Raw genomic sequence first — 115,343 nt, forward strand, 5'->3', positions numbered from 1 at the left:
GCGGCCAAATCGTACAGACACCATCTGCTGCCTGCAGAGTGATTGTTCTGCTACTGTCCTGTCTGTAGCACAGGCTCAGCTCCCCTGGACTGATCAGGGCAGGGCCACGACGGCCTCTTCAGCCCGTTCTGGGCACACTTGTCCTCCCCTCTTTACAAAACTCCTCCTCGCTGCTGCTATCTACATGGGGGTCGCTCTGCTCTTGATACCCTCAGCATTTGCCGCTGGCTGTCTTTAAATCCACTTGGTTTGACTAGCGTAGTCATTACTCAGATAGCTTCACCCCTAATCTGATTGGCACCAGCTTATACGCCCGCAATCCTTCGCTTAAATTCCTACTCAGTTCTCCCTTTGCACCGTAGAATACGGATAAATACTTTAGAACTAAAGGAGTTGCCCGTGAGTGCAGAGACAGTAGTAGACGCGATTGTGGTTGGGGCAGGGCACAATGGCTTGGCAGCAGCAGTTGAATTGGCCAGCCGCGGCTGGAAGGTTCAGGTTGTGGAGGCCAAAAGTTCGGCGGGTGGTGCAGTTAGCACTCAAGAGTTGACCTTGCCTGGTTTCAAGCATGATGTCTGCGCCATGAACCTGTCCTCCTTTGCGGGCTCTGCGTTTTTCCAGCGTCATAAAGATGCGCTCAGCCGTCATGGCCTGGCTTTCGTTCCTGCAGAACATTGCTTTGCCAGCGTGTTCCGGGATCAAAGCTATTTGGGCGTCAGCACAGATCTGGAAACGACCTTGAATCGTATCCGGGCGGTCTCTGAAAAAGACGCTCAGGCTTGGCAAGCCATGCTGGGCGACTTCCAACGTAAAGCTCCTCATCTGTTTGCTGTGCTTGGCAGCCCTATGCCTTCCTGGGGCCTGATGAAAAGCGCCTGGAAGAGCTGGCGCGAGCTGGGCAAGGATGGCGTCGCAGAGTTGATGCAATTGCTGCTGGCGACGCCTCGTGATTTTCTGGACCGTCATTTTGAGAGCGATTCCTTGAAAGCCATGATGGCAGCCTGGGGGCTGCATGTGGATTTCACACCAGATACGGCAGGCGGTGCTCTGTTTCCTTATCTGGAGTCCATGGCCAACCAAGCCTTTGGTATGGTGATCGGCCAGGGCGGGGCAGATACGATTATCCGCGCCATGACGAGCTTGTTGCAGGAACTGGGTGGGGAGTTGTTGTTGAATGCCCCTGTGCAAACGATAGAGCAAGAGAATGGTCGTGCCAGTGGTGTTGTTCTGGCCGATGGTCGCCGTCTGAAAGCACGCAAAGCGGTGATCGCGAATCTGAATCCTCAGCTAGTTTTTGGTCGTCTGGTGCAGTCCGCTGCCGTTCCCAAGGATTATCAGAAGAAGGTAGATGCCTTCCGCCCCGGTTTGGGCACCATGATGATTCACTTGGCGCTGGATGGTCTGCCTGACTGGAAAGCGGGTGCCGAGCTACAGCGTTTTTCCTATGTACATCTGGCACCCGACATGGCAATGATGAGCCGAGTCTATGCCGAAGCGGCTGCTGGCTTATTGCCTGCAGAGCCTGTTCTGGTCGTTGGGCAAGGTACGGCGCTGGATCCTTCCCGGGCACCAGAGGGCAAACATACTTTGTGGATTCAGGTGCGTGTTCTGCCTGCACAGGTTAAGGGCGATGCCTCAGGCCAGATAGCAGCAGGAGATTGGTCGCAGCTTAAAGACGTCTATGCGGAACGTGTCTTGGACTTGCTGGAAAGCTATGCTCCCGGCCTGCGCAGCAAGATTCTGGCCCGCCACGTGATGTCGCCTCAGGATCTGGAGCAATTCAATGCGAATCTGATTGGTGGTGATAACCTGTCGGGCAGTCACCATCTGGATCAGAACTTTTTCTTCCGTCCTGTGGCTGGTTATTCCAAATACAAGACGCCGATCAAGGATCTGTATTTGTGTGGCGCCTCGACCTGGCCCGGTGCAGGGACAGGGGCGGGATCAGGTTATATGTTGGCCAATCTTCTGGCGAAATAAGCTCGCCTACAAGCCATTCAGGCGCTGGCGGGCATGTTCTAGCCGTAATTGCTTGGCCTCCAGTTCCTGAAGCTGCCTGCGTATTCCATCAATATGTTCTTTCGCGGCCCGCCGTGCCAGGTCCGCTTGCCCTTGAGTGACGGCATTACACAAACGAGCATGTTGCCTGTCCAGCTTGCGTTTGGAGTCATGATCGGGATACAGGTGCTGCACGGACAGGCGCACCGTGGACAGCATCAAGTCGTTGAACAGGCTGATCATGTGCACCAGAACGGGATTGTGCGAGGCCTCACAGATTGCCAAGTGAAAAGCATGGTCAGCTCGTGCAATTTGCTCGGGGGCCGCGTTTTGCGTTTGTAGATCCTCCAGCTCCTGAAAGCGCCGTCGAATCATGATGTGATCGGCTTCAGTGCCTCGGGAGGCGGCTAGTTGGGCTGCTTCACGTTCCAGTAGCTCACGGACTTCCAGCAAATCATAGAGAGTGCGCCCCTGCGCTTGCAGCAAATGCTCCAGCGGTTTGCTGACGGCTGAATCAATCAGGTTGGTCACGAATGAGCCTTTACCGTGCTGGGTTTCAATCAAACCACGGACACGGAGTATCTGCAGGCCCTCTCGCAGAGCAGATCGCGACACGGTCAGTCTTTGTGTTAATTGCCGCTCGGATGGCAGTGATTGTCCTGGTTTCAGAACACCATCCATAATCAAGGATTCAAGGCGTTGGGCGACCATTTCCGCGGTGGCTTCCAAACGCTTGGGATGCTGGGTCTTCATGTGTGGCTTGTCTCCAAACACCGGGACTTCTGTATTTCCATGCCTGACTGATTCCAATGTGCTTTAAAACCCATTTTCGTGTCTGGTCAGACTAGTTCCATGTTTATGGAAATAATAGCAGGCTGATTATCTATCTGGCTGATTTATAAGTATAAAGATAAACCCTGATAGGCACTTAGGGTAAAAACTGGTCAGACCAGCATCTCCGTGGCTGGACAAGCCCGCCCTCATCAAAGACCATCCGCTGTAGGAGACTTTAAAAGACAGGAGGCGTGATGAGCTTGCGCTATGACGAAAAACTGGATGGCGTGCTGCCCCGCGTGGACAAGATGCAGCTACTGAGCCGTCTGCGTGATGATATTCCCGGCCTGGATGTGCTGCACACCGATGAGCAACTGCATCCCTATGAATGCGACGGACTAAGCGTCTACCGCAGCAAACCTTTGCTGGTCGTGCTGCCACGCAATGTGGAGCAGGTGCAGGCAGTGATGCGCTTGGCCCATGAAACAGGCGTGCCCGTTGTCGCCCGTGGTGCGGGCACAGGCTTGTCGGGCGGGGCCATGCCCTTGGAGCAGGGTATTTTGTTGGTGATGGCGCGCTTGAATCAGATCCTGGATCTGGATCCGGTCGCTGGCGTTGCCCGGGTACAACCCGGCGTGCGTAATATTGCGATTTCCCAGGCGGCTCAGCCGTTCGGGCTGTATTACGCACCGGATCCTTCTTCGCAAATTGCCTGTTCGATTGGCGGTAATGTGGCCGAGAACGCTGGCGGCGTGCACTGCTTGAAGTATGGTCTGACGGTCCACAATATCTTGCGTCTGGAAGTGATCACTGTCACTGGAGAGCGTTTGACGCTGGGCTCAGAGGCCCTGGATTCTCCCGGCTTTGATTTGATGGCTTTGTTTACCGGCTCCGAAGGGATGCTGGGCATTGTCACGGAAATTACCGTCAAGTTGTTGGCGCGCCCTCCCTGTACCGTGGTGCTGCTGGCCAGTTTTGATGAGGTAGAAAAAGCCGCTGATGCTGTCGCGCAGATTATTGCTCAAGGCATTGTGCCCGCAGGCTTGGAGATGATGGATCAAATGTCCATCCGTGCGGCCGAGGACTTTATTCACGCAGGCTATCCCGTCGATGCCCAGGCGATCTTGCTTTGCGAGATTGATGGTGCTCTGGAAGATGTACAGGACGATGTGGCTCGTGTGGAGCAGGTGCTGTTCAAGGCCGGGGCTCAAGAGGTACGAGTCGCCCGCGATGAGCAGGAGCGGCAACGCTTCTGGGCCGGACGTAAAAATGCCTTCCCGGCTGTGGGGCGTATTTCCCCTGATTATTACTGCATGGACGGCACGATTCCGCGCCGTCAGTTGGCCTATGTACTCAAGAAAACCGCCGAACTTTCTGAGGAGTATGGCTTGCGTGTCGCCAATGTTTTTCATGCGGGCGATGGCAATATGCACCCCTTGATCCTGTTCGATGCGAATGAGCCGGGTGAGCTGGAGCGCGCCGAAGCCTTGGGCGGCAAGATTTTGGAGCTATGCGTGGAAGTAGGCGGCACGATTACCGGCGAGCATGGCGTGGGACGAGAAAAAATTAATCAGATGTGCGTGCAGTTCAATGAAGACGAGCTGCAGTTTTTCCACGCGATCAAAGCGGCTTTTGATCCTAAAACCATGCTGAATCCCGGGAAAAATATTCCTACGCTGCATCGCTGTGCCGAAATGGGCGGTATGCATATCCATCACGGGCAACTGCCTTTCCCTGAGTTGGAGCGCTTCTGATGAGTACCGTAGAACATAAGAGTCAGGATCGCAGCGCTGAATTGCTGGAGCAGGTTCAAGACGCTTTGGCAACTAAAACGCCCCTGCGTCTTGTAGGCGGCAATACCAAAGCCTTTCTGGGCCAAGCCGTTCAAGGGCAAGACTTGAGCTTGGCGGGCCATGAAGGTGTCGTCGACTATGACCCGGCAGAGCTGGTGGTGACGGTGCGTGCAGGCACATCCTTGCAAGCACTGGAGGCGGTCTTGAACGAGCAGGGTCAATGTTTGCCTTTCGAGCCACCCGTGTTTGAGGGGCGGGCCACTGTGGGCGGTGCGACAGCCTGTGGCTTGTCGGGACCGCGCCGCCCCTGGGTGGGTGCCTTGCGTGACTATGTCTTGGGCTGCCGTCTGATTAGTGGCATGGGCACGCATATGCGCTTTGGCGGTCAGGTCATGAAGAACGTCGCTGGTTATGACGTATCGCGCTTGATGGTCGGTGCCCAAGGTTCTCTGGGCGTGATTACCGAAGTGTCCTTCAAGGTACTGCCGCGTCCACGTAGTCGAGCGGGTCTGGTTCTGGATGTGGCTCAGCACGAGATGGCGGGACTACTGCGTACCTGGCGTGATCAAAGCCGCCCCATTACCGGTGCTGCTTGGCAGGATGGTCGTTTGCATTTGCGCCTGGAAGGTGGCGACAGTTCTGTGCAACTGGCTCAGGAGCAGATCGGTGGGGAAGCTTTGGACCTGTCGTATTGGAATGATTTGTGCGAACAGCGCCTGGATTTTTTCAAGCAACCCGGCACCTTATGGCGAATTGCCTTGCCGGTTGATGCGCCGGTACAGACATGGCCGGGTGCCATGCTGGTCGATTGGGGTGGGACACAGCTTTGGCTGAAGTCCGATGCCTCTGCCGAGCAGATCCATGCACAGGCGCAAGCGTTGAAGGGCCATGCCCGTTGCTGGTCGGGCGAGGGCGCCGGGCAAGATGAATTGCCCGAGTCTTTGCTGATGTGGCATCAACGCTTGAAGCAACAGCTAGACCCTGCTGCCATTTTCAACCCTGGCCGTTTATTTCCCTCGGTGGAGTCCACATGCAAACACAATTGACACAATGGGCTCAAGAACTGCCGCAGGCCGAGCAAGCTCAGGCCATTTTGCGTTCCTGCGTGCACTGCGGATTTTGCAACGCCACCTGTCCGACCTATCTGGACCAAGGTAACGAACTGGATGGTCCCCGTGGCCGTATCTACCTGATCAAGATGTTCCTGGAAGGGAAGGCAACCTCGGAGCTGACCCAGCATCACCTGGACCGCTGCCTGAGTTGCCGTAACTGTGAAACCACCTGTCCGTCGGGGGTGAAATATCACAACCTGCTGGATATAGGCCGGGCTGCTTTGGAACCCAAAGTAAAGCGGCCTTTGAAGGACCGCGCCATGCGAGTGGCATTGACGCAGATTCTTCCTGAACCTGGCCGAGTCGGCGCTTTGCTGGGGGTAGCGCGAACCATGCGCCCCTTGCTGCCGTCCTCCCTGCAGGAAAAAATTCCGCCCAAGCAAAATGCAGATTTGACGCGGCCTGCGCAGCGGCATGACAAGCGCGTCCTGATGCTGGAAGGCTGTGTGCAGCCAGCAATGGCACCGTCCATTAATGCCGCTACCGCCCGTGTGCTGGACCGCTTGGGAATTAGCGTCACCCCCATTGCCCAGGCCGGTTGTTGTGGCGCTTCGTCCTTTCACTTGGGCGCCCAAGAACAGGGACTGGAGCAGGCACGTCGCAATATCGACGCCTGGTGGCCGCAGATCGAACAAGGAGCGCTGGCGATTGTGCAGACTTCCAGCGGTTGTGGGGCCTTCGTCAAAGAGTATGTAGACCTGTTCAGGACTGATCCTGCCTATGCAGAACGCGCTCGTCGTGTCAGTGAACTAGCCAAGGATCTGGTTGAAGTGCTGGAGGAGCAGCCTTTAGAGGAGTGCCTGAGCACGCAAACTCGCCCACGCTTGGCTTTCCATTGCCCGTGTACTTTGCAGCATGCGCAGAAGCTGGGTGGGCGAGTTGAGGCTGTGTTGACTCGTCTGGGTTTTGATCTGGGGGCGGTGCCTGATAGCCATTTATGCTGCGGCTCGGCTGGTACGTATTCACTGACCCAACCTGAAATTGCTGGACGCCTGCGGGACCGCAAGATGGACGCGCTGGAAAGCAGCAAGCCTGATCTGATTGTCACGGCCAATATGGCCTGCGGGAATCATTTGAATGGGGCAGGCCGGACTTCGGTCAAGCATTGGATTGAGTTGGTGGATGAGTTCTTGAACTAGGAAAGAGCCGTAGCCAGATAATCTGTATAGAGGGGGCAAGTTGCCCCCTCTAATTGTTTGAGTGTCAGAGGGCGTTTTATGTTTCCGGTGCAATCCAAGGCTGCGGCACGTTGTTTTGAATGATGAGCCGCTGTCAGGGTAGTGTGCGGCAGGGGAGTAGCGAGTCTGTCTGGGGCTCTGGCATTACCCTGCCGGTTTCGGCCAATGTGCACACCGAGTTTCATTTTGGCGAGGGCTTTTATTAGTTGTCCCTTCGGCTTGCCGTGCAGGCCTCATTGAGTGAATTCCTGCATGACATGCTGCTTAATGGCCATCTTCCCAATTTCAGCGAAGCTTTGCGCTGTCCGAGTATCTATCGCAGTTCCCGTACTTTGCAACGAGTTTTCCCCAGTTCGTCTTCTTTGCAAGAAGTGGCAGCGGGGCCGTTGGAATCAAAATAAATCCCCATATTGTCTTTCTTGTTGTCGGGCGGGCCGAAGCGATTGGACGCTTTATTGTTCTGGTCAAACTGAGGGCGGTGGTTACGCTCTAGCTGTTGTTCGCGGGCGGCTTGGCGTGCCTTCTCCTCATTGTTCAAAGCCTTTTGGAAGTTTCGGCTGAACTCTGAATCAAGGGCAGGGTCTTTCGACTTGGTCGATGCCGGGTTTGCTCCGTGAGGTGCAGTTGAAGCTGAGCGTAGATTTCTAAGATCCTCAGCCGTGACGGACAGATTGGGAGAAGCCGCATGGCTGGCCACAGCCAGGAGACTGAGCAAGCCAATTGCAATGGGATTCAGGTATTTGCGCATCAGAATTTACTCGATGTGGATGTGGCTTGATTATTTGTCTGGCCCGTAGGGGCTTGTATTGCGTACTGATACCCTGTGCTTGGCTTTACATGACGACATACCGGGCGATGGCAAGAAAATGCGCTGCGCTGCCAGCCAGGACAAATAAATGCCAAATACCGTGCCAGTGCCGAAAGCGCTCGTCAAACACAAAGAAAACAATCCCGGCAGTATAAATCGCCCCACCTGCCGCCAGCCAGGAGAATCCCTGCGAACCCAGACCGGATGCCAATGGCCCCAGTGCGATCAACACAATCCATCCCATAAGGGCATAGATCACTAGCGACAATATGCGAGCAGGCGAACGAGGGCGGATATCCTGAAGAATGCCAATCAGCGCCAAGCCCCAGACCACGCCGAACAGAGTCCAGCCCCAAGGGCCACGCAGCGTGACCAGGCAGAACGGCGTATAGCTGCCAGCAATCAGCAAATAGATGGAAAAGTGATCCATCTTGCGAAATACGTTCTTGGCCCGTCCCTTGAAGCAGTGATACAGGGTCGAGATCAGGTAAAGCAGAATCAGCGTGGCGCCATAGATTGCCGTACTGGTGATGCGCCAGGGGTCTCCGGTAAAACTGGCCATGACCAGCAGCCAGGATACGCCGCCAACAGCCAGAACCGCGCCGACCAGATGTGACCAGGCATTGAAACGCTCACCGTAATACATGATTCTCTCTTCTCTCCGAACAGGCGGCATCCAGATTGCAAGACTGCTGCCGTAACCGGGAAAGCTTAGCGCATAAATCAAGATTTCGTACGGGTAGCTGGTTTGTCATTGACCTACATTAATGCGCTGCTTTGGAATGACGAATAGCTGGTCTCTGTGCTCAACAAACAAGCCCCGGAAGGGGCTTTTTTATTTGAGGTGCCCAATAGCATACAGTCGAGTAAATTATGCGTAACAAAACAATAGGGAGTAGAGGAAATGAGTAGGCAGAAACAAGCTCGCAGTGCATTTTGCTCGGCACAAACGGCAACCCTGTTGCTGGCACTATGTATGGGAAGTGCAGCAGCTCATGCTGCGGCAGTCACGTTTTCTCATAAAGATTGGGACCTGAGCTGCGATAACACCTTAACGTGCCGTGCGGCCGGTTATGCGGCTGATGGCGAAGAGCAGGGTTCAACGGTGTTGTTGACTCGCAAGGCTGGCAGTGGGGAGCCGGTGGCAAACAAAGTCATGCTTGCTCACTATAGTGATGCCCAGTGGCAGGAAGGCTCACCTCCAGAATTGATCATTGCTGGTCGTAAAGCAGGCTCATTGAGTTTTTCGGGTGATGAGTCATGGCAAATGGATGGGGCACAGTTAAGCCGGTTTCTGACAGCGTTGAAAAAAGACGAAGCCATTTCTTTTCGTCAGAGTGGCAGTACTTATCTATTCTCAGGCGCAGGCTCAAGTGCCGTCTTGTTGAAAATGGACGACGTCCAAGGGCGTGTAAATACGCCAGGGGCCATTTTGCGTAAAGGAAAGGGGAGTGAGTCTTTGGTAAAGGCACCTATTGCTGCGCCAGTTATCACCCGCGCCCCGGTCATGGATAAAAGCCTGCGCCCCATGACAGCGCGAGAGGACGCCTTGATAAGGCCTGTGCTTTTGAAGGTACTGGCCGCTGATGAAGAACAATCCTGCAGTGATGACATCTTGTCTGAGCCATGGGGAATCGCACGGCTGAATCAGCAGTACTCCCTGGTTGGCGCGCCATGCTGGCTAGCTGCTTACAACGGCGGGTCGGCCTATTTTGTTATCAAGAACAATGTGCAGTCTGATCCGGTGCTAGTGAGTACGGGCGCTACTGATTACGATAGTGGAACCATTTCGTCCAGCATGAAGGGCCGTGGGCTGGGTGATTGCTGGAGCTATGAAGCATCGGTCTGGGATGGAACCCGTTTTGTTGAAAGCGAACGTGGTGACACCGGGCGCTGCGCTCTGATTCGAGCGGGAGGTGCTTGGAATATTCCGGAGCATGTCAGCCAAATTGTTGAGCCGTGAGGTTTCACAAAAACAGGCTATCAAATGTGTCTGGTATGAAGAATCTAAACCATTGATTTGATTAATATTGATTATTTTATTTCAATGGTTTTAGATTAGCTGGTGCCGATGAAAGGAATCGAACCCTCGACCTTCTCATTACGAATGAGCTGCTCTACCGACTGAGCTACATCGGCTAACCTAAGACGATAAGTATATCCTGTTTTTTTCGGGTTTGTAAATTCTGCGCGCGCATTTAGGGTACGGCGTGCTATGTTGAATGTTTTCAGCCTGTGAAGGGGACGATGATGCTGGGGATCAAGATCAGTTTGGTGGTAGCGGCTTTCTTGCCTTGGTTGGCGGCGATTTGTGCCAAAGCGGGGGCGGCGGGATTTACGAATCATGACCCTCGTCCGTGGCTGGCCAGTTTGACGGGCTGGCGTGCTCGGGCCAATGCAGCGCAGGCGAATGCGTTTGAGGCTTTGCCCTTCTTTTATGCAGCAGTCTTGCTGGCGTTGTGGTCGGGGGCGGATGCGCTGCGGGTCCAAAGCCTGATGATTTCCTGGATTGTGCTGCGCGTGTTGTACGTGCTGATGTACATATTGAACAAGGCTACCTTGCGCTCGCTGGTCTGGTTCCTGGCGCTGGCCGTCAATATCTGGATTGTGTTCCTGCCTGTGTTGCGGACCTAAGAAAAAGAATAAGGGCTTGTTCTGTGCTTTTGAAAAGCAAGGAACAAGCCCTTGGGGTTTGACGCGATCGGTGTCAGTGATTCGCAGGCCAGCATGATGCTGGCCTGTTTTTATTTGGCGGTGTTTTCTTGTTCTTCAGCTTCCACACGGGCGCTGACCGCCGAGGGGAACAAGTCCCAGCAAGCGATGAACATGGCAGCAATCAGCGGGCCAATCACAAAGCCGTTCAGGCCGAAAATCGACAAGCCGCCCAGGGTGGAGATCAGGATGACGTAGTCCGGGATCTTGGTGTCTTTGCCTACCAGCAGGGGGCGCAGGAGGTTGTCTACCAAGCCAATCACCAGGATGCCGAAGGTGGTCAGAATGATGCCGGGGACATAGTGGCCCGAGACGAAGAAGTAGATGGCTACTGGGGCCCAGATCAGGGAGGCACCTACCGCAGGCAGCAGGGACAGAACCGCCATCAGCACGCCCCAGAACAAGGCTCCCTGAATGTCCAGGAACCAGAACATGATCCCGCCCAGCGCACCTTGTGTGGCTGCTACCGCGATATTGCCTTTGACGGTGGCACGCACCACGGTCGTGAACTTGCGGAACAGGTGGGTCTTCTGGTTCTCGCTCAAGGGGATCAGTTGGCGATAGTGGCGGCCTAGTTCCACGCCGTCGCGCAGCAGGAAGAACAGCATGTACAGCATGATGCCCAGGCTGACCAGGAACTGGAAGGTGTTCTGGCCTACGTTCAGCGCTTGCTTGGTCAGGAATTGACCGCCCTGGACGGCAAATTGCGAGAACTTCTCTTGCAGGGAGGCAGAGTCATGCAGGCCAAAACGGCCAGCAAATTCATGCACGCTAGGGGGCAGGGCATTCAGAATCTTTTGCAGATAGGCACCGGGATTCAATTGCCCGCTATTCATCAAATCGTACAGAGAGGCGATTTGTTGAACCAGGGAAATGGAAACCAGAATGACCGGAATAATCACGATCAAAATAATGATCAGCAAACTGATCAGGGCTGACAAGGATCGTCGGCCTTTGGTTTTAGCCAGCAGCTTGCGCTGCAAGGGGGTGAACAAAATAGCCAGAACGGCACCCCAGAATACGGCGCCATAAAAGGGAAGAAGTATCCAGACAAAGGCAGCGGATACGGCGGCCAGCAACAGCAAAAAAGTATGGAATTGTAGATTTGGCCGGGTGGACATGGAGTTTTTCCATTAGCGTGAACTTGAGCCGATTGTAAGGGGGAATCCTTACTATGGGCGTGAATCTTGGTATCTGTTTATTGAGTTTCTAGCAGCTTTAAAACACGTCTGTTTTATATATTCTTTTCATATGAGTTTTATGCTGCAAGTGGGGCGTACGCCCCATCGTGTCACGGTTTGGGTCCGCGAGCCAGTTGTAAATAATGACTGCTGCGCCAGACGTGTTGGCTGCTGCGCTCGAACCAGCGGTGCGTGTCTGTGATGCGCAAGGTGCGCGAGACATCATCATGGCCTTGTGGCGCGGCCAGAAGCTGGCTGCGAACAGTGTTTAATCGTTCAGCCAGGGCTAGGGTTCTGGCTTGTATTTGTTCCAGCCAATCAGCGGGGGCTTGGCCGTGCAGGCCTTGTTGTGCCAAGGTGTTCAGCTCTGTGGCCAGGGTTTGAGCTTGCTGGTAGCGGCTGTCGTGCAGATCTGTGCCAGGTTGGTGTTGCAGACGGCCGCGCAGACGCTGCATGTGGTCAATGGTGTGCAAAAGTGCACTGATACGGGCGGCAACGGCGGGATCATCTGCAGCGCTGGGGATACGCAGTACAAATTCGTAGGCTTGATCCAGTACGGTCTCGATTTGCTGCAGGTCGGCGGCAGCAGTGCTGGGGCGGCTCATGTTCAGGCTGTGCTGATACAGGTTCAGCAGGCGTTGGGCCAGCTCTTCCAGTGTGCGTTGCGTAGTTTCCAGGGCCAGGGCCGGCACTTGCAACAAGCTGTCGTCCAGGTGGTGCTGGGGGCGGGCAGAGCGATCCGGCACCAGGTGCTGCACCCAGCGGGCAAACTGCTGAGTAAAGGGCAGGCACAGGGCCGCGCCCAGGCCGATGAACAGGCTGTGGAAGGCCGCCAGCCCCAAGGCGCCGGGCGGGACGTTGATATACGAGCCTGTGGCGTACATGGCCTTCAGGAACAAGGGAAGGATCAGTAGCCCTAATAAACCCGCAATGACGTTGAACAGGATGTAGGCAATGGCCGTGCGTTTGGCATAAATAGTGCCGCCTATGGCAACCAGCACGCCGGTCAAGGTGGTGCCTATGGATGCGCCCACAACAATGGCGGCGGCCTGATCAAAACTGACGGCACCGGCATCCAGAGCAGTCAAGGTCATGGCGATAGCGGCGGTAGAGGATTGCAGTACAGCGGTCAGGGCCAGGCCGGTCAGCATGATCAGCAGGTGGGAGCCGTAACCGCCCGCAGGCAGGTGGGCCAGGCTGAAATTGGCCGCCAGCCCCTGCATGCCTTCTTGCAGCATGCCCAGCCCCAGGAATAGCGTGCCAAAACCGGCCAGAGCGCGGCCCAGTTCTTTGTATCGACCCGGGGCCAGCAGCTTGAGCAGGGCACCAAGACCAATCAGGGGCAGGGTGTAAAAGCCCAGATTTACTTTCAGCCCCAGGCCGGAGATGATCCAGCCGGTAGCGGTATTGCCCAAACTGGCGCCGATGACTACGCCTATTGCTTGTGTAAAGGAGATCAGGCCCGCGCTGACAAAACCAATCAAGGTGACGGTGGTGGCCGTAGAGGATTGGGCCAGGGCGGTAATCAGTGCTCCGGAGGCAAAGGCCTTGACGGGCCTGCCGGTAAAGGCGAGCAGAATTCGCTGTAGGGAGCCGCCCGCAAAAGCCACCAGGCCTTCGGACAACAACATCATGCCAATCAGAAAAAGGCCAAGTCCCCCCAGGAAGGGGAAAAGAGTATCAAGCATAAAAAAGGGCGAATTACGAAGGGGTTGGTGTGCCCGTAATAAACAGGCATTCGTGCCGGGGGCATTGGATGGTGCATTATCGCCAGTTACCGGGGGTATGGGATGAATTTATTGAGTCCCCGATCGGGAGTGTGGGGAAGCTCGTTTTTTAGAGTACCGACGTGCAATTTTTTTGTGTATAAGAGCGCTTGGGTTTATATCGCAAAAGGGAGAGGGACGTGGTTTTTCGTAAAAGCGTAACGCTGGCAGGTGCCGCCTTGTTAATGGGGAGCTTGATGTCGGGGCAGGCTCAGGCAATTCAGATGTGGCATTCCGACACGGTGTGGGCGAATCAGGGCATGTGTGCGGCGAACTTTACTTTTGACAGCGGTCTGGACCGTGTGCAGCAGTTGAAGGTCTATATTCAGGTACTGGATAAAAAGAGCAATAAGGTGGTGGCCCAGGATGTGATTGAGGTCGATGAGTTCGGCGGCTCTAACGCGGATCGTTATGCCACCGGCTATTGGCACAGCGAAATCGCCTGCGATGATGATTTGCGTTTGGTGGTGACGCAGGCCAATGCCGTGGTTGATGACGAACGTATGGACTTGCTGGCCAGGCAAGCTCTGGATATTCGCCCGTTTGTGCCGTATGAAATCACCATTCAGGCGCCAGCAAGGGCGCAGGCTGCTCGTCCTGATGCCTGCTCGGCTGCCAAGTTCAATGTTCAGGCGGTGATTCAGGATAAGGACGGCTATAGCAATGTGCGCGCTCAGCCTAATGGCAAGAGCGATGTTATTGAAAAGCTGTTTGATAATGAGCCGTTCTATACCTTTGAACAGAAAGGTAATTGGTGGCAGGTGTGCACACCGAGCGGGCAGGTCGGGTATCTGTATCACGACCGTATCCGACAGCAGCGATAAGATGCATCAGACGTAGAAAAGCCCAGCTACTTGCGTAGCTGGGCTTTTGTATTTTTGGCTCCCCGACCAGGGCTCGAACCTGGGACCTGCGGATTAACAGTCCGTCGCTCTACCGACTGAGCTATCGGGGACCAGCAAAGAAAATGATTATAGGGTGAAGCTATCGAGATTGTAAAGCAGTATTTTTCGAGAAACCTATTTTCATATACGCAAAACGGCTTGTGACCTTGGCAATAGGCGTAAATCCTGATTTTTTTGTTGGGAACATACCGTCTGGTCAATAAGGTCTATGGGCCTGGTTTGTAGCAAATGGTTGCAAGCCTTTTGTTTATTGGCTTTGCGCATGATTAGCCTGTTTTTTGCTGAATTCTCTGTGGGTGAAAAACTAGGGAAAATGCGTAGGAGACCCAATAAACACGCTGGATTTGCTTTATTGACATCAATATTGTTTATGTCTGAAATATAAATGCTTGCAGTATATGTCCTTCAACTATCAAGCCCCTTTCAATCCCTGTTTCAGGGCGGATCGGTTAAGGAGTTTTGCTTCAAGAAATAGGAGGGAGTGCCGTGGCCTGGCATCGGGGAGTCATCCCTGAGGACAGCATGGCCCAGCACTTGAATATGAGTCGGACAACGATAAGAAATCCGGCATTCAGACGTTTACAGAGAACAGAGAACATGAAAAAAACTATCTTGGCAGCCTTGTTGATGCCTGTATTGGCGGTCCCCGCTTACGCGGCATCGAATGTGACCTTGTACGGCGTGCTTGATACCGGCTTGGGTTACGAACAATGGAAGGGTAGCGACCTGAAAGGCGGCGCAGAAAAACAAAGCCGTTTTGGTTTGTATGACCAGGGTTGGATGGGTAATCGCTGGGGCCTGATGGGCAGCGAAGATCTGGGTGACGGTCTGAAAGCCAACTTCATGCTGGAAAGCGGCTTTGATCTGAGCGATGGCAATACGCGTCAGAACCGCTTGTTTGGTCGCCAAGCCACCTTGGGTTTGAGCGGTGATTCCTGGGGCCGTGTGGATCTGGGTCGTCAAACCACCATCACGTCCTTGTACGTAGCCGGTGTGGCCAGCCCCTTTGGCGGTAACGGCTACCAGTACGGTGTGGGTGCGGCATTTGATTCGGCCAACACGGTTCGTTATGACAATATGCTGGCCTACCAAAGCCCCGAGTTCTCGGGCTTCCAGTTCGGTGCTGGCTACTCCTTCAATACCAACGGCACACAAAAGTGGAATCGTAGCGGTTTGACGGGTAATGCCATCAATAGCGACGAAGCGAACGTCAAAGCCTTCACCGTCGCCATGCGCTACACCAATGGCCCACTGAAAGCGGCCTTGAGCTTTGACCAGGCACGTTATGGTTCTGCTCGTGAGCAGGGCGGTAACCTGGTTGCGGCTGATAACGGCAACGTCAGCGCCTGGAACCTGGCTGCCAGCTACAAATTCAGCTTTGCCACCGTACACGCTGCGTTTGGCCAAAGCCGTAATGGTTACATCGGCGGCTCCCTGCAAACCGAACAGTTCGGTCCTGGCCTGCATAAAGACCTGAAGGTCAATACATACGCCCTGGGCGTGACGGTTCCTACGGGCAAGGCCGGTTCCGTTCTGGCTTCCTGGACGATGGCTGATCCACGCTCCACCCCACGTAGCACCGATGATGCCAAGACTCAGCACGTCTTTAGCGCTGGCTACCTGCACAACCTGTCCAAGCGCACCAATCTGTACGCGATTGGTTCCTACGCTCGCAACATCGGCTACTACAGCGATCTGAAGAGCACGGTTGCCACGGTCGGTATCACGCACCGTTTCTGATCTTTCTGACTGATTCTGCCAGTCCCGGGTCGACGTAGTGCGTTAGCAGCGGCGGCATCGTCCCGGGCAGGGGCTAGGTCAGGGGAAAAGAGCCACAGCGGGGCTGCATCAACATGCAGTCCCGCTGTCTTTTTTGGGTGTTTTTTGTCCAAATGTTAGCGGCACCGTTTTTCGTGATGGGAAGGGTGCGTTTTTCGAGGACAAAAAAAATCAGCCCAAAGCAAATGCTATGGGCTGATTTCGATGGTTTTCTTGGCTCCCCGACCAGGGCTCGAACCTGGGACCTGCGGATTAACAGTCCGTCGCTCTACCGACTGAGCTATCGGGGACCAGAGAAAAAGAATATAGCACGTATTTTACGAAATGTGCAAGTTTTCATAGAGGGAAAGCACAAAAGTTTGTACTGATTCGGTCTGTCTTGCGGGTATTTTCGAGCTAAGTCATTGTCTTTATTGAGCTAGTCCTGCTAAAGCCGCTTTGGCTGTGCTTGCAACGCTTGTTTGCTTTTTTGTCTGCTTGGTGACTGAGTGTGACGCAGCTCATTGGCATTCCTCAGTTGGCAGAACCTGAGGCCGCTGATGATCCGTAGCAGGGCGGGTGTGCCCACTCCTTTGCGTGCAACATGGCCGCCGTCCGGGGCAAAGAGTAGAATCAAAAACTTATTGCCTTTATCGACTCTTTTTTTCCGTCAGGGCCAGCGGCTTTTTTGCTGACCATCTTGCCCTGCAAAGTGATGAATCCCCATGCAAGCTAGTCAAGGCCCCAGTGCGCAGCGCAGTTCGTTTTTAATTGGACTGGCGTTATCGGGGGGCGGCTCTATTCTTTTCTCCGCCAAAGCGGTGGTTGCCAAACTGACGTACCAATACGATGTCACTGCGCTGACCGTGATTGGGTTCCGAATGCTCTTGTCGCTGCCGTTTTTTCTGGCCATTGCCTTATGGCAGATCAGAAAGGTACGCCAAGGCAAGTTGGCCGCGCTGACGGGGCGCCAAAAGCTGGAGCTGGTGGTGCTGGGTTTCCTGGGGTATTACCTGGCCAGTTTGCTGGACTTCATTGGCCTGGAATATATTTCGGCGGGGCTGGAGCGGCTGATCCTGTTTTTGTCGCCCACTTTTGTGCTGATGTTCTCCGCCATCTTCCTGAAACGACGGATTCTGCCCAAGCAGTGGTTAGCGCTGGCGTTGGCGTATCTGGGGGTGGGGCTGGTCTTTGTGCAGGACTTGAGCCTGACCGGGGATGATGTGCTGCTTGGAGCGCTCTGCGTGCTGGGCTCGGCTATTTCTTACGCTATTTATCTGATCGGCTCGGGTGAGCTGCTCAAGGCGATTGGCTCCACACGGCTGGTGGCCTATGCCATGTCTTTTTCAGCGGTTTATACCCTGATTCACTTCTTTGCGGTCTTTGGCTGGCAGGGGCTGGTGCAACCTGCTCCTGTATATGGCTTGTCCATGATTCACGCGGTCTGCAATACGGTCTTGCCGACCTTCATGACCATGTGGGCAGTGGAGCGTGTAGGCGCACCGATGAGCGCTCAAATGGGCCTGATTGGCCCGGTCTCGGTCTTGTTCCTGGCGAACTGGTTTCTGGGAGAACCCATTACGGCCATGCAGTTGCTGGGCACGGCCTTTGTGCTTAGTGGCGCGATGGTTCTCAGCCGCCGCTAAGTCCAGATACAGGCTGGCCTACTTGCCGTTGCTCGCCAGCCTTTTTTCGATCTCTTCGCGGTGTACGTCGTAGGTGGTAAAGCCTGCCAGGTTTTCCGGCATATTCAGCTTGTCACGGTGAATCAATGTTTGGCGGATATCATCCAGGCCACTGCGCCAGTGTTCGCGCATGGTGATGCGGCCAAACTGATAGTCCTTGTAATGCTGTTCGTAAGGCTGATTACGGTAGATCAGGTGCACGACGTTGTAGCGCTTGCTGCTGGCCAGTTCTTCAGCCAGGCGGCAAGGGAGCAGATCTTTGCGTTGATCTTCCGGGATCAGGGCAAGCAGCTCTGACAGGATATGGCGCATGTACTGCGAATGGCGCATGTCTTCCGTCACCATACGGGTACGGCTGGAGTAACGGATCTCGTTCAAGCGGTCGCTGACTTCGCCCATATTGTTGGGCACCGGGCCACGCGCACTCCACAAGTCCACTTGAAAAACCAGGGTGTCCCGACGAGGCGACTGGTCCAGCACATAGGACAGGGGCGTGTTGGAGACCAGGCCGCCATCCCAATAATATTGACCATCAATTTCTACGGGTGCAAAAGCCGGGGGCAGGGCGCCGGAGGCCATGAAGTGCTCGGCCCGCAAGGTGGTGCGATGGTTATCAAAGTAAACAAAGTTACCGGTGCCCACATTGACGGCGCCGACCGAGATGCGCTGGCGCTTGTCGTTGATGCGATCAAAGTCACACAAGCGTTCCAGTGTGTCTTTCAGGGCACTGGTGTCGTAGTAACTGGCGCCTTCGGGCACGCCTGGTGTGGCTTGCATCGGTGGGGGAAAACGGGGGCGGAAAAAGCCACGCTGCCCCAATACCAGCGCATTGCTGGCATTGAAGGCGCTGATGGCCTCGCGCATGACATCGTTGATGCCAAACAAGGCATGTTCCAGGCAGGCGGGTGCCGACCAGCCAAAGTAGGGTTCGCAGATGGTGTTCCAGAACTCCCGCAGGCGCTCTACCTGACGCTCGGGCGGGTTGCCCGCAATAATCGCTGTATTCAAGGCACCAATTGAAATGCCGGACAAGCAGTCTGGTTCAATGCCCGCTTCCAGCAGACCCTCGTACACACCGGCTTGGTAAGCACCCAGGGCACCGCCACCTTGCAAGACCAGGGCTACGGTTTCGTAGGGGGGCAGATAGGCAGGGCGGGCAAAGTCTGTGGTGTCTTGCGCTTGTGGCGTAGGAACAGATGAAGTGTTCATGGCATCGCTCGGTTCAAGAGGTGGGCAGGAGATCGGGACTTATGATCCCTTCTGTTTGTGCTGCACTGCAGCAAGAATAGCATTGCTGCGGGTGTCAACCATCTTCAGAATGCAAACTTGCGTCAAGTTTTGAGCGATGAAGCGCAGGCGGGAGGGCTTTGCAAGTGGTCGGCGAAGGCGCTTAATACCTGGCTGCGATAGCGTTCTTTATGCAACACCAGGGACAGGCGGCGCTTTAAATCCAGAAATGGGGTGTCCAGAATACATAGTCGCTGATTGGCAACAGCGTCCAGGGTGGCAGCTTGGGGCAGGCAGGCCAGACCCAGCCCGGCGATGACGGCTTGCTTGATCGCTTCCACCTGGCCCAATTCCATCAGCACATGGCCACCGGGCAGCACGTTCAGGGCCTGCTCTGTCAGGGCGCGTGAGGCCGAGCCGCGCTCACGCATAATCCAGCTCATCCCGGCAAAGTCTGCCTTCTCCAGCGTGGTTTTGGTCGCCAGTGGGTGATCGGGGGCGGCGCAGACCACCAGCGCATCTTCGCGCCAGATCCAGGTTTCCAATTGCGGATGGTTCACCGGGCCTTCCACGCAAGCAATGTCACAGCCATGCTCCAGCAATTGATTGATGATGTTTGCCGTGTTGTCCACCGACACATGCAAGGAGACACGAGGGTGTTGGCGCACAAACTGGCCCACCAGATCTCCAATTAAATAATTGCCGACGGTATTGCTGGCCCCGATGCGGATCTCGCCGCGCAGTTCACTTTCTTCCTGCTGGCTTTGCATTTCCCGCAGGCGCTCCAGAATCTCGCGTGCGTGCGGCAACAATTGTTTGCCGCGGCTGGTGAGCTGCATGCGCCCTGGTGTGCGTTCAAACAAGGGGCAGTCAAGCTGCTTTTCCAGCTCGGCCAAGGCCATGCTGGCGGCGGGTTGGGACAAGTGAATCTCGGCTGCGCAGGCGCGCACGGTGCCTAGGGTGGCAATACCGACAAACACTTCCAGTTGTCTGATGCTGATCGCATTCATGATAAATAAAATTGATACTTACGATAAGTAATAATGAATTTTTTAATACTCGGGGTCAACCTAAAATTACTTTTAATTATTACCAATCTGGAATGACGAGATGAGCAGTGTGACTGATTTATCAGCAGGAGGCACCGCCCTGAAGGCGCAGGGGAAACCGGGTTTTTCTCTGAAGCCGTCGCGTTGGTGGGGCTTTTTGTTGTCGGTGGCCGTGGGCGTGGCGGCGATGGGCCTGGGCAAACTGTGGCCTTTGATTGGTGGCCCGGTGTTTGCGATTGTGTTGGGGATGGTGGTCCGTAACAGCATGGGTGTGGCCACGGTGTTTCAGCCGGGTCTGCGCTTTTCGTCCAAAGTGCTGTTGCAGTGGTCGATTATTGGTCTGGGTTTTGGCCTTAGCTTGCCGCAAGTGATGCGTACCGGGATGGACTCTCTGGCGGTCACGCTGGTGACGCTGACTGTAGCTTTTGTCACGGCGATTGTGCTGGGTCGTGCCTTGGGGATTCCTTCCAAGCTGCGCACCTTGATCGGGGTCGGGACGGCGATTTGTGGTGGCTCGGCCATTGCTGCGGTCACACCGATTCTGAAGCCTGAAGAACATGAAACTGCCCTGGCGATTTCCACCATCTTTATCTTCAATATTGTGGCGGTGCTGATTTTCCCACTGGCCGGTCACATGATGAATATGTCGGACGCAGGTTTTGGCGTGTGGGCTGGAACGGCGATTAACGATACGTCTTCGGTCGTGGCTGCGGGCTATAGCTATAGTCGTCAGGCCGGTGACCACGCCACCATTGTCAAACTGACGCGTGCCACCCTGATCATTCCTATTTGCCTGATTCTGGCGGGTCTGGAAATGTGGCGCTCGCGTCAGGCTGGCCGGGACTTTGACCTGATGCGCGTGTTCCCCTGGTTCATCGTCTGGTTCATGGTGGCTTCCGGGTTGCGCTCGTTGGGTTGGGTGCCGATGGAATGGCTGGAGCCACTGCGTTTCATGGCCGAGTTTTTGATGGTGCTGGCATTGGCGGCTATCGGTCTGTGTTCGGATTTGCGGGTGATGGCCCGAGCCGGAGCGCGGCCTGCCTTGTTGGGCCTGGGGGTCTGGATAGCGGTGGCCGTCAGCAGCTTGCTGGTGCAGCGCTGGATAGGCGTCTGGTAAAGCGGGGAATAGTAAAAAGCCCCCTGACAATGGAAGATCTCTTCCATTGTCAGGGGGCTTTTTTATATCCGGCTTGCTTAGACGAACCAGGAAGCCGGGCTGCGATTCAGGGCCACGCCCACGATATACGCAAAGATGGCAATCGCGATTACCGCGGCCACGCCACGGCTGAACGGGGTTTTACCGCGTTTGATCGCAAAGCTGCCCACTACGATATAGACCACCAGCAGCACGATTTTGGTCAGCAACCAGGGCTGGTTGGCTGCTGCCCCCAACATGCCGGCCAGGGCCAGACCACAGACCAGCAAAACGGTGTCGATCAGATGCGGAGCAATACGCACGAAACGACTCTGCAAACAGGCAGACCCAGTGACTGACCAGAAGGCCCGAATAATAAAAAACAAGATGCTCAGCCCGGCGGCTGTCATGTGCAGATGTTTGAGGGCCATGTAAGTCATGCCTGGTATCTCCTTCTGAGGTTCAGGGTGCAGAAAAAGGCAGTATACGCAGGCTAAGCATTAAAGAGTTTGTTCTGCGTCTGATTCGGTGCAGCATCAGACGCAAAAAAACAGCCGGGTTTAAAGCAGGTTAAGCGGTAGTTTCAAATAGACCTGCCCATTGCTTTCAGGAGCAGGGAAGTGGCCTGCCCGGATGTTGATCTGGATAGAGGGCAAGATCAGGCGCGGCATGCCCAGCGTTTTGTCCCGCTCCGTGCGGCGCTGACAAAACTGCTCCTGGCTGATGCCGTCCCGCACATGGATATTGCCGTCTTTTTGATCCTGAACCGTGCAGTGGTAGTCAGGCTCGCGCCCTTCAGGTGGATAGTCGTGGCACATGAACAAGACGGTGTCTGCGGGTAAGGCCAGCAGGCGCTGGATGGATTCATAAAGCTGGCTGGCACTGCCGCCTGGAAAGTCGCAGCGTGCGGTGCCTACATCGGGCAAAAACAAAGTATCGCCCACGAAGACCCCCAGCCCTTGCACGTGATAGGCCATATCAGCCGGGGTATGGCCGGGTACATGCAGGGCTTGGACCGGAATGGCACCGATCTGAAAAGATTCCTGATCCTTGAACAGCGTATCGAAGGGCGTGCCATTGGCCTGAATTTCCGCCTCTATATTAAAGATGCGGCTGAAGGTGGATTGCACTTGCTGGATATGCTCGCCAATGGCTATTTTTCCGCCCACCTGCTCTTGTAGCCAGACTGCGGCAGACAGGTGGTCGGCATGGGCATGGGTTTCCAATATCCATTGCACGTCTAGCTGATGCTGGCGCACAAAATCCACGACCTTCTGGGCCGACACGGTACTGCTGCGACCGGAGGCGGCGTCATAGTCCAGCACCGAGTCGATGATGGCGCATTCACGCTGACCTTCGGCATAAACCACGTAGGTGAAGGTGGCAGTATCCGTATGAAAGAAGCTGGCGACCTGGGCTTGGAGCATGTCAGACCTCTTGTTGCTTATAAAATATGAAAAGATATTATATAATAATATATATTGTATTTTTGTAGAACGATATGGATCAAACCGAACTGGAAGCTCTGCGGCAGGTAGCAGGCCGAGCCAGCAGCTTGCTGGGCAGCCTGGCCAACCCCGACCGCCTGATGATTCTCTGCACCTTGGTGCAGGGGGAATGCAATGTGGGGGAATTGGCGCAGCGCAGCGGTATTGCACAGCCTACTTTATCCCAGCAATTAACCGTCTTGCGGCGCGAAGAGCTGATTGCCAGCCGCAAAGAGGGCAAATACGTCTATTACCGTCTGGAAAACCCGGCGGTGCTGGCTGTGATGCAGACTTTATATGGAATCTTTTGCGCCCCAGGAGGGACCGATGATCGCAATTGACTGGAGTTCCTTTACCCCGTGGAGCGCTTTGCTGGGTGGCGCTTTGATTGGTTTGGCGGCCGCCGTGCTGGTACTTTTTAATGGCCGGGTGTTTGGTATATCTGGATTGCTGTCGGGCACCTGGAGCGGGGCTGTAGGGGACAGAGGCTGGCGCTGGATGGCCTTGCTGGGCCTGGCGGCGGCGCCCTGGTTGTACCGTTTGGCCGGGGAAGCCGTGCCCGTCGTGCAAGCGCAGCCCTGGATGTGGGTGGTAGTGGCCGGTTTGCTGGTGGGCTTTGGTACTCGCTTGGGTTCAGGCTGCACCAGTGGGCATGGCGTATGTGGCTTGTCGCGTCTGTCGCCCCGTTCTTTGGTGGCGACGCTGACTTTCATGGCCAGCGGTTTTCTGACCGTGTTTGTTCTGCGTCACCTCTTCTAAGGAGCCCGCCATGCAATATTTCATCGCTTTAGTGTCTGGCCTGATTTTTGGCTTGGGCTTGTTGATTTCCGGCTTGGCCAACCCCAGCAAGGTGCTGGCGTTTCTGGATCTGGCGGGCGCCTGGGACCCGTCTTTGGCCCTGGTGATGGCCGCGGCGATTGCGGTGGCGATTGTGCCATTCAGTATCGCGCGTCGCCGCCCTTGTGCTTTTGTGACCGGCCAGCCCATGAATCTGCCCAAACAGCGTCAAATCGACCGTCCTTTGGTATTGGGGGCCTTGATTTTTGGTGCTGGTTGGGGGGTGGCAGGTTTTTGCCCCGGACCGGCCATTGTGCTGGCAGCGTCGGGCGCGCCTTTGGCTATTTTGTTTCTGGTCGCGATGCTGATCGGAATGTGGGCGGCAGGGCGGGTGCGTGGCTAAGTGCTGCGCCACACAGCCTTAGCCCAAATGAGTGCTGGGAGTCGGGACTTGATCCGGCTCCATATTCACCAAACCCTGCAAAATACCGCAGTGCTCCAGGCCACCGGCCTGCCCGCAGCGGTGACGCAGTTCAATCAGTTGTTTTTGCAGATGTTCCAGTTCGGCAATTCGCACGGCAACGTGCTCGATGTGCTCATCCAGCAAATCATTCACCGGAGCGCAGTCTTGCGCCGGGCCGTCCATAAATGCCAACAGGCCGCGAATTTCTTCGTGGGTCATATCCAGGCTGCGGCAGTTGCGGATAAAACGTAGCCGTTCCAGGTGGATATTGCGGTACAGACGGTAATTGCCTTCGCTGCGTTCCGGCTCGGGCAGCAGCCCGACCTTCTCGTAATAACGGATGGTTTCCGTGTTGCAGTGGCTTTTTTCCGCCAATTCACCGATTTTCATTGTTGTGCCTCCATAAGGCTTGACCTTGTAGTTACTTTAGGCTTTCTACTGGTCTCATGCAAGAAGCGAGGAACCGCTATGACATCAGCTAAGAATACTTCAACGCTCGGCGTGGGGCAGTGCGCTACATCCGCCAGCCAGACCGAGCATGCGCATGACCACAGTCATGATCACGATCATGCTGCGGGCGATCACAGCCACGATCACCAGCATGATCATAGTCACGATCATGCCAAGCCAGCGTCCCACGCCCATGAAGGCGCGTGCTGCTCGGCACCGGCCTTTGGTCCTTCGGTCGCACTGGCCGCCAGCACCTCTACGCGTTTGGTGGTACAGATTGCCGATATGGACTGCCCGGCGGAAGAGAACATGATTCGCTCCGGCCTGAAAAAGCTGGATCAAGTGCAAAACCTGGGCTTTGACCTGATGCAGCGAGTCTTGACGGTGGACCACACTGACGGCGCACGCGACAAGGTGTTGAGCGCTTTGCGTGGTCTGGGTTTTGAGCCCCGCATGGCCGATGAAGAGCCAGTGAAACAGGTCTCGCCCAAGCAAGGTTTGATTCGCATCGCCGGGGCGGTGGTCCTGGCCTTGGCGGCTGAAATCAGCCATTGGCTGGCGGCCCCGGAATGGCTGGTCATTATTCTGGCCGTGGCTGCGATCTTGTCCGGTGGTGTGCAGGTCTACAAAAAGGGCTGGATTGCGCTGCGTAATGGTCAGCTCAATATCAATGCCTTGATGAGTATCGCCGTCACGGGTGCCGTGTTGCTGGCCCAATGGCCGGAAGCTGCCATGGTGATGTCCTTGTTCAGTCTGGCCGAATGGATCGAAGCCCGTTCTTTGGACCGTGCCCGCAATGCGGTGGACAGTCTGCTCAAGCTGGTGCCTGATGAGGTCCTAGTCAGTGCGGATGGCAAGGACTGGCAGCGCGTACCCGCCAATCAGGTACAGGCCGGTTGGCAAGTGCGTGTCGCACCGGGTGAGCGCTTTGGTCTGGACGGCAAGATTTTGCAAGGTCAAAGCACCGTTAATCAGGCACCGATTACGGGGGAAAGTGCCCCCGTGGACAAAGCCCCGGGTGACGAGGTCTTTGCAGGCACCATTAACGGCATGGGCGAGCTGGTGTATCAGGTGCAGGCTGCTCATGATGAAACCTTGCTGGCCCGGATTACCCGTTCGGTTCAGGAAGCTCAGGCCAATAAAGCCCCGATTCAGCGTTTTGTAGACCAGTTCTCCCGCGTTTACACCCCGTTGGTGGTGATTGCGGCTGCCTTGATGGCGGTGGCCTTGCCCTTGATCTGGGGCTTGAGCTGGTCGGAGTCCGTATACCGTGCTCTGGTTCTGCTGGTCATTGCTTGCCCTTGCGCTTTGGTGATCTCCACGCCAGTGGCTGTCGTCAGTGCCCTGGCCAGTGCTGCCCGAGCCGGTATCTTGATCAAAGGTGGCGTGTATCTGGAGCGGGCTCGTCAACTGCGTTACTTGGCCGTGGACAAGACTGGCACCCTGACTTTGGGCGAGCCATCCTTGAACGAGTACGGCAGCCTGCGCAAGAGCCTGTCGGATAGTGAAGTGCTGGACATGGCGGTGGCCTTGGCCGAGCGCTCTGATCACCCCGCTTCGCAAGCGATTGCTCGTGGTCGTGTCAGCTCGGGTTTGTTGAGTCTGGACCAGTTTGAAGCCTTGGCCGGAAATGGCGTGCAGGCTCAGGGTTCGATCGGCCAATTGCGCCTGGGTAAACGTAGCTGGGTGTTGGGCCAGAACAAGGCCGAGTCCAGCCAGGCCGAGCAGCAAGCGGTAGAGAGCGGTGCCACCATGGTGTATCTGGGTGACGAGAACGGTCTGCTGGCCTGGTTCGGCATGATGGACACCTTGCGTCCTACGACCACTCAGGCGATTCGCGATCTGCAAGCGCAAGGTGTGCAAGTGGAAGTGTTGTCGGGTGACCATGAGCAAGCCGTGCGCCATGTGGCTCAGCAAGCCGGGATCAAGGATTTTCGAGGTGGTTTGCTGCCTCAGGACAAGCTGGACCGTATCGAGGAAAAACTGGGGAATGGTCTGGTGGCGATGGTGGGTGATGGCATTAATGATGCGCCCGCTCTGGCCCGTGCGGATGTGGGTATCGCAATGGGGGCACTGGGCTCGGACATTGCGATCGAAACGGCCGACGTCGCTTTGATGGACGATGATCTGGGCAAGATTGCCTTGCTGATGCGTCAATCACGAGCCTTGCACGCGGTGCTGTGGCAGAACATCAGCCTGGCCCTGGGCATCAAGGCCGTGTTCCTGGTGATGGCCCTGACCGGACAAGCCACTATGTGGATGGCCGTGTTTGCCGACGTGGGTGCCAGCTTGCTGGTGGTGCTGAACAGCTTGCGTCTGCTGCGCGCCCGAAACCCTTAAATTCCGTGTTCGTTGCAATCAAACTCCACCTTTTCGAGGTGGAGTTTTTTTACTGGCGGCCGCGAGGTGGAGCGCAAGCCGCAGGCGCAGCGTGGGGGCTTTTTTTATGCTTCATCAAATAAGGCCATCACTAACGTGAAGTTTTTTTGGCACGCAGTAGTATCATTAAGGCTTCATTTGAGTGTAGGCCTTGCTTGTTTCTCATCTGTGCCGAGCAAGCTGGGCATGACAAGGACGCGCGATGATTGCACTGCTGGAAGCGGGTCGAGCCGGACTCCTGGGGCGAAAACATTGGCTAAATAACCTGCTGGCCGGTTTGGTGGTGGGGGTGGTGGCCTTGCCTCTGGCGATGGCCTTTGCCATTGCATCCGGGGTCAAGCCCGAGCAGGGCTTGTATACCGCCATTATTGCCGGGCTGGCGGTTTCCTTATTTGGCGGCAGCCGGGTCCAGATTGCCGGGCCGACGGGCGCTTTCATTGTCATCTTGTCCGGGGTCGTGGCACAGCATGGTGTCGCTGGCCTGCAAATTGCCACCCTGATGGCCGGGGTGATTTTGTTGCTGCTGGGCCTGTTGCGCCTGGGGGCGGTGATTCGCTTTATTCCCGACCCGGTGATCGTGGGTTTTACTGCCGGGATTGGCGTGATTATCTGGGTGGGGCAGTGGCGGGACTTTTTTGGGCTGCCCGTCGTTGAAGGCCAGCACTTTCATGAAAAGCTCTGGTTTTTGCTGCATAACCTGCCGTCGCTGGACTGGGCCACCACGGTACTGGGCGCCTTGTCGCTGGCCATTCTGATTCTGGTTCCCAAAGTTCCTGCCTTGGCACGCTTGCCGGGACCTTTGGTGGCCTTGGTCGTCATCACGCTTATTCAGGCTATTTTCCGCTTTGAGTCGGTGGCTACCATCGGCTCCAGTTTTGGCGCCTTGCCTAGCGGTTTGCCCTCGTTTCAATGGCCTGAAATTACCGTGACCCGTGTGGTGGAGTTGATCGGGCCTGCCTTTGCCATTGCCATGCTGGGGGCGATTGAGTCCTTGTTGTCCGCGGTAGTAGCCGATTCCATGACGGGCACCCGTCACGACTCCAATCAGGAACTGGTGGGGCAGGGGATTGCCAACGTGCTGTCCCCTTTGTTTGGTGGTATCGCGGCCACGGGGGCTATTGCCCGTACGGCAACCAATATCCGTAATGGTGGAACCAGCCCCATTGCGGGTGTGGTGCACGTGATCTTTCTGGTGCTGGTTTTGCTGTTCCTGGCCCCGCTGGCAGCGTATATCCCGCTGACTGTTTTGGCGGCGATCCTGTTCATGGTGGCCTGGAATATGAGCCAGGCTCGACTCGTTGTGCGTTTGCAGCGTCGCATGCCCCCGGCAGATCTCTTGATTCTGTGGGTCACCTTTGCCTTGACCGTATTTGCCGACCTGGTGGTGGCCGTCAATATCGGTGTGATTCTGGCGATGTTGTATGTGCTCAAACGGACTTCGGACGGGGTGCAGGTGCGAGCCCTGGAAGGGCGTCGCCTGCAACGTGCCCTGGACCTGTCCTTTAGCCAGGAGCTGCGTCAGGATATTTCGGTACTGACTTTGGAAGGGCCTTATTTCTTCGCCAGCGTGGAAGCGGTTAACCGCTCTTTGCTGACGGTGTCGGAGCCGGTCAAGGCGATTGTCCTGCGCTTGAACTACGTGCCTTTTGTGGATGCAACGGCCATGCAGGCGCTGGAAACGGCCTTGATGGAACTGGAGCAGCGCAATGTGATGGTGGCCTTGTGCGAAGCCAATGAGAAAGTCAGCCGCAAGCTGGTTCGTATGGGTTTGTTCAAGCAAATACATGCGCAACGTGTCTTTGATAGTTTGCAGAACGCTTGGGAAAGTGTCAGCGAGACGCTGGATTATCGGGCTGCTGAGGAAGCGGCAAAGGAAGTGGCTTTGTCGCCTGATAATAGTGTGGCTGCGCGAACCGATTAAGGCATGGTCAGATGATACGAAGAGAGCCTTACAGGCATTTTCTATTGTGCTGCTAGATAAACGACACCCCAATTATTGGGGTGTCGTTCATTACAGAAGCGGCAGAGAGTCTGATTGTGTAGCCATACCTTTTCGGAGCCCCACGCCTTGGTAAAGACGACAAGGTCAGGGCGTGGCAAAGGGGCTTCCAGCCTTACTTTGCAGGCGTATTCAGCACAGTACGAAACCCCACGTGCTGGGTAGACATCGTGGTTTCCTGTGGTTGGCGTGATGCGGGTCGATAACGTACGCAGAAGTTGGCAGCACACAGGAAAGAGCCACCCTTGATAACGCCTGTGGCCGGATTCCCCTTGGCATCTGTTGCTGCCGTGATAAGGGGTTTGGGAGTCTGTGGCCTATGCTGTGGCTGCCACACACTGCGCGTCCATTCCCAGACATTGCCAACCGAATCCCACAAACCATAGTTGTTGGCTGGAAAGCAGCCTACGGGGGCAGTGCCTTCGTAGCCATCACGAACCAGATTCTTGGCGGGGAAATTGCCTTGCCAGGTATTGGCCATCAAGCGGCCTCGCAACTCGGGGGTATTGCCCCAGGGATAGGTCGCGCCCTCCAAACCGCCACGCGCAGCAAACTCCCATTGTTCTTCGGTGGGCAGGTCGCGACCCAGCCAATGGGCATAGGCCAGGGCATCTTCATACGCGATATGGACGACAGGGTGGTTGTCCCGGCCATCCACGTTGGTATTGGGGCCGCCTGGGTGACGCCAGCTTGCTCCGGGCACCCACACCCACCAGTTGTAGCTGCTGGGCGATGCCGCCTGGTGTTGATCATGTCCCTCGTGATGGTCGTGATCTTGTGTCGCTGCCGGTGGTGTAAAGACGGCGGATCCAGGCTGACGATACTGTTCGGGAACCTGCACATTCGGCGGGAAATCCGGCACCCGCTCTGCCTGGGTCACATAGCCGGTTGCCGCTACAAAACGGGCAAACTGGGCATTGGTGACTTCGTGCTGATCAATCTGAAAAGCGCGGACCTCTACAGGGTGGACAGGTTTTTCCTCTGGATAGCCTTCGTCGGAACCCATCAGAAAGCGTCCGCCGGGAATCGCGACCAAACCCGACTGATTGGATATGCCCTTGGTGGCTGGGCCGAAGCCTGTGGGCAAGCCGCTATAGGCCTGGCAATCGTGAGCGGGAACCGGGGGCGGGAGTTTGTCGGAGCCTTCAGCCGCTGCGGGCAGCGGGGCTGCTGCCAGCAGCCCGCATACCGTCAGTAGTGCCTTGGCTCGGGGGAGCTTAAAGGACTTCATCCAGATCCTTGTAGTAGTTCAGGCTGTTGCTGTAGCCAGGGCGCGAGGCCAGACCTTCAAAGTCCTCGACGCCATTGCGCTTGGCATATTGCTCGTACTCGGCAATCAGCTCTTTGAGCTTTTCAGGATGTTTTTCGGACAGATCGTTCTGCTCGGAGCGGTCTTCGACCACATTGAACAATTCCCAGCGGTCTTTGCCCCACGGTGCATTGGCGTAGACGATTTTCCAGTCACCCAAGCGCATGGCGCGGCGGCCGTTCAGCTCCCAGCCCTGGCGGAAGGTTTCATGTACCTGATCGCTGCGACCAGTCAGCAGGTCCACCATGGAGTTGCCCTGCATGGGGATGACTTCGCGACCACGGTATTCGCCTTTGGGTTGCTCGATCTGAGCCAAGGCCAGAATGGTGGGGGCGATATCGGTGACATGGGCCGGAGCGCGCACAAACTCGCCCTGACGCTTGCCACCGGGTACGCGCATGATGCTGGGTACCGAGATACCGCCTTCATACATAAAGGCTTTGTACAGGTTGAAGGGCGTGGAGCCGACTTGCGCCCAGCCTGGGCCGTATTCGACAAAGGAACCGGGGCGGCCGGTGTTCTCGTAGCTGTTGTCGCGATGATTATGTGCCCAGGCGCGGGTTTCGCCTTCGTCCAGCACAGTATTGCCGTCGGCACCGTTGTCAGACATGAAGATCACTACGGTGTTGTCGTATTGACCCGTTTGTTTCAGGTGCTCAATAACGCGGCCAATTTGCGCATCCATCGCTTCCACCATCGCGGCGTAGACGGCCATGCGTTTGCTTTCGACCCGTTGTTGCTCCGGGCTCAGCTCTTTCCAGCGCGGCCAGGCGGGATTGCCGACGTAGCCTTGCATATCCTGTGGCACCAGGCCCAGTTTCTTCATGCGGGCCAGGCGCTCTTCACGCAATACGTCGTAGCCTACGTCGTAGCGGCCTTCATATTTGCGGATGTACTCGTCGGGGGCGTGCAAGGGCCAATGCGGAGCGGTAAAGGCCAGATAGGCGAAGAAAGGCTGATCCTTGCGCTTGTCGGCGTCGATATAGGACATCAGGCGCGATGCAAAGAATTCACTGGAGTAGAAGTCTTTGGGTAGTTGTACTTGCTTGCCGTTTTCACGGTACAGGGCAACTGGCGCTTTATTGGCATCAAACGTGATGATGCCGCTTTGATCGAAGTGGCTGGCACCACCATGCATCAAGGCATAGGACTGGTCAAAACCACGATTGGGTGGGGCGACTTCTTCTTTCACACCCAAATGCCACTTGCCCGCCATATAGGTGCGGTAGCCGTTGTCTTGCAGGACCAGCGGAAAGGGCAGGGCGCGGTCGCTTAGAAAACCTTCATAACCGGGCAAACTGCGCTGCTGGGGTGTCATCAGCTCGGCCATGCCACCAAAGCCGACTTGGTGGTTATCGGCACCAGACATCAGCATGGCGCGGGTGGGGGAACAGAAGGGAGAAGCGTAAAAATCGGTCAGTGCCACCCCGTCTTTGACCAGGGCGTCCAGATTAGGCGTGGAAATTTCCCCACCAAAAGCACCAATATCCGAGTAACCCAAATCATCGGCCACAATCAGCAAAATATTGGGGCGTGTTGTCTCTGTGGCTGCGTGACTGCTTAGTGTGCAGGCGGCCAAAGCCAGGCCCAGCATGCTGCGCAGCAAATAGGTGTTTTTCATTTTCTTGTGTCTCAATCTAGTTATGTTTGTAGTGACACTTGCCGTCGGTTCGGCCTCTGATGCAAGTCAGCGATGTGCAGGCACATCAGGCCGTGGACGCAAGTGCCCTAGGGCAGGTCTATTGTTTTTGTGTCGGGAACTACCGGGTAAACGGATGTGTAGACAGAGCCAGCAACAAAGGCTTCACACTTTTGATCTGAGCCGCCGCTGCCAGTCTTCGAGAGGCTGGCGTGTCTCCCCCAATTCGATTGAACACGAAGCCGCCCGGGGATTTCCAAGACTAAAAAGGTTTACTTGCATACCTGGAAGGTATGGTGGCTAATATAAGTATTGGAAATCAAGGGACTAGGCTTGTAAGCGGCGTGGGCTGTGGTTTTCCCTGATGAGACCACAAAATGGCCCGCATGGAGCCTGGTTATTGGTGTTCGCGCGCCTTGAGCTGCGTGCCAATGAAGCAGCCATAAAAAAAGCCCCAGCAAGTGGGGCTTTTGTGAACGGTATGGAAATTAACGGGCCAGTTTGAATTCATCGTCACCCATAAAGGCGTAACGCAAGGCGTCGATCAGAGCCAGGAAGTAGGCCAGGGGCGACCAGATGGCAAACAACACCAGGAACAACAAGCCCATGCCGATCTGGCCCAGATAAAAGCGATGTACGCCCAACCACCCCAGGAAAATCGCCAGCACAATCGCGATTTTGCGATGGCTGTTGGGCTTGCTCATCTCATCTTTCTTGTTCTTGGAGATCCAGATCACCAGCGGGACGGTAATGATCAAGGCGATCAATGCCTTGCCCCAGTGGATCATCAGGTATTGCTGAACTTCCCGCATCAAAGCGATGAAGTCCTCAAACAGAAATCCCAGGTACGAGGAGATATAGCGGAAGATGGCCTCGCCAAAGGTCAGGCCCAACATCACGATCAGAAAGATGGCAATGCCTAGAATTATTTTTTGCAGCATGGTGTTTCCGTTAAAAAAACAGCAAGTTCAATAAGTTCGTGCCTGACGCACGGCCTGTTCCCAACTGAGCATCAGGCTGTGTGCCTCATCGCGCGACATGGCGGGTTCAAAAGTGCGATCGCACTGCCACAGCGCTGCAATTTCCGGCAGGCCCGAATACAGGCCGCTGCCCAGGCCCGCCAGATAGGCGGCGCCCAAGGCCGTCGTCTCAATAGTAACGGGACGCACGACGGGCAGGCCCAGCAAATCCGCCTGAAATTGCATCAGAAGATTATTGGCGCAAGCGCCGCCATCAACACGTAGCTCGTGCAGGGCGGGCCCGCCGTTGGCTTGCACGTCTCGATTCATGGCTTGCAGTACAGCCGCACTTTGATACGCAATGCTGTCCAGGGCCGCGCGGGCAATATGGGCCATGGTGGAGGCACGTGTCAGGCCCGTAATGGTGCCGCGTGCCTGGGCGTCCCAGTAAGGCGCTCCCAGGCCGGTGAAGGCGGGCACCAGTCGTACGCCCTGGGCGTCGGGTACGCTGCGTGCCAGGGCTTCTACCTGGGCGCTGTGCTCCAAAGCCCCCAGGCCATCGCGTAGCCATTGAACGACGGCGCCGCCAATAAAGACGCTGCCTTCCAGCGCATAGGCGGGTGTGCCGTCATGTTGGGCAGCGCTGGTGGCGATCAGGCCATTATGGGATTGGGGTACTTGCGAGCCGCAATGCATCAACAGAAAACAGCCTGTGCCGTAGGTGTTCTTGGCCATGCCCGGTGTGGTGCAAGCCTGGCCGAACAGGGCGCTTTGCTGGTCACCGGCGACACCGCAAATAGGAATGGGGCTGCCCAGAATGTCGGGGCTGCAACGGCCAAACTCAGAGGCGGAGCCTTGCACCTGGGGCAGCACGCTGGCCGGGATGGTGAATAAAGCCAGCAAGTCCTCGTCCCATTGTTGGGTATGAATGTTGTAGAGCAGGGTACGGGAGGCGTTGCTGACATCTGTGGCGTGAACTTTGCCGCCGCTCAAATGCCAGATCAGCCAGCTATCAATGGTGCCAAAGGCCAATTCACCCCGCTCGGCCCGTTCACGGGCGTCGGGAATGGTATTTAGCAGCCAGCGCAGCTTGGACGCTGAGAAATAGGCATCAATAGGCAGGCCGGTTTTGGCGGTGATGGCGGCCTCGTGGCCTTGTTCGCGCAACTGGGCGCAGAAGTCCTCGGCGCGTCGGTCTTGCCAGACGATGGCCTTGTGCAGGGCTTGTCCTGTGCGCCTGTCCCACAGCACCGTGGTTTCGCGCTGATTGGTAATGCCAATCGCATGAATGTCCTGGGGACGCAGGCCCGCCTGTTCGATGGCTTGTCGAGCCGTCTGGAACTGGGTATCCAGAATTTCCTGGGGATCGTGTTCCACCCAGTCTGTACGCGGATAGTATTGCTGGGTCTCTTGCTGCGCCTGGGCCAGAATGCGGCCGTCTGCCGCCACAATAAGGCTGCGCGAGCTGGAGGTTCCCTGATCAAGAGCAAGTAGGAATGTCATGCGAAGGGGCAGTAAAAGCAGAGCAGCACACAGTGTACCGGCTCTATGTGGCCTGTGTCTGGCCCGGAGGGGGCGCTGATACGTGAGCAAACAAGTTTCACTGGACGGTAAAAGTTCAGGGGCTAAAATCAGGGTAAATCCCGAGCCAGCCAGTGTTTTTGGGTGTCTGCTAATTTCAGGTCCGACTTCATCTTATGACTACATTAAGTTCCCCCTTATTGACTGATAGAGCCCAGATGTTGGGCGCCTTGGCGCGCACCACAGAGGTAGATATGGTCGTGGTGGGTGGCGGTGCTACTGGCCTGGGCGTTGCGGTGGATGCCGCCTTGCGTGGCCTGAGCGTGGTCGTTCTGGAAGCCTGGGACTTTGCCAAAGGCACGTCCTCGCGGGCGACCAAGCTGGTGCATGGAGGAGTGCGTTACCTGGCGCAGGGCAATGTCAGCCTGGTGCGCGAGGCCTTGCGTGAACGCATGCATTTGCTGAGCAATGCGCCGCACCTGGCGCAACGTCTGCCTTTTGTGATGCCCAGCTACAAATGCTGGGAGACCCCGTTTTATGGGGTGGGCCTGATGGCGTACGACGGCTTGGCGGGGCGCGAGGGGCTGGGTCATACCCAATTTTTAAGCGCATCCAAGATTCGTCAGCTTCTGCCCGGTGCGCGGCAAAGCGGCTTGAAGGGGGGCGTCAAATATTGGGATGGCCAGTTTGATGATGCCCGTCTGGCGCTTGCTCTGGCCCGTACCGCGGCCTTGAATGGCGCTTTGCTCATTAATTACTGCCCGCTTACCGACGTCCTGCATAGCGAGGGCAAGGTGTCCGGCGTGCGCTGCCAGGACAAGGAAAGTGGCCAGACTTACGAGATCCGTAGCAAGTGTGTAGTTAATGCCACGGGCGTGTGGGTGGATCAGGTTCGACAACTGGATGCCCAGGAAGCCGGACGCGAACTGCGCCCTATGGTCTCGCCCAGTCAGGGCGTGCATTTGGTCGTCGATCAGGAGTTCTTGCCGGGCGAGCACGCTTTGTTGGTGCCACGCACCAAGGATGGCCGAGTGCTCTTTGCGGTGCCGTGGCTGGGCAAGCTGATTCTGGGTACGACCGATACCCCCCGTGTCGATATTCCTCTGGAGCCGCGTCCCTTGGCGCAGGAAGTGGATTTCATTTTGAAAGAGTCCGCGAATTATCTGCAAAAAGCCCCCACCGTGCAGGATGTACGCAGTATCTGGGTAGGTTTGCGGCCTTTGGTGCGTCCGGCTGCCGAGTCGGCGGCAGGGCAGACGCAATCCATCAGCCGGGAACATAGCATTACCGTCAGTGCCAACGGCTTGCTGACGGTCACTGGCGGTAAATGGACCACTTACCGTGCCATGGCCGAGGATGTGCTGGAACGCTGTCAGCAGTCCGGTTTGCTGGGCTCCTTGCCAGCCTGTCGTACGCAAGAGCAGCGCCTGGTTGGCGCGTCTTATGTGGGTGATCGTCGCTCTCTGGGGCGCACAGCGGGCCTGGATGCCTACGGTAGCGAGGCGGATTGGGTGCAGACCTTGCCAGGCGCTGATCAGGAATTGGCCCCCGGTTTAAGCGTGGCGATGGTGCGTTTTGCCTGCCGGTTTGAATATGCGCGTACGGTGGAAGATATGCTGGCTCGCCGTTCACGATTGCTGTTTCTGGATGCCCGCCTGGCTCAATCGGTGGCTCCTGCTGTGGCTGCCATTATGGAAGAGGAAACGGGCCGTTCTCCTGAGCTGGACGCCTTTCTGGACTTGGCTGAGCAATACGCGACTGTGCCCACGCGATAAACGCATTCAAACTATAAAGGGCCCGCTTATCACGGGCCCTTTTGCTATTGATGCTCAATGAAATCGGGCCTTGAAAGACAAGGCCCAGTTTCATTCAATCCCTGCGCTGGCTTGCCGATGAATCAATCAAAGAAAGTGCGAGCCGTTTCAAAGCGTTTGGCGAAATAGGGATTATCCAGCGAATCAATCCGTACCCGTCCACCACTGGAGGGCGCATTGATGAATTGTTGCTTACCTATATAGATACCGACATGCGAGTTTGGCGCGCCCAGCGTATTGAAAAACACCAGATCGCCGGGGCGTAGCTGCGCGCGGCTGACGCGACGGGCCGCACTGGCCTGATCGCTGGTGCGACGCGGGATAGGGGAGCTGGATTCCTGACTGAAGACATAGTGCACCAGGCCGCTGCAATCAAAGCCGGTAGACGGTTCGCGCCCGCCATAGCGGTAGGGCGTATCCAGCAGGGTCAGGGCGGACAGGACGACGGCTGAGCGGCGCTGATCATCCACCCCAATGGGTTTGCCGGCTGGCAGGCGGGAGGAAGGAGTGTGTGCACACGCTGCCAGGAGCAGTGTCAGGCAGAGGGCGAACAGACGTTGCGTAAAAGCAGCAGGAAGCATGGGCTGTTACAAAACGGAGAGGGTGGGGACGAGGAAAGCTGTCACCAGAAGAATATCCGATATTTCGCCCGTTTTTAGGCAGAGCCTGAGTGTGATGGTCGAGATATGGATTAATTAATGGCTAATGTATGCAACAAAACATATTTTTGGCACAAGCGTTTTGATCTTTGTCATGTTACATCTAGTTTATATCTACAACATTAAGTGAGCATCTGATAATATTCTGCTGTGTCTTGATACGTTTATTGCATAAATCCGACGTTTTCCATGTTTTTCGGGCATTCATAGACAGTATGTGTCGGAAGCGTCGATAATGTAAAAAATATATTCATGCAATAGATTGCAAGGCATGATACATATTTATGTAACTTTGACTATTTTAAATGTGTTTTGTTACAAGAAAATCGCTGATTAACAGTTTTACAAGGATGGCTGACATGCCCGTATCGGAAAATTCGCTGCTGAATGATATTCAGGAAGTCAATTTGTCGTACTTGTTACTCGCGCAGCGCCTGCTGCGGGAGAATTTTTCGGCAGGTATGTTCCGTTTGGGCTTCGATACCGATGTGGCAGAGACCTTGTTGCGTCTGTCACCGGCCCAATTGGTCAAGCTGGCCAGCTCCAGCTCGTTGATCTGCGGCTTTCGCTTCAACGACTACGACCTGCTCACCACCTTGACGCAGAATGTGCTGGGAGGGGTATTGCAGCAGGCTCACTCCACCATTCTTCTGTCACAGCGCGCGACGGCAGAACAAGCGGGTTAAACCGGCTTGGAACCTATTAAATCAAGAACTATGGCTATAAAAAGCGTCGCCAAAGAAGCCCAGGAAATTGGGCTTGCTTCCGACATGATTGAGCTGGGGGCGCGCTTGCAGGTTCTGCAAGCAGAAACATCACTAAGCTACGACCGGCTGGCCCGTTTGTACCGCGAAGTCAAAGGTTGCTCGCCGCCCAAGGGGATGCTGCCTTTTTCGGTCGACTGGTTCATGACCTGGCTGCCCAACATTCACTCCAGTCTTTTCTACAGCATTTACCAGTTCATGGCCGCGCATACGCCTTGCGATAAAAGCCGTGCCCTGGTGGAGGCGTATCGCCTGTACCTGGAGCAGTCTTCGGCAGGCCGTCTGGAAGTGGGGCCGGACGAGGAACCTGTCCTGAGCTTTACCCGTGCCTGGATGCTGTTGCGCTTTTTTGATAGTGGCCTGTTGCAGTTGTCCCAGTGCGAGCGCTGCAAGGGCGGCTTCGTCGCTCATGCACACGATCCCGAAGCGGGCTTTATTTGTGCGATTTGCCGTCCGCCACCCCGGGCGGGCAAAACACGCGCCAGCAAGGCACGCAGCACACCTAAGTCTCCTGCCAGCAAAAGTCGAAAATCAGAGCCGGTCAAGGAGGCGCAAGCCAGGGCAGATGGGCACGTCATCACCAATGCGGACGTGCCCGTTTAAGTAGAGCTTTTACCGTCAGTGTGCAGCAAAGCCGGATGGATGCTGGTTTTTGATGTCGATCTGATAAGAATCTGAACGTGTCAAGGCAACTGGAAGCGTCGATCTAGGCTAGAAAAAGGCCTTTAACGCGTCGTTTTAGCCCGGTTGCTTGCCGCCATCATTAGCAGCGTGTATTTGAAGAAGGCGTATCCGTGCTTATCATCCTTGGATATATCATTGTTTTCGTCTCCGTTTTCGGGAGCTTTGTGGGGCTGGGTGGGCATTTAGGTGCGCTCTACCAGCCTTTTGAATTACTGCTGATTGGTGGCGCGGCCCTGGGGGCCTATTTTGCGTCCAACAGTGGCAAGTCCATCAAGCTGCTCGCGAAAGCCTTGCCGATTGCGTTCCGCAGCAGCCCCTATAACAAGCAGTTGTACATGCAACTGATGGGGATGTTGTCCGTGCTGCTGAACAAGGCACGCCGCGATGGCATGATGTCCATCGAAGCCGATATCGAGAATCCTGAACAAAGTCCCATCTTTGCCGACTACCCCAACGTGGTGAAAGATCCGGCCTTGATGAACTTTGTGTCTGACTACCTGCGTTTGATGATCAGCGGCAATATGAGCTCGTTTGAAATCGAAACGCTGATGGATCAGGACATCGAAACTCACCAGCACGAGCGCAACGTGCCTGCACGCGCCTTGCGTGAAGTGTCTGACGCCTTGCCCGCTTTCGGGATTGTGGCGGCGGTGCTGGGTGTGGTGAAAGCCCTGGCGTCTGTGGACCAGCCGCCTGCGGTGCTGGCCGATCTGATCTCCAAAGCCATGGTCGGGACCTTTCTGGGTATTTTGCTGGCCTATGGTTTCGTGGCTCCCTTGGCTGCAACCATCGAGCGTCGTACCTCGGACTCGGTCAAGGTGCTGGAGTGCATCAAGGTGACCTTGCTGGCCAACCTGAACGGCTACCCGCCCCAGTTGGCGGTGGAGTTTGGCCGTAAAGTGCTGTTCTCCTCGGATCGCCCTTCGTTCCAGGAACTGGAAGAGCATGTACGTCAGGCCCGTTCGGGTGCTGGTCGCAAAGCCTAAGCGGATGCGTTCATGAGCAACCATAAGGACCGAGTCATTATCCGTCGCAAGAAGACGGCGCATGCAGAGCACCACGGTGGTAGTTGGAAAATTGCCTACGCCGACTTCATGACGGCGATGATGGCTTTTTTCCTGGTGATGTGGATTCTTTCCCTGGTTCCCAAGCAGGACTTGAAGGAAATTGCCGATTACTTTCGCATGCCCTTGATGGACGCTGTTTCCGGCGGCTATCAGGCGGACTACTCGCGCAGTGTGATTCCTGGCGGCCAGCCTAGCCTGGTGCCTAATCCTCACCCCGGAGCCAATCCCGGTCAGGCGGCCGATGACCGTCTGGATGTGGAGCGTCTGGAAGATTTGAAATCGGCTCTGGAAGAGCTGATTCGCATTGACCCCGTCCTGAAAGAGTTCCGTCCGCAATTGCTGCTGGACATGACTCAGGACGGTTTGCGCATTCAGATTATTGACCGTCAAAGCCGTCCCATGTTCTCCACGGGCAGTGCGCAGGTGCAGATTTACATGCGAGCCATTTTGCGCTCGCTCAGCGCTCCTTTGAACGAGATGCCCAATCGCATCCTGATTTCCGGCCACACCGACTCGCTGCAATACGCCAGTGGCGAGCGTTTGTACAGTAACTGGGAGCTGTCCGCCGACCGTGCCAACGCCGCTCGACAGGAACTGGTGGCTGGTGGTCTGGCCGAGGCCAAAGTCAAGCAGGTCGTGGGTTTGGCCGATAGTGTGAGCCTGGTTAAAGATAACCCTGCGGCAGCCGTAAATCGACGTATCAGCCTGCTCGTGCTCAATAGCCGGGCGGAACGACGCATGGACGAGCAAGCCGCAAGCGGTTCGGAAGAGTTCGATTTGCGCGAAGCCATGCAGGAGACCGAAGGACCTATCAGTATTCATATTCCCGGTCTGCCTGAGATGCCTTCTGCCTTGCCTGTGGTGCCTTAGGGCCTGACAAGCGGCCCTGAAGGCCCGGGTGTTTGGGCTGTGCTTTTTGTTTTGTTGTTCTAAGCCATAACCAAGAAGGAAGTGTTCATGAGCTCCGGCGTAGATCTGAGTCAGTTTTACGAAACCTTTTTCGATGAAGCCGATGAGTTGCTGGCGGACATGGAGCGCTTGCTGCTGGAGTTGGATCTGGATGAGCCTGATCGCGATCAGCTCAACGCCATCTTCCGGGCCGCGCACTCGATCAAGGGCGGTGCAGGCACTTTTGGTTGTTTCGGCCAGCTGGCTGAAACCACCCACTTACTCGAAAATCTGCTCGATCTGGTCCGTAATGGCGAGATGCAATTGCGCAAGGACATGATTGACCTCTTTCTGGAAACCAAGGACGTGCTAACCGGACAAGTCAATGCCTACCGCGAGGAACAGGAGCCTGACGAGGAAGCCTACACCCGCATCTGCGCGCAATTAAGGCAGTTGGCCCTGGAGCAAAAGGGCATTTTGGCAACCGACACGAAAGGAACCGAAGCGATCCTGCAAGCGGAACCCGAGCCAGCGCCGGAACCGGCTGCGGATGCCGACGGTTTGCCGCTATGGGTATCCATGGGGCCCGTGTCGGATAAAGATGCCGAGGCACTGCAACAAGAAATGGAGTTGATGGGCAATATCGTCCATCAAACCCGCGAAGGCGATCGCCTGGATATCTGGCTGGAAACCACGGGCTCGGCGGACGATATTCTGGCCGTGTGCTGCTTTATCCTGAATGCCGATCAGGTGGCGGTGAAACCGGCGGCGGCTCCTGGGCAAGCGGCTTCTGCTACAAACGCTGCTCCTGCTGTTGCGGTAGCCTCCGAGCCTGCCGCTCCTGTTGTCGCACCAGCCGCTGCCGCTCCTGCGGCGACTCCTGCTGCGGCTGCTGAGCCTGCAAAAACTGAAGTGGCTGCGCCTGCTGCCGCTCCCAAAGCCGCCGACAAACCGGCCAAAGCGGCCGCGCCCAAAGAGTCCGGCACGATCCGTGTGGGCGTGGAAAAAGTCGACCAGATCATCAACCTGGTGGGCGAGCTGGTGATTACCCAGGCCATGCTGGTGCAAACCGCCTCAACCCTGGACCCGGTTGTTCACGACCGTCTGTTGAACGGCATCGAGCAGTTGGAGCGCAATGCGCGCGATCTGCAAGAGTCCGTGATGTCCATCCGCATGATGCCGATGGACTACGTGTTCAGCCGCTTCCCGCGTGTGGTGCGTGAAAGCGCGGCCCGCATGGACAAGAAGATTCGTCTGGTCACCAAAGGGCAGGCCACCGAACTGGACAAGAGCCTGATCGAACGCATTATTGACCCGTTGACCCACCTGGTGCGCAACAGTATCGACCACGGTATTGAAATGCCCGAGGATCGTCTGGCCGCTGGTAAGGAAGAAGAGGGCGTGTTGACGCTGTCGGCCCAGCATCAGGGCGGCCACATCATCATTGAAGTGGTGGACGATGGCGCTGGTCTGAACCGCGAACGTATTCTGAAGAAAGCCATGTCCTCGGGCTTGCCGGTGACCGAGACCATGCCGGACGATGAAGTCTGGCAACTGATTTTTGCTCCCGGCTTTTCCACTGCCGACAAAGTCACGGAAATTTCCGGGCGTGGCGTGGGTATGGACGTGGTGCGACGCAATATTCAAAGCATGGGCGGTCACGTGCAGTTGTACTCCCGTGCGGGCAAGGGAACGACCACCCGGATTGTGCTGCCGCTGACGCTGGCCATTTTGGACGGCATGTCGGTGCAGGTGGGCAACGAGGTCTTTATTCTGCCTTTGGCCCACGTTACGGAATCCATGCAGCCTACTGAAGAGCAGTTGCGCCGCGTGTCCGATACTGATCACGTGATGTTTGTGCGTGGCGAGTATCTGCCCCTGATTTCCCTGCGGGACATCTTCTCGGTCGATGGGGCCGAGACCGATGTGACCCGTGCTATTGCCGTTATCTTGCAGGCCGAAGACATGCGCTTTGCCTTGCTGGTCGATCACCTGATTGGTCAGCATCAAGTCGTGGTCAAGAACCTGGAAGCCAACTATCGAAAAATTCCGGGTATTTCCGCTGCCACCATTTTGGGTGATGGCAGCGTAGCCCTGATTGTTGATGTTTTTGCCTTGCAACGTCTGGCGCGTGACCCCGCCTCGACGTGGGCCTGATTATTCGGAGATCTTTATGTCCAACGACTTTACTTCCCACTCCGAAGCTGCCGAGGCTGGCGGCAAGGAGTATCTGGTATTTACTCTGGGTGACCAGGAATACGGTATCGATATTCTGAAAGTTCAGGAGATCCGGGGCTACGACTCCCAGACCGTAACCCGTATTGCCAACGTACCCCAGTTCATCAAGGGCGTTACCAATCTGCGCGGCGTGATTGTGCCTATCGCGGACTTGCGTGTGCGCTTCAACATGGAACGCGTGGAGTACGACCACCAAACCGTGGTGGTGATTCTGAATCTGCACGATCGCGTGGTCGGCGTTGTTGTCGATGGCGTATCGGACGTGCTTGTCTTGCAGTCGTCACAGATCAGCGCTGCCCCCAGCTTTGGCACCGCCTTTTCAACCGAATACCTGACCGGTATCGGCACGCTGGGCGAACGCATGCTGATTTTGGTGGATATTGAAAAACTGATGACCAGCGAAGAGATGGCTCTGGTCGACAGCGCAGTGGCCTGATCGCCCGAGTCTGTAAAGACGAGCGTAGCGGGGACTTGTTCTAACGGGTCCTTCAAGGATTGTTCGGGTCGGGGGAGGCGTCACAAGCGCCTCTGATGTTCGGATCTACTCTAGACAAGGTGCTTGCAATGCTGGATGGATTACGTTTGACCAATCTGAAGGTGCGGACCAGTCTGATTCTGGTACTGGTGTTTTTTTTAGCTATGTTGGTGGCAGGTGCGGCCCTGGGGATTTTGTCCCTGCGCGCCAATAACGGTGCGCTGCAAAGCATCGTGGTCAACCAGCGCGTAGGCTCGGCCATGTATCAGGCCATCGAGCGCTACAAAGAGACCCAAACCCTGATTGGACGAGCGGCCATCAGCTACGTGGTCACCAATGATCTGCAAAATCAGGATCTGATGGCCGAGTGGAGCGATGGCGCGCCCAAGGCCTCGGCGATCAGCACGGCGACCCGTGATGCGCTGGATGCCACGCGCAAGCAGTTTGAGCAGGCCCAGGAAGCTTTCTTTGAATATCAGGGTGTGGCCACCCAACTGGAAGGTACTAACGACTATTACCAGCGTGTGGATGCGGCCTTCATGTCCCTGATGCAAGGCGGTGTTCTGCCCTTGATTGCCTATCTGGAGCAGGGTGATATTGCCGGTTTCCGCAGCTACGTGGCCACTACCACCAAGTTCCTGGAAGAGGACTTGTACAGTGCCTTGAATACCTTGCAGGAAGCCCAGCAGCGCTCTATTGATACGCAGTACCAGAAAGAAAATGATCAGTACAACATGGTGATCCGCCTGGTGGGTCTGGCCATGGTGCTCTGTCTGTTTATTTCGCTGGCCGTGTATGTGTTCCTGAATCGCATGGTGCTGCGCCCCTTGCGTCTGGCCGGTGCGCACTTTGATCGTATCGCCAGTGGAGATTTGACCCAGCGCGTGGAAGTGAAGTCCACCAATGAAATCGGGGTACTGTACGACGCGGTACGTCGTATGCAGAGCAGCCTGCAAGCCATGGTGATGACGGTGCGCCAGGGCGTGGAAGAAATTACCTTTGGTTCGCATGAAATCTATGTAGGCAATACGGATTTGAGCAGCCGCACTGAAGAGCAGGCCGCGTCCTTGCAGCAAACCGCTGCCAGTATGGAGCAGTTGGCCAGCACGGTACGTCAGAACTCGGATAATGCGCAACAAGCGGATCAGGTCGCCAAGAATGCGTCAGAAGTAGCGATGCGCGGTGGTCAGGCTGTCTCTACCGTGGTGCAAACCATGGAAGATCTGTCGGCCAGTTCCGGGCAAATCGCCCAGATTGTGAACGTGATCGACGGCATTGCGTTCCAGACCAATATTCTGGCCCTGAATGCAGCGGTAGAAGCCGCTCGTGCCGGTGAGCAAGGCAAGGGCTTTGCGGTAGTGGCCGGTGAAGTGCGCAGTCTGGCCCAGCGCAGTGCGCAGGCCGCGCGTGAGATTAAAGGCTTGATCGAGCAGTCTTTGGCCAAAGTCAAAGAAGGCACCCGTCAGGTGGATGAAGCGGGCAAGGTGGTCATGGAAGTGGTCAGCTCAGTTCAGAGCGTGACCACCATCATGGCGGAAATTTCTTCGGCCTCGAATGAGCAGTCCGAAGGGATTGATCAGGTTAATCGGGCTGTTGCACAAATGGATGTGGTTGTGCAGCAAAACGCGGCCCTGGTCGAGCAGGCAAGCGCAGCAGCGGGGTCTTTACAGGATCAGGCGACTCGTTTGTCTGATGCGGTATCCGCTTTCAAAGTGGGCGCGCAAGACATTATTGATGATCCGTTTGATGCGTCCGAACCGGAGCGTTTGCGTTCCAGCGAGCGCTTGTCGACGGGGCCTTTTAGCGGGACCTTGGCCAGCCTGTAGTCATATGAGCACATCTGTGGAACCTTTTGTTTATACATTGCCCTCGATCCCGCAAGCCTCGAGGGCCGACTGTGAGCGAGCCGCGCGCTTGCTCAAGTCGTATGCGGGCATCATCTTAGGTACCCACAAAGAAGATATGGTGGCGCGCACCTTGGGAATGCGCAGTCAGAACGCGGGCATGCGGGAGGTACGTCAGTACCTGGATATTCTGGAGCAGGATACCCACAGCCAGGAATGGCAAGACTTCGTCAACGCGTTCACCATCAATCACACCGCGTTTTTTCGCGAGCAGCACCACTTCGATATCCTGGGCAAGTTTGTCAGCACTCGCGGCAAACCCCTGGATATCTGGTGCAGTGCCGCCTCGACCGGCGAGGAAGCCTATTCCATCGCCATGACCGTGCGTGAGCACTGTCCTTCGCCGGACGTGAATGTGTCCATCCTGGCCAGTGATATTGATTCGGCGGCCTTGGACAAGGCCCGTCAGGGCATGTACACCCTGGAGCGCATTCAGCCCGTTCCCGATCTGTGGCTGCCGCGTTATTTTCAGCGTGGTGTGGGCGCTCGCAAGGGCTTGGCGCGTGTCAAACCCGTGTTGCGCAATATGGTGGAGTTCGAGGAGTTCAACCTGGTGGGTCCGGCCTGGCCGTCTTCCAGCCGTTTTGATGTGATCTTCTGTAGAAACACCATGATTTATTTTGACCGGGAAGATCAGACGCGCATCCTGGAACGATTCGCCGCGGTGACCAAACCGGGCGGCCTGTTGTTTGTGGGGCACTCCGAGAACTTCTCCTATCTGACCAAGGCGTTTCGTTTGCTGGGTCAGACGGTGTATGTCCGGAACTAGGATCTGAAGAGTCTTACCAAGCCCTGAGCTCTGTTGGCGCTTGATATCGGGATTATGAGTAGCATGAAGAAAATTCGAGTTTTGTGTGTAGACGATTCCGCCCTGGTGCGCAGCCTGATGGTGGAAATTATCAATAGTCATGCGGACATGGAAGTGGTGGCAGTAGCCCCCGATCCGCTGGTGGCGCGCGAGCTGATCAAGGAACACAATCCGGATGTGCTGACGCTGGACGTCGAGATGCCGCGCATGGACGGGCTGGACTTTCTGGAGCGCCTGATGCGCTTGCGTCCCATGCCCGTGGTGATGGTGTCCTCGCTGACGGAGCGCAATTCGGATGTGACCTTGCGTGCCCTGGAACTGGGCGCGGTGGACTTTGTGACCAAGCCCAAGCTGGGCCTGCGCGATGGTTTGCTGGATTACTCGGATCTGATTGCCGACAAAATCCGTGCCGCTTCCATTGCGCGCCCACGTCGTGCGGCTCCGGCTACGGCTGGTTCGGCCCCGGTGCGCCGCCTGACGCATAACTTTTCGACTACTGAAAAACTGATCATGATCGGTGCGTCCACGGGCGGCACTGAAGCTATCCGTCAGGTGCTGGAGCCTTTGCCCGCCAACTGCCCAGCCATCATGATTACCCAACATATGCCAGCCGGTTTCACGCGCTCGTTTGTGAACCGTCTGGATGGTCTGTGCTCCATGCAGGTGCACGAGGCTGAAGATGGTCAGCGCGTCTTGCCTGGCCACGTGTATTTGGCTCCCGGCGGCGTGGCCCATATGAAGCTGGCCCGTTCGGGTGCCAACTATGTGGTCAAGCTGGTGGACAGCGAACCCGTCAATCGCCACCGGCCCTCAGTCGATGTGCTGTTTCACTCTGCTGCCGAACTGGCTGGCCGCAATGCCGTGGGTGTGATCCTGACCGGCATGGGCAAGGACGGTGCGCAAGGTTTGCTGGCCATGAAGCAGGCCGGTGCCATGACCTTTGCCCAGGACGAGGCCACCAGCGTGGTGTTTGGTATGCCGCGCGAAGCCTTGCAAATTGGCGCCGCGGATATAGCCTTGCCTTTGGGGCAGATTAGCGAACGAATTCTAGCCAGTGTGGGGGCCTTTGGGCACCGTGTATAAACGGGCCTGAACGCACTGGCATGCTACTCATTTGGAGAATGTAAATGGTACAAAAAAATATAAAGATTCTCGTCGTCGATGACTTTCCCACCATGCGCCGGATCATCAAGAACCTGCTCAAGGATCTGGGCTACGAGAACGTGGACGAAGCAGAGGATGGTCAGATGGGCCTGGAGAAATTGCGTAATGGCAATTTCGAGTTTGTGGTCTCTGACTGGAACATGCCGAATCTGGACGGGCTGGAAATGCTCAAGCAGATTCGTGCCGATGCCAGCCTGGCTTCCTTGCCGGTGCTGATGGTCACTGCCGAAGCCAAGAAAGAAAACATTATTGCCGCCGCCCAGGCGGGCGCCAATGGCTACGTCGTCAAACCTTTTACCGCCGCAACCCTGGAAGAGAAGCTGAACAAGATCTTCGAGAAAATGGGCGGTTAATACGGAGTACGTCATGGATCCACAGCAAACACCGAATCATCCCGACCCCCAGAGCGTACCGGTTGATCTGGTCTACCGCATTGCCAACCTGACCCGCCTGCTGCGGGAAAGCATGCGCGAACTGGGGCTGGATCAGGCCATTAAAGATGCCGCGCACGCGATTCCGGATGCCCGTGATCGTCTGCACTATGTGGCTCGCATGACCGAGCAAGCCGCTAACCGCGTTCTGAACGCGGCCGAGCAGGTGCGTCCTTTGCAGGAGTCCTTGCAAGAGGATGCCCAGGCACTGGATGCCGAATGGGAACAGTGGTTTGAACAGCCCCTGGACCAGGATCAGGCCCGCGAGCTGGTCAAGCGCACCCGAGGTTTCTTGCGTGATGTGCCTGTCAAGGCCCAGCAGACGCAGGACAACCTGCTGGAAATCATCATGGCCCAGGATTTTCAGGATCTGACCGGGCAGGTGATCACGCGCATGTTGGGCGTGGTCGGCACCATCGAGACCGAGCTGGTCCAGGTGCTGGTCGATAACGTGCCCACCGAAAAACGCGAAGAAACTCAAAGCCTTATCAATGGGCCAGTGGTCTCGCCAGTGGCCTCGGAAGTGGTCACCAGCCAGGATCAGGTGGACGATTTGCTCGCCAATCTGGGCTTTTAATCCGCGTCCCCACCCGCATCCTGAGTTCGCTTGATAAAGGCGCTGCACCTTGCAGCGCCTTTTTGCTTGTGGGGAACAGCCTGCTTTTATCGGGCTTTCTCCGCGCTATCAGAGCCGCTGCGCTCTTTTAGAATGACCCCGCGGCCTGCAGTGCGAACGCGATATTCGTGCTGGGCGCGTGATTCATCCTTTCAATTCCTGCGTCTTGGCAGTCCATGGCAGAAGACAGCGATCTCGAAAAAACAGAACCGGCCTCACCCCGGCGCCTGGAAAAGGCGCGGGAAGAAGGGCAGGTGGCGCGTTCCAGAGAGCTGACGACCTTCCTGATGCTGCTGGCTGGAATTGGCGGAATCTGGGTCGGGGCCAGCTATTTGTACGAAACCTTTGGCGGCATTGTGCGCCGTAGCGTCTGGTTTGATCCGCGTGTTGCGCATGATCCCAGCGCGATGGTGGTGCAAGCGGCCGGTCTGGCCGGGGAGGCTTTGAAAGGCCTGGCGCCTTTATTCCTGTTGCTGGTGGTCGTAGCGATTTTTGCGTCTATTGCCTTGGGTGGGATGAGCTTTAGCGGCAAGGCCTTGCAGCCCAAGTTCGAGCGCATGAATCCGGCCAAGGGCATCAAGCGCATGTTTTCGATGCAGACCGTGGTGGAGCTGATCAAGACCTTGGCCAAAGCCGGTCTGGTGGGTTCCGTTGCCGTCTATGTGATCTGGACCGAGCGCGAGCAGATGACGGCCTTGATGTATGTGCATCCTACGGCGGCCATTGCCACGGGGATGACGCTGATCATCAAGTGCTGTGCCTTGATTGCCGCCAGCCTGCTGGTGATTGTGCTGATTGATGCGCCCTGGCAGTTGTGGAGTTTTTACAAGAAGCTGCGCATGTCACGCCAGGATGTAAAGGAAGAGCACAAGGAAAGTGAGGGCGATCCGCATGTGAAAGGGCGCATCCGGCAGCAGCAACGGTCCATGGCCCGTTCGCGCATGATGTCCCAGGTGCCCGGTGCTGATGTGGTGGTGACCAACCCGACGCATTATGCGGTGGCCTTGAAGTATCAGGATGGCAAGAGCGCCGCGCCGCGTGTGGTTGCCAAGGGAACAGGTTTGATTGCCGCCAAGATTCGTGGGCTGGCAGCAGAAAATAAGGTGGCGACACTGGAGGCTCCCGCGCTGGCGCGGGCTTTGTACTTCAACGTCGAACTGGAGCGCGAGATTCCGGTGGATTTGTACTCGGCCGTGGCCGAAGTGCTGGCCTGGGTTTATCAGCTTCGTAACTGGAACAAAGGGCAGGGCGAGCGCCCGATTGTGCCTACCCGATTGAAGGTGCCGACTGGCATGGATGAAGGTCCACTGCGTTCGCGCAAACACTAAAAGCAATGAACAATTTTTTTGCCTCACTGAAACAAAACGGTGGTCAACACGCCCGGCTTCTAGCGGGCCCGATACTGATCCTCATGGTCATGGCCATGATGATTCTGCCCTTGCCTCCGTTTCTGCTGGACCTGCTGTTTACCTTTAACATCGCCCTGGCCGTCATGATCTTGCTGGTGGCCATGTTCACCAAAAAGCCACTGGATTTTGCGGCTTTCCCGGCGGTGCTGCTGTTTGCCACCTTGTTGCGTCTGGCCCTGAACGTGGCCTCCACGCGGGTGGTGCTGATGAACGGCCACAAAGGCCCGGATGCCGCCGGTCAGGTGATTGAGGCCTTTGGTCACTTTCTGGTGGGTGGGAACTTTGCTGTTGGCCTGATCGTGTTTGTGATTCTGGTCATCATCAACTTTGTGGTGATTACTAAGGGTGCGGGCCGTATTGCAGAAGTGGGTGCGCGCTTTACGCTGGACGCCTTGCCGGGCAAGCAGATGGCCATTGATGCCGATCTGAACGCTGGCTTGATTGGCGAGGACGATGCGCGTCGTCGCCGGACTGAAGTCTCGCAAGAGGCCGAGTTCTACGGCTCCATGGACGGTGCCAGTAAGTTTGTGCGTGGGGATGCGGTCGCCGGTCTGCTGATCATGGTGATCAACGTGATTGGTGGCTTGGTTATCGGCGTCTTGCAGCACGGCTTGTCCTTCTCGGAAGCAGGTCGCGTCTATACCTTGCTGACCATTGGTGATGGCCTGGTCGCACAGATTCCAGCCCTGATTATTTCTACCGCAGCCGGTGTGGTGGTCTCGCGTGTGGCCACCGATCAGGACGTGGGCCAGCAAATGGTCAGCCAGCTCTTTAGCAATCCCATGGTGCTGTACATCACGGCCGGGATTCTGGGGCTGATGGGTTTGATTCCCGGCATGCCCAATCTGGTCTTCTTGCTCTTGGCCGCCATTTTGGGCACGGGTGCCTGGATGATGAAAAAACATCAGGCCGAACAGGTGCAACAGGCCAACGAGCCTAATGATGAGGTCCAGGCTGCGGCAGATTCAGCGGCTAGCGAAGCAAGCTGGAATGACGTTTCCATGGTGGACCCTCTGGGTCTGGAAGTGGGCTACCGGCTTATCTCTTTGGTGGATCATGCGCAAAATGGCGAGCTACTGCATCGTATCCGCAGCTTGCGTAAAAAGTTTGCGCAGGAAGTCGGCTTTTTGCCGCCCGTGGTTCATATTCGGGACAATCTGGAACTCAAGCCCAACGATTACCGCATCCTGCTTGCCGGGGTGGAAATTGGTCGTGGCACCGCCACGCCGGGGCAGTGGCTGGCGATTGATCCCGGTGGCGTCACCATGAAGTTGCCCGGAACGCCCACGACGGATCCTGCTTTCGGTCTGCCTGCTGTGTGGGTGGATGTAAGCATGCGTGAACAGGCTCAGATAGCGGGCTACACCGTGGTGGATGCCAGCACGGTGATTGCCACGCATATCAATCACTTGCTGCATCGTCACGGTGCCGATTTGCTGGGGCGTCAGGAAGTGCAGCAGTTGCTGGATCACGTGGGTCGCGAAGCGCCCAAGCTGGTCGAAGACTTTGTGCCGCAAACGCTGTCTCTTAGTCTCTTGCTTAAAGTCTTGCGCGGTCTGTTGGCCGAAGATGTGCCAATCCGCGATATGCGCAGCATTGTGGAAACCCTGGCTGAACATGCGCCCCGTATTCTGGCCCCCGGTGCGGTTGCGCCCGGCCATGAAGCGGGCGAGCTGCTATCGGTTCTGCGGGTTGCCTTGGGCCGCGCCATTGTGCAGCAGTGGTTCCCCGGCGAGGGCGAGTTGCGCGTGATCGGTCTGGATGCCCGTCTGGAGCGGGTGATGACGCAGGCGCTGACCAGCAGCGGTGCCCTGGAGCCTGGTCTGGCCGAGTCGGTGCTGACTGATGCCATGCGCGCCGCCCAGTTCCAGGAAGAGCATGGGGATCCGCCTGTGCTGGTCGTTCCGCCGATTCTGCGCGCCACCTTGTCCCGTTTCTTGCGTCATCACATTCCACAACTGGGTGTCTTGTCCAACGCTGAAATCCCTGAAGAACGCATCCTTCGGGTCACCACCATTATTGGTCAGTCTGAATGAATATAAGTCGCTTTTTTGGTAGTACCAGCCGTGAAGCCATGCGTCAGGTGCGCCTGGCGCTGGGGCCTGAGGCCTTGATTGTCTCCAACCGTCGAGTCAATGGCGGGGTCGAGATTCTGGCGACCGATTCCAGCTCTGTGCCCGGTGGTGCCACCGAGCGCGCTCCCATGCCGGGCAATGTGCCACATCAAGCGGCAGGTATTCGTCAGCAGGAAATGGCTGCGCCGCCTGCGGCTGATAATGTCATGGGCGCGATCGGGGCATTGCGCGGTGCTCTGGAAGGACGCATGGACGATCTGGTCTGGAGCCATCAGATGCGCCGCTCGCCTGTGGCCGTCAATCTGTTCCAGAGCCTGTTGTCGCAGGGTTTCAGTACCGCCTTGCTGCGTGCCATGCTCAAGCGCTTGCCTGAAGAACTGGGTGCGCGTGCCGCTTTGCAGTGGGTGCGGACTGAACTGGAAACCCATTTGCCGGTTTTGCGTTCGGAAGATACCTTGTGGCAGCCGGGTCTGGCTCTGGCCCTGGTGGGGCCGACAGGCGTGGGTAAAACCACCACTCTGGCCAAGTTGGCAGCCCGTGCAGTGCGTCGTTTTGGTCCCGATAAAGTCGTGTTGCTGACAACCGATACCTATCGAATTGGTGCGCACGAACAATTGAAGATTTATGGCGACCTGATGCGGGTAGCCGTTCATATCGTGCAAGACGTCGCTCAACTTCGTAGTGTGATGCTGGGTGTGCGGCCTGATCAGGTCATCCTGATCGACAATATGGGCATCAGCCAGCGCGACCGTTATGTGCGCGAGCAAGCGGCTTTGCTGGCCGGTGCCGGACGCCGGGTACAACGACTGCTGGTGCTCAATGCCGCCAGCCAGGGCGATACGCTGGACGAAGTTGCCCGCAGCTACACCCAGGATGGCGGCACACCGCTAAGCGGCTGCATCATCTCCAAAGTGGATGAAGCGATCAAGTTGGGCGGTCCTTTGGATACCGCTATCCGCTTCAAACTGCCTATTCATTACGTCTCTAACGGTCAAAAAGTCCCGGAAGATTTGCGCTTCATGAGCGCGGCTGAACTGGTCGACTCTGCTTTGCAAGTGCGCGAGAGCCAACGGCCCTTGTACGCGCCCAGCTCTGGTGATCTGGCGGCTTTGCTGGAAAGCGGTGGCCAATCGGCTCAAGAGCAACAAGCCGAGGAAGACCGTCGCGCCCGCGTTTTGCCGCGTCTTTTGTCGGCGGCCTCGGCTGGTGGGCCTATCGCTCTGGAACAGGCCCGTCGCGCAGCGGCGGATCTGGATGAGCGTCTGGCCTGCGCCGAAGCCTATGATTTCTGGCGCGACCTGCATGCTCCCAATGCCCCCGTTCAGGACGGGGCAGCGGCGCAGCGGGCTGAAGGCTTGATGCGTGCTGCGTGCCAGGAAGTCAGTGAAGGCAATGTTTCCCGTCTGCTGGTGATCCATGCTGATCATCAAGCGGCGGGCGGCCAGGAGCAGTGCTCGTTCAGCTTCTTGTTCAGCCCCAAAGGCCAGGCCTTGAGCGTTCCGTACTACCAACGTCAAACACCGTCGCAATGGTCGGATGTGCGTGGCGTGCGCAGCATGGAAAAGCCTAGCCCCACGCAGGCGCTGAACCAGGCCATGCAGATTTTGAATACCCAGGCCCAGCCTGTAAATTTGCTGCATATTTTCGAGGGCGGATCGCCCACCATGTGGCGTCAATGGGCCGATATGGAAGCCGATTGGCTGGCCCTGATTCCAGGTGCGACATCGCTGTGGCATAAAGATGGCAAGACCACACCCAATGCCTTGGGTAAACAGTTGTCTTTTCACGCTATTCCTGATCTGGCAGCCCGCCTGCATCTGGAAACCTTGGGCCGCGCCAAGCTGGGTGAAATTGCTTTGTGGTACGCCGTGGAGCCGGTGCAACTGCGACAACGCAACGCCGAGCCCGTGCATCTGGATCTGATCATTCTGCGCACGGTGCGTCGCCATGATGGCAAAGTGCTGAAAACCCGCTTTGCCCTGATGCACCAACGTGCAGGCTCCGAGGCCATCGCCCCGGCCAGCCTGGCCTGCTACATGATGCTGCGCAGCGAAGTACAGGAAATGGCGCGACTGCTGGGCACCGTACGTGGCATTTTGCCTGTCAGCAATTCCGAGTTTGAAGAAGAATTGAATCTGCTGGCGGCCGCACAATTAACCCTGGCTTCGTGGGACTTGTTACAAGCGCCCGATAATTTGGGTGTACGCCAACTCAGCGCGCGTTTGCTGGGCAAACCGGGCCTGAAGTCCGGGCAGTCGGTGGATGCACTGGTGAAGATGCTGGTGCTGAAAGAGGCGATGAGCTAAGGAGTGATCTGCTTCCTGGGGCGTCTTGGTGGGGACTATTCCCACTGAGGCTCCATGGCGTCTTTACCGGGAAGTGTCATTAGTGCATCACTGATCACACGAGCCAATTGTTCTACGCAAAATACACCGCCGTGTGTCCAGGTGGATGGCACGGCAGCGAAGCGCTGTGCGCGAACGAAAGGCATCTGTTTCCATAGCTCAGTTTTAAATAAGCGATCCCGCCCCGGAAAGGGTTCCAGGTAGAGAACGGCCCCCTCCTTGATTTGCGCTAGGCTTGTTATCGGCGTTTGGATATTGCCCCAACGCGTCACGGGGACGGACAGGCCGGGACGTAAACCGAGTAGTTGCATAGCGTGTTCGGGCATGGAGTTGGGCCCACTAATCAACACGCTGGTTGGGGATGTGAAACGGATGATTGTGACGGCGGGTACTTGTTTGTCAAAGTGGGTCTGGACACGCTGACGCAGGGTGACAATACGTTGATCCATGGCGGCCAGTTCCTGTTGGGCCAGTTTGGCCCGTCCAAGACGTGCGCCCAGATCCAGAAAATTGTTCCGCTGCATTTCAAAATTATTGCGCTCCTGGGTGAAGTCTCCGTACATCACGACAGGTGCAATTCGTTCCAGCTTGGGCTGAATGTCCTCCAGCAAGGGGGTAATCAGGATCAGGTCTAGGTCTAGCCTGGCCAATAGCTCCAGATTGGGCTCGCTGCGAGTACCGGCATTGGACACTGTTTCGGGAAGAAGCGGGTGTACGACCCAACTGCGGTAGTCATCGGCGTCGGCTACGGTAGTGGGCGTTATTCCCAGGTACAGCACATGCTCGGTGACTTCCCAACTGAGGGTGGCAATGCGAGGAGCCGCCAGCCAGGCTGTCCCGGTCTGAGCCTGAACACGGCTCGTGGATACAAGTGAGGCCATGCTGGCGTAAAGGCATTGGCACATGAAGTGACGACGGTTCATTTTTGTCGATGGTAGAGCAGCATCAAGATGAAGTAAGTACCGCAAAGCACCGAGGCAACGATGCCGACTGGCAGTTGCAATGGAAAGATCAGCGTTCGGCCCAGCCAGTCCGCCAGCAGCATGGACAGACTTCCTAGCATGGCCGACAGGCCAAGTTGTGGTAGTACCCTCCGAGCACCTAAAAGAGCAGCCATATGGGGTGCAAACAAACCAAGAAAACCGATGGGGCCGAGCAGACTCGTTACCAGTGCACAGAGTAGAGCGACCAGTGTTAATAAGATCAGGCGTGTGTGCGGTACGTTCAAACCACGACTGGCGGCAACTTCATCACTGATGGTGATGAGAGTCAGGGAGCGGTGAAACAAGACACAAAGTCCGCTCATCAGGGCAATGCCCAGGCTTATGAAGAGAGCGATCTGTGGCGAGACCCGATAGGTGGAACCTGCTAGCCAGCCCAGCAAGGTCAATGCGTCGGGAGAGCTCCGCGCAAGAACAAATTGCATCAAGGTGTTAAAGAGCGCGGAAAGAGCAATCCCGATCAAAATCATGATCGCGGGTGAATAGTGATGGCGTCGACCCAGGGCAAAAAGCAGGCCCAAGACCGTCAAGGTGCCAGCGAATGAGGCTATCGGGGCCTTGATCCAAAAGGCGTTGCCCCCGAAGATCATCAGGCTTATCAACGCTGCCAAGGTAGCGCCCGCCGTGAGTCCAAGAATGTCCGGGCTAGCCAGCGGATTGCGCAGAACTCGCTGCAAGAGCGTACCGGCAACGGCGAGCCCGCAGCCCGCGCTGAGGGCGGTTAGCAGTCTGGGCCAGCGCAAGGACCATTCCAGCGGTGTGGGCAAGGACCAGAACCAGCCGTCCAGACCACGATTCAGGTTGATGCTGATAAGCCCGATGGCCAGAGCGGCGAGGGTGAGCAAGCAGATATGGCGCGCTTTCAGGCTCTGGGCTCCCTGAGGCAAGGACAGGCCATGGCTATTCTCCACACTAAGATGACGGCGCGAGAGCCAGAGCAAGGCGGGGGCTCCGATCAGGGCTGCCGTGGCACCGCTGGGTACCAGTTCGCCCAAGTACTGAGTGCTGATTAATGCCAGGCTGTCGGCGCCCACTAGCAAGGCCATGCCTAATAGCGTGCTGTAGAGCAGTTCGTCCTGAGCCTGTCGTGCACCACATAGGCGGGCTAAGTTGGGTACGACAAGGCCAATAAAACCGATCAGCCCTACTGCCGTCACCGATACTGCTGTCAGCCAGATCGCCGCCAGGAACAGGGTCAACACCACAGGCCAGAGATTCAAGCCGCGTGCCTGGGCACCTTGATGACCCAAACGCAGTAGTGTCAATGGACGAGCGGTCAGGGCTAGAAGGGCCAGAGCAGGGAGCAGTCGGGGCCAAAGCCAAGAAGCCCATTGCCAGTCAATCTGTGTCAAATCACCTGCACCCCATACAAACAGCCCACGGGTGGATTGAGTTTGTAGTACGACGAGAGCGGCGGCTATGGCACCGAGCAGCAGGTTCAGTGCCATACCCGCCAGCACCAAAGGTAGTCCGGTGACGCCGTGGCGACCGGCAATCAGGAGCGCAATCAAGACGGTCAACAGAGCTCCGCCCAAAGCGGCCCATTCGCCATGAGAGGCTGCAAAGATCGGCCAGGCCAGGGTGCTCACCAGCAAGCCCAGCCAGGCGCCTGCTGCGGCACCGATGGTCATCGGTGAGACTAGCCGGTTCAGTGTTAACTGTTGCAGTATGCTGCCCGCCAGCCCCATGCCACCGCCGACCAGCAGGCTGACGGCCAGACGTGGCAAAGCCGTTTGCTGGAAGATCAGGGGCTCGGCGTTTGTCACTGAATCTTGTAGCAGGGCGGGCCAGTACCAGCGGGTTGCGCTTAACGAAAGATGGATAGAACAGAGTCCCAGCAGGACGAGCAGGGTTAGTGCATAGCGCGGTAATACCCCCTTGGGGACAGGTGAGCTAGACATGACTTAGGCAACTACTGCAATTTTGTGGGGATAACTTGGCTGTGCAATGAGTTCAATTTTGATGCCATACAGTGTGCTGAGCAGGGTGCTGTCCAGTAAGCGCTCAGGTGGTCCATCGAAAAAAAGCTCACCATGCCGCATCGCAATAATACGATCTGCAAAACGGCAGCTCAGGTTGACGTCATGCAAGATGACGACAATCCCACGGCCGGTCTGCTGGTTCAGCTTGCGCAGCAAGGTAATGACATCATATTGATGGGCCAGGTCCAGCGCTGATGTCGGTTCGTCCAGAAGAATCAGTGGCGAGGCTTGGGCCAGCAGCATGGCAATCCAGGCACGTTGGCGCTCCCCACCAGATAAGGTGTCAACGAGATGGTCGGCATACTGCGTCAGGTGGGTTTGTTTCAGTGCGGTGGTGATGATGGCCTGGTCCTCGTCGCGCCAGCGTCCGAGTAGTCCGCGCCAAGGGAAACGCCCCAGACGGATAAGCTCGTACACAGTCAGACCAGCCACTTCCAGCAGGCGCTGTGGCAAGTAAGCGACCCGTTGTGCAAAAGATTGAGATGACCACGCCGTCAAAGGCTGATTGTCCAGTGTGATGGTTCCGGAGTCAGGGGGGAACTGGCGGGCCATCAGATTCATCAGGGTTGATTTGCCCGAACCGTTATGTCCCAAAATCACGGTAAACTGGTCCGAAGCAATCTTCAGTTCATTCAGTTTCAAGATAGTGCGCCCATCTCGATGAACTGCTATGTTTTGCAGACTCAGCATGTCTCCACCCTTTCTTTGCACATGCGCTTGAGCCGCTCGCTTTGCTCCAGTTTGGGGCAACTGTTGCAGGGTTCACCATCCGAGCGATGAAAGTGCAAACAGCAAGCCCTACGGTCCAGCCCCAGGCACTCACGCCCGTCGTCCAGTTGCAGCGTTAGCAAGGCGCTGACCGGAGGCTGTGCCAGACTTTTCAGCCAATGCTGCTCCAGGAGACGCAAGCTCTCGTTGTCCAGGGCTTGTTCCTGCTGAACCAGTAATAGGGCGGCGCAAACACAATCGACTGCGAGCAGGCGGGCGAGCTTGGGGGCAATGAACCGCTCTCCAGCGCTATTCAGTTCTGCGATTTGCGCCTCAATCACCGTCCTTATTTCTTTACCCGCTAGCTGAATCAGCGTGCTTTCATCGCCTTGGTGGGGAGGGTGCTCGGGCAAGCTATATCCTCCCACAAAAGCGTTTTCGACTGATTGCCCCAGATGCGTCAGAATCGGGGCCAGGCCTGCGACATGCACGGCTAACAGGCTCAGGTAGATCGGTTGCCAGATCAGTAGAGTCCAAGTGCGAACCGCCCAGTAGTGCTTGCCCGCTTCCGGGTGGTGTTGGCGCAATTCCTCATGAAGTGCGGCCAGGCGCCTGGCGTTTCCAGGTGTTCCACATACCAGTTGATCCGGCCCTGGTACGCCTATGCGTCCGTCCAGGCCGGGGAGCGCGGTAGACGTCAGGCGGATGAGATAAGCCAGGGAGGACTCATCCCGTGTGTCGGTGCGCATGTGATGTGTCCTTGCCTGCTGCCTTAATACTTCCATGTCAGAGCCAGCGTGGCGTTGCGTCCGGGTGCGTAGTAGGACTGCGCCCAGTAGAGGCTGGTCAGGTACTTGCGATCAAAAACGTTATTGATGTTGAGCGAGGCGGTGAGCTGTGGATCGATTTGGTAGCTGGCCATGGCATTGACAACGGCATAAGCGTTTTGTCGGCTGACGATAGTACTGCCGTTGCTTGCCAGTCCTTGCGTGCGATCAATATCACTTTGCCATTGGATGCTGGTGCCAACCTTCAGTTTGCTCAACTGTGGAGGGCGATAGCTGCTAGCGATAAAGAAGGTGGTTTTGGGAATGAAGCTGCGTGTCTGCTGACCATCGCCGTCACGTAGCGAGAATAAATGTGTTAGACCGGCACTCAGCTCCCAGCCCGGGCTCAGCCGACCGGCCAAGGTTAAATCGTAGCCTTCAATGATGGTGTCGACCGGGCGGTAATAGCTAAAGCCGCCTGCCGTATCAAAGCCTGCATATTCGGCTGTGTTTTTTTGTCGGGTGCGAAAGAGGGCCGCACTGGCATTCAGAAGGCCATCCAGCCATTCGCCTTTAATACCCGCTTCAATGTTATTGCCTTCAATAGGGGCGAGTAGGGCCCCAGCCTGGTTGATCCGGTATTGCGGGTTGAATATGCCGGTGTAGCTGGCGTACAGGGAGTACGTTTCGTTCAAGTCGTAGGTGGCACCCAGATAGGGGGTTGTTTTGGTTTTGTTATATGAGTGCGGATCGCCGACGCGATTGCCTGTGCCGCGCAGGTTACTGATATTGACGCCAGTGATCAGTTTGAGTTTGTCGTTCAGGGAGAAATGGCCAGCCGCATAAATGCCACTACGGTAAATACTGTAATTTGCCCAACTGGTGACTTTGGCAAAGGCAGGGCGTGGGAAGTTGCCGTCAAACTCGCCGACGGGGGGCGTGGGTAAGCCGATTGCGTCATCGGCGGATGTCCACTTGGCGCGAGTACGGGCCCAATTGGTGCCAAGCACGACTTCATGTTGTCGACCAAAGAGCGTAAGCGGCCCTTTGATGAACGCATCCCCCAATAGTTGACGCTCGGAACGGTCAAACTTGGATGCATAGCTGCTCAGCCCCAAACCGGTAAGCTTGTCTGGAGCTTGTCCACGTAATCCGATCATCATCATTTCTGCATCAGAACTGGTTTCGCGGTAATTTGCTGTCAGTTGTGAAATCCAGCCCTTACCCCAATTGGTTTTGAGCTCTGCAAAACTTTGTTTGTCATCGGTATTCCAGTAGGACCAATCGGGGGCGGTGTTGTAGGAGCGGCTATAGGGAATTCGGGAGCCATCCTTGTAGTTCAGGGTCAGGCCGCTCCACATGATGCCAGTGGGACGGTTGCGTTGCTGGGAGTGGCCAAAGGAAAGGGTGCTCTTGTCGGTCAGATCCGCCTCGATCAAGGCTGAAAAAATGGTTTTCTCCTGGGAGTAGCGATCCAGGCTGCCATTGCCTTTTTGTCCTACCGCCAATAAACGCCCGCGCACACTGCCGTTTTTATTCAGCGCTCCGGAAACATCAGCTTCGGCCCGTCGGGTCGCGTAGGAACCGTAGCTTAAGCTTCCTTCGGCCCGGAAGTCGCGGGTGGGGCGTTTGCGTACAAAGTTGATCGTGGCCGACGGGTTGCCAGGATTGGAAGTCAGTCCGTTGGCTCCCTTAAGAACTTCGATGTGGTCATACAGGAAGGTATCGATGTCGCCCATTTGCTCTTCGGAGGAGAAGGGCATGCCGATCCCGTCCAACTGGAAGTTGGTGATATCCAGACCGCGAGAAGTGAAATAGGTACGGTCCGTTTCAACCCGTTGTACCCCCACACCCGCCGCGCTCAGGGCATCGTTGGCATTGTTGAGGCGGAAGTCTTTAAGCTGCTCGTGGGTCAGGACCGTCATGGTCTGTGGTGTCTCGCGGGGCGACAGGTCTAGTTTTGTCGCGGTACGACTCTGCCCAACGGTATAGGAGGTGGCTTGCTCGGTGGCTGTGGGCAGGACGCGGCTCAAGCCTTTAACGGTGATGGACTCTAGCTGCGAGACCGCATTGCCGCTCCCATTAGTCAGCGTAGTTTGTGATTGCGCAAGCGGCGTCATGAAGGCCAGCGTCAGGCTGCCAAAGCTGCATGCTAAGTAGAAGGGAGTGCAGCGGGAGCTTCGTACCAGATGGCTAGCGTCCTGCCGAGTGACGAAAGGCCCCGAAATTTCTTGATTGGTAAGTTTTATGAGATTCATTTTCATTATTGCCATTAGAAAGAAGGCGGTTTGGGGTGCTGCTGATCAATCGCTTGATTCAGTATCTGAGAGAGGATAGGTTCAGCGCAGGCCCCATCAAGCGTCGATACCAGTGGTGGAAGTGCTGCATCCCTTCTTCCAGAGGTATTTGGTAGGGGCCTCGGTCATCTATTCCACGCTGGAACAGAGCGCGCCGTCCTGCATCGGTGCGCTCGGCAATTTCGTCATCTTCAAGGGCGGTTTCCATATAGGCGGAACGATGCGCCTCTACAAGTTCGCGCTTGTTCTCGACGAGTTCGCGAGGATAGTAAAACTCGACCACATTCAGCGTTTCATGGATGCCTTTGGGATAGACCGTGGACAGCACCAAGGCTTGCGGGAAGACTTCGATCATGTGGCTAGGGTAGTAAGCGGCCCAGATCGCGCCGAAGTCCAAGTCCGTATCCTTGTTGTATTCAAGTAGCTCTTGATGCCAGGTCTGGTAGATGTCAGTGCCAGCACGTTCAAGATTTTTAGCAATACCGATTTGTTGAAGGCTGTACCAGTCGCCATATTCCCAGCTCAAACCGTTGCTGTTGACGTAGCGGCGCAGGCCCGGATGAAAGGAGGCGATGTGGTAATCATCGGCATAAATTTCAATGAATGTTTTCCAGTTGCAGTGGCAGTGGTGCGGCTCGACGTGATCCAGAACGTAATCGCTGAAATCCATCTCGGGGCGCTGGAAAAGGACGCCAATGTCCTGCTGCGGATCGCGAACACCTTCAAAGAGCAAACCTGCGACATTGCGCAATGGAAATCGCTGTAGATGGCGGCACGGCTTGTCAGGGAATTTTGGTGCGGCGACAAACTGCCCGTGCAGGTCGTAGGTCCATGCATGGAGCGGGCACATGATTTTGTTGCCTGTGGACCGCAGATTGCCGCGCTGAATAAGCGGTTTGTCTGGACTGGAGCTGAAATCGCCCAGCATCAAGGCCTGGCGATGTCGGCAGACATTTGAAATGAGTTCAACGCCATTTTCGCTGCGAATCAGCACACGAGCATGGTCATCGTGAGGCAGGGCATACCAGTCCCCCAGATTGGGTACCATTTGTTCATGGCCGATGTAGCAACTGCTGTGCCGAAAAATGAGCTCTTGTTCCTTCGCATAAATGTCCGGGTCGTTATAGACATGAATGGGTAGTTGCGGAGTGTCTATTTCTATGGCGCGGGTGAATTGTCTGAGAGCCGTGAATTGAGACATGAGCATGCTCCTGGGCTTAGCGTGGTATGTCGCTTGTTGCGAGGGAGGGCGGCGATTGGCTCAATGGCGCATACGGAGCGACCGGATTGTCCAGAGGCTCTGCCATGATCAGACTGCTGGCCGGATTGGCCAGATCTACCATCTGCAGGTTGTTTTTCAGTTGCAGGCGGTTCAGGCATGAGTGCAGAAAGGTAGGCGCAAAAAAGTTATATCGTTGGAAGCGCTCGTTGAGCTCGGGGTGGGCCTCCTGGTACTGGCTTATGGAAGCGGCGACGGTTCTCCAGAAGTCGTTTTCGGTGAGTTTGCCGCTTTCTTCCAGGATGTGGCTCATGTGCCGGAATACGCCATCAAAAACATCAATGAAGATGCCCAGAATCTTGTAGTCCTCGGGTACATCTACAGCCAGTCGCTCCAGCCCTGCAGGCATGGTGGCGTTCTTGTCCAGAATGGCCGACTCTTCGGCGATGTCCTTCATGAAGACCCGGGTGGGTACGTAGTCTTCCAGGACCAGGATGAGGTTTTCTCCATGTGGCATGAAAACCAGCAGATGGGCGTAGAAGCAATGCACCAGGGGGTGCAGGAAGGCTGCAAGATAGCGCTCCAGCCAGACGATGGGTTCCAGGCCGGAACGGCGTATCAGTTCGGGCAGCAAGGCCTGTCCTTCGGGGTCTATATGTAAAAGTGCGGCCATGGTCATCAAGCGCTCGCTCTCTGTATTGATATGGGGTGTGGGGCTTTCTCGCCACAGCACAGACAGCATTTTTTTATACGGGCTATCTGCCTCTAGCGCTGCTTCGTAATAGCGGTTGCGATAGCCTATCGATGCCACTTCACGCAGAATGCTGAAACCATAGTCGCGCAGCACGGGATCTTGCTGAATGAGGGTGTGCAAATAGGCATTGATACCGGGCGTTCCCGCCATGTAGTAGGGGGAAAGGCCACGCATGAATCCCATATTCAGCACGGAGAGCGATGTTTTCACATAGCACTTGTGAGGTGCCGACGCATTGAAGTAGGTGCGCACGGATTGTTGTGCAACGTACTGATCGCGACTTTCACCCAAGGGTACGATTTTGCGATTGGCAATATCTGCCGCGAACATGATGCTGAGCTTGCTATACCACTGCCAGGGGTGTGTCGGCATGAACAGGTAGTCCGAAGGTGAGAGGCCTTGCTGGCGCAGATCTGCCTGCCACGCGGAGACCTGCGCTTGTCCGACTTCCTCTTGCAGCAAAAGGTCATGGTCAAGGCCTGGAATGGCGGCGAAATGGGCGTTGTCAGTGTGTACCGCCAGCCAGACCAAGGCAAAACGGGAACCCGTTTCAGGTGCGTAGGCGTGGTAGTCGTAGGCGTCAAAGCCGAGACGGCCATTATTCGCGACAAAACCGGGGTGACCTTCGGTCATGCTCGACTCGAAGTCCTGGTAATCCGTATCTACAAGTTCGGCACTGCGCAGATAGTGGCGTGTGTGTTTGTAGGCGGCACCAAATAAAGTGCTGCTGATTTCGTCCAGATAGATAGGTAGCTTGTCGGCCGGAATACCCAGGGTCTGTTTGAAGTCGGTGATAAAGACTAGGGCGTCCAGCCGTTCCTCTGCCTGGCCATTCAGAAAGCGCTGAATGCTGTCAGGGTCAATGCGCCAATGACGCAGGGCCATGCGCCGGGCCCGGAAGCGATAGTGGCAGTTGGGGTGATCAGCGCTTAATTCGTAATAATGCCAGCCGGAGTCCTGCCCCTCTTGCAGGCGTAGGGGTTCAAACACTTGCTCGTGGGCGTACTCGGCAATGGCCTTTCGTACCAGGAGACGGTTTACTTTGCTCCAGACCTCAGGCGAAAGGTGGGTGGTGATAGCAGCGGGGGCATTGGGGGATGCAGCGGTCATAGTGAGAACCTTCCTTTCGCGTTGAGAGCGTTCAGATGATGCCTCGCCCCGCCGCAAGGGTCAGGGCTACGGGCAGGAGTGTGTCGCTGGTGTTGAGTGTGTCGGCAAAATTTTCGGGTGAGCAGAAGGCCAGGCGGGCGGTTTTGGTGGGCAGCAGAATGGTGCCCGCATCGACAAAGCCGACCAGGCTGTTGAGCCGGTGTACTTTGGCATTACGAATATCGGGTTCGACGACAACGCGCTGGGCGCCGAGTTCATCGAATAGAAAAGCCATGACACTACGCAGAATGTCGCGGGTGAAGTAGGGGACAGGAGTGTGGCAAGGCCCCACGAAAAAGTGCATGCCTATGTCTCCAGCCTGAACCGCATAGTGCAAGGACAGTGGGTCCTGTCGCGGGTCGTAGCACTCCATGACAAAGGCTGGACTATCCTGAAAAAAACCCATATAGGCCGTCAGGCCGTGTTGGCGCTGCTCGATATAAAAGGCGCACGTTTGCGCCTGACTGAGGCCCTGCATGTTCCAGTAAGAGGCGTAGTCCAATTGATACCAGGGTTGCAGGATGGCGATATCCTCATCCAGCTCCAGGGGGCTTAAGCTAAACGCCGGATTGAGTACGGGACGGTGTTGGGCGGGGACGAAGTATTCACGCAACATGGCAGGACGCTCCGTGGGGGGTGTGCCGTCGGTCTACGCCGAAGGTCCACTTGTCAATAAGGGCTGTCAGCAACATACCGAAGGCGGCAATCAGGAACGTCATTGGGATACCGATCCAGGCTACGATGTAGCCGGCTGCAAAGGACGACAGCAGCACACCCAGGTTCTGGAAAAAATTAGTGATGGCAAAGTCGCGGGCATAGGCCTCGGGTGTGCTGACTTTGAACAAAGTCACTTCCAGCTTCACGATCACTTGGTACATCGCCCATCCATAGAGAGTGCGGCCAAGAATGATCGCCCATGCTGAAGGCACGGCTTGAAGCGCCAAACCAACGGCTCCGATGCAAAGATTGAACAGCGTATGGTCAAGGTAGCGGGAGGGATGGCTGACCATGTGTTTAACAACGAGTGCCACCAGTGCAACAACTCCGGGGATGGCAAATATCAGGCCCGTCAGTGCCTGTTGATGGATACCGGTCACGGCTTCCCAATGCACGGTAAAAAAGGGTCTGACCAAGTAGGCGGCGAAATCAAAGAGCAGCATCAACAGGCTTAGCTTGAGTAGTGCACCCAGCACGTGCGGGCTGCGTTTGGCAGGCAACACGGGCTGGCTTTGAGAGTCGTGGCGCAGCACTTTGACAACTTTGCCGCTGCGTATCAGATAAAAGCACAGTGCCATCTGTGCAAAGTCACCGGCGGCCATCATCCAGATGCTGACGCTTGGCCCATACTGTTGCAGTACCCACCCCCCGACAGCCGCACCGAAAATGGCACCAATCTGAATGACGACTGACAGCATGCCGATGACTTTGGCGTGGTCTTTGTGCAGTTCCAGACGCATCAGGTAAGGGAACATCAACAAGTAGCTGGCTTTGCTCATGAACATCAACAGGCTCAGCAACCAGTAGGTTTGGACGGTGGGTGCCCAGGCGGAGGCCACGCACAAAAGTGCCGCAGCGCACTGGGTGTATAGCAAGAGATGCATGGTCTCTATACGCCGGGCCACGCGAGCCCAGACAGGCAACATGCACATGACAGCGATAGAGATTGCTGCGATATAGGCACCCACGTGGATGGCACTTGTCAGTCCATAACGTATCTGGAAGAACTGAGGGTAAAAGGCGATCAGGATGGAGTCGCTGATGACGCCAAAAGCCGACATGATCAGGATGGTTGTGCGCAAGCTCATATTTTTACGGGCCTTTGCGTAAGGGGCACAAAGCCGCTGTCCGCTGGGGGGCGAAAATCCTGAAAGGTGACGCGGGGCTCGGCAGGGTAGTGGTCGTGGTTGCACAGCTCCCGCAGCAGGCGGCTATTGCGATAGCAGGCCAGCCCAAGATCAGGATTGGTCAAGCCATGACTTTGCAGTCCGACATTTTGTACAAAGATTTCACAATTATTGTGATCGACGGCCCAACTGCGGGATGGCGCGTAGCGTCCCTCTGTATCCCAGCGGATGCGGTCGCGGATACCTTGGGTGAAGCAGGGGATGTGGTAGCGATAGCCGGTAGCCAAGACCAGGCCATCCGTGCTGTGGCGGTAGGTTTGTTGGAGCTGCGTGTGGAAGAAATCAAGTTGCCACTGTTTTGATTCAGCGACATATTCGCAGCGCTCCAGGGCCAAATTACTGAGTAGCCGGGTTGGCGGGGCTCTGCGGTGGGATCGTTCATCAAGCAAGGCAAAAATATCAGCGACCAGGGATTGGTTAATACCGTTGTAGATGCTGCGCTGGTCATCAAGAATGTCTGCTTTTATCTCGGGGGCGAGGTCGTAGAAGTAGTTCCCGTAATCCGGAGTGATGAGCTCCAGGGTAAGTTTGGCGTTTTCCATTTGGAAAAAGCGGGGGGCACGCGTGACCCAATTGAGTTCGTAGCGGTGATGTTCAGAGTCCCGTAGCAGATCCTGGTAGATTTCGGCGCCGCTTTGGCCACTACCGATAACGGTGATGCGACGGCAGTTTTGCAGGGTTTCTTTGTGATCAAGATAGGTGGAAGCGTGGATTGGTGATATCGAGTTCTGGGACTCGAAGCAGGAGGGTAGGGAAGGGGCACCGCCGATACCGATTACCAGTTTGCGTGCCCGCTCCAGAAAAGGTTCCTGGGTGGGGCCTCGTATACCGCTTACGTGATATAGGCCTTCACGTTTGTCGTAGTGAATCTCCTGTACTTCGTGGGAGAAACGCAGGTTTGGCAGTTGTTCTGCTGCCCATTTGCAGTAGCGATTGAATTCCTGACGCGTCAGATACCAGTTTTCCCGGATGTAGTAGGTATAAAGACGTCCCTGTTGCTTGCAGTAATTCAGGTAGCTGAAATGGCTGGTGGGGTCCGCCATGGAAACCAGATCAGCGAGAAAGGGATTTTGCAGTGTTGTCCCATCCAGCAACATGCCCTGATGCCAGCCGAATGCGTGTTTGCGTTCCAGAAAGAGGCCGTTGCAGTCCTTTAATGGCGCAGCCAGGCAAGCTAGTCCGAGGTTGCAAGGCCCGAGTCCAATGGCAATAAAGTCAAATGAGTCTACGCGTGTCACGGCCACTCCTCTTGGGTAGTGAGTGAGAAACTGCTTGTTTGTAAATGATAATACATATCATATGCATCTATATTATTTTTTTATTACACGGTGTTTGAATTGAAACGCTGCCCCGGATGAACAAAAAAAAGCGCCGACGGTTAGGTCGGCGCTTGAAATCAATGTATTTGTATTCTTTAACGATCGCGGAAAGAGAGCGTGTGGAGGGGGCGGGTTTGTGGACCTCTCCTCAGGGAAAATCTATTTTATTGCTCAGAAAACAGGTGAGCCTAATGGTCGTATTCAGGCCTTAACACTTAACGAAGAGTGTGCATTTTGTGTTTTCCCGGAGGCGTCATATACCATATTGCGTCCCGTGAAAGCTTCCAGTGCGTCCAGGTTTTGCTGGGTGTCTGTCAGAAAGGTATCAACCAGGATGCGGTTGTTGTCGCTGGAGTTACGGACCTTCTCGCTCAGTGCAATGAGCTGCTCCAGCTCTTCTTCCAGCTCGTCTTCTTCAACCGCGTAGCGCAGGCCTTGCAGATTGTCTTCCAGTTCGCGCTCTTGCAGGAGCTGGGCGCGGACTTGTTCCAATTGCTCGATACGCTCTACCAACTGATATTTGCGCAAAGTGATCTGAGCCAGTTCGGGCGGCTCAAAGGCGCGTAACAGCAGCGTGTTTTCTTCTAGCAGAAGCTGCTCAAAGTCGAGCAGGGTCTGGGTTTGATCGGCAAGACAGGTTTGCAAAGACATGGCCGTTTCAGGTGATTACTTGAGAAGATCGCGCACGGAGGCAATCAGGGAGTCGGCAATCCGACTGGTATCAATTTTGAGCTCGCCTGCTGCAATGGCCTCGCGCAAGGCCTCGACTTTTTTCATGTCGACATCGGCGCTGCTGTCTTGCAGCGAATTGAGCTGGCGTGCTGCAGCGCTGAAGTCCACTTCGCTGGTGCTGCTGCTGTTGTTGTACGCCTGGCGCGTACGAGAGGCTGTCGTGCTGCGCTCGGTGGCAGACGTTTCAGCAAGGGGCGTTTTGAGGGGGGAGGGGCTGATCTTCACGTGTTTCTCCGTGCGGCCTGTTCTTTGCGTTGATCTTGTAACGGCGCTCTGGACGCAAACTTTAGCATGCTCATCGGATTTAGTTTAGAGAATGACCTGAACCGTAGACGCATCCAGGACGGTGGCCGAAATCACTTGCCCTGAACTGGCCTTGATCTGAATCTGGGTGCCCGGGGCGCCGCTTTGCAGGGCCTGGCCCTCGCCAGTGGCAACAAAACCCATGCCACGCGCAATGGTGCGTACAGTTTGCCCGCGTGTGACTGACTGCGGATCGCGCAGGGCCGAGGCGCGTACGGCGTTGCCCAAGGGGATGCGCTGGCTGGCGACATACCCAATGATCTGGTTGGGATCAATGACCACGCCATTGGCCAAGCCCAGCAAATCTCCCTCGCGCTCAATCAGATCGTCCTGATTAATGGTCTCGCCCGGATTGATACGCCGGTTGGTGACGTAGTACTGCCCCTGAATTGAAAGCGTCGCACTAATAGAGGTGCTCCAGCTTTGCGGGCTCAGGCAGCGCACGCCAATACTCATGCGTGAGCGCAGGCGCTGGCCGCTGGGCAGAAAAATCTGGTTCTGGGTGCAGGCGGGCATGGCGCTCAGGCGCGAGCTATCCAGGGTGATCGTGGCGATGCCGGGATACATCTGCGCCTGCTTGAGCAAATAGTCCTGTGCCTGATCCTGCATGGCTTGCACGCTTAAGGGCTGGACCGTCTCTTGAGCGCGCACCGGCGCTGTTGCACCCAGGGTGAACAGGCATACGCAGATCAGGAGTCTATATAAGGTCATGGCTGAATTTTACGGACTCAGCCGCCAGGTCAAGAGCTGAACTGGCCGATAAATAGCGTTTTGTTCCCGGGTTTGTGATGGGGTGCCTCTGGCTACCATTCTGTTATGGCGGTGAAAAGGCGTGCGCGCGTTCACTGGATCTCAAACTTGAACACAGAATATTGGCTTGACTCCATGATTGATCGCATCGGTGAGCACCTGAAGTTTTACCAGACGGCCCTGGCTGTGCGCCAGGAGCGCCAGGAGGTGTTGGCCTCCAATATTGCCAATGCCGACACGCCTAATTACAAGGCTCGGGATATGGATTTTACGGCCACATTAAAGGCCGCTTTAGGGGGGCAGGGCCAGATGGCATTGCCCAATACCAGCTTGTCCCTGACCTCGGCTCGCCATATTCCTGCCCAGGCAGCCCGTCTGCCCAGTACTGACGAGTTGCTGTATCGCGTCCCTGTGCAACCTTCCCTTGATGGCAATACGGTCGAAATGGATGTGGAGCGCATGCAATTTGCCGATAACACCTTGCACTATCAAAGCACGATCAACCTGGCTTCCCAGCGTTTGAAAGGCTTGATGGCTGCCCTGCAACAGTAATAGCGAGTCCTCATGTCCAGTTTCAGTATTTTTCAGATTGCCGGTTCTGCCATGACGGCGCAATCTCAGCGCTTGAACGTGTCGGCCAGCAACCTGGCTAACGCCGATAGCGTGGTCGGGCCGGATGGCCAGCCTTACAAGGCTCGCCAGGTGGTGTTTCAGATGACCCCCCAGGGCAATAGCCCCATTGGTGGCGTGCAAGTGGTGGGTGTGCAGGAAAGCGATGCCCCCGGCCGCCTGCAATACGACCCCAGCAACCCGTACGCCGACGCGCAAGGCTACGTAACTTTGCCCAACGTGGATGTAGTGGCCGAGACCGTGAATATGCTGGCCGCATCGCGTTCGTATCAGGCCAATGTGGAAGTGGTGAACACCTCCAAGAATCTGATGTTGCGCACCTTGACCATTGGTCAGTAAGCCGGATTACGGAAGATAAAGCATGAGCACAGTGAATAACGATCGCACGGCCCTGGACCCTACCGCAGGGGCGATGGCCGGGGTGGATGCCCGCAACAAAAGCGCCATGGCAGAAACGGAAGACCGCTTTCTGACCATGTTGATTACGCAGTTGCGCAATCAGGATCCTTTGAACCCCATGGATAACGCCCAGGTCACGACCCAAATGGCGCAGATGTCCACGGTAGCCGGGATTCAGCAATTGAATACCACCTTGATGGCTGTGGCCGGGCAGATGGATGTCAGCCAGTCCATGCAGGCCGCCAATCTGATTGGCAAAGAAGTCCTGGTGCCGGGCGAGAAAGTCGCACTGGGTACGAACCAGGAAGGTGAGAAAGTCGCGATGCCTTTTGGTATTGATCTGGTGAGCGGTACGACATCAACCAAGATCTTTATCAAGGATAGCAGCGGCAAGGTGGTGCGCGAGTTTGATGAAGGCCCGATGAAAGCCGGAGTCTATTCCAAAGAGTGGGATGGCCTGGATAACGATGGTTCACCGCTGGCCGATGGTGCGTACACCGTCAGTGTGCTGGCCAGTAACGATGGCACTGCCGTCACAGCCAGCCCATTGACGCATGGCAAGGTCGATAGCGTGGCTTACACCTCCAGCGGTTTGATGCTGGATCTTGGCCTGGCGGGTTCGTTCTCCCTGCTGGATATACGCAAAATCATGTAAGCGCCGCTTGCCCCATAAGCGGGCTGGGCCAACACGACATTAAAAGGAAAGTTCATGAGCTTCGGACAAGGATTGAGTGGCTTGAACGCCGCCTCCCAAAACCTGGATTCTATCGGCAATAACATCGCCAACTCGGGAACCGTGGGCTACAAGGCCTCGACGGTGCAGTTTGCGGACGTCTACGCCAACTCGCGCGTGGGTCTGGGTGTGCAGGTATCGCGTGTCAGCCAGCGTTTCTCGGTCGGTAACGTCAGCAACTCGGGCAATATGTTCGACATGGCGATTGACGGCGAAAAAGGCCTGTTCCGTCTGGAGCAAAGCAATGGCGCGGTGCTGTTCTCGCGTAATGGCCAGTTCTATCCGGACAAGGCCGGTTACCTGATCAATGCACAAGGGCATTACCTGACGGGTTACGGCGTGGGCGGTAGCCAATTGCAGCGCCTGCAAGTGCCGTCGGCCAACGTGCCTCCCAAGGCAACCACGGCTCTGGATTTCAAGCCCAACTTGCCTGCGGATGCCGCGGTGATTCCTACTTCCAAGACGCAGCAAAAAACAGATGCCAATGGCGATCTGGTTTTCAAGCCCAAGCTGGATGCCAGCGGCAATCCTGAAATGACGCCCAAGCTGGACGCCAATGGCGACCCTGTTCTGGACGGCAGCGGCAATCCTGTCATGGAGCCCGTGATGGAGCCCGATATGGAAACCGTCGCGATCAATACTTTTAATCCCGCAGACAACACCACCTATAGCAACTCGATGAGCTATTCGGTGTACGACTCGCTGGGTAATAGCCACGAGATCTCCCAGTACTTCGTCAAGCGCCCTGCCAATGCGGCGGGCGAAAGTGTGTGGGAGGTGTACTACATGGAAGGCAGCAAGCCTTTGTCGCCTGCTAGCGCCACTATGACCTTTAATGGCTCAGGCGTGATGACCAGCCCCAATCCCGCTACCGTCAATCTGACCTTGGCGAATCCGGGTGGTACTGCTTCGCCTGCAGATGATCTGGTGTTTGACGTACGCTACACCGGCACCACGCAGTTCGGTGGCGAGTTTGCCAAGGGCAAGCCTTACCAGGACGGTTACGCCACGGGTGAGTACGCCAGCATGAGCATCGACAAGGACGGCACCATGGTCGCCGCCTACACCAACGGTGTTACTCAGCGTTTGGGTTCTTTGGTCCTGGCGGACTTCAGCAACTTGCAAGGTCTGCGTCCCGTGGGCGGTAATGCCTGGACTGAAACTGGTGAATCGGGTCAGCCTATTCTGGGTCGTCCTGGCGAAAACGGTCTGGCCTCGATCAAAGGGCAGGCGGTGGAAGATTCCAACGTGGACATGGGGCAGGAACTGGTCAATATGATTATTGCCCAGCGTACCTACCAGGCTAATGCCCAGACCATCAAGACGCAGGATCAGGTTCTGCAAACCCTAGTCAACCTGCGTTAAGAGCTGTCATGGATCGCCTGATTTATACCGCCATGAATGGCGCCCAGCGCACGCTGGAACAGCAAGACGTCATTACCAACAACTTGGCCAACGTCAACACATCCGGTTTTCGCCAGCAGTTGGCGTATTACCGGTCCGTGCCGGTGACCAGTGATGTGAGTTCGCAAACTCGTGTGGCCACTGCCACCGTGACACCGGGCAGCCGTTTTCAGCCCGGCGCCATGGCCGAAACCGGCAATGCGCTGGATGTGGCCATTGCGGGCGATGGCTGGTTTGCCGTGCGTGCGCTTGATGGGCAGGAAGCCTATACGCGGGCAGGCGATCTGGTCGTGAACGCCCAGAACCAGTTGGTGACACAGGCCGGTTTGCCCGTGCTCAGCACCGATGGGCAAGCCATTGAAATCCCGGATCGCGGCACGGTCACTTTCTCCAGCGATGGTCAACTGACCGCGCTGGGCGCCGGTGACAATCCGCGCGATATCCAGGTCATGGGCCAGTTGAAGATGGTCAATCCTCCCGCTGCCGATTTGCTGCGCGGTCAGGATGGTTTGTTCCGCTTGAGTAATGGGGGTGTGGCCCAGCCAGACCCTTCGGTGAGCATGGTCTCGGGCTTTATTGAGAAAAGCAATGTGAACCCGGCTGAAGCGATGGTGGCCATGATTGCCAACTCCCGTCGCTTTGAAACCCAGATGAAGATCATCCAGGATGCCGGTGCACGCGAAGATCGGGCCAACTCTCTCCTTTCATTTAACGGCTAAGCCGCGCTGATTGCGCGTGTTTTAGTTCAAGGATTACACACACATGATTCGCTCTCTGTGGATTGCCAAGACTGGTCTGGAAGCTCAGCAGACCAATATGGACGTTATCTCCAATAACTTGGCCAACGTGAATACCGTTGGTTTCAAACGGACCCGTGCGTTGTTTGAAGACCTGATGTATCAAACCCTGCGTCAGCCTGGTGCTCAGGTTGGTGCGGCCAACCAGTTGCCTACCGGCTTGCAGATCGGTACCGGTGTGCGCACCGTGGCAACCGAGCGTATCCATACCCAGGGTGATATGAAGCACACGGGCCACAATATGGATATCGCTATTCAAGGCAGCGGATTCCTGCAAGTGGAAATGCCTGACGGCACCTTTGCCTACACTCGTGATGGCAGCTTGCAGCGCGACCAGAATGGTCAGTTGACCACGGCAGGCGGCTACCCCATTCAGCCTCCTATCAACATTCCGGACAATGCGCTGGAACTGACCATTGCCCCGGATGGAACCGTGTCGGTGACGCAACCCGGCGCAGCCGGCGCCAGCGTGGAAGTGGGCCAGTTGCAACTGAGCACCTTCGTGAATCCGGCCGGTTTGCAAAGCAAGGGCGAGAACTTGTACATCGAAACCGATGCATCTGGTGCCGCCAACTTCCTGCAGCCAGGTATGGATGGCGCGGGTCTGGTCATGCACAAGTACAACGAAACGTCCAACGTGAACGTGGCTGAAGAACTGGTCAATATGATCAGCACCCAGCGCGCATACGAAATCAACAGCAAGGCCGTTTCAACAGTCGACCAGATGTTGGCTCGCCTGACACAGATGTAAATCTAAAGAGATCGTGACAATGTTCCAAGCTCTGATGAGCCGTCTTGCGCTGTGTGCGGTCGTGGCCCTGTCCGGTTGTGCGCTGGTGCCCCCTGAAGATGTGGTGACTGGCCCCTTGACGGCGGCCCCGCCACCCGCCATTCCCGCTGCGGTCGTGGCCAATGGCTCCATCTACCAACCCTCGGCCTATGGTAGCTATCCGCTGTTTGAAGACAGACGGCCCCGTAATGTGGGCGACATTGTCACCATCATGATCCAGGAGCGTACCAACGCCGCCAAAAACGTCTCGACCAATACGGATCGGACGGGCAGCGGTGGTCTGGACTTTACTGGCGTCCCGGCCTTCCTGCCTAACGAAGTGGGCAGCAAGCAGAACTTTGAAGTCTCGGGCTCGAACAAGGCTCAGGGCAAGGGTTCCAGCCGTGCTGACAATACCTTTAGTGGCACTTTGACCACCACCGTGGTCGGCGTGTTGCCCAACGGGAATTTGCAGGTGGCCGGTGAAAAGCAAATCGCCATTAACCGGGGTAGCGAGCATATCCGCTTTTCCGGCGTGGTGGACCCGCGTTCCATTACAGGCAGCAATACCGTGTCCTCCACCCAAGTGGCGGATGCCCGTATCGAGTTTCGTAGCAAAGGGGTTATGGACGAAGTCCAGACCATGGGCTGGCTACAGCGTTTCTTCCTGAATATTTCCCCGTTCTGAGCCTTTTGCTTGTTATGGCCTTCTCCATGCGTCGTACTCGTTTTTTCTCTTATCGCCCTGTGTTGCAAGCAGCCTTGCTGGCGGCCGGTCTGTTGCTGGCATCAGCCAGCCAGGCTGAGCGCATCAAGGATCTGGCATCCATTCAGGGCGTGCGTGACAACCCGTTGATCGGTTACGGCCTGGTCGTCGGGCTGGATGGCAGTGGCGACCAGGTGCGTCAGGCACCATTCACCCAGCAAAGTTTGACCAATATGCTGTCCCAGTTAGGGGTGACGATTCCCCAGGGCAGCAATATGCAGCTCAAGAACGTGGCTGCCGTCATGGTGACGGCGCGTCTGCCTGCCTTTGCCCGTCCCGGTCAATCCGTGGATGTGGTGGTGTCCTCCATGGGGAATGCCAAAAGCCTGCGCGGTGGAACCTTGTTGATGACGCCGCTGAAAGGGGCGAACGGCCAGGTCTACGCCATTGCCCAAGGCAACTTGCTGGTAGGTGGGGCAGGGGCTGAGGCCGGTGGTTCCAGTGTGCAAGTCAATCAGTTGAATGGCGGCACGATTCCCAGCGGCGCGACCGTCGAGCAGAGCGTGCCAACCACGTATGCACGAGATGGCGTGATCAATCTGGAGATGAATTCCTCAGACTTTGGTTCTGCCCAGAACGTCGTCGCGGCTCTGAACAAGCAGTTTGGTCCTTCTACCGCGACGGCTCTGGATGGCCGTCTGATTCAGGTGCGCGGTCCCTTGGACCCGCAGGCCCAGACCGCCTTTATTTCTCATGTTGAAAACCTGCAAGTGAACTTGCCGCCAGCACGGGCTCGTGTGGTGATCAATGCACGTACTGGCTCGGTGGTCATGAACCGCACGGTGACGATTGATGAGGCCGCGATTGCTTACGGCAATCTGTCCGTGGTCATCAGTCGCCAGCCGCAGGTCAGCCAGCCAGACACACCGTTTGGTGGTGGTCAGACCGTGGTGGCCGATAGCACGCAGATTGAAATGCGCAGTGACAGTGGTTCGCTGCAACGCGTGAAAACCAGTGCCAATCTGGCCGATGTGGTGCGCGCGCTCAATGCCTTGGGTGCAACCCCTCAAGACTTGCTGTCCATTTTGCAAAACCTGAAAAGCGCGGGCGCTTTGCGGGCTGATTTGGAGATCATCTAATGACGGTGCAGTACTTCCCACGTCCGGGCGCCAGTGCGCAGGTGTCGATTTTTGACCCTCAGCAACTGGCCCAGTTACGTCGGCAAGCCGGGCAGGACAGCCAGAATCAAAGCACGCAGTTGCAAGTGGCTCGTCAGTTCGAGTCCCTGTTTATTCAGAATATTTTGAAGCAGGCACGGGCTGCAAATCCTGAAGGCGGCATGTTCGATACGCAGTCTGTGCGTATGGCGCAAAGCCTGGGTGATGAGCAGTTGGCCATGCAGTTGTCCGACCCCGGTATCGGCTTGGCCAAGGCCTTGCAAGCTCAGATGAGTGGACAGGGTAGCGAGCCTTTTGGTGTCGCATCCCATGACCCGGAAGCCGCCCGTTCACGTCGTCCTGATCTGCGTTCGCGCATGCCGAATGACCGCTCCATTGATGCTGCTTCGATTGCCGAATTGATCGACAAGCTCAGCAACAACAATACGGTTCAACGCGTGTATTCCTCGATTCAGGGTGCGCCTAACCATATCCGCCAGTTTGTGGATCGCATGAATACGGCGGCCAAAGTGGCGGCGCAAGACAGTGGTGTCCCTGCCAAGCTGATTTTGAGCCAGGCCGCGCTGGAGTCGGGCTGGGGCAAGCGTGAAATCATGCATGCCGACGGCTCTACCAGCCACAACCTGTTCGGGATCAAGGCCTCGCCATCCTGGAAGGGCAAAACGGTAGACGTGATGACTACCGAGTATCAGAACGGGGTGGCGCGCAAGATGACGCAAACCTTCCGCGCCTATGACTCCTATGCCGAGTCCTTTGCCGATTATGCAAACCTGATTGGTAATAACAAACGCTATGAAAGCGTAAAACAAGCGAGCTCGCCCCAGGAGGCGGCACAGCGTATTCAGGATGCGGGTTATGCCACCGACCCTTCCTACGCGAAAAAACTGATCTCCATCATGGCCTACTTTGATGGCGGCAAGTCTTAATTATTAATGCAGGTCTAAATATTGCACCAGGGTGGTCGTTAAAAAGCAGCATGTTCATTTTTCGCCTTGGACACTACGGGCCGGGCAGGACAGAAAGGATTTGATATGAATCTCGCCAACCTTGGTATTTCCGGCTTGTTTGCCGCTCAAAAGCGCATGCAGGTGACGGGCCACAATATTAATAATATCGATACCGCGGGTTATAACCGCCAATCGGTCCTGGTTGAGACGGCTGGCTCGGTAGGGAGCAGTGGCGGTTACTACGGCCGTGGTGTACAGGTGGTCACCGTACAGCGCTCCCACGACAACTTTCTGTATCAGCAACTGGTGCGCTCGCAAACGGCCGGTGCTGCCCTGGTCAGCTACGGCACGGAAATTGCCCAGTTGGACAATCTGTTCTCGGACCGCACCGTGGGCATCAGCCCCGCCTTGCAGAATTTCTTCAATGGTCTGGAAGCGGTGGCTTCGCAGCCTGCGGATTCCTCGGCACGCCAGGAGTTGCTGGGCCGTGCGGAAAGTCTGGCAACCCAGATTCGTGACGCCACGTCCTACATGAACCGCGTCAACGAAAACATCAATACCCAGATTGGCACCACCGTTACCCAGATCAACAGCTATCTGGAACGTATTGATAACGTTAATAAACAGATTGTGGCTGCCAAAGGCACCACACCGGGTCATGAGCCTAACGATTTGCTGGACCAGCGCGAACAACTGGTGGCCGAACTGGGCCAATTGGTTGACGTGCGTACCGTCGAGCAGGATGGCCGACTGAGCGTCACCACCGTAGGCGGCCAGATGCTGCTGGGTGGCGGAAATGTTTACCCCTTGCACGCGGTGCGTTCGGCAGAAAACCCCGAGCGTATGGTGGTTGGTTTTACCTCCGCCTTGAACGTGGACGGCAAGATGGTAGTGTCCGAGTTCCGCGAAGGAACGGTTAAAGGTGGCACCCTGGGTGGTTTGTTGCAGTTCCGCCAGGAAAGTCTGGAACCGGCCATCAACAGCCTGGGTCGTCTGGCTGTGGGCCTGGCCCACGCGGTGAACGATATTCACCGCCAAGGCGTGGACTTGAAAGGTGAGCCTGGTAAAGACCTGTTCAGCGTCAGCGGTCCCAAAGTTCTGGCCAATGGCAATAACCCGGTCAGCAGCGGTGTTCCCGGTGTGTCTTTTTACAAAGACCCGATTGATCCGGCTGACCCCAGCAAAGGCTACACCCAACCCGTCGACAAACTGACGGGGGATAACTACCGTATCGAACGTGTGGATGGCCGTTTCCAGTTGCGTAACTTGACCAGCAATGACGTCACTGCCTTGAACGGTCCGGACAAGAACGGCGGCATTACGCGTGTGGATGGCCTGGAAATTGATGTGTCCAGCCTGAAGACCAAATCCCAGGATGGTGATTCCTGGTTGCTTCAGCCGACCGTCAATGCAGGCAGCAGCTTGCAGGTGGAAATCAAGCGCCCTCAGGATCTGGCGGCGGCTGATAAAGATACCGGCACGGCTAACGGCGCAATTGCCCAGAAACTGGCGGACTTGCGTAATACCAAAGTGCTGGCCGATGGCTCTTTGAGCCTGAACGACTCTTTTGGCCAGATCGTGAACCGTATTGCCGTGCAAACGCAGCAAAACGGGACGGCTGCCAAAGCGCAACTGAAACTGATCGAGCAGAACTACGCTGCCCAGCAATCCCTGTCCGGTGTGAACAAGGACGAGGAATACATCATGCTCCAGCGTTTTCAGGAGCAATACCAGGCCGCTGCCCGCCTGATTGATGTCAGCTCGCAGATGTTTGACACCCTGTTGGGCCTTCGTAGTTAAGTACGGCTCTTTAGTCTTGAAATTGGAACCTTGCTATGCGTATTAGTTCTTCTCTTTTCTTTCAGACGGGCCTGAACTCGATCAACAAGCAGCAGTCCGATCTGATGCGTGTGTTTCAGCAGATGAGCACGCAACAACGGATGATCACGCCCTCGGATGACCCTTTGGCCTCCGCGCAGACCATTAACCTGGCGCAAGCTCAGGCCATGGACAAGCGTTACGGTGAAAACCGTGAAGTGGCCATGCGTTCTCTGGGTGAAGAAGAAAACTTGTTGAATGCCGTCAACTTGCAGTTGCAGGGCATTCAGACCCGTTTGGTAGAAGCCTCGACCGGCACCATGTCTGATGCTGATCGCAGCACCTTGGCCACGGTGATGGAAAGTGCCTTGGAGACCTTGTTCGGTTTTGCCAATACCAAGGATGGCTCGGGCCAGTATTTGTTCTCCGGTGCCAAAGGCTCTACCCAGGCTTTCGAGCGTACAGGTAATACCTTTTCCTACACCGGCGATACGAATGGCCGCGATATTCAGGTGGACCAGACCCGTCAGATGGATTCGGCGGATCATGGCCGTGACATTTTTGAGCGTGCCAATCCCGGTTCCACCGCCTACTTCACGCAGGCCAATGGTAATACGGGTTCGGCGGTCGTCAGCGCCCCTAACGGAAACTCTTCCCTGCCAGGTGCAGAAGCCAATTACACCATTCGCTTTACCTCGGAGACCGAGTACGACATCGAGGTTAACGGTGCGGTGGTCAGTCAGGGCGTGCTGGATGAAAACGAGCGTCAGCGCATCAGCTTGCCAGGTGGCGTCAGTGTTCAGATTGAAGGCAAGCCTGCCGTAGGCGACAGTTTCGAGGTCAGCTCGGTGGATAGCACCAGCTCGGGCGACATGAATATGTTCAACACCTTGCAAACGGTGGTCGAGGCGCTGCGCAAGCCCATTAGCGGAGATCCGGCTGCCCAGGCCGAGTTCCGCAACGTCATGAACTCGGCCATGCAACGTATTGGCGAGAACTTTGACAACGTGCAGACGGTGATTTCCTCGGTCGGTACGCGCATGAACGAGATTGATGCCTTGAGCGCCAACGGGACGGCACGAGCACTGAGTTACACCAATGAGCTTTCGCGACTGGAAGATCTGAATCCCTTTGATGCGTCCACCCAGTTGCAGTTGCGCAAGGCGGCTCTGGAAATGTCAGCCCTGGCGTTCCAGACCATTCAGAGCATGAGCTTGTTCAATATGAATCGCTAGGATTGAGCTCCTTTTTTTTGGGTGGTTTTTCCTTAATCGGCAGTCAAGCACCACGTGCAGGAATCTTCTATGCTTTTTAAGAATTTGAGTCTGAAGGTCGGCATGACCTTTTGTATTGCTGCTCTGATGGCATTGACCGTTGCCATGGCAGGTTGGGCGCTGTATTACTTTCACGGCTTGCTCGCGCTGGGCTCGGGTGACAAGGTCATGCGCACCTTGCAGGAGCAGCAGAGCACGTTCAATATCGTGTTGACGGTGGTGCTGGTTCTGGCGGTGTTGTTGGGTCTGGCTGCCATCAGCTATTTTTTCCGTCGTGTGGTGCGTCCCCTGGGCGACTTTGCCGCTTACTTTGATGCCATTGCCAAAGGCGACCTGACACAACGTATCCGCGTCTTGACGGCCAATGAGATCGGCGAGTTGTTCGAGTCTCTGGGCCGCATGCAGGAATCCCTGGTCAAGACCACCACCACGGTGCGTCTGGGCCTGGAAGAGATCCACGCCGGTGCTCAGGAAATTGCTCAGGGCAATACCAATATCAGCAGCCGCACCGAAGAGCAGGCCGCTTCCTTGCAGCAGACCGCTGCCAGCATGGAACAACTGGCGGGTACTGTGCGCCAGAACGCTGACAACGCCCAGCAAGCCAACCAGTTGGCCGCAACCGCCTCGGATGTGGCGCACCGTGGCGGCAGTGCCGTCAATGAAGTGGTGGCGACCATGCAAGGCATTTCGGCCAGTTCCAACAAGATTTCTGACATTGTGGGCGTGATCGACAGCATTGCGTTCCAGACCAATATTCTTGCACTGAATGCAGCGGTAGAAGCTGCCCGTGCGGGTGAGCAGGGCAAGGGCTTTGCCGTTGTGGCCGCTGAAGTGCGAGCCCTGGCGCAGCGTAGTGCGCAGGCTGCCCGTGAAATTACTGGCTTGATCGAAGACTCGGTACGCAAAGTTACGGAAGGCTCTTCGCAGGTGGAACGAGCCGGTGCCACCATGCAGGAAATTGTGGACTCCGTGCGCCGCGTGACCGACATCATGGGTGAGATTACCGCTGCCACCATTGAACAGTCCTCCGGGATTGATCAGGTGAACCGTGCCGTCTCTCAAATGGATGAAACCACGCAGTACAACGCCCGTTTGGTGGAACAGGCGGCTCTGGCATCCTCCGGCCTGAGCGAACAGGTCACCAAGGTTAATCAGGCTATTGGCTTTTTCCGCTCGCCCGGTACGGAAGTGATTGATGTCAGCGCCCGCCGTGTGGCGAACCGCCGCAGTGCCGCTGCCACATCGTCCGAGTCCGAACAGCGTCGCAGTCCTTCCTTGAAAGGCAGCGCATCGGCGGCCAAGCCAGGCAGTGCGACCAAAGGTTTGTCGGCGCCTGCCAAGGCCGCACCAGCAGCCAAAGCCCCGGCGGCTCAAGACGATAGTCAACGTCTGTTGCGCCCCGATTTGAGCGGCAAGCAAAACAGCGCGTCCTCGGACGATGATTGGGAGGAGTTTTAATGTCTTGCACCCGACTGAGTACCTGGGTCGGGCGGGGACGTAAGACGCTGATAGGCTTGTGCTTGTTAACCCTGGCAGCGTGTGCCACCCAGGGTTCCTCCTTCAAGGCCTCAGGTCTGAATGATCTGACTCTGGGCCAAAGTACTCGTGCTGATGCAGAACTGTCTTTGCAAGGCCGCCCGCATCAGGTCTACCGACAGCTCGATGGTAGTGAAATGGCCGTGTGGTTCCAGGGCACAACCCTGGCAACTGATGCGGTGTATTTCCGACAGGAACTGTGGCTTCAGTTCGATGCCCAGGGGCGTTTCCAGCAAGTGGTCAAACGCAGTCATATTCCTTCCATGTATCGCGAGCAGGCGCGTAGCGCCACCACCGGCTCGGTCACGATTGAGCACCCTGGCACGGACATGATCACCATCTTGCCGGTCAGCCACTAGAGTTTTCTTTGGATTTAGCCAATGCTGGGTATTGAAAGCAGTCTTCCCTCCGCGTCTCGCGCGTCTAAACGTCGTTCCTCCAAATCGTTCCGCCCCAGTCTGAAGTCCGCTTCGGGCATGAAAATCAGCACCTTGCTGATGATTTGCATGGGCTTGTTCCTGGTATTGATTGTGGCCGTGGGTGGCCTGGCTGCGTACTACCTGCAACAAAGCGGAGATGCGCTGCGTACGATCAATCGTCAGGCGGATCGTTCGGTGCAGGTTCTGCAACTGAACAACAATATGATGGAAGCCCGCGTCAGCCTGATGAGCGCCGCGCGTTTTTATCAGGAAGCCGGTATTGATAACGACCCGAATCTGGTGCAAAACGCCGATAACGCGGTGATTATGGCGACCCAGAAGCTGGATGAGGTACGCAAGGCTTTTGCCGATATCCGTGCCAATATGCCCACCGAGCCAGAATTGCGTCGTCTGGCCATGGGGCTGGTCGCTTCCTATCAGGCTTATCTGGATGATGGCGTTGAGCCTATGGTCCAGGCCCTGGAAACCCGCGACTACAGCACGTTCTACTTTGTCAGCGAAGGGTTTGGGGTACTGCGTGCCGCCACCTTCCAGTTCCGTATTGAAGAGCTGAGCAAGTTTTACAATGATCTGGCAGACCAGTTGCTGGCGCAGGCTGAGCTGCAAACCAGTGTTGCCAATACAGTGATTGCGTTGGCTTTGGTGCTGGGCCTGATTATTATCGTTGCGTTGCGTCTGGTCCTGGGCCGTACCGCCCTGACGCCATTACGCGAAGCAGGCGTGCATTTTGACCACATTGCCAATGGCGATCTGACCAAGAAGATTACGTATCGCTCGGCCAATGAAGTAGGCGTTCTGTACGATGCCATGCGTCGCATGCAGCAAAGCCTGCAAGGGATTGTGCTGACGGTGCGCCAAGGTGTGGACGAGATTGCTTCGGGCTCTTCGCAAATTTTTGCGGGCAATACGGATCTGAGTTCCCGTACCGAACAGCAGGCAGCGGCCTTGCAGGAAACCGCCGCCAGTCTGGAAGAGCTGGCCAGCACTGTGCGCCAGAACGCGGACAATGCGCATCAGGCCGACCAACTGGCTCATAACGCCGCCAAGGTGGCTCGTCAGGGTGGGGAATCAGTCGGCGCGGTGGTCAACACCATGAACCAGATTTCTGCCCGTTCGGGACAAGTGGCCGACATCGTCAATGTGATTGACGGCATTGCCTTCCAGACCAATATTCTGGCCTTGAATGCGGCGGTAGAAGCGGCGCGTGCCGGTGAACAGGGCAAGGGTTTTGCCGTGGTGGCCGGTGAAGTGCGCAGCTTGGCACAACGCAGCGCGCAAGCGGCCAAGGAAATCAAAGGTCTGATCGAAGCCTCGCAAAACGAAGTGCAGACCGGTACGCAACAAGTTGCCAGTGCGGGCGATATCATTCAGGAAGTGGTGCGCGCCGTGAATAGCGTAACCACCTTGATGAGCGAAATTTCCTCCGCCTCCCAGGAGCAAACCGCCGGTATCGAGCAAATTAATACGGCCGTGGCGCAAATGGATGCTGTGGTGCAGCAAAATGCATCCTTGGTGGAAGAAGCGGCCGCAGCGGCAGGCTCCTTGCAATCGCAGTCCGAGACCCTGGCGGAAGCTGTTTCCCAGTTCAAAGTTCAGGATGGCGATGTGATCGATATGGCGGAGCGCGACTACGAGCGTTTGCGTTAAGCTTTTTGGGGTCAAAAAAAGGCCCATGCCTATAGTTGAAATCCCCTAGAAAAAGGGGCTCGGCCTGGGTCATGCTGCATGGCACAATAATTCTATTGCCTAATAGCCAGCAGAGACGCTCATGTCCTTCGCGATTCCCGGTGAATCCGTGGCCAAGACGGCGGTGCGCCAGAAGGCGCCCGGCATCTTGGCCTGGTTGATTGCTTACCCGCCTTTTGATCAGATGCAGAGGCAGCACTGCGATTACCTGATCGAACATAGCGAACTTCGGTTTTTCTCAGCCGAACAGGTGCTGTTTGAAGAGGGGGCGCGGGTCGATCAGCTCTACATTGTTCGTCAGGGACAAGTCTGCGCTCAGGAGCAAGGCGAAAACCATGAATACGTGGAAGGCGACTTGCTGCCCGTGCGTGAACTGGTCTCTGGCCAGCCGCTGGGCAGTGCCTATACCGTTCAGGAAGATTGCTTTGCCCTGTGCGTGGCAGGCGAGGCCGTTGCGCATCTACTGACTATTAGTGAACCTTTTCGGGACTACTGCCTGCGCGGCACCAGCAGCTTGCTGGCCTCGGTCTGGCGCAGTGCCCAACAAAGCGCCAGTGCCGATTTGGGCGCCAGCTATACGCTGGACATGAGCCTGCAGGCGCTGACAGAGCGTGGCTTGCTGAGCTGCTTGCCGGACTGCCCGGTCGAGCAGGCTGTCAAGGATATGCACGAACGCCAGGTCAGCAGCATGGTGGTGGTGAATCCCGATACGCATCTGCTGGGTATCTTTACCTTGCGCGACTTGCGCCGTCTGGTGGCCGGGGGGCAGTACGACCCTACCCAGGCCATGTCGCAAGTGATGACACCGGACCCGGTCTGGTTAAGCCCGCAAGCTTCTGCCTTTGACGCTGCCTTGCTGATGGTGGAGCACCAGATCGGCCATATCTGTCTGGTTCAGGACCATAAGGTCGTGGGCATGGTGTCCGAGCGCGATGTGTTTTCCCTGCAGCGTGTGGACCTGGTGCATTTGTCGCGTGCTCTACGCTGTGCGCAGGACGTGTCGGTGCTGGTGCGTTTGCAATCGGATATTGGGCGGCTGGTGGATGCCATGCTGGCACACGGAGCCCGTTCGGAACAACTGACGGCGGTGATTACCCGCCTGAACGATCACACCGTACAACGCACGATTGAACTGACCTTGCCCGGCTCAGGTTTGGACGGTATCGAATTTTGCTGGTTGGCCTTTGGTAGCCAGGCCAGGGGTGAGCAGACGCGCCATACCGATCAGGACAATGGCATTTTGTTTTTGGCCAATTCCCCAGAGCAAACCAAGGCCTACCGTGCCTTGCTCCTGCCCTTTGCACTCCGTGTGAACGAGGCTCTGGATCGCTGCGGCATGGCTTGGTGTACGGGCAATATCATGGCCAGCAATCCAGAGTTATGCCTGTCCGAAGCGGAATGGCTGCATCGCTTCCAGATCATGATTGAACGGCCTGCGCCCGAGCAGTTGCTGGAATCCACAATTTACTTTGATTGCCGCGCCATCTGGGGCCAGAGCAGCCTGCTGCAACGCATGCAGCGTCGGGTTCTGGGAATGGTCAACGACAATCACGTCTTTCAGCGCATGCTGGCTCAAAGTACCTGTCAGACCCGTATTCCCAGCGGTAAGAAGCGCAGTCGCCTGGAAGCCCTGATGGGGCAGGGCGACGACAAGATTGATATCAAGAAACATGCTTTGGCACCGATGGTGGATGTCTTGCGTGTACTGGCTCTGGCACATGGCTGTGAGCTGCCTTCCTCCCTGGATCGGCTGGCCGTCCTGACCCAACGGGGCGTCTTTACTGCCGAAGAGTCCGAGGGCCTGTGTGAGGCCTATCGTTATTTGCAGTTGCTGCGCTTGCAGCACCATCAAACCCAGTTGCAACAAGGGCAAGAACCCAACAATCTGGTGCGCGTGAGTAGTTTGGGGGCATTGGATGCACGTGTGCTGCGTGAGGCCTTGTCCCAAGTGCGTCGTGCCCAACGTATTCTGGCTTTCCGGTATCGCTTATGAAATTGCTTTCATGGCTTCCCTGGCGTCGAGCCTCTTTTGCCGCCCGCAGTCTGTCCTTGTCCTGGAGCGGGGTGGATGAGCTTTCCTTGGACGAAGCGGCCTTTACCGTACTGGATCTGGAAACCAGTGGGCTGGAGCCCAAGCGACATCATATTGTCCAAATGGGGGCTGTCCGTCTGGAGAATGGCTCGATTGCCTTGGGCAATGTCTGGTCTGGGCTGGTCCATACCCAGGGTGAGCGCAGCCCGGAAAGTCTGCTGATTCACGAAATCAGCCCGCAGCAACAAGCCGAGGGAGAACCTTTGCCGCAATTGATGCGGGCATTTGCACGCTATTCGGAAAACTCGGTGTGGGTTGCCTGGGATGCAGACTTTGATCTGGCTTTTCTGGATCGGGCCTGGCCGCAAGCGGGCCTGCAACAGGCACGTCCCCTGGCTCTGGATTTGGCCGAGCTGGCTGCCTGTGTCTTGCCAGAATGGCGGGGCCGCCGTCTGGGCCTGGATGATTGTTTGAAGTATTGTGGCCTGCCTGTCAGCGATCGTCATGACGCCTTGGGCGATGCCCTGGTCAGTGCGCAGTTAATGCAGTTGTTGATCGGGCGTGCCAAGCAAAAAGGGGTGCTGACCATTGGGCAGGCCCGGCGTTTGATGCAGTCGCACAAACAGCGACAAGCCAACGCCTTTTAAGAGCCTGCCAGCCCCAGAGCGACCCGCATCATGGCTTCGTAGCCAGAGTTGAAAAGCTGGGTCAGGAAGGGCGTGGTTTGGGGAATCACGACCGTCAGCAAGGTCAGGCCGATGGTTAGCGTAATCGGGAAACCCACAGCAAAAATCGTCAATTGCTGGGCAGTGCGGTTCAAGATCCCGAAGGCCAGGTTAATGGTCAGCAGCACAATAATCAGCGGCAGGGCCAGCAACATGCCCGAGACCCATAATTCACTGCTCCAGTCCAGCAAGGCTCCCCACCCATTCACGTGTAAATCTGCTCCGATGGGCAGCACATGAAAGGTGCGGACCAGTACGCCCAGGAGCAGCAAGTGGCCGTTCAGGGCCAGAAAGGTCAGTACCGCAATGACGTTTAGCAGGCGCGACAGCACAGCGGTATTCGCACCCGTCGCCGGGTCAAAAAAGGACGCAAAAGACAGGCCCATTTGCAGGCCGATGAATTCACCTGCGGTTTGTACCGCGGCAAATACGATACGCATGGTCAGGCCCAGCGCCACCCCGATCAGCACTTGTTGCATGGCAATCAGCAAGGCTTCGTACGAGGCGGTAGGCAGGTCGGGCAAGGGGGGCAGCGAGGGTGCCACAATCAGGGTCAGGACAAAACCAAGACCGACTTTGGCACGTTTGGGGATGGCTGATTCGCTGAAAAAAGGAACGGTCGCCAGCGTGGCCAGAATGCGGATGAAGGGCCACAAAAAAGCGTTTAGCCAGGCATAGAGCTGGGTAGAGTTCAGGTCTAGCACGGCAAGCTTAGAGCCTGTACAGACGGCAAGGCGTGGTGCCTTGTTCGCCAGGTATTTTCATACTCATGTGGGGCTCCTGGTTGTCGTAACGGGCCTTAGTTCACCAGCCCAGGAATTCCACGCAAGAGGCCCTGCATATAGTCGACCATATTGTTGATCAACCAGGGACCTAGCAGCACAACGGTAATCCCCATGGCCAGCAGCTTGGGGATGAAGGACAGGGTCATCTCATTGATCTGGGTGGCCGCCTGAAAAATACTGATGCCCAGACCCACCACCAGCACCACAATCAACATGGGACCGGCCATGGACAGGGCCAGCTTCAGGGCGGTGTAAGTCATGGACATGACGGTTTCGGGAGTCATGGCGGTCCTTTATTGGTAGAAGCTGCGTGCCAGTGAACCGAGCAGCAGATGCCAGCCATCGGCCAGCACAAACAGCATGAGCTTGAAGGGCAGCGAGATGGTCACCGGCGGGACCATCATCATCCCCAGAGACATCAGGACGCTGGCAATCACCAGGTCGATAATCAGAAAGGGGATAAAGATCGTGAAGCCAATCTGGAAGGCGGTTTTCAGTTCGCTGGTGACAAAGGCCGGGACCAGAACACGCAGGGGAACATCTTCCGGGGTTTCCAGTTCGGCCACGCCCGCCATATCGCCAAACAATTTCAAATCTGCTTCACGCGTCTGGTGCAGCATGAAGGTCTTCAGGGGCTGGGCACCTTGCTCCAGCGCGGCCTCAAAACTGATCTTGTTTTCCGACAAGGGCTTGTAGGCGTCCTGATACACCTGATCAAATACGGGCGACATGACAAAGAAGGTCAGAAACAGGGCCAGGCCTACCAGCACGGTATTCGGTGGTGCGGTTCCCGTGCCCATCGCATTGCGCAGCAGCCCCAGCACGATAATGACGCGGGTAAAGCCGGTCATCATCAGCAAGGCAGCAGGCAAGAAGGACATCATGGTCAGCATGGCCAGCGTCTGGATGCTGAGCGACCACGTTTGCGAGCCATTGGGGCCCGCGGTGCTGGTGATGGCCGGAACGGCCTGAGACCAGGCTTCGGCTGGCAAGAGCAGGCTGATCAGGGCCAGAAGCAGCAAGAGGCCAGTGCGCAGGGCAGGAGTGAAGGTTGCAGTCATGATGCGTTCAGCGCGGCGCGCGGTGCTGGTCCAGATGAGCCTGGAAGTCTGGCTCGGGCTCTGCAGGTGTCCTGGTATGCAGCAGGCTGATTTGCTGAGGGGTAATGCCAATCAGAATTTCGCGATCATCAATCTGGATCAAGGCCACGCTGCTGCGTGGCCCCAGGCGTTGATTGTCCAGAATCTTGATGCGTTGCTGGTTTTTGCTTTTCAGCAGCCCGCCTCGGCGGGCGACCCAGGCTGCTGCCAGAATCAAGCCTACGACCAGCAGCAGGCTAAGCATGATTCTGACGAGCTGGGCTTGTTCCATAGATTAGCGGCGGCCGTTCAGACGCTGGATGCGATCCGATGGCGTCACGATGTCGGTCACGCGGATACCGTATTTATCGTCTACAACAACCACTTCGCCTTGGGCAATCAGGTAGCCGTTCACGTAAATATCCAGTGGTTCACCAGCCAGGCCGTCCAGTTCCACGACTGAGCCCTGGCCCAGTTGCAGAATGTTCTTGATGGTCAGGCGGGTACGGCCCAGTTCTACCGACAGTTGGACGGGGATGTCCATAATCATGTCGATATCCGTGGTGGCGTTGGCCTGGGCGTGCTCCATGGGAGGGAACAGATTGCTGGCCGGGCTGGGTTCGTGCACAGGTGTCGCTGCGCTTTGCTCGGCCAGAGCCGAGGCCCAGTCATCCTCCAGGGGCTGTTCCAGTCCTTGGGCTTGGGTGCTGCTTTGGCTGCCGGCCTGTTGCTCAGCCATCGCGGCTGCCCAGTCGTCCTCGGGTGCAGACCGGTCGTTAGGGTTGTGAGGGTCGCTCATAGGGACTTACCTTTAGTCAAATCGCTGTCGTTGGTGGCCAAGATGTTTTCTACCCGCAGGGAGTAGCGGCCACCGGAGGTGCCGTAGTGGCATTCCAGAACCGGCACACCATCCACGTGGGCTTCGATAAGGGTGGGGATTTCAATCGGCAAGACATCATTGGCCTTGAGCTGGGTCAGCTCGGCAATAGTCATGTCGATATTGACGAAATTGGCAATCAGTTCGACCTCGGCGCTGCGCACTTGTCGTGACAGTTGCTGCGTCCAGCGCTGGTCAATGGCGTTGGTGCCTTTGTCCTGCAAGGGGCGGGTCAGCAGATCGCGCAGCGGCTCGATCATGGAGTAGGGCAGGCAAATATTCAGATTGCCGCCCTGAGCACCAAATTCAATATTGAAGGACGTGACCACCACAATGTCGTTGCTGCTGCTGATGCTGGCAAACTTGGTGTGCATCTCCGAGCGCATGTACTCCGCTTCCAGCGGGTAAATGGACTCCCAGGCACCGCAGTAGCTCTCCAGGGTCAGCGTCAGCAGACGCTGGATGATGCGTTGTTCGGTGGTGGTGAAATCGCGGCCTTCAACACGGGTGTTGTAGCGGCCATGACCACCAAACAGGCTGTCGATGATCAGAAACACCAGGTTCGGGTCGAAGGTAAACAGCGACACGCCACGCAAGGGCTTCAAGGCAACCATGTTCAGGTTGCTGGGCACCGGCAGGTTGCGCTCGAAATCCGAGTATTTCTGAATGCGGATGGAGCCGACGGTAATGTCCGCGTTGCGACGCATGAAGCTGAGCATGGTCGAGCGCAAGCGACGGGCAAAGCGCTCGTTGATCAGCTCCAGGGTCTGCATGCGGTGACGCACCACCCGGTCTGGCGAGGTCAGGTCATAGGCCCGTACACCCGACAGGTTCTCGTTCAAGGGCTTGGTGTCAGCGCCTTCGCCGGTAACACCGGCCAGCAGTGCATCGACTTCGTCTTGGGATAGGAAGCTCTGATACGACATTTATTGGATGACAAAGGCGGTGAACAGGACATCATTGATGTACGGTACAGCGGGGTTAGGCGCGTAGGGCTCTTTCAGGCCAGCGCTAAGCTGTGCAACCAAGGCTTGACGCCCTTCGGAAGTCTGGATGTAGGTGGGGCGCTGTTCAGCCAGGATCTTGAGTACACGATCCCGCACCATCGGCATGTATTCCAGCAACATGGCACGCGAGCCATCATCCTGAACGCGCAAGGTGATGCCTACGTACAAAATTCGCGAGCGACCGTTCTCGTTCAGGGTGACGGTAAAGGGATCGAGCGGCGCAAAAATGGGCTTGGCGCTGACCTTGACCACGGGAGGCTCGTCAGGGGCTTGAGCTGCTTCTACAGACTGGCCTTTTTCGGCCCAGGCCAACCAGGCAGGCGGGCTGCTTTGTTGCAAGGAGTAGTACAGCGTTGCGCCCACGCTAGCGGCGATAATAAACAGAACCAGCAGACCGGTTTTCATCAGGCGTGCAAGTTTGGTGGGTGCTTTTCGGGCCATGTGATGTGAGCGATGTATTTTCTAGCGTATGACAAACAGACAAACGCATGTCTGGCCTGAGCCTGACTGCATGCCTGAGCTATTGTGCCGGAGGTCAGAGAGGACAGGCCCGGCGAATAGACGCTGCTTTTCGAGCTTAATCATGCTTTTTGCCGGGCTGTCTGTGGGACTGTGAATCAGGCGAAGGTATCAACAAGCGCGTTGGGGGCCAGCGAGCGGGTCACGCTGCTGTTCACCAGGGGGCTGTTGTCCTCGGCAGCGGCCAGACCGTTCAGGCTGAAGGCGGGTTGATCACCCTGATTGCCTTTGGCGGCCAGTTGATCGTGGAAGGCCTGATGCGACGCGTTCTGGTCGCCCACATCGGCCTGCCCCAGGGTCAAGCCGTTTTCAGCAAACTGCTGTTGCAGTTGCTGCAAGGATTGTTCCAATGCCTGGCGAACCTGAGCATGCGGCGAGGTAATCATGGCGTGGGCCATGCCATCCTGCATCTGCAAGGTAATGCGCAAGGGGCCTAACTCGGGTGGGTCCAGACGGATATCGGCACTTTGAATACCCCCTTGGGCTTGTTGGGCCAGGGTAATCATCTGGCGACCCATGGCGGCTCCCCAGTCTGGCGATTGCACGGGGGTGGCAACGGTCAGCGTCATCGGGCCGACGGGCAGGAGGGCTGGACTGGGCAGCGGAGCCGGGGCACCTGGGCTTGCAGTGAGCTGGGCCATCAAAGAGGCATCCAGAGCAGGCAGACTCAAGTTCACGCCAGCGCGGGCATCTTCAGCCATCTGTCGGCCAAAAGCGGCCAGCGACGCGGCGGCTTCATCAGCCAGACGGGGCTGGGAGCTGCTCGCCTGAGTGGCAGCGGCTTGGGCCATCACATTATTCATGGCCTGCGTTGCATTTGCGATGGGCTTGCGGCTTGGCGTCGAGACCAGTGGGTTACTGGCATCAACAATGGTTTTGGGCAGGGCCAGTTCAGCTTTCAGATCAATATCCGTGTCAGCTTCAACAGCCTTCAAGGGCCCAGTCTGTGGCTGGAGACGGGCGCTGACCAATTCCGAGCTCAAGGTCTGCGCTGCGGCGCCCTTGGTAAGTGGAAGCTTGCTATCGTCGCGGATGGCTTTAGGATCGGTCTTGCTGTTTTTGATGGCTTGCACTTGCGACAGAATCGACAAGGCCATGGCGGGCAAGCCGCTCTCTGCCTGGGCATCCAGGGTTTCGTCCAGATCGGTTTCAGCAGCGATCAACAGGGCAGGGTGTTGAGGCAAGGCGTCCAGACCAGCCTGTTCAGCCAGCTCGGCCACGGACTCTGCCTGCTTGGGGCTGTCTGTGGGGGCCTGAGCTTTGCTGCTGTCTGGCTTGGCCGTCGCTGTCTTGCTGGCCCCTTTGTTCTGCACCTGTTGCTGTTGCGTCTGCAAGTGCTGGGCAAAGCCTTCGTCTTTGGACGCTGGCGCAGCCGCAGGCCCGGCTGTCTGAGTGACAGGGGCCGAAGGGGCGGCGGGGGCCGCTGGTAAAACCGAAAGAATGGGCGAAGTCATGGCGGCGCTTGTTTAATAGGCGGTCTGGCTACGGGTAAAGAGACGCGCAGCAATTTCATCGCTGCTGCGTTGTTCCCTTCTTTGCTGTTGGACTTGTTGGGTTTGGAGACGGCGGTCTATCAAGGTTTCGTAAGCCTTCAGACGTTGCTGATGGCCATACCAGACCTGGCGTCCCTGTTCCATTTGCTCTTCCAGCGATTGGATAACCGTATTTTGCTGGGAAATGGCCTGGTCCAATGTCACGATAAAGCGGCGGAAATTGTGGTAGTTCGCCATGGTTACCCCGGTTTGGCCTACATCCAGCAGGCGCTGGGCGTAGTCCTGGCGATAGGTCTGCAGCATTTCCAACTGCGACTGGGCCGCATCACGTTGGGTGCGCAGCTCTTGCAGCTCACGGGCCGCGTCGTCTACCTGATTCTGGCTAAGGTCGACCAGCGTATGTAAAGAGGCGTTGGCTTTCATGGCTATTGCTCGCTATTAAGAACGGCGTTCAATTCATCGAAGGCGCGTGGCACGTCCACACGTTGCTGCATGCCTTGTCGCAGATAGGCTTCCAGCCAGGGGTAGCGATCAATGGCCAGGTCAATGGCGGGATCATTGCCACGGGTATAAGCCCCCACGGCAATCAGGTCGCGGTTGCGTTGATAGCTGGAGAGCAGGCCCTTGAAGCGGTGCACCAGCTTGATTTGCTCGGGGTCCACGATGCTGGGCATGACCCGCGAGATGGAGGCCTCGATATCAATGGCGGGGTAGTGGCCGGTTTCCGCCAGACTGCGGGACAGCACAATGTGGCCGTCCAGAATGGCGCGGGCCGAGTCGGCAATCGGGTCTTGCTGGTCGTCACCTTCAGTCAGCACGGTGTAAAAGGCCGTGATGGAGCCGCAACGCCCTTGTGCATTGGGCTCGCCATTGCCTGCGCGTTCTACCAGCGCGGGCAGCTTGGCAAAGACGGAAGGCGGATAGCCTTTGGTGGCAGGCGGTTCGCCAATGGCCAGGGCAATTTCGCGCTGAGCCATGGCATAGCGGGTCAGCGAATCCATGATCAACAGTACATTCTGGCCTTCGTCACGGAAGAACTCGGCCAGACGCGTGGCGTAGACTGCGCCTTGCAAGCGCAGCAGGGGCGAGACGTCGGCTGGAGCAGCGACCACTACCGAGCGCTTCAGGCCTTCTTCGCCCAGATTGTGCTCAATAAATTCTTTGACTTCCCGGCCCCGCTCGCCGATCAGACCCACAACAATAATGTCGGCCTGGGTGTAGCGGGCCATCATGCCAAGCAGCACACTCTTACCCACCCCGGAACCGGCAAACAAGCCCATGCGCTGGCCGCGACCCACTGTCAGCAGGCCGTTGATAGCGCGTACGCCTACGTCCAGCACCGTATTGATGGGGCTGCGTTTAAGCGGGTTGGGGGTGGTGTGGCTAAGCGAGACGCAGGAGTGGGCGTCGATAGGGCCCAGCCCGTCTAAAGGGTTGCCACTACCATCTACCACACGGCCCAACAGACCGGGGCCAACAGGAACATGGCGGGAACGGGCCTGGGCGGGCAGGCTGTCGGGCTGATCCGAATCCGGCAGGGGAACCGGAGGCTGCAATTGCGCCTCGACGGGAACTACGCGTGCGCCAGGGGGCAGGCCGGAAATTTCACTCAAGGGCATCAGGTACAGGGATTTGCCTTCAAAGCCCACGACTTCGGCTTCAGCCCAGATGTTTTGTGCGGCGGATAATTCGACTTTGCAGGCGGCCCCTACCGCCAGTTTCAAACCGGTTGCTTCCAACACCAGACCGGTGGCACGCACCACGCGGCCACTACGCAAAGTGGGCTCAATGGCCTGCACCCGTTGTTGCGCGGATAGCATTTGGGCGCGCCAGCGTTCGGGGGAGGAGGCCAGAAGGGGCGTCGCCATTTATGGCTCCGAGGGGACCGGCAAGCCCAGACTGGCCAGTGCACGTTTCCAGCGGGTTGCAAAGGTGGCATCAATATCGCCATAGCTGGAGCGCACGCGACATTCGCCGCGCTGTAGCTGGGCGTCTTCTTGCAAACGCCAGGCGCGGGGTTCGCCTTGCTCGATCAGAAACTCACGCACCAGGCTGATGTCATCGGGATGCAAGGTCAGCTCCAGGGCGCTGCTATCGCCCGGATCGCTGCGCAGTACCTCGGCCACCAGATCGCGAATGCGGCCGGGCTCCGTTTTGATGGTGCTTTGCAATACATGCTCGGCAACGCGGGTGGCAAGCTGAATCAGGGACTGGCCCATTTCCTGGTCCATCATTTCGATGGACTGGGCGCAGTTCTGGTTCAGTGCCACAAATTCTTTGATGTATTGGTCGATCTGTTCTTGCGCCTTGGCCATGCCAGCAGCCATTCCGGCTTCATAGCCTTGGGCATGTCCGCTTTCCTGGCCTGCGGCCAGACCCGAGGCGTGGCCCTGGTTGAAACCAGCCTGATAGCCCTGGCTGTGGCCTTCTTCCTGGGCCTGGGTACGCTGATTGTCCAGCTCGCGTTGCAGCTCTTCGTCCGTAGGAGGAACGAATTCAGGCTCATCTGGCTCGCTAGGGACGACGGGATCATCCAGCCCCTGCATCTGCCAGCGGCTCCAGCTTTCCTGAAGCTCCGAGTAAGCCGAGGCTTTACGGTGGCCAGACATTTACAAGCTCCCGTGTGGGCAAGTGTTACCCGGCACTGGGCACCGTGTGCAAACGGCCTGGATGGGCAAGTGCTGTCCCCCAAAGGCCGTCTTAGACATACTCGTCCCCGCTCAAACCGCCCAGCGTAATCTGGCCGGCTTCGGCCAGACGACGTGCCACTTGCACAATGGCTTTCTGTTCCTGCTCCACCTTGGACATGCGGATGGGGCCTTGGGCGTCGATATCCTCGCGCAGCATTTCGGCGGCACGGTTGGACATATTGCGGAAGAACTTGTCGCGCAATTCTTCGGGCGCGCCTTTCAGGGCAATCGTCAGTGCAGAGGTCTCGATTTCCTTGAGCAGCAACTGAATCGCCAGGTCTTCCACATCGGCCAGGTTCTCGAATACAAACATCTCGTCCACGATGCGCTGGGTCAGGTCGGCGTCCATGCCGCGCAGGTTGGTCAGCACAGACTCTTCCAGGCTGGCGTTCATGTAGTTCAGCATTTCCGCTGCCGTACGTGGGCCACCCATCTTGCTGCGTTTGGCGCCCTGGCCCGATAGCATGCCGTTCAGTACTTCGGTCAGCTCGTTCAGGGCCGTGGGTTGCACACCACCAAACGTAGCAATACGCAGGACCACATCATCGCGCAAACGATCCGGAATGAATCCCAGAATGTCGGCAGCGCGGTCACGCTCCAGATGCACCAGAATGGTGGCAATAATTTGCGGGTGTTCGTCGGCAATCAGCTCGGCCACGCTGGAAGCATCCAGCCAGTTCAGAGCATCAATACCACTGCTGGAGCCTTCGCTGTTTTCCAGCAAGTCTTCGATCAGACCAGCGGCGCGGTCCGAGCCCAGGGCCTTGTTCAGTACGGAGCGGATGTAAGCATTGGAGTCCAGCGCCACGGCCATGAACTGGTCGGCTTCCTGACGAAAACTCTCCAGAGCCTCGTCCATATCCGCGCGGGTCAGTTGTTTCAAGGCGGCCATCGCGGTACTGAGCTGCTGCACTTCGCGTGGCGAGAGGTGTCGAAACACCTCGGCGGCGGCATCTTCCCCCAAGGACATCATCAAAATCGCACTGCGTTCGATGGAATCGTCCGGTTTAGCCGTTTTCATTTTTTTCATCTTTGTTCAACCAGGAGCGCAGCACCATAGCCACTGCGCGTGGGTCATCGTGAGCCATCGAGCGGGCCGTGTTCAGATTATCTTCGTAGCGGCTCATTTCGGCGGCGCGCTGTTCAGCAGCATGCTCACGTGCCGTTTCTTCTTTCTGGCGCTCGACGCGGGCATCGGCCACCGCCTTGGCCTGAATCAGGCCCTGGATGATGGGGTTGATGACGATGCGCCATGCCATGAACAGAATGAATGCAAAGACTAGATACTTGACCAGTTCCATGGCGAGCTCGCGGTACTCCGGATTTTTCCAGAAGGGGGTATCAATATCGCCTTGCTCGTTGAACTGACCGTTCACCACGCTCAGGCTATCGCCTCGTTCAGCCGAATAACCGACGGCTTGCTTGACCAGATCGCTGATCTTGTCCAGCTCTTCCTGGTCCAGCGGCTGATTGTCCTTGTCGGTATTGCGGTAGTTCACCACCACGGCCACGGACAAGCGGTTTAGCTGTCCCATCGGGCCTTTCACATGGCTGATGGTGCGGTCCACTTCGTAGTTAACGGTGGAGTCATTACGCGCATTGCCGGTGTTTTGCAGCAAACGGGCTTGCTCGGCCAGAGAAACCAGCGAAGGGTCATTGCTGGCTGCCGCTGTGGCGGCGTCGGCGGCTTGTGTCGCAGTATTCGTAGCTGGGTCACCGGCGGGAGTGGCAGGTGCCTGGGGCGGATTGGGTGCGGCAGGCGGATTGACCAGATTAGCCGTGGCATTGGCCGGGGCCTGATTACTCAAAGCGCCGGGGACGCCCTGGGGTTGCTGCGGGTTGCGCTGCAGGGACGAACTGCTTTGCTGGCTCCGCACCGCGGCCTGACCGGGCTGCTGGTTAGGTTTGTAGACTTCCGAGGTCTGTTCGCGGCGCGAAAAATCCACTTCGGCGGTCACTTGTGCCCGTACATTGCCGGGACCTACCAAGGGGTTCAGCAGGGTCAGAATGCGTTGTACGGCACGGTATTCAATGTCGTTTACAAAATTGCGTTGCTGATTGTCAGCACCCATCTCGCCAGTGGGTGCGGTTAGCAAACGGCCATTCTGGTCAATGATGGACACCTTGTCCGCATGCAGATTGGGCACGCTGGACGAGATCAGCCAGCTAATGGCCGAGACCTGGCCTTCGCTTAAGTCGCGGCCTGGATACAAGGACAGCACGACTGAAGCGGTAGGGGATTGGCGATCACGCACAAACAAAGTTTCACGCGGCATGGCCAGGTGAACACGGGCTTCCTTGACGGAGTGGACCGCCTTGATGGAGTTGGCCAGTTCGCCTTCCAGCGCGCGTTGGTACGTAACTTGCTCGGTAAATTGGCTGGCACCAAAGCGGCTTTGATCCAGCAGCTCGAAACCGGCATTGCCGCTGCGCGGCAGGCCTTGTGAAGCCATTTGCATGCGCACATCGTGCACCCGATCCTGGGGAACCAGAATGGCGGTGCCGTTGCTGTTGAATTGGTAGGGCACGTTCATCTGGCCCAGGGCCGAGACAATCGCGCCGCCATCGCGGTCGTCCAGATTGGAGAACAGAACCTGGTACGTAGGGCCACGGCTCCACAGCAAGAGGGCGACAATCAGAGCAATCAGTGCGGCGCCCAGCCCGATCAACGCTACCTTGGGCAAGGCGCGTAGCGTGTCGTAGCCAGGAAGTTTATTCAGCAACTGTGCTGTCTGACTCATGGGCGAGGCAGAGGCAGGGTTCTGCATGGAATCAGGGGAGTTCAAATCAGGACGTGCTCAGGCAGCATTAAGGAAAGGGCGGTGGGCATGAATGGATCAGGCGCTTATACCGGCATACTGGCAATTTCTTGGTAGGCGGCCACTAAGCGGTTGCGTACCTGGACGGTGGCCTGAAAGCCAACGCTGGCTTTTTGCAGGTCAATCATCACGTCATTCAAGGCGATCCCGGGCTCGCCCATTTCAAAGGCCTGGGCCTGGGCATTGGCGGCATTTTGTGCCTGGGAAACACGGTTCAGGGAGCGAGCCAGCTCGGCAGCAAAGCCACCGGGAGCGGCGCTGCTGGCCGATGAGGACACAGAGCTGGATGCCCCGGCTGCCTGCGCAACTGCACGCATCTGGGCCAAAAGGTTTTCAATGCTTGAAAGATTGGAAATCGACATGTTCGCTTGCCAGAAAGTCAGGGTGGGCCACACGCACAGGTGCGGGCAGCTTGCCGTGCTTAATGTAACGTTTAGAACGCGAGGCTAAGCAGGGTATCTAAGCCCAAAAACAGGGGCTTTTCAGCCCTTATGAATAGGAGGCTCAGGGTTTTGATGCGTTGTGCAAAGCCTGCAAGGCTTGTGTAGCCTGGGGATGGCCTTGTTCCAGTGCGTAGAGCCAGGCCAGTAATTCCGCCACGGCTTGATAAAGCTGAGGGGGAATATGGCGGTCCAGATCCACCTGCATCAACAGGCCCACCAGCTCGGGGGACTCGTGTACGTACAGGCCGTGTTCGCGGGCGGTCTCGACAATTTTTTCAGCCAGCGTGCCATAGCCTTTGGCCACAACACGGGGGGCTCCATCCTTGGGGTCGTAGCGCAAAGCCAGAGCCTGTGGGCGATGGGTGGGGGAATCAAGACTCATCGGACGGGTCCTGCGGCAGGGTCGGGTCGGCTTCAATCTGCAATTGGCTCAGGATCAGGCCCTGGTCTTGCAGGCGCTCACGCAGGGGCAGGCTGTTCTCGTCCAGATACGGTGCGGACTGATCGGCCTGAATGTGTACCAGCAATTGCTGATTCAAGAGGTTGAGCCGCAGTGTGATCGGACCCAGGGTGGGCAGATCCAGTTGCAGCGTGCTGGACCAGTGCTCGATTTCTTCTTCCGATTGAGCTTCGTGGCGCTGCACGCTCCAGCTCATGTCGGCGTCGGGCCAGGCCTGACCTTGCCATTGCAGGTTCTGGTGGGCCAGGGTGTCCAGTTGCTGACGTACCAGCATGCTGTTGGCCGGGTCCTGGGTACTGGCCTGGGTTTGAGTGTTATGGCTTGCGTTCGTTGTTGTTTCAGCGACGGGGCGGTTCAGGTTTTGCGGCTCTTGCTGCAATTCGCCGACGCTGCGTTGCCCAAAGTGCAGATCACTAAGATGGGACTCGTAAAACAGCCCGCTGTGTTGCAAGGCCTGAGGCAGTGCCTGGGTGAAGTGCTGGGCCAACGCCGCGGTGCTGCCTGTGGGCAGCGCGCTCTGCGCCGTCGCACCGGTTGCGGGTGCTCCTGCGCCAGGCATTCCTGTGGGTGCACCCGTGCCAGTGTTACTGCCTGCTGCCGCCGAACTGGCAGAACCTGCGCTTGTTCCAGTCGGTGTTGTGCTGCCGGGCAAGGGCAGGCGTTGCTGGGCCAGGTTTGCAATGGTGCTGGCGGCATTTTGTGCCGTGCCGCTACGTCCACCCGCCTGCGTATCACCGCCGGGGCGTGTCGATTCATTGCCGTCCGCTTGCAGGTTGGGACGGCCGGGTAATAAAGCCTGTCGACCCTGTACAGCCGGAGCGCGATCAGGGAAGCGTTCCAGCAGGGCCAGAATCAGTTGGGCGGTGCGCCCTAGTGTGGTGGGTGCCGAGCTGGTGGTGGCCGTATTGGGACCACGGGTATTCAGGGCAGGGTCGGTTGATGTTTGACCGCTTTGTGTACGCAGATTTCGGCTATCGCGGCCCTGGGTATGGGCGCGGGCTTGATCGACGCTTTGGCGTTGATCTCGAGCCGTCTGGTTTTCAGCGCGCTCAGGGCGCTGACTGCCCGGTGTCTGGCTGATCGCGTCCGGGCGGGCACCCGTGGCAATATTGCTTTGCTGTCCTGTGCTGATACCCAGAACGGCATCAAGCCGCTGAATAAGCAGCGTCCCCAGCGGAGAGGGGCCGCCTATGCTCATGGATGAACGCTAGGGCTGTAATACGCTTGCAATACGGTTTGCTGGCGTTTCATATTGCCCAGCAGTGCGCCCAGACGGCCCAGTTCGGGGGTGGCCAGATGACGGATCTGGGCATCATCTTCCAGAATTTGGGTCAGCAACTGACGGCGTGCCTGTTTTTCAGTCACCGACAGGTCTTCCATATTCTTGAGCTTTTCCACCGCGAGTTGATAGTGTTCGGATTGTTCAAACACATCCTCCCAGCGTGCCGTTTGGGCAAGCTCCAGCATGTGACGGGTAATGCTGGCGATAATTTGATATTGATCGACGATCGGGTTAGAGGTATCGCTCATGTTCGTACCAGGCGCTAAAGGCGCAAAGGAGGTTGGAGGTGCAGGTCAGGAACAGAACCTGTCCCGCGAGCCCCGGAGTCAAGCTGGCTGCTTGGCACGTTGTGTATCAACATTGCTGCGCCAGGCATCGGCAATATCGGTCAACAAACGCTCGGCCAGCGTCAGTTTTTCCGCGTCATTGCGAAGGTTGGCCAGCATCAGGTTGTGCAGGATCAAGTCGTAGGTTGCGACCAGATTACGAGCCAGCTCTCCGCCCTTTTCGGTATCGACCGCCATTTTCAGGCCGCTATCGACAATATCAATAGCTTTCGATAAGGACTGCCCCCGCCCGGCAATATTGCCTTGTTCCATGTGCAAACGGGCTTGCAGCATGGCTGTGCGCGCACCGTTAAACAGCAGGGTAATCAGGTGTTCCGGGCTGGCGCTCAGGACTTCGGTTTCCAGACCTACTTGGGCGTAGGCACGGGCCGATTGCTGACCAAAGCGACGGGAAGGGGCAGGATAGCTCATAGGGGTTTATTTACTGTTGTTCATATTGCCCAGCATGGACAGTTGCTGGCTCAGGTAATCACTGGTGCCTTTCATGCGGTTGATCATCACGTCCAACTGCACGAACTGTTTGCGGTAGGCTTCCATCTTGTTTTCGATGCGCTGGTCGGCGGCATCATACTGATCTTGCAGTTTTTTGCCGACTTTTTCAGCGCCTTCCTGGGCGTTATCAATACGGCCGCCTTTCTTGATGAACTCATCGGCTGCGGCTTGTACACGGCCCGCTACACCTTGCTCGCCCACGAACATGTTCTTGACGTCCGCCATATTGGTCTTCAGGACTTCGTTCAGCTTTTTTTCGTCCAGTTGCAGATCGCCGGTTTTCGGGTCCACGTTAATCCCCAGACCCACCAGAGAGCGGATTTCGCCTTCGCTGGGAACGTGGCCCAGGGTAGCGTCCCGCATGGCGTTCTGGGCTTCGCGGGCCATGGAGTCGCCGGTCAGGGCAGAGCCCTGCTTCAGGTCGACGTTGTAGGCCGTCAGGGCGCGAATCGACTTGTTGAACTTGTTGTAAGCCTCGACATAGTCTTTCACCGCTTTGGCGGCCACGCTATCGTCTTTGGCCACTTCCACATTGATGGGGTCGTCACCTGCTTTGTTCAGCGTGATTTCCAGGCCTTCAATGGTGTTTTTCAGCGTATTGCTCTGGCTGGTGATCTCAATACCATTGACCGTCAGCTTGGCGTTGAGGGCTTTGGTTTCTGTAAAGCCGTTGGCACCAGGGTTAGTGGAGTCGAAATTGAGCACGTCAGCCAGCGCGTCATTGCCGCTTACACTAATGGAGCTGATCGAGGCGGCTTCGCCTGTCGCGCCTGCGGACAGTTGCAGGCGGTAGGGTTCGTTTGGATCGCCGGTATTGATAATGGTGGCTTTCATGCCCACGTCGGGGTCGGCATTAATGGCGTTCATCACCCCTTGCAAGGACGTGTCCTGTCCTTTCATGTCGACCGAGTGTTCTTTGCCATTGGCCAGGCGAACGGTGATTTTTCCGCCTTCGCCGATGGCCTTGTCCCGCGACTCGTGGGCGGCGGCCGTCAGCGTCTGACGGGTGGCCAGATTATCAACCTTGATCACGTACTGACCGGCTGAAGCTTTGGAGTCGCCGGTCACTTTGATATTTTCGCTATTGGCCGTCACTTTGACTGCGCCGAACGAATCTTCCGAGTTCAGCGCCTTGGAGGCCGACTGCAGCTCAGCCAGACTGCTCTTGAGTTGACCGTAGGCCGAGATCTTGTTGGTATTGGCAACCTGGCGGTTCTGGATAACGGCAAGGCTCTTCTTTTCCGTCTTGCGCAGATCTTCCAGCAACTCGTCCAGCTTCAGGCCCGAGCCTACGCCAATCGAAGAAATAGCCATATCAAATACTCCTTTAGTGTCCTATTTTGTCGCGAATGTGTCGCGCGCAAAGCCCATGTCAATGGGAGGTTTCGAGGCCAGTTTGGTTTTTAAACCTTCACACTGACGGCGTTGCCCTGCAACCGAACGATCATTTTGGCAATCTGGATGACGGCGTCCGAAGGGACGGTGCGCAGCACCTCGCCGGTCGAGTTGTCCACAATGGAGACCACCAGACGTTGGGCTTCGTCGTCCATATTGAAGCGAATCCCCGTAGACCAGGCCTGCAGGGAATTGTTGATCTGGTCCAGGGTGTCATCCAGCGTGTTGACCATGCCGGGCACGGCTTCACGCTTGTCGGGCCAGCGTTGCTGTAGCTGGGTATCGGTACTGCTTTCCTTGATCGGGGTCACCGTGGTGGCCGCCGACGGGGTAGGGGTGCCGGGGTTTTGCTCCACAGGGGAAGCCAGGGGCACCAAGGCCGTCGTTTGAGATGAAACTGAGTTGATCATGACATCACTCCAGAAGGGGCTTGGTGGCAGGCCTGCACAATGGCTCGGGGCTCGGCACCTGTAACGTTCCAATTACGGCACCCTCGCGCGTATCTTTAGGAAGGATTTTGCTTTTTGCCCGGCATGGGCCCGGTTAAAGCCTGAATAAGATGGCGAAAGACTGTTTGATTTGGGGACTGTGAGGGCAGGCGGGCAGGCAAAATAGCTCAATCTTTATTGTCCGGATTCGTGCCCGTCCATGCCTCGTTCAGAAGACGTCCTGGTTGAGCAGTACGCCCCATTGGTGCGCCGCCAAGCGCTCCAGCTCGTGTCGCGCCTGCCACCCAGTGTCGAGCTGGATGATCTGATGCAGGCTGGCATGATGGGCTTGCTCGATGCTGTGCGCCGTTACCAGGTCGTGGCCGAGGCCCAGTTCGAGACCTACGCGGTTACCCGAATCCGCGGCGCCATGCTGGACGAGTTGCGTAGCCAGGACTGGCTGCCACGCAGCGTGCGTACCAAAGCCCGCCAGATCGAAGTGGCTGTCAGCACCTTGCGTCAGGAACTGCTGCGCGAACCCACCGAGCCGGAAATTGCCGAAGCCCTGTCTTTGAGCATGGACGATTACTACGAGCTGCTGGACGAAGCGGTTGGGGTGCAAGTCATTCACTATGAAGACTTGAAGCGTCATGCCGATCCTTCAGCCGATGCGCTGGAATTCCTGGAAGACAGTACGCGTGAGCAGGCTTACTTCGATAACCCGCTGAACCTGCTGACCTCCCAGGGATTGCGTCAGGCACTCATCACTGCCATCGACCAGTTGCCTGAGCGTGAAAAACTGCTGTTCGCGCTGCAATTCGAGCAAGACCTGAATCAGAAAGAAATTGCTCTGGTGCTGGGTGTGACCGAAGGGCGCGTATCCCAACTGCGTAGCCAGGCCGTGGCCCGTATCCGAGCCAGTTTGGCAAAAGACCAGTGGGATGCCATCTCTGATAGCGCGGAATTTCAGGTGCTTTTGTAAGCCTGCCTTTCGCGGGCAGCCGACCTTTTCCCTTTTTCTGACTAACTATATAAGAGCCGTTTCCTGGCTCTTGTGTGTTTGCGATCGTCTGGTGTTTTTAAGCCTTACTGAATACGGCTAGCTTGAAAATCTGGCCTTTCCCACCCTTCAGCGGTAGGAAAGGCCGAATTTGTTTTAGCGATAGTCTTGCTGGAAGGTCGCTTTCAAACTCTGCAAACGTTCCCGATTAAGCTTGGCCTTGATTTTGAACAGGCCCGCCGTCTCCACGGTTTTCTCTGCGTCCAGGAACTCCAGGACTGGCTTGTAGTAGTCGCGGTTCCAGAAGTCATGGATGAAGATCCGCGCCGAGCTGGGATCTCCTTTTTTGAGCACGTAGTCGATGCTCTCCAGTGTGCTGGCCACGCGGAAGCGGCCGTCGACCAGGATCAGGTCAAAGGGCAGGTCCTGGGTGTGGATGGATTGGCTGTAGTTGGGGAATTGATTCGCTGCGCGCAGGTCCACGGGGTAACCCCATTCTTTGGTGGGACCAATGTCTACATGATTCACCTGGCAGGCATCACCCACTTCGGCGCGCAGTTGCTCCAGCCAGCGGCGGTCGCTTTCCACTCCGTGAACATTCAGCCCCATGCTGGCGGCCAGTTTGGTGGAGCCGCCGCTACCGAATTCGTAGTAGTGCTGGGCCTGATCCAGGCAAGACTCGAAAAACTCGATCTCGGCGGCGGTCATGGCCGGGATGTTGGGGATGGTCATGCTGGGCAGATTGCGCAAACGGGCCTGCTTCAGATATTCCTCGGCTTTGGGGTGCTGATGCTGTGTCAGCAAGCGCTGTGCGTAGTCCGGGGCTCCAAAGTACGCGTGAAGAATAAACGCCAGTTTTTCCAGACGCTCGACAGGCAGGTCTTGTGTATTACGCGGCAGGAATACGGCAATAGCCGAATGGGTGCGGCTGCCATTGTGGCTGTCTTTGAGCTGGGCGTCGGTGTAGCCGCTCTCGCAGTCAAAGGCCATGAGTGTGTAGAACTTCAGGCCATGCGGTGTGAGCAGATCACGGGCCTGCGACAAGTCCAATTGCTGGGCGTCACCTGGTGCAAAATGCACCTTGATGGAAACGGCCAGGACGTCTTTCAGGGTCTGACTGGCGTTGGTGAGCAGGGCGTGATTGTCGTAGTTGTCCGCCAGCATCAGCCAGTCGATGGCCGCGTCTCGCTCCAGATCGTCCAGGCGGATGGAGGGTAGATCGAACTGCGCCAGTGCCTGGCTGGCCTCCATGACGGGGGCTAGGGTGCCGCTTTGCCGATTGTCCAGACGGGCCTGAAAACTGACTGCGCCGCCATGTCCCAGCACGGCTTGCTGAACGATTTGCAGTCGGTTGCGGTTCAGGGGCAGGAGCAAATCTTGCGTGGTGGCGGCGGGATCGAAGCAAATCAGATGCAGGGCACCGGTTGCGTAAAGTTGCTCGAATTTAGCGTCCTGCACCAGTCTCGCGCCGTGATCAATGACGACAACAGGGTGCTTCAGCTCGAAACTGAAATCTTGTGTTCCAGAGGCTTCCTGCAAGGGCACGGCAAGTTGGGCGCTGTCCTGATCCTCAAAGCGAAGCTGGTGATCATGCTGAATGCTCAGGGCAGCGGGTGCCAGCCCGTCGCAATGCCGTTGCCAGATGGCGTGCAAAGCCTGACGCAGGGATTGAGCAAAAGCCTCGTGGTTGCAGACGGGAGAGTTCAGAAAGACCTGACGCATCTCACTGCGCAGGGAGGCCAGCAAAGCATGATCTTCAGCCAGCATGCAGGCCAGGGAGACGTAATGCTCCCAGGACTGGGCAACCAGTTGCGGATAACCGGCGTTGCTGATGTGGCTGGTGGAGTGTCGGCTGGCAAAGGTGGGGCCGGGCAAGGTAATGACCGGGGCACCCATCAACATGGATTCCAGTGTGGTCAGCCCGCCCGAGAAGGGCCAGGGGTCCAGAGTGATATCAACGCGGTTATAGGTTCTGAGCAGTTCCCGGTGATTGGATTGCCCCTCAAAGTCCAGGCGCTCAGGATCAACTCCTTGGGCTTTAAAACCGTCCTGGATTCTTTGCTTGAACTCCTCGCCTTCGTACAAAGAGCCTTTCAGCAATAGGCGTGCATTGGGCACCGCCGTCAAAATAGCCGCCCAAGCCTGAATGGTCGCTTCATTAATCTTGTTGGCGTTATTAAAGCAGCCAAAGGTAATGTGACCATTTTGTTCGATGGGGGCGGGGCCGACTTCTGGCACGTAGAACGGCGGCATATAGCTGATGTAGCCGTTGGGCATGCGAATCAGCTTTTCTGTGTAATCCGAGTCGGTGCCTTGCGGGCTCTCAAAGCGGTCCGAGATCAGGTAGTCGATATAGTCCAGACCCATGGAGTTGTTCAGGCCACCTACCCATTTCACAATCAGCGGGGCTGGCTTCATGGACAACATGCGCAGTCGAGTGCCTTTGTGATAGCCACTCATGTCGATTAGGATATCGATACGGTCACGACGAATTTGCTGATTGAGCTGATCATCGCCCAAGGCCGCGGTTTCGCGCCAGGCGTGGCAATGCGCACGGAGCTGCTCGGTGACGTCGTCAGGCTTGTCGGTGCTGCTGTAGGCGTACAGCTTGAATTCATTTTTGGATAAACGGGTCAGCGAGCCACTGGTCATGCGGGTGACGGGGTGATTGCTGAAACCATCAGAGAGCAAGCCGATACGCAGCGTACGTTTGGCGATGCGGCGCGTGTCTGCCGCCGCGTGCAGGGTGTAGGCGAAGCGCTTTTGCCAATCCTGTTGCAGTTGGCGAATATCGGCCAGATCCAGATTCGGGTTGAAGTGCTCGTCGGTAATCACCTTGCCCAGAATCAGATCGTTCTTGGGGTCCTGGTGATGAGCCTGGCGCAGCAGCTTGCGCGAACCGTCCAGATCACCGCGTTTTGCATGCAGCTCGGCCAGTTTGAACAGGGCCACGGCGCTGGGCTTTTGTTTGATTTCTTCTTCAAGCAGCGCTTGGGCGGCCGTATAGTCCCGGCAAGCCACATACACATCTACTGCCAGATCGCGTGCTGCCAAGTCTTTTTTCAGTTTGAGTTGGGGCAGGTAGCGGCGTGCCTCTTGAGGGCGTTTGTCGTTGATCAGCGCCTTGATGATGAGCGACAGGCTGGCCTGATGCTCGGGATGGTGGGCAAGCAGTTCTTCCAGCGTGGCAATGGCGGCAGGGAACTGGCTGCCATTGAAAAGCTGGAGGGCATCTTGGTAGCGCGTATCGGGGGACACAGGGCGGGCAGAGGAGGACATGGCGTGATAGGGATCTGAAGTCTCGTTCAAATCTGGCTAGCATACCGGTCGGGCCTTGTGGTCAATGCGTGAAATAAGCCGGTTTTTCAGGCCTTTGCGCCAAAAAAAACCGGATATTGCAGGCAATATCCGGTTTTCGTGCAACTGGCCGACAAGATAAACCTGTCGGCCCGGCATGTAGCGGCTGAATTAACGCAGCAGCGACAGAACCGTTTGTGGAACTTGGTTGGCCTGGGCCAGAACCGAGGTACCAGCTTGTTGCAGGATCTGAGCACGAGTCATGTTGGAGACTTCGACTGCGTAGTCGGCGTCTTCAATACGCGAACGCGAAGCGGACAGGTTAGTAACCGTGTTGTTCAGGTTGGCGATGGTGGACTCGAAACGGTTCTGCACAGCACCCAGGTCGGAACGCAGGTTGTCCACGTCTTGGATGGCGGCGTCGATCGATGCCAGAGGAGCGACCAGCGACAGAGTTTCTTTGTCGGTCACTTCAGCGCCACGAGCCACGGAGATGGTGTTGGCGGTTGCGTTGGCGGTGATGGTACCAGCAGCGTACACCTTGCCTTCGTGCAGGATGTAGTTGGTGGAAGTTGCACCGGTAGTTTGAGTCAGAACGCTACCACCGCCAGTGGCAGTAACCAGCGTGTTGGCGTTACCCATTTGAGCAGGAACGGCCGTGCTGGTGGTGCCCGAAGCAGCTTTCATTTCGTGCTTGGTAGCGTCGAATTTCTTGGCCAGCTTGGAAACGTCCAGATCTTTCAGGTTCAGCGTTTCGGAGTCAATCTTCTTCAGGTTAACCGAGATGGTTTCGCCGTCGTTGGCGCCAACTTGGATAGCCAGGGATTGGTCTTTGGCCAGAACTTTCACACCGTTGAACTGAGTTTGTTCGGAAACACGGTTGATTTCAGCCAGACGCTGGTTGATTTCAGCCTGGATGGAATCCAAGTCAGTTTCGGAGTTGGTGCCGGTGGTAGCTTGCACGCTCAGAGTACGGATGCGTTGCAAGTTGTTGTTGATTTCGTTCAGCGAACCTTCGGTTGTCTGAGCGATAGAGATACCGTCGTTGGCGTTGCGGGAAGCTTGGCTCAGGCCGTTCACGTTCGATGTGAAGCGGTTGGCAATAGCTTGGCCGGCGGCGTCGTCTTTAGCGCTGTTGATGCGCAGACCGGAGGACAGACGCTCAATGGATTGACCCAGTGCGCTTTGCGATTTGCTCAGATTGCCTTGGGCAACGAGGGAAAGCGAGTTCGTATTGATAACAGACATGGTAACTCCCGATGTTGAGTAGAGCGGCGAAACGTTTCGCCCTTTGCCCAGGAAAGCGTTGGCGTTCTGCTAGGCCCCGGGGGGCTGATCGCGCATTCGACACACTGCGTTCTTCCTGTACAGCACCATTAACGGAAGGGGTAAAAAACTCTTTAGGGGCCTGTTGAGAAAATTTTCTCGATTTTGTCTTGAAGCCTTGATTGATGCGGCTTAAAGAAAAAGGCGAGGCCCTCTATTGACGGCCCCGCCTTGCAATAACTTTAGAAAAAACGGACCAGGGCGGATTCAAACAGCGAAACCGCCCATGCTGTTACACAGCAATAGGCTTGCCATCCGCACGTTGGATGACGACGGTCGAAGAACGCGGGCGTACCGTGTTCATGCTGACAACCGTGGCGTCATGGGTGTCGTAAGCCGGCCAGTTCACGGGGTGCTGGATATTCAGAAACAGGCTGGTGTGGTCCGGGGTCATGGAAAAGCCGGTAATTTCGGCTTCGTTAGGCCCCACAAAGAATCGGCGCAGATCCGCCTGGTTGTTGGCATTGATGGCCGGGCCTGTACCACTGCTATCGGCCAGAGAGCCAGGGATAACGGCCAGCATCTGGTCGTTGGTTGCGCGGGCTACGTTGTTCTTGCGTCCGCCGTCGATGCCGTTGTCCGTTTGAATCCACAAGATGCCACGGCTGTCGAAACCCAGGCCGTCCGGGCTGGCCAGTTGGTTCAGGTCAGTCAGGCCGGAGCGGTTGGTGTCAGCGTTGGCACCCGAGTCCGAACCAAATACAAAGATGTCCCACTTGAATTTGGTGGAGTTGGCTTCGTCGTGCCAGCGAATGATGTGACCGTTGACGTTGTTCAGGCGCGGGTTGGCGGCGTTGGTGCCTGTGGACGCGTTACGGCTGGTGTTATTGGTCAGCGTCAGGTAGATGTCGCCGTTGCTGGGGTGGGTGGCCGTCCATTCCGGGCGATCCATTGGGGTGGCACCCACAAAGTCGGCTGCACCACGGGTGTTGATCAGGATTTCTTCCAGGGTTTTGAACTTGTCAGACAAGGTGCCGCCATCCTTGCCTTTGGTCGAGCCCGTCAGAGCCAGCCATTCGCCCGAACCGTCTTCGTTAAAGCGGGCGACATACAGCGTGCCTTTGTCCAGATACTTGGCGCCGACGGCCAGGCGGTCTGTACGTGTGGCATCTTTCGGGTCCCAGTTGGCTTCGGACACGAAGCGGTACACGTACTCAAAGCGCGAATCGTCGCCACTATAGAAAGCCAGGGGTTTGCCAGCTTCCGGTTTGCTGTAGGCGCAGCCTTCGTGAGCGAAGCGACCCATGGAGGTGCGCTTGGTGGCAATGCTGCTGGGGTCGTAGGGGTCGATCTCGACCAGGTATCCAAAGCCGTTGACTTCGTTGCGCCAGTCTTCCATTGCGCTGGCGCCGGTTTCGGTCACGTTAAAGCGGGCGAATTCGCCCAGGACTTCAGAAGGATCTTTGGCAGCCGTTTCCCATTGGTAGCGGCCAACGGGGCCAGCCGATACGCCAACGCGCTGCTGGTGTGCCGGGCGATTGCCGGTGTTCACAAAGCAGGCTGCCCAATTCTCTTCAGCGGTGATGTAGGTGCCCCACGGAGTCGTGCCGTTACCGCAGTTGTTGTTGGTGCCGCGCACTTGCGTGCCGTTGGGCGAGAAGGGGGTCTTGACCCAGTCCGTGCCACCAACAGGGCCAGCCAGTTTCATGGCGGTGGCAGAGGTAAAGCGACGGTTGTAGCGCGAGTTCTGGACGATGTCCCAGCGGCCATTGCTGCGACGAATGTGGATGATGGCCACGCCGTGAGCGTTGATTTCCTTGCGTACTTCTTCAGCAGGGCGTTTGCCTGCAAGCAGGGTCGGACCCTTGGGGTGCAGGGCTTTTTCATCAATGTATTCGTGGTTGACTGCCAGCAGGCCCTCGATAGAGCTGCCTTCCAGGGGGAAGAAGTGCATGCCGTCATGGTGCATGCCCATGGAATTGAGCAGGTCGTTGGAGCTGTTATTGCCGTTCTTGTCCCAGGGCAGGGCATTGTCATTGATCGGCGTGCCCCACGGTGCCAGCACATGGGCGATGTAGCCGGGAGGCACCACACAGCCGTCGGTCATGGAGGTGGGCAGGGATTCAAAACCCAGTTTGACGCTTGCGGGTAGTTCCGGGTCTGGATTGGGGTTGGGATTTGGGTTTTGACCGCCGCCATTATCAGAGGAGGAACCCCCTGTGCTGCTGCTGTCACAGCCTGCCAGACCCAAACCGGTCATGGTGGCCAGAGCCGCTGCCAGACCACCACGCATCATGGCGCGGCGAGACAGGCTCTTTTCCAGGATTTCACTAAAAGGGGTGTTCTGACTGAGGTTGCGTACAGTCTTGTCGGAAATGTGTTTGCTCATAGTGATGAATAGCGCCAAGGCTGAGTTGTGGGGGGGAGCGCTCATCCTAGAGGGTCAAAGTGAAAGGTCTATGACAACTACCTGAATGCCATGAAGGTGATGTTTTTGTGGGGATAGGGCCAGGTGCTGCGTGTTCAGCCTGAAGGGGCTGGGCAGCGGACAGGGCGGCAGACTGGTGTGGATAGCCTCTTTTCAGCGGGGAGATGTGGCGAGATGTGGCATTACGTTTGATTCAAAAAATCAGTGATTTGGGTATTTGAATAATATCGGGTTTGTTTTATGTACAGGTCCGTACATTTTTTAGTTCTTTCATCCGAAAAGCAGTCCGGCCTTTCTCTATCTATTTAGTACACAAGGACTAAAACGACTTTTGTTATTTCACGGCGTTCAGGAATCTTTCAGCTTTGCGGCGCTGTTTTTCATTGTGTACACCCTATGAATGGGCATTTTCCAGGGGCTTTGGGACTTCCTATTTGATGTACTATGTTTCTTTTTTTTCTTCGGGAACTCAATGAAGCAAGGGGTTTTACTGCGCAGTGGCCGTGCCGATGCTTTTATGGCTTTAGGTGAGGGCGGCCGACCGGTATTTCGCTCCGCTTTACAGTTGCGAGAAGCTTTGCGCCGTCGGGCAGGCAACTTTGCCGACCATCTGGCGATTCCGCAAAGCAATGAAACGGGTTCCACGCTGGATTGGTACAGCCCTGTTTCGGGTCAAGTGGTTCCCTGGACTGCTGCCACCGAGCAGGAACGTGAAGAAGGCCTTAAGCAATTAAGCGCTTTTCAGGCTCGCCTGAACGAGATGGCGCCTGCCATGGATGCCGAAGAACAGGACGCCTTGGGCGACAAGGCTTTGTTTTCCAGCTTGCTGCGCCGCGTTCTGTATTTCCCGGACGACAACTTTGTTTATCTGGTCAACGGCAAGCCCGTGTTGACCTTCTGGGGCTTTTTGCACCACGGTGCCGATCAGGGCCAAGACCCCCTGCTGCCCTTGATGCCAGCCCCCAAAGCGGCTCCTGTTATCGCGCCTGCTGTTGTGCCGCCGGTCGAGCCTGTGGTGGCTCCTGTGCTTGCACCCGTTGCGGCTAGCTGGTGGTCTCGTTGGTGGTGGCGCCTGCTGGCTTTATTGCTGCTGCTGGCCTTGCTCTTGTTTGGTCTGCGCTGGTGCACGACTCCCGTGGTGCCAGATACACCCTTGGGCTCCTTGACCTCCAGCGTAGGCAGTTACTTGCCCGAAAAAGTCCGTAACTGGTTAGGTTGGTCCTTGCCCAAACTGGATGCTGGCGCGCTGCTGCCTACCGGGCGTGTCGATGGTACGGGTGTGGTGCCAACTGGCACCGTGCCTGTCGCGCCGGGTGCTGGCGTAGCGCCGGGCCTTGAAGCACCGGGGGCGGCCGCTCCCGGCCTGGAAGCGCCTGCAGCACCTGGTGCGCCAGATGCCGCACCGGCTCCCGATGTGAATCCGTCTGCTCCACCCGCCGAGCCCACGACCAATCCTGACGCTAACCCCACACCGCCAGAATTGCCCCAGGACCCAGCGGCTCCGCCTAGCGATCCTGCTGCGCCCCCAACGCCTGATACCAGCCCGGCTGCGCTAGGAGCGGCGGCCCCCCCTCCCGGTTCTTTGGTGGTTCCACCGGATGCCCTGCAGTCCGGCAAGATGGACTTTCTGAATGGTCAGTGGGCGGCCCGCATGGGTGTGCAAGACAGCCAGACTGGCAAACCCGTACAACTGCAATACCAGTTGAAGGACGGCGCAGGCAATGTTCAGATCAAGCGTGGCGACGGCGTTCAGTGTGAAGCCCCCGTATCTGCTTCGTCCGAGCAGGGCCGTTTGATTTTGAATGCCAATTCCGCCGCAAAGTGCACGGACAATGCCGCTTACGATATGCCCAAAATTGTGTGTGACCCCGGTGCAGCGGGCGCAGCCGCCCAATGTGCGGGCATGTACGGCTCCAATGCCTTTCCTTTGATCTTGCAGCAATCCGAATGATGAGTGCTTGAATCTTATGTTGCCTGAATTACTCAAACACGATGGCTTGGTTACTTTGATCGAAAACACCGGAGTCCAGTTCATGGACTTCGGTTTTGACATCAATGCTCCCACTTTGGGCAGCAAGAAACTGGGCACCCTGAGCCATACCTTTTTCAGCACGAACGGCCAGAACTGGCGTTTCCTGTTTGAAGGCCTGCAGTTCGGCCAGGAACAAACCCTGTTCCACCAGCCTGAAGGCGAGGTTGGGGTGTATCAGGGTGGGGCTCGCAATGATCAGGAATGCGATGTTTCCCTAAGCCGTACCCTGGACCTGTTCGACGGCCTGTGGCTGCCTGTGCCGTATGTGCGCTTTGTGGCACCCCATCGCTTTGATAATGGCCCAGCCAGTTGGAGCCGCTTGCGCGTGGTGCGTCTGGAAACGCCAGATCGCGATGGCAATACGCACCGCATTACCGTGGCCTGCGACACCAGCGTGGTGGATCTGACCGAGGGCGCGGCCTATCTGGCCCCCTTGCGTGAAGACATCAATGCCGGTGCCTTGTTCCGCATTGCTTGCGACAGCGCCCATATGGACTGGTTCCTGAACCGCGACTGGGTGCAGGAATGGCTGCTGGAAGTCTATAAGGACAACGTCAATAAAACGCGCAATATCGACTTTGGCGAAGACATTAACGCCTTGCGTTCGGCGCAGTTGCACTTCTTGAATCTGCTGGGCTTGTTCGCGCCACCGCATGAGTGTGTGGAAGGGCGTTCGGAAGCCTGGGTGCGTTTGCCAGACATCAAAGTGCTGGCCGCCAACTGGCAAAGCGAGCAGGTCATTCCTGTGGACTTGGTGCTGGACGTCGGCAACTCGCGCACCTGCGGGATTTTGATTGAAAACCACGGTCAGGACGACTCGGGCTTGCGGCAGAACTATGTGCTGCAACTGCGCGATTTGTCCCATCCGCATCAGGTGTACAGCAAGCCCTTTGAAAGTCGCGTGGAGTTTGCGCAGACGGACTTTGGCAAGAACCACTTGTCCCTGAAAAGCGGACGTCCCACGGCCTTTTCCTGGCCCACTTTGGTGCGTGTCGGGGATGAAGCGGCCCGTCTGGCTGCTCGCCGTCGCGGAACCGAGGGGACGACTGGCCTGTCCAGCCCCAAGCGTTACTTGTGGGACGAAAACGAATACAAGCACGGCTGGCGTTTCAGCCAGCAGTATGACCGCTCTGATGCTGAGCCGCGTGCCCTGGCGGCACCGTTCTCCCTGCATATCGACGAGCGCGGTGAAGCCCTCTACACGCTGGAAGAGGACGACCGCCTGCCCGTTTTTGAGCCTTTCTATTCCCGCAGCTCGGTCATGACTTTCATGCTGACCGAAGTGCTGGCGCAGGCGCTGTTGCAAATCAACAGCCCCGCACAACGGGTACGTCAGGGGCACTCCAACAAACCCCGTCGCCTGAGCAATATTGTCTTGACCGTGCCTCCCGGCATGCCATTGGTCGAGCGCAGCTTGCTGGCCGAACGGTTGCGTCAGGCCATTGGCCTGCTGTGGACCAGCATGGACTGGTATCAGGGCGAAGAAGATCCTTACGGTCTGGAGCCGTCCGAGTCGGGTCGCATGCCAGAAAACTTGCGTGTGCCGCTGCCCGAGTTTCGCGTGGAGTGGGATGAGGCCACCAGCTCGCAACTGGTCTACTTGTTTACCGAAATTACGCAGAACTTTGCAGGCCATGCGGATGAGTTCTTTGATGCCGTTGCCGCTCCCTATAAAGAAGATCGTGAAACGCTGACGCTGGGCATTATTGATATTGGTGGTGGTACGACCGATATCGTGATCAGCGACTACACCTTGCGTCGCCCGGCCGGGGCGGGTGGTGGCAGTAATCTGACCATCTCGCCCAAGCAGCGTTTCCGCGACAGCTTCCGGGTGGCCGGGGACGATATCTTGCTGGATGTGATTCAGCGCTATGTTCTGCCTGCCTTTGAAGATGCCTTGAGCCATGTGGGTGTTGAAGACACGGACGTGTTCTTGTCGCGTCTGTGCGGCAATGAAAAAGCCGATGCCGATAAAGCCGTCTTGCGTCAGCAACTGGCCTTGCAGGTCTTTGTGCCCTTGGGCCTGGAGTTCCTGAAACGCTACGAAGCTTACGATCCGCATGACGACCCACGCGCCATCCAGTCCTTGCCGTGGGGCGAGCTGTTGGAGTTCGAGCACTTGCAGGGTGATCAGGCCAATGCACCGCTGTCCCATGCCTCCGCCGGGTCTGCCGATGCCTTGCCGCGTGTATCCAGCAAAGTCGTGCAGTACGTTCTGGACGAGCTGCATAAACATGCGGGCAAGCGGGTGGAGTTTGAACTGGCGCAGGTCGAGCAGCCCTTTGATCTGGCTCATCTGCATCAAGGTCTGGTCAGTGGTTCTCTGAACATTAATGACCCTTTGCGCGCCTTCTGCGAAGTGCTGAGCTACTACGATTGCGACATTGTGCTGATGGCCGGACGCCCCTCGCGTCTGCCCGGAGTACAAGCTTATGTGCGCTCGCAAATGCCGGTGTCGCCTGCGCGACTGCTGCCTTTGCACAATTACCGCACAGGTAGCTGGTATCCCTTCCATACCAATGGCCGGATTGACGACCCCAAGAGCACGGCCTCGGTCGGCGCCATGTTGTGCCTGCTTTGCTACAACATGAATATTGACCAGTTCAATTTCAAAGTATCGAATCTGCGTCCCCGTTCCACCCTGCGTCATATCGGGATTATTGACTCCAATAATCAGATCAAGGATCAGGACATCGTCTACAAGGACGTGCTCCAGATGGACCCCGATACGCGCGAGGAAATGGTCACGCTGGAAAGTGTCAGCAGCGAAGATTCCGACGGCTATCACCTCTTGATGCAGGGCAGTTATCTGCGTCTGGGTTACCGCCAATTGGATGTTGAGCGCTGGCCTGCTTCGCCTTTGTACTACCTGCACCTGAACGAAAAGGTGCGTCGCCAGATGGCCGATGCGCCCGATGATGATGGTCAGTTGCCTTCCATGGAAGTGACCTTGATGGTGGATAAGGCGTCCCAAGGCGGGCAAGGGCGTCGCTTGATTAGTGATCGATTGAAGATCAAGAATTCGGCACCCCGAGATTTCAAATTAAGCGGTGTGTCCAAAGGGGCCGTCCGAATCCAGCTCAACACCATGCTGGAAGCAGGCCTGGGTGATTCTCCATATTGGCTCGATAGTGGGAGCGTAGTGCTCAAATGATGGACATGACGACCTTACAGCAGGACCTGTGCCAGGACTGGCAGAACGCATATCAGAGCGCCGGGCAGGCTATTGACTGGGTGACGCAGGCTCGCGGCTCCTCGCAGCGCCTGAACGCACAGGCCGATAGCCTGGTGCTGGAACTGCGCCGCGCCCGCAATACCGCCCGCAGTCTGGGCGTGGTGTCGGGCCGCCCCATGACAATTGGTTTTTTCGGCCTGTCGCAGGCAGGCAAGTCTTACCTGATTTCCAGCCTTGCCGCAGGTGGCAACGGCCGTCTGGAAACCAATTACGGTGGTGAAACCATCGACTTCTTGCGTCACGTGAACCCACCAGGGGGCGGTAAAGAAGCCACGGGTCTGGTGACGCGTTTCAGCCGCAATGCCACCGCGGGCCCCGATGCGTTTCCTGTCGAACTGCAGATTTTCTCTGAAGTCGATATGGTCAAGATTCTGGTCAACAGTTATTTCAATGACTTTGACAAAGAGCAGATCGGCTACACCTTTGCCGCTGACCGTATCAAGGCGCTGATTGACTCGCTGAAAAGCCGGGCCGGTGCGAACGATGCAGGCTTAAGCGCTGACGACGCGGTCTCTCTGTGGGATTACGTGCGCAGCAGCTTTGGCAATACCACCCGTTTGCTGGATAGCACCTACTGGCCGGAGGTCATCAATCTGGCCCCCGCC

101 protein-coding genes and 3 tRNA genes (1 of these 104 running past the window's edge) are annotated in these 115,343 nt (G+C 56.8%); 50 read left to right on the plus strand and 54 right to left on the minus strand.

Annotated features, from left to right (window positions below; translation table 11 throughout):
- Positions 1-399 precede the first annotated feature (399 nt).
- Positions 400-1,980 carry a phytoene desaturase family protein gene (locus tag OSH09_RS00005; RefSeq protein WP_266119742.1) on the plus strand — a complete coding sequence of 527 codons (1,581 nt, stop codon included), beginning with the start codon at positions 400-402 and terminating at the stop codon, positions 1,978-1,980.
- Positions 1,981-1,986: 6 nt separating this feature from the next.
- On the opposite strand, the gene glcC is transcribed toward OSH09_RS00005, so the two are convergent.
- Positions 1,987-2,751, minus strand: a complete 765-nt coding sequence (glcC, locus tag OSH09_RS00010) for a transcriptional regulator GlcC (protein WP_266119743.1) — start codon at positions 2,749-2,751, stop codon at positions 1,987-1,989.
- Positions 2,752-3,026: 275 nt separating this feature from the next.
- Between glcC and glcD the strand changes: the two genes are divergently transcribed.
- Genes glcD through glcF form a run of 3 tightly spaced genes read left to right on the plus strand, consistent with a single transcriptional unit; the run spans position 3,027 to position 6,816 of the window.
- A complete protein-coding gene (glcD, locus tag OSH09_RS00015; protein WP_266119744.1) occupies positions 3,027-4,526 on the plus strand; it encodes a glycolate oxidase subunit GlcD in 1,500 nt (499 codons plus the stop codon).
- Positions 4,526-5,611, plus strand: a complete 1,086-nt coding sequence (glcE, locus tag OSH09_RS00020; protein WP_266119745.1) for a glycolate oxidase subunit GlcE — start codon at positions 4,526-4,528, stop codon at positions 5,609-5,611. Before glcD ends, glcE begins: the two co-directional genes overlap by 1 nt.
- Positions 5,596-6,816, plus strand: a complete 1,221-nt coding sequence (gene glcF / locus OSH09_RS00025) for a glycolate oxidase subunit GlcF (RefSeq protein ID WP_266119746.1) — start codon at positions 5,596-5,598, stop codon at positions 6,814-6,816. Before glcE ends, glcF begins: the two co-directional genes overlap by 16 nt.
- Positions 6,817-7,168: 352 nt before the next feature.
- Here the strand turns inward: glcF and OSH09_RS00030 are convergent, their stop codons facing one another.
- Together OSH09_RS00030 and trhA are read right to left on the minus strand one after the other, a co-directional pair.
- Positions 7,169-7,603, minus strand: coding sequence for a hypothetical protein (locus tag OSH09_RS00030; RefSeq protein WP_266119747.1), 435 nt, complete (start codon positions 7,601-7,603; stop codon positions 7,169-7,171).
- An 85-nt stretch (positions 7,604-7,688) separates the two neighbouring features.
- Entirely contained in the window at positions 7,689-8,309 is a 621-nt protein-coding gene (gene trhA / locus OSH09_RS00035; protein WP_222668629.1) for a PAQR family membrane homeostasis protein TrhA, read from the minus strand.
- A gap of 315 nt (positions 8,310-8,624) precedes the next feature.
- On the opposite strand from trhA, the gene OSH09_RS00040 reads away from it, so the two are divergent.
- Positions 8,625-9,626, plus strand: a complete 1,002-nt coding sequence (locus OSH09_RS00040) for a DUF1176 domain-containing protein (protein ID WP_266119748.1) — start codon at positions 8,625-8,627, stop codon at positions 9,624-9,626.
- Between the two features lie 100 nt (positions 9,627-9,726).
- Here OSH09_RS00040 and OSH09_RS00045 read toward each other — a convergent pair.
- Positions 9,727-9,802 (minus strand) — tRNA-Thr (locus OSH09_RS00045).
- A 111-nt stretch (positions 9,803-9,913) separates the two neighbouring features.
- Between OSH09_RS00045 and OSH09_RS00050 the strand changes: the two genes are divergently transcribed.
- Positions 9,914-10,297: an MAPEG family protein gene (locus OSH09_RS00050; protein ID WP_207875683.1), complete on the plus strand. Its 384-nt coding sequence runs from the start codon at positions 9,914-9,916 to the stop codon at positions 10,295-10,297.
- Between the two features lie 110 nt (positions 10,298-10,407).
- On the opposite strand, the gene OSH09_RS00055 is transcribed toward OSH09_RS00050, so the two are convergent.
- Both OSH09_RS00055 and OSH09_RS00060 read right to left on the minus strand, forming a co-directional pair.
- Positions 10,408-11,496 carry an AI-2E family transporter gene (locus OSH09_RS00055; RefSeq protein ID WP_266119749.1) on the minus strand — a complete coding sequence of 363 codons (1,089 nt, stop codon included), beginning with the start codon at positions 11,494-11,496 and terminating at the stop codon, positions 10,408-10,410.
- A gap of 170 nt (positions 11,497-11,666) precedes the next feature.
- A complete protein-coding gene (locus OSH09_RS00060) occupies positions 11,667-13,244 on the minus strand; it encodes a Na/Pi cotransporter family protein (RefSeq protein WP_266119750.1) in 1,578 nt (525 codons plus the stop codon).
- A gap of 218 nt (positions 13,245-13,462) precedes the next feature.
- Between OSH09_RS00060 and OSH09_RS00065 the strand changes: the two genes are divergently transcribed.
- Complete coding sequence (locus tag OSH09_RS00065) at positions 13,463-14,146, plus strand: IrmA family protein (RefSeq protein ID WP_266119751.1); 684 nt, start codon at positions 13,463-13,465, stop codon at positions 14,144-14,146.
- A 55-nt stretch (positions 14,147-14,201) separates the two neighbouring features.
- Here the strand turns inward: OSH09_RS00065 and OSH09_RS00070 are convergent.
- Positions 14,202-14,277, minus strand: a tRNA-Asn gene (locus tag OSH09_RS00070).
- Positions 14,278-14,824: 547 nt separating this feature from the next.
- Between OSH09_RS00070 and OSH09_RS00075 the strand changes: the two genes are divergently transcribed.
- Positions 14,825-15,967 (plus strand): porin, encoded by a 1,143-nt coding sequence (locus OSH09_RS00075; RefSeq protein WP_222668614.1) that lies wholly within the window; start codon positions 14,825-14,827, stop codon positions 15,965-15,967.
- A 253-nt stretch (positions 15,968-16,220) separates the two neighbouring features.
- Here OSH09_RS00075 and OSH09_RS00080 read toward each other — a convergent pair.
- Positions 16,221-16,296 (minus strand) — tRNA-Asn (locus OSH09_RS00080).
- Positions 16,297-16,710: 414 nt separating this feature from the next.
- Here OSH09_RS00080 and OSH09_RS00085 point away from each other — a divergent pair.
- A complete protein-coding gene (locus tag OSH09_RS00085) occupies positions 16,711-17,631 on the plus strand; it encodes a DMT family transporter (RefSeq protein WP_207873734.1) in 921 nt (306 codons plus the stop codon).
- Between the two features lie 18 nt (positions 17,632-17,649).
- On the opposite strand, the gene OSH09_RS00090 is transcribed toward OSH09_RS00085, so the two are convergent.
- Both OSH09_RS00090 and OSH09_RS00095 read right to left on the minus strand, forming a co-directional pair.
- Positions 17,650-18,879, minus strand: coding sequence for a patatin-like phospholipase family protein (locus OSH09_RS00090; protein WP_266119752.1), 1,230 nt, complete (start codon positions 18,877-18,879; stop codon positions 17,650-17,652).
- Between the two features lie 122 nt (positions 18,880-19,001).
- Complete coding sequence (locus OSH09_RS00095; protein ID WP_266119753.1) at positions 19,002-19,907, minus strand: LysR family transcriptional regulator; 906 nt, start codon at positions 19,905-19,907, stop codon at positions 19,002-19,004.
- A gap of 100 nt (positions 19,908-20,007) precedes the next feature.
- On the opposite strand from OSH09_RS00095, the gene OSH09_RS00100 reads away from it, so the two are divergent.
- On the plus strand, positions 20,008-21,063 hold the full coding sequence (locus OSH09_RS00100; protein WP_207873740.1) for a YeiH family protein: 1,056 nt from the start codon (positions 20,008-20,010) through the stop codon (positions 21,061-21,063).
- A gap of 77 nt (positions 21,064-21,140) precedes the next feature.
- On the opposite strand, the gene OSH09_RS00105 is transcribed toward OSH09_RS00100, so the two are convergent.
- Both OSH09_RS00105 and OSH09_RS00110 read right to left on the minus strand, forming a co-directional pair.
- A complete protein-coding gene (locus OSH09_RS00105; protein WP_266119754.1) occupies positions 21,141-21,521 on the minus strand; it encodes a SirB2 family protein in 381 nt (126 codons plus the stop codon).
- A 120-nt stretch (positions 21,522-21,641) separates the two neighbouring features.
- A complete protein-coding gene (locus OSH09_RS00110) occupies positions 21,642-22,508 on the minus strand; it encodes an MBL fold metallo-hydrolase (RefSeq protein WP_266119755.1) in 867 nt (288 codons plus the stop codon).
- A 74-nt stretch (positions 22,509-22,582) separates the two neighbouring features.
- Between OSH09_RS00110 and OSH09_RS00115 the strand changes: the two genes are divergently transcribed.
- From OSH09_RS00115 to OSH09_RS00125, 3 genes are read left to right on the plus strand one after another with little or no spacing between them, the layout of a single operon-like run.
- Positions 22,583-22,909 (plus strand): ArsR/SmtB family transcription factor, encoded by a 327-nt coding sequence (locus OSH09_RS00115; protein ID WP_207873743.1) that lies wholly within the window; start codon positions 22,583-22,585, stop codon positions 22,907-22,909.
- A complete protein-coding gene (locus OSH09_RS00120) occupies positions 22,899-23,327 on the plus strand; it encodes a YeeE/YedE family protein (protein ID WP_266120521.1) in 429 nt (142 codons plus the stop codon). Before OSH09_RS00115 ends, OSH09_RS00120 begins: the two co-directional genes overlap by 11 nt.
- Positions 23,328-23,337: 10 nt before the next feature.
- The gene (locus tag OSH09_RS00125) at positions 23,338-23,748 is read left to right on the plus strand and encodes a DUF6691 family protein (RefSeq protein WP_266119756.1); all 411 of its coding nucleotides are present in this window, start codon (positions 23,338-23,340) and stop codon (positions 23,746-23,748) included.
- A gap of 18 nt (positions 23,749-23,766) precedes the next feature.
- On the opposite strand, the gene cadR is transcribed toward OSH09_RS00125, so the two are convergent.
- Positions 23,767-24,198, minus strand: coding sequence for a Cd(II)/Pb(II)-responsive transcriptional regulator (cadR, locus tag OSH09_RS00130; RefSeq protein WP_207873745.1), 432 nt, complete (start codon positions 24,196-24,198; stop codon positions 23,767-23,769).
- Between the two features lie 78 nt (positions 24,199-24,276).
- On the opposite strand from cadR, the gene OSH09_RS00135 reads away from it, so the two are divergent.
- Together OSH09_RS00135 and OSH09_RS00140 are read left to right on the plus strand one after the other, a co-directional pair.
- Entirely contained in the window at positions 24,277-26,598 is a 2,322-nt protein-coding gene (locus tag OSH09_RS00135) for a heavy metal translocating P-type ATPase (protein WP_266119757.1), read from the plus strand.
- Between the two features lie 241 nt (positions 26,599-26,839).
- Positions 26,840-28,558, plus strand: a complete 1,719-nt coding sequence (locus tag OSH09_RS00140) for a SulP family inorganic anion transporter (protein ID WP_266119758.1) — start codon at positions 26,840-26,842, stop codon at positions 28,556-28,558.
- 193 nt (positions 28,559-28,751) lie between these two features.
- On the opposite strand, the gene OSH09_RS00145 is transcribed toward OSH09_RS00140, so the two are convergent.
- From OSH09_RS00145 to glpK, 4 genes are all read right to left on the minus strand, one after another.
- The gene (locus tag OSH09_RS00145) at positions 28,752-29,867 is read right to left on the minus strand and encodes a formylglycine-generating enzyme family protein (RefSeq protein WP_266119759.1); all 1,116 of its coding nucleotides are present in this window, start codon (positions 29,865-29,867) and stop codon (positions 28,752-28,754) included.
- Positions 29,854-31,566 carry an arylsulfatase gene (locus OSH09_RS00150; RefSeq protein ID WP_207873748.1) on the minus strand — a complete coding sequence of 571 codons (1,713 nt, stop codon included), beginning with the start codon at positions 31,564-31,566 and terminating at the stop codon, positions 29,854-29,856. The genes OSH09_RS00145 and OSH09_RS00150 overlap by 14 nt, the downstream gene beginning before the upstream one ends.
- A gap of 506 nt (positions 31,567-32,072) precedes the next feature.
- The gene (locus tag OSH09_RS00155; RefSeq protein WP_207873749.1) at positions 32,073-32,525 is read right to left on the minus strand and encodes a TM2 domain-containing protein; all 453 of its coding nucleotides are present in this window, start codon (positions 32,523-32,525) and stop codon (positions 32,073-32,075) included.
- 27 nt (positions 32,526-32,552) lie between these two features.
- A complete protein-coding gene (gene glpK, locus OSH09_RS00160) occupies positions 32,553-34,046 on the minus strand; it encodes a glycerol kinase GlpK (protein WP_207873750.1) in 1,494 nt (497 codons plus the stop codon).
- 194 nt (positions 34,047-34,240) lie between these two features.
- Here glpK and OSH09_RS00165 point away from each other — a divergent pair, with 194 nt between their 5' ends.
- Positions 34,241-35,839: a glycerol-3-phosphate dehydrogenase/oxidase gene (locus OSH09_RS00165; protein WP_266119760.1), complete on the plus strand. Its 1,599-nt coding sequence runs from the start codon at positions 34,241-34,243 to the stop codon at positions 35,837-35,839.
- 122 nt (positions 35,840-35,961) lie between these two features.
- On the opposite strand, the gene OSH09_RS00170 is transcribed toward OSH09_RS00165, so the two are convergent.
- Positions 35,962-36,459, minus strand: a complete 498-nt coding sequence (locus OSH09_RS00170; RefSeq protein ID WP_266119761.1) for a C40 family peptidase — start codon at positions 36,457-36,459, stop codon at positions 35,962-35,964.
- Between the two features lie 437 nt (positions 36,460-36,896).
- Here OSH09_RS00170 and flhD point away from each other — a divergent pair, with 437 nt between their 5' ends.
- From flhD to flhF, 14 genes are all read left to right on the plus strand, one after another.
- Positions 36,897-37,223 (plus strand): flagellar transcriptional regulator FlhD, encoded by a 327-nt coding sequence (flhD, locus tag OSH09_RS00175; RefSeq protein WP_003804716.1) that lies wholly within the window; start codon positions 36,897-36,899, stop codon positions 37,221-37,223.
- Positions 37,224-37,253: 30 nt separating this feature from the next.
- On the plus strand, positions 37,254-37,904 hold the full coding sequence (gene flhC, locus OSH09_RS00180) for a flagellar transcriptional regulator FlhC (protein WP_207873753.1): 651 nt from the start codon (positions 37,254-37,256) through the stop codon (positions 37,902-37,904).
- Positions 37,905-38,095: 191 nt separating this feature from the next.
- Entirely contained in the window at positions 38,096-38,971 is an 876-nt protein-coding gene (gene motA, locus OSH09_RS00185) for a flagellar motor stator protein MotA (RefSeq protein WP_009455183.1), read from the plus strand.
- Positions 38,972-38,983: 12 nt separating this feature from the next.
- A complete protein-coding gene (gene motB, locus OSH09_RS00190) occupies positions 38,984-39,922 on the plus strand; it encodes a flagellar motor protein MotB (protein WP_207873754.1) in 939 nt (312 codons plus the stop codon).
- A gap of 87 nt (positions 39,923-40,009) precedes the next feature.
- A complete protein-coding gene (gene cheA, locus OSH09_RS00195) occupies positions 40,010-42,097 on the plus strand; it encodes a chemotaxis protein CheA (RefSeq protein WP_207873755.1) in 2,088 nt (695 codons plus the stop codon).
- Between the two features lie 16 nt (positions 42,098-42,113).
- Positions 42,114-42,614 carry a chemotaxis protein CheW gene (locus OSH09_RS00200; protein WP_207873756.1) on the plus strand — a complete coding sequence of 167 codons (501 nt, stop codon included), beginning with the start codon at positions 42,114-42,116 and terminating at the stop codon, positions 42,612-42,614.
- Between the two features lie 128 nt (positions 42,615-42,742).
- Positions 42,743-44,479 (plus strand): methyl-accepting chemotaxis protein, encoded by a 1,737-nt coding sequence (locus OSH09_RS00205; RefSeq protein WP_266119762.1) that lies wholly within the window; start codon positions 42,743-42,745, stop codon positions 44,477-44,479.
- A 4-nt stretch (positions 44,480-44,483) separates the two neighbouring features.
- Positions 44,484-45,326, plus strand: a complete 843-nt coding sequence (locus OSH09_RS00210) for a CheR family methyltransferase (RefSeq protein ID WP_222668598.1) — start codon at positions 44,484-44,486, stop codon at positions 45,324-45,326.
- 63 nt (positions 45,327-45,389) lie between these two features.
- Positions 45,390-46,448 (plus strand): protein-glutamate methylesterase/protein-glutamine glutaminase, encoded by a 1,059-nt coding sequence (locus tag OSH09_RS00215; RefSeq protein ID WP_266119763.1) that lies wholly within the window; start codon positions 45,390-45,392, stop codon positions 46,446-46,448.
- Positions 46,449-46,492: 44 nt separating this feature from the next.
- Positions 46,493-46,882 (plus strand): chemotaxis response regulator CheY, encoded by a 390-nt coding sequence (gene cheY / locus OSH09_RS00220; RefSeq protein WP_207873759.1) that lies wholly within the window; start codon positions 46,493-46,495, stop codon positions 46,880-46,882.
- 13 nt (positions 46,883-46,895) lie between these two features.
- Positions 46,896-47,537 carry a protein phosphatase CheZ gene (cheZ, locus tag OSH09_RS00225; protein WP_021446830.1) on the plus strand — a complete coding sequence of 214 codons (642 nt, stop codon included), beginning with the start codon at positions 46,896-46,898 and terminating at the stop codon, positions 47,535-47,537.
- 215 nt (positions 47,538-47,752) lie between these two features.
- On the plus strand, positions 47,753-48,904 hold the full coding sequence (gene flhB / locus OSH09_RS00230; RefSeq protein ID WP_207873760.1) for a flagellar biosynthesis protein FlhB: 1,152 nt from the start codon (positions 47,753-47,755) through the stop codon (positions 48,902-48,904).
- A gap of 5 nt (positions 48,905-48,909) precedes the next feature.
- On the plus strand, positions 48,910-51,021 hold the full coding sequence (gene flhA / locus OSH09_RS00235) for a flagellar biosynthesis protein FlhA (protein ID WP_266119764.1): 2,112 nt from the start codon (positions 48,910-48,912) through the stop codon (positions 51,019-51,021).
- On the plus strand, positions 51,018-53,366 hold the full coding sequence (gene flhF, locus OSH09_RS00240; RefSeq protein ID WP_266119765.1) for a flagellar biosynthesis protein FlhF: 2,349 nt from the start codon (positions 51,018-51,020) through the stop codon (positions 53,364-53,366). The genes flhA and flhF overlap by 4 nt, the downstream gene beginning before the upstream one ends.
- Before the next feature lie 35 nt (positions 53,367-53,401).
- Here flhF and OSH09_RS00245 read toward each other — a convergent pair whose 3' ends face one another.
- From OSH09_RS00245 to flgA, 13 genes are all read right to left on the minus strand, one after another.
- The gene (locus OSH09_RS00245) at positions 53,402-54,286 is read right to left on the minus strand and encodes an ABC transporter substrate-binding protein (protein ID WP_252606180.1); all 885 of its coding nucleotides are present in this window, start codon (positions 54,284-54,286) and stop codon (positions 53,402-53,404) included.
- 38 nt (positions 54,287-54,324) lie between these two features.
- Positions 54,325-56,307, minus strand: coding sequence for a Fe(3+)-hydroxamate ABC transporter permease FhuB (gene fhuB / locus OSH09_RS00250; RefSeq protein WP_266119766.1), 1,983 nt, complete (start codon positions 56,305-56,307; stop codon positions 54,325-54,327).
- Positions 56,308-56,310: 3 nt separating this feature from the next.
- Positions 56,311-57,030, minus strand: coding sequence for an ABC transporter ATP-binding protein (locus OSH09_RS00255; RefSeq protein ID WP_252606182.1), 720 nt, complete (start codon positions 57,028-57,030; stop codon positions 56,311-56,313).
- Between the two features lie 41 nt (positions 57,031-57,071).
- Positions 57,072-57,845 (minus strand): siderophore ferric iron reductase, encoded by a 774-nt coding sequence (locus tag OSH09_RS00260; protein ID WP_252606183.1) that lies wholly within the window; start codon positions 57,843-57,845, stop codon positions 57,072-57,074.
- Between the two features lie 23 nt (positions 57,846-57,868).
- Positions 57,869-59,983 carry a TonB-dependent siderophore receptor gene (locus OSH09_RS00265; protein ID WP_266119767.1) on the minus strand — a complete coding sequence of 705 codons (2,115 nt, stop codon included), beginning with the start codon at positions 59,981-59,983 and terminating at the stop codon, positions 57,869-57,871.
- A 196-nt stretch (positions 59,984-60,179) separates the two neighbouring features.
- Positions 60,180-61,361, minus strand: a complete 1,182-nt coding sequence (locus OSH09_RS00270) for an aromatic ring-hydroxylating oxygenase subunit alpha (RefSeq protein WP_252606185.1) — start codon at positions 61,359-61,361, stop codon at positions 60,180-60,182.
- 16 nt (positions 61,362-61,377) lie between these two features.
- A complete protein-coding gene (locus tag OSH09_RS00275) occupies positions 61,378-63,243 on the minus strand; it encodes an IucA/IucC family protein (RefSeq protein WP_266119768.1) in 1,866 nt (621 codons plus the stop codon).
- Positions 63,244-63,274: 31 nt separating this feature from the next.
- On the minus strand, positions 63,275-63,898 hold the full coding sequence (locus OSH09_RS00280; RefSeq protein WP_266119769.1) for a GNAT family N-acetyltransferase: 624 nt from the start codon (positions 63,896-63,898) through the stop codon (positions 63,275-63,277).
- The gene (locus tag OSH09_RS00285; protein WP_252606188.1) at positions 63,888-65,087 is read right to left on the minus strand and encodes an MFS transporter; all 1,200 of its coding nucleotides are present in this window, start codon (positions 65,085-65,087) and stop codon (positions 63,888-63,890) included. The genes OSH09_RS00280 and OSH09_RS00285 overlap by 11 nt, the downstream gene beginning before the upstream one ends.
- A complete protein-coding gene (locus OSH09_RS00290; RefSeq protein ID WP_266119770.1) occupies positions 65,084-66,424 on the minus strand; it encodes a lysine N(6)-hydroxylase/L-ornithine N(5)-oxygenase family protein in 1,341 nt (446 codons plus the stop codon). Before OSH09_RS00290 ends, OSH09_RS00285 begins: the two co-directional genes overlap by 4 nt.
- A 282-nt stretch (positions 66,425-66,706) precedes the next feature.
- The gene (gene flgN, locus OSH09_RS00295) at positions 66,707-67,156 is read right to left on the minus strand and encodes a flagellar export chaperone FlgN (RefSeq protein ID WP_266119771.1); all 450 of its coding nucleotides are present in this window, start codon (positions 67,154-67,156) and stop codon (positions 66,707-66,709) included.
- Positions 67,157-67,171: 15 nt separating this feature from the next.
- Positions 67,172-67,462, minus strand: coding sequence for a flagellar biosynthesis anti-sigma factor FlgM (gene flgM / locus OSH09_RS00300; RefSeq protein WP_207873764.1), 291 nt, complete (start codon positions 67,460-67,462; stop codon positions 67,172-67,174).
- A gap of 84 nt (positions 67,463-67,546) precedes the next feature.
- The gene (flgA, locus tag OSH09_RS00305; RefSeq protein WP_207873765.1) at positions 67,547-68,251 is read right to left on the minus strand and encodes a flagellar basal body P-ring formation chaperone FlgA; all 705 of its coding nucleotides are present in this window, start codon (positions 68,249-68,251) and stop codon (positions 67,547-67,549) included.
- Positions 68,252-68,425: 174 nt separating this feature from the next.
- Here flgA and flgB point away from each other — a divergent pair, with 174 nt between their 5' ends.
- From flgB to OSH09_RS00385, 16 genes are all read left to right on the plus strand, one after another.
- Positions 68,426-68,842, plus strand: a complete 417-nt coding sequence (gene flgB, locus OSH09_RS00310) for a flagellar basal body rod protein FlgB (RefSeq protein WP_207873766.1) — start codon at positions 68,426-68,428, stop codon at positions 68,840-68,842.
- 12 nt (positions 68,843-68,854) lie between these two features.
- Positions 68,855-69,259, plus strand: a complete 405-nt coding sequence (gene flgC, locus OSH09_RS00315; RefSeq protein ID WP_207873767.1) for a flagellar basal body rod protein FlgC — start codon at positions 68,855-68,857, stop codon at positions 69,257-69,259.
- Positions 69,260-69,281: 22 nt separating this feature from the next.
- On the plus strand, positions 69,282-69,974 hold the full coding sequence (locus tag OSH09_RS00320) for a flagellar hook capping FlgD N-terminal domain-containing protein (RefSeq protein WP_207873768.1): 693 nt from the start codon (positions 69,282-69,284) through the stop codon (positions 69,972-69,974).
- 54 nt (positions 69,975-70,028) lie between these two features.
- A complete protein-coding gene (locus OSH09_RS00325; RefSeq protein ID WP_266119772.1) occupies positions 70,029-71,417 on the plus strand; it encodes a flagellar hook protein FlgE in 1,389 nt (462 codons plus the stop codon).
- Positions 71,418-71,425: 8 nt separating this feature from the next.
- Positions 71,426-72,175 carry a flagellar basal-body rod protein FlgF gene (flgF, locus tag OSH09_RS00330; RefSeq protein ID WP_266119773.1) on the plus strand — a complete coding sequence of 250 codons (750 nt, stop codon included), beginning with the start codon at positions 71,426-71,428 and terminating at the stop codon, positions 72,173-72,175.
- Between the two features lie 43 nt (positions 72,176-72,218).
- Complete coding sequence (gene flgG, locus OSH09_RS00335; protein ID WP_207873771.1) at positions 72,219-73,004, plus strand: flagellar basal-body rod protein FlgG; 786 nt, start codon at positions 72,219-72,221, stop codon at positions 73,002-73,004.
- Between the two features lie 19 nt (positions 73,005-73,023).
- Complete coding sequence (locus tag OSH09_RS00340) at positions 73,024-73,710, plus strand: flagellar basal body L-ring protein FlgH (protein WP_207873772.1); 687 nt, start codon at positions 73,024-73,026, stop codon at positions 73,708-73,710.
- Between the two features lie 26 nt (positions 73,711-73,736).
- A complete protein-coding gene (locus OSH09_RS00345) occupies positions 73,737-74,867 on the plus strand; it encodes a flagellar basal body P-ring protein FlgI (protein ID WP_243430233.1) in 1,131 nt (376 codons plus the stop codon).
- Positions 74,867-75,832: a flagellar assembly peptidoglycan hydrolase FlgJ gene (gene flgJ / locus OSH09_RS00350; protein WP_207873773.1), complete on the plus strand. Its 966-nt coding sequence runs from the start codon at positions 74,867-74,869 to the stop codon at positions 75,830-75,832. The genes OSH09_RS00345 and flgJ overlap by 1 nt, the downstream gene beginning before the upstream one ends.
- Before the next feature lie 105 nt (positions 75,833-75,937).
- Positions 75,938-77,653: a flagellar hook-associated protein FlgK gene (gene flgK / locus OSH09_RS00355; RefSeq protein WP_207873774.1), complete on the plus strand. Its 1,716-nt coding sequence runs from the start codon at positions 75,938-75,940 to the stop codon at positions 77,651-77,653.
- A 35-nt stretch (positions 77,654-77,688) separates the two neighbouring features.
- A complete protein-coding gene (gene flgL, locus OSH09_RS00360; RefSeq protein WP_207873775.1) occupies positions 77,689-78,906 on the plus strand; it encodes a flagellar hook-associated protein FlgL in 1,218 nt (405 codons plus the stop codon).
- Between the two features lie 69 nt (positions 78,907-78,975).
- Complete coding sequence (locus OSH09_RS00365; protein ID WP_266119774.1) at positions 78,976-80,403, plus strand: methyl-accepting chemotaxis protein; 1,428 nt, start codon at positions 78,976-78,978, stop codon at positions 80,401-80,403.
- A complete protein-coding gene (locus OSH09_RS00370; RefSeq protein WP_222668584.1) occupies positions 80,403-80,840 on the plus strand; it encodes a hypothetical protein in 438 nt (145 codons plus the stop codon). The genes OSH09_RS00365 and OSH09_RS00370 overlap by 1 nt, the downstream gene beginning before the upstream one ends.
- A gap of 21 nt (positions 80,841-80,861) precedes the next feature.
- Positions 80,862-82,568, plus strand: coding sequence for a methyl-accepting chemotaxis protein (locus tag OSH09_RS00375; protein WP_207873777.1), 1,707 nt, complete (start codon positions 80,862-80,864; stop codon positions 82,566-82,568).
- Between the two features lie 121 nt (positions 82,569-82,689).
- Entirely contained in the window at positions 82,690-84,600 is a 1,911-nt protein-coding gene (locus OSH09_RS00380; RefSeq protein ID WP_266119775.1) for a DUF294 nucleotidyltransferase-like domain-containing protein, read from the plus strand.
- A complete protein-coding gene (locus tag OSH09_RS00385) occupies positions 84,597-85,286 on the plus strand; it encodes a 3'-5' exonuclease (RefSeq protein ID WP_207873779.1) in 690 nt (229 codons plus the stop codon). The genes OSH09_RS00380 and OSH09_RS00385 overlap by 4 nt, the downstream gene beginning before the upstream one ends.
- Here OSH09_RS00385 and fliR read toward each other — a convergent pair.
- From fliR to OSH09_RS00485, 20 genes are all read right to left on the minus strand, one after another.
- A complete protein-coding gene (fliR, locus tag OSH09_RS00390; RefSeq protein ID WP_266119776.1) occupies positions 85,283-86,068 on the minus strand; it encodes a flagellar biosynthetic protein FliR in 786 nt (261 codons plus the stop codon). The two genes, OSH09_RS00385 and fliR, sit on opposite strands and share 4 nt — an antisense overlap.
- A gap of 95 nt (positions 86,069-86,163) precedes the next feature.
- The gene (gene fliQ / locus OSH09_RS00395; protein WP_003804652.1) at positions 86,164-86,433 is read right to left on the minus strand and encodes a flagellar biosynthesis protein FliQ; all 270 of its coding nucleotides are present in this window, start codon (positions 86,431-86,433) and stop codon (positions 86,164-86,166) included.
- 9 nt (positions 86,434-86,442) lie between these two features.
- On the minus strand, positions 86,443-87,210 hold the full coding sequence (gene fliP, locus OSH09_RS00400; protein ID WP_222668579.1) for a flagellar type III secretion system pore protein FliP: 768 nt from the start codon (positions 87,208-87,210) through the stop codon (positions 86,443-86,445).
- A gap of 7 nt (positions 87,211-87,217) precedes the next feature.
- A complete protein-coding gene (gene fliO / locus OSH09_RS00405) occupies positions 87,218-87,493 on the minus strand; it encodes a flagellar biosynthetic protein FliO (RefSeq protein ID WP_222668578.1) in 276 nt (91 codons plus the stop codon).
- Positions 87,494-87,523: 30 nt separating this feature from the next.
- Entirely contained in the window at positions 87,524-88,027 is a 504-nt protein-coding gene (gene fliN / locus OSH09_RS00410; RefSeq protein ID WP_153229565.1) for a flagellar motor switch protein FliN, read from the minus strand.
- Positions 88,024-89,031 (minus strand): flagellar motor switch protein FliM, encoded by a 1,008-nt coding sequence (gene fliM / locus OSH09_RS00415; protein WP_207873783.1) that lies wholly within the window; start codon positions 89,029-89,031, stop codon positions 88,024-88,026. The genes fliN and fliM overlap by 4 nt, the downstream gene beginning before the upstream one ends.
- A complete protein-coding gene (locus OSH09_RS00420; RefSeq protein ID WP_207873784.1) occupies positions 89,032-89,553 on the minus strand; it encodes a flagellar basal body-associated FliL family protein in 522 nt (173 codons plus the stop codon).
- 176 nt (positions 89,554-89,729) lie between these two features.
- Entirely contained in the window at positions 89,730-91,085 is a 1,356-nt protein-coding gene (locus tag OSH09_RS00425; protein ID WP_266119777.1) for a flagellar hook-length control protein FliK, read from the minus strand.
- Between the two features lie 12 nt (positions 91,086-91,097).
- Positions 91,098-91,547 (minus strand): flagellar export protein FliJ, encoded by a 450-nt coding sequence (gene fliJ / locus OSH09_RS00430; RefSeq protein ID WP_207873786.1) that lies wholly within the window; start codon positions 91,545-91,547, stop codon positions 91,098-91,100.
- Positions 91,548-91,549: 2 nt separating this feature from the next.
- Positions 91,550-92,992, minus strand: a complete 1,443-nt coding sequence (gene fliI / locus OSH09_RS00435) for a flagellar protein export ATPase FliI (protein WP_376912132.1) — start codon at positions 92,990-92,992, stop codon at positions 91,550-91,552.
- Positions 92,993-93,733 (minus strand): flagellar assembly protein FliH, encoded by a 741-nt coding sequence (fliH, locus tag OSH09_RS00440; RefSeq protein ID WP_266119778.1) that lies wholly within the window; start codon positions 93,731-93,733, stop codon positions 92,993-92,995.
- 91 nt (positions 93,734-93,824) lie between these two features.
- Entirely contained in the window at positions 93,825-94,835 is a 1,011-nt protein-coding gene (fliG, locus tag OSH09_RS00445; protein WP_266120522.1) for a flagellar motor switch protein FliG, read from the minus strand.
- Positions 94,822-96,555, minus strand: a complete 1,734-nt coding sequence (fliF, locus tag OSH09_RS00450) for a flagellar basal-body MS-ring/collar protein FliF (RefSeq protein WP_266120523.1) — start codon at positions 96,553-96,555, stop codon at positions 94,822-94,824. The genes fliG and fliF overlap by 14 nt, the downstream gene beginning before the upstream one ends.
- A 104-nt stretch (positions 96,556-96,659) precedes the next feature.
- Positions 96,660-96,995 carry a flagellar hook-basal body complex protein FliE gene (gene fliE, locus OSH09_RS00455; RefSeq protein ID WP_207873788.1) on the minus strand — a complete coding sequence of 112 codons (336 nt, stop codon included), beginning with the start codon at positions 96,993-96,995 and terminating at the stop codon, positions 96,660-96,662.
- A 142-nt stretch (positions 96,996-97,137) separates the two neighbouring features.
- Complete coding sequence (locus OSH09_RS00460) at positions 97,138-97,458, minus strand: EscU/YscU/HrcU family type III secretion system export apparatus switch protein (RefSeq protein ID WP_266119779.1); 321 nt, start codon at positions 97,456-97,458, stop codon at positions 97,138-97,140.
- Positions 97,448-98,734: a flagellar hook-length control protein FliK gene (locus OSH09_RS00465; RefSeq protein ID WP_266119780.1), complete on the minus strand. Its 1,287-nt coding sequence runs from the start codon at positions 98,732-98,734 to the stop codon at positions 97,448-97,450. The genes OSH09_RS00460 and OSH09_RS00465 overlap by 11 nt, the downstream gene beginning before the upstream one ends.
- Entirely contained in the window at positions 98,731-99,066 is a 336-nt protein-coding gene (locus OSH09_RS00470; protein WP_021446816.1) for a flagellar protein FliT, read from the minus strand. The genes OSH09_RS00465 and OSH09_RS00470 overlap by 4 nt, the downstream gene beginning before the upstream one ends.
- A gap of 78 nt (positions 99,067-99,144) precedes the next feature.
- Positions 99,145-99,576 carry a flagellar export chaperone FliS gene (fliS, locus tag OSH09_RS00475; RefSeq protein WP_207873791.1) on the minus strand — a complete coding sequence of 144 codons (432 nt, stop codon included), beginning with the start codon at positions 99,574-99,576 and terminating at the stop codon, positions 99,145-99,147.
- A 6-nt stretch (positions 99,577-99,582) separates the two neighbouring features.
- Positions 99,583-100,971, minus strand: coding sequence for a flagellar filament capping protein FliD (fliD, locus tag OSH09_RS00480; protein ID WP_266119781.1), 1,389 nt, complete (start codon positions 100,969-100,971; stop codon positions 99,583-99,585).
- 89 nt (positions 100,972-101,060) lie between these two features.
- The gene (locus tag OSH09_RS00485; protein WP_266119782.1) at positions 101,061-101,462 is read right to left on the minus strand and encodes a flagellar protein FlaG; all 402 of its coding nucleotides are present in this window, start codon (positions 101,460-101,462) and stop codon (positions 101,061-101,063) included.
- 238 nt (positions 101,463-101,700) lie between these two features.
- Between OSH09_RS00485 and OSH09_RS00490 the strand changes: the two genes are divergently transcribed.
- On the plus strand, positions 101,701-102,462 hold the full coding sequence (locus tag OSH09_RS00490; protein ID WP_222668568.1) for an RNA polymerase sigma factor FliA: 762 nt from the start codon (positions 101,701-101,703) through the stop codon (positions 102,460-102,462).
- 174 nt (positions 102,463-102,636) lie between these two features.
- Here OSH09_RS00490 and OSH09_RS00495 read toward each other — a convergent pair whose 3' ends face one another.
- The 3 genes from OSH09_RS00495 to OSH09_RS00505 all read right to left on the minus strand — a co-directional run bounded on the left by OSH09_RS00495 (position 102,637) and on the right by OSH09_RS00505 (position 109,432).
- Positions 102,637-105,789, minus strand: coding sequence for an O-linked N-acetylglucosamine transferase, SPINDLY family protein (locus OSH09_RS00495; protein WP_266119783.1), 3,153 nt, complete (start codon positions 105,787-105,789; stop codon positions 102,637-102,639).
- A gap of 159 nt (positions 105,790-105,948) precedes the next feature.
- Entirely contained in the window at positions 105,949-107,025 is a 1,077-nt protein-coding gene (locus OSH09_RS00500) for a FliC/FljB family flagellin (RefSeq protein WP_266119784.1), read from the minus strand.
- A gap of 310 nt (positions 107,026-107,335) precedes the next feature.
- Positions 107,336-109,432, minus strand: a complete 2,097-nt coding sequence (locus OSH09_RS00505) for a PhoX family protein (protein ID WP_266119785.1) — start codon at positions 109,430-109,432, stop codon at positions 107,336-107,338.
- Between the two features lie 511 nt (positions 109,433-109,943).
- On the opposite strand from OSH09_RS00505, the gene OSH09_RS00510 reads away from it, so the two are divergent.
- The 3 genes in view from OSH09_RS00510 to OSH09_RS00520 are tightly spaced (at most 16 nt apart) and all read left to right on the plus strand, a layout consistent with a single transcriptional unit that may run on beyond the window.
- On the plus strand, positions 109,944-111,422 hold the full coding sequence (locus OSH09_RS00510) for an SrfA family protein (protein WP_266119786.1): 1,479 nt from the start codon (positions 109,944-109,946) through the stop codon (positions 111,420-111,422).
- Between the two features lie 16 nt (positions 111,423-111,438).
- The gene (locus OSH09_RS00515) at positions 111,439-114,657 is read left to right on the plus strand and encodes a virulence factor SrfB (RefSeq protein ID WP_207873801.1); all 3,219 of its coding nucleotides are present in this window, start codon (positions 111,439-111,441) and stop codon (positions 114,655-114,657) included.
- Positions 114,658-114,662: 5 nt separating this feature from the next.
- Positions 114,663-115,343, plus strand: the start of a protein-coding gene (locus OSH09_RS00520; RefSeq protein WP_266119787.1) for a virulence factor SrfC family protein. The gene runs 1,890 nt beyond the window's last position; only the first 681 of its 2,571 coding nucleotides appear in the window; the start codon lies at positions 114,663-114,665; its stop codon lies beyond the right edge, outside the window.

Origin of the sequence: Alcaligenes parafaecalis (genome assembly GCF_026344135.1) — a bacterium.
Classification (GTDB): domain Bacteria; phylum Pseudomonadota; class Gammaproteobacteria; order Burkholderiales; family Burkholderiaceae_B; genus Alcaligenes; species Alcaligenes parafaecalis.

Excerpts from the sequence above, each read along its gene's own strand:
- glcC (WP_266119743.1), bottom strand. The coding sequence starts at position 2,751 with ATGAAGACCCAGCATCCCAAGCGTTTGGAAGCCACCGCGGAAATGGTC.
- glcD (WP_266119744.1), top strand. The coding sequence starts at position 3,027 with ATGAGCTTGCGCTATGACGAAAAACTGGATGGCGTGCTGCCCCGCGTG.
- glcE (WP_266119745.1), top strand. The coding sequence starts at position 4,526 with ATGAGTACCGTAGAACATAAGAGTCAGGATCGCAGCGCTGAATTGCTG.
- glcF (WP_266119746.1), top strand. The coding sequence starts at position 5,596 with ATGCAAACACAATTGACACAATGGGCTCAAGAACTGCCGCAGGCCGAG.
- OSH09_RS00030 (WP_266119747.1), bottom strand. The coding sequence starts at position 7,603 with ATGCGCAAATACCTGAATCCCATTGCAATTGGCTTGCTCAGTCTCCTG.
- trhA (WP_222668629.1), bottom strand. The coding sequence starts at position 8,309 with ATGTATTACGGTGAGCGTTTCAATGCCTGGTCACATCTGGTCGGCGCG.
- OSH09_RS00050 (WP_207875683.1), top strand. The coding sequence starts at position 9,914 with ATGCTGGGGATCAAGATCAGTTTGGTGGTAGCGGCTTTCTTGCCTTGG.
- OSH09_RS00055 (WP_266119749.1), bottom strand. The coding sequence starts at position 11,496 with ATGTCCACCCGGCCAAATCTACAATTCCATACTTTTTTGCTGTTGCTG.
- OSH09_RS00060 (WP_266119750.1), bottom strand. The coding sequence starts at position 13,244 with ATGCTTGATACTCTTTTCCCCTTCCTGGGGGGACTTGGCCTTTTTCTG.
- OSH09_RS00075 (WP_222668614.1), top strand. The coding sequence starts at position 14,825 with ATGAAAAAAACTATCTTGGCAGCCTTGTTGATGCCTGTATTGGCGGTC.
- OSH09_RS00085 (WP_207873734.1), top strand. The coding sequence starts at position 16,711 with ATGCAAGCTAGTCAAGGCCCCAGTGCGCAGCGCAGTTCGTTTTTAATT.
- OSH09_RS00090 (WP_266119752.1), bottom strand. The coding sequence starts at position 18,879 with ATGAACACTTCATCTGTTCCTACGCCACAAGCGCAAGACACCACAGAC.
- OSH09_RS00095 (WP_266119753.1), bottom strand. The coding sequence starts at position 19,907 with ATGAATGCGATCAGCATCAGACAACTGGAAGTGTTTGTCGGTATTGCC.
- OSH09_RS00100 (WP_207873740.1), top strand. The coding sequence starts at position 20,008 with ATGAGCAGTGTGACTGATTTATCAGCAGGAGGCACCGCCCTGAAGGCG.
- OSH09_RS00105 (WP_266119754.1), bottom strand. The coding sequence starts at position 21,521 with ATGACTTACATGGCCCTCAAACATCTGCACATGACAGCCGCCGGGCTG.
- OSH09_RS00110 (WP_266119755.1), bottom strand. The coding sequence starts at position 22,508 with ATGCTCCAAGCCCAGGTCGCCAGCTTCTTTCATACGGATACTGCCACC.
- OSH09_RS00115 (WP_207873743.1), top strand. The coding sequence starts at position 22,583 with ATGGATCAAACCGAACTGGAAGCTCTGCGGCAGGTAGCAGGCCGAGCC.
- OSH09_RS00125 (WP_266119756.1), top strand. The coding sequence starts at position 23,338 with ATGCAATATTTCATCGCTTTAGTGTCTGGCCTGATTTTTGGCTTGGGC.
- cadR (WP_207873745.1), bottom strand. The coding sequence starts at position 24,198 with ATGAAAATCGGTGAATTGGCGGAAAAAAGCCACTGCAACACGGAAACC.
- OSH09_RS00135 (WP_266119757.1), top strand. The coding sequence starts at position 24,277 with ATGACATCAGCTAAGAATACTTCAACGCTCGGCGTGGGGCAGTGCGCT.
- OSH09_RS00140 (WP_266119758.1), top strand. The coding sequence starts at position 26,840 with ATGATTGCACTGCTGGAAGCGGGTCGAGCCGGACTCCTGGGGCGAAAA.
- OSH09_RS00145 (WP_266119759.1), bottom strand. The coding sequence starts at position 29,867 with ATGAAGTCCTTTAAGCTCCCCCGAGCCAAGGCACTACTGACGGTATGC.
- OSH09_RS00150 (WP_207873748.1), bottom strand. The coding sequence starts at position 31,566 with ATGAAAAACACCTATTTGCTGCGCAGCATGCTGGGCCTGGCTTTGGCC.
- OSH09_RS00155 (WP_207873749.1), bottom strand. The coding sequence starts at position 32,525 with ATGCTGCAAAAAATAATTCTAGGCATTGCCATCTTTCTGATCGTGATG.
- glpK (WP_207873750.1), bottom strand. The coding sequence starts at position 34,046 with ATGACATTCCTACTTGCTCTTGATCAGGGAACCTCCAGCTCGCGCAGC.
- OSH09_RS00165 (WP_266119760.1), top strand. The coding sequence starts at position 34,241 with ATGACTACATTAAGTTCCCCCTTATTGACTGATAGAGCCCAGATGTTG.
- OSH09_RS00170 (WP_266119761.1), bottom strand. The coding sequence starts at position 36,459 with ATGCTTCCTGCTGCTTTTACGCAACGTCTGTTCGCCCTCTGCCTGACA.
- flhD (WP_003804716.1), top strand. The coding sequence starts at position 36,897 with ATGCCCGTATCGGAAAATTCGCTGCTGAATGATATTCAGGAAGTCAAT.
- flhC (WP_207873753.1), top strand. The coding sequence starts at position 37,254 with ATGGCTATAAAAAGCGTCGCCAAAGAAGCCCAGGAAATTGGGCTTGCT.
- motB (WP_207873754.1), top strand. The coding sequence starts at position 38,984 with ATGAGCAACCATAAGGACCGAGTCATTATCCGTCGCAAGAAGACGGCG.
- cheA (WP_207873755.1), top strand. The coding sequence starts at position 40,010 with ATGAGCTCCGGCGTAGATCTGAGTCAGTTTTACGAAACCTTTTTCGAT.
- OSH09_RS00200 (WP_207873756.1), top strand. The coding sequence starts at position 42,114 with ATGTCCAACGACTTTACTTCCCACTCCGAAGCTGCCGAGGCTGGCGGC.
- OSH09_RS00205 (WP_266119762.1), top strand. The coding sequence starts at position 42,743 with ATGCTGGATGGATTACGTTTGACCAATCTGAAGGTGCGGACCAGTCTG.
- OSH09_RS00210 (WP_222668598.1), top strand. The coding sequence starts at position 44,484 with ATGAGCACATCTGTGGAACCTTTTGTTTATACATTGCCCTCGATCCCG.
- OSH09_RS00215 (WP_266119763.1), top strand. The coding sequence starts at position 45,390 with ATGAAGAAAATTCGAGTTTTGTGTGTAGACGATTCCGCCCTGGTGCGC.
- cheY (WP_207873759.1), top strand. The coding sequence starts at position 46,493 with ATGGTACAAAAAAATATAAAGATTCTCGTCGTCGATGACTTTCCCACC.
- cheZ (WP_021446830.1), top strand. The coding sequence starts at position 46,896 with ATGGATCCACAGCAAACACCGAATCATCCCGACCCCCAGAGCGTACCG.
- flhB (WP_207873760.1), top strand. The coding sequence starts at position 47,753 with ATGGCAGAAGACAGCGATCTCGAAAAAACAGAACCGGCCTCACCCCGG.
- flhA (WP_266119764.1), top strand. The coding sequence starts at position 48,910 with ATGAACAATTTTTTTGCCTCACTGAAACAAAACGGTGGTCAACACGCC.
- flhF (WP_266119765.1), top strand. The coding sequence starts at position 51,018 with ATGAATATAAGTCGCTTTTTTGGTAGTACCAGCCGTGAAGCCATGCGT.
- OSH09_RS00245 (WP_252606180.1), bottom strand. The coding sequence starts at position 54,286 with ATGGCCTCACTTGTATCCACGAGCCGTGTTCAGGCTCAGACCGGGACA.
- fhuB (WP_266119766.1), bottom strand. The coding sequence starts at position 56,307 with ATGTCTAGCTCACCTGTCCCCAAGGGGGTATTACCGCGCTATGCACTA.
- OSH09_RS00260 (WP_252606183.1), bottom strand. The coding sequence starts at position 57,845 with ATGCGCACCGACACACGGGATGAGTCCTCCCTGGCTTATCTCATCCGC.
- OSH09_RS00265 (WP_266119767.1), bottom strand. The coding sequence starts at position 59,983 with ATGACGCCGCTTGCGCAATCACAAACTACGCTGACTAATGGGAGCGGC.
- OSH09_RS00270 (WP_252606185.1), bottom strand. The coding sequence starts at position 61,361 with ATGTCTCAATTCACGGCTCTCAGACAATTCACCCGCGCCATAGAAATA.
- OSH09_RS00275 (WP_266119768.1), bottom strand. The coding sequence starts at position 63,243 with ATGACCGCTGCATCCCCCAATGCCCCCGCTGCTATCACCACCCACCTT.
- OSH09_RS00280 (WP_266119769.1), bottom strand. The coding sequence starts at position 63,898 with ATGTTGCGTGAATACTTCGTCCCCGCCCAACACCGTCCCGTACTCAAT.
- OSH09_RS00285 (WP_252606188.1), bottom strand. The coding sequence starts at position 65,087 with ATGAGCTTGCGCACAACCATCCTGATCATGTCGGCTTTTGGCGTCATC.
- flgN (WP_266119771.1), bottom strand. The coding sequence starts at position 67,156 with ATGTCTTTGCAAACCTGTCTTGCCGATCAAACCCAGACCCTGCTCGAC.
- flgA (WP_207873765.1), bottom strand. The coding sequence starts at position 68,251 with ATGACCTTATATAGACTCCTGATCTGCGTATGCCTGTTCACCCTGGGT.
- flgB (WP_207873766.1), top strand. The coding sequence starts at position 68,426 with ATGATTGATCGCATCGGTGAGCACCTGAAGTTTTACCAGACGGCCCTG.
- flgC (WP_207873767.1), top strand. The coding sequence starts at position 68,855 with ATGTCCAGTTTCAGTATTTTTCAGATTGCCGGTTCTGCCATGACGGCG.
- OSH09_RS00320 (WP_207873768.1), top strand. The coding sequence starts at position 69,282 with ATGAGCACAGTGAATAACGATCGCACGGCCCTGGACCCTACCGCAGGG.
- OSH09_RS00325 (WP_266119772.1), top strand. The coding sequence starts at position 70,029 with ATGAGCTTCGGACAAGGATTGAGTGGCTTGAACGCCGCCTCCCAAAAC.
- flgF (WP_266119773.1), top strand. The coding sequence starts at position 71,426 with ATGGATCGCCTGATTTATACCGCCATGAATGGCGCCCAGCGCACGCTG.
- flgG (WP_207873771.1), top strand. The coding sequence starts at position 72,219 with ATGATTCGCTCTCTGTGGATTGCCAAGACTGGTCTGGAAGCTCAGCAG.
- OSH09_RS00340 (WP_207873772.1), top strand. The coding sequence starts at position 73,024 with ATGTTCCAAGCTCTGATGAGCCGTCTTGCGCTGTGTGCGGTCGTGGCC.
- OSH09_RS00345 (WP_243430233.1), top strand. The coding sequence starts at position 73,737 with ATGCGTCGTACTCGTTTTTTCTCTTATCGCCCTGTGTTGCAAGCAGCC.
- flgJ (WP_207873773.1), top strand. The coding sequence starts at position 74,867 with ATGACGGTGCAGTACTTCCCACGTCCGGGCGCCAGTGCGCAGGTGTCG.
- flgK (WP_207873774.1), top strand. The coding sequence starts at position 75,938 with ATGAATCTCGCCAACCTTGGTATTTCCGGCTTGTTTGCCGCTCAAAAG.
- flgL (WP_207873775.1), top strand. The coding sequence starts at position 77,689 with ATGCGTATTAGTTCTTCTCTTTTCTTTCAGACGGGCCTGAACTCGATC.
- OSH09_RS00365 (WP_266119774.1), top strand. The coding sequence starts at position 78,976 with ATGCTTTTTAAGAATTTGAGTCTGAAGGTCGGCATGACCTTTTGTATT.
- OSH09_RS00370 (WP_222668584.1), top strand. The coding sequence starts at position 80,403 with ATGTCTTGCACCCGACTGAGTACCTGGGTCGGGCGGGGACGTAAGACG.
- OSH09_RS00375 (WP_207873777.1), top strand. The coding sequence starts at position 80,862 with ATGCTGGGTATTGAAAGCAGTCTTCCCTCCGCGTCTCGCGCGTCTAAA.
- OSH09_RS00380 (WP_266119775.1), top strand. The coding sequence starts at position 82,690 with ATGTCCTTCGCGATTCCCGGTGAATCCGTGGCCAAGACGGCGGTGCGC.
- OSH09_RS00385 (WP_207873779.1), top strand. The coding sequence starts at position 84,597 with ATGAAATTGCTTTCATGGCTTCCCTGGCGTCGAGCCTCTTTTGCCGCC.
- fliQ (WP_003804652.1), bottom strand. The coding sequence starts at position 86,433 with ATGACTCCCGAAACCGTCATGTCCATGACTTACACCGCCCTGAAGCTG.
- fliP (WP_222668579.1), bottom strand. The coding sequence starts at position 87,210 with ATGACTGCAACCTTCACTCCTGCCCTGCGCACTGGCCTCTTGCTGCTT.
- fliO (WP_222668578.1), bottom strand. The coding sequence starts at position 87,493 with ATGCTTAGCCTGCTGCTGGTCGTAGGCTTGATTCTGGCAGCAGCCTGG.
- fliN (WP_153229565.1), bottom strand. The coding sequence starts at position 88,027 with ATGAGCGACCCTCACAACCCTAACGACCGGTCTGCACCCGAGGACGAC.
- fliM (WP_207873783.1), bottom strand. The coding sequence starts at position 89,031 with ATGTCGTATCAGAGCTTCCTATCCCAAGACGAAGTCGATGCACTGCTG.
- OSH09_RS00420 (WP_207873784.1), bottom strand. The coding sequence starts at position 89,553 with ATGGCCCGAAAAGCACCCACCAAACTTGCACGCCTGATGAAAACCGGT.
- OSH09_RS00425 (WP_266119777.1), bottom strand. The coding sequence starts at position 91,085 with ATGACTTCGCCCATTCTTTCGGTTTTACCAGCGGCCCCCGCCGCCCCT.
- fliJ (WP_207873786.1), bottom strand. The coding sequence starts at position 91,547 with ATGAAAGCCAACGCCTCTTTACATACGCTGGTCGACCTTAGCCAGAAT.
- fliI (WP_376912132.1), bottom strand. The coding sequence starts at position 92,992 with ATGGCGACGCCCCTTCTGGCCTCCTCCCCCGAACGCTGGCGCGCCCAA.
- fliH (WP_266119778.1), bottom strand. The coding sequence starts at position 93,733 with ATGTCTGGCCACCGTAAAGCCTCGGCTTACTCGGAGCTTCAGGAAAGC.
- fliG (WP_266120522.1), bottom strand. The coding sequence starts at position 94,835 with ATGAAAACGGCTAAACCGGACGATTCCATCGAACGCAGTGCGATTTTG.
- fliF (WP_266120523.1), bottom strand. The coding sequence starts at position 96,555 with ATGAGTCAGACAGCACAGTTGCTGAATAAACTTCCTGGCTACGACACG.
- fliE (WP_207873788.1), bottom strand. The coding sequence starts at position 96,995 with ATGTCGATTTCCAATCTTTCAAGCATTGAAAACCTTTTGGCCCAGATG.
- OSH09_RS00460 (WP_266119779.1), bottom strand. The coding sequence starts at position 97,458 with ATGAGTCTTGATTCCCCCACCCATCGCCCACAGGCTCTGGCTTTGCGC.
- OSH09_RS00465 (WP_266119780.1), bottom strand. The coding sequence starts at position 98,734 with ATGAGCATAGGCGGCCCCTCTCCGCTGGGGACGCTGCTTATTCAGCGG.
- OSH09_RS00470 (WP_021446816.1), bottom strand. The coding sequence starts at position 99,066 with ATGAGCGATACCTCTAACCCGATCGTCGATCAATATCAAATTATCGCC.
- fliS (WP_207873791.1), bottom strand. The coding sequence starts at position 99,576 with ATGAGCTATCCTGCCCCTTCCCGTCGCTTTGGTCAGCAATCGGCCCGT.
- fliD (WP_266119781.1), bottom strand. The coding sequence starts at position 100,971 with ATGGCTATTTCTTCGATTGGCGTAGGCTCGGGCCTGAAGCTGGACGAG.
- OSH09_RS00485 (WP_266119782.1), bottom strand. The coding sequence starts at position 101,462 with ATGATCAACTCAGTTTCATCTCAAACGACGGCCTTGGTGCCCCTGGCT.
- OSH09_RS00490 (WP_222668568.1), top strand. The coding sequence starts at position 101,701 with ATGCCTCGTTCAGAAGACGTCCTGGTTGAGCAGTACGCCCCATTGGTG.
- OSH09_RS00500 (WP_266119784.1), bottom strand. The coding sequence starts at position 107,025 with ATGTCTGTTATCAATACGAACTCGCTTTCCCTCGTTGCCCAAGGCAAT.
- OSH09_RS00505 (WP_266119785.1), bottom strand. The coding sequence starts at position 109,432 with ATGAGCAAACACATTTCCGACAAGACTGTACGCAACCTCAGTCAGAAC.
- OSH09_RS00510 (WP_266119786.1), top strand. The coding sequence starts at position 109,944 with ATGAAGCAAGGGGTTTTACTGCGCAGTGGCCGTGCCGATGCTTTTATG.
- OSH09_RS00515 (WP_207873801.1), top strand. The coding sequence starts at position 111,439 with ATGTTGCCTGAATTACTCAAACACGATGGCTTGGTTACTTTGATCGAA.